The following is a 109488-nucleotide window of genomic DNA, read 5'->3' as shown; positions in this document are numbered from 1 at the left end:
CGCACCCGGCCGGGTGATCCCCAGGACTGTCGCAACGGGGACGTGGTTCCGCTGCCACCGGGGAGGTTAACCGCCCGGGGGCAGCGGAAGTTGCGCCCCGGCCGGCTCAGCCGGTCGGCGGCGGCGAGCCGAGCCGGGCCAGCGCCACCGCCAGGTCGCTGACCTGGTCACCGAGCTGCGCCACCCGCCGCTGGGCCAGGTCGCGGTCACCGACGGCGGCGTCGAGTCGTACCGTCAGGGCGGTGACCTGGCCCTCGGCGGTGGCCGCCGCCTGCCGGGCCGCGGTCAGCTCGGCGGTGAGCGTGTCGCGCTGGGCGGCGGTGGCGGTCAGCTCCGCGCGCAGGCGCGCCGCCACCTCCGCGACCTCCTGCCGGGCGTCGTCGACCTGGCGGGCGGCGACCTGGGCGCGGTCGCGGGCCCGGTCGGCCTGCTCCCGGGCGCGGGTGGCGTCGGCGGCCTCGGCGCGGGCGCGCGCGGCGTCGGCGCGGGCCTGCTCGATCTGGCGGCGCACGTCCTGCACCTCGGCCTGCCACCGCCCGGCCCGCTCGGTCGCGTCGGCGGCGACCCGGGTGGCCCGCTCGACGTCGGCACGGGCCGCGTCGCGTTCACCGGTCAGGTCGGCCACCCGCTGCCGCTCGGCGTCGCGTTGCGTGCGCAGGTCCCGCACCTCGGCGCGGGCCTGGTCCCGGTCGCGTTCGGCCTGGGCGCGCAACGCCTCGGCGGCGCTGACGTCGTGGCGCGCCTGGTCGCGGGCGGCCTCGGCGTGCCGCGCCCGCTCGTCGGCCGCGGTGGCCTGCTGGCGCTCCTGCTCGGCGCGCCGCCGGGCCTCGTCGGCGTCGGCGAGAGCCGTGCGGGCCTGCTCCCGGGCACGCGCCGCGTCGGCGGCGGCGGTCTCGGCGTCGTCGCGGGCCTCGTCGCGTTCGGTCTGCGCCGCCGCGACCTCGGTGGCGGCCTCCGCGCGGGCCTGCGCGATCTGACGCTGCACACCCACCGGGGACAACTCGGCGTGCAGGGACTCGGTCAACGTCTCGACGATCTGGTCGAGGCGGTCCACCGCCTCCCAGGTGCGGGCCACCTGCCCCGGCAGGCCGGGGGCGTTGCGGTGGCGCATCCGGCTGTTGCGGGAGGCGCGCTGGCAGGCGCCGTCGTTGTCCCGGCAGTACCGAAACGGTCGGCCCGCGCCGACCCGCTGCGGCACCGGCTGTCCACAGTGGGCGCACGGGCGGGTCTCGGTGGTGGTGGGCTGGGCGTCCATCGAGGTGGCAGTCTAGTGCCGGGCGGCGACGCCCGGCGCACCGCGGCGGGGTCAGCGCGCGGCGCGGGCGCTCGCGTCCAGGGTGTAGCGGCGTTGCAGCAGCAGCGCCGCGAGCATCGCCACCGCCGGCAGCACCCCGAAGCCGTAGCGGACCGCCGCCAGCGCCGCGTCCGGCTGCGTCGGCGACGCACCGGCCGTCGAGGCCACGAAACCGCCAACGGCCAGGCACAGCGCGTACGCGTACGGACCCAGGGCCGCGCCGGTGGCCTCGGTGGCCGTCCACACCCCGGTGTAGGTGCCGGCGCCGGTCGCCCCGCCGGTGCCGTCGGCGGCCGCGGTGCCGTCGCCCGTCGCGGTGCCGGCGGCGGCCGCGGTGCGGTCGGTGGCGGCGCGGATCACGTCGGGCAGCATCGAGAAGGGCAGCAGTTGCATGCCGGCGAACGCCACCCCGAGCACCGCCACCGCGGCGATGAGCACCGGCAGGCCGGCCGGGCGGCCCACCGCGAGCACCAGCGAGCCGAGGGCGAACGCGCCCTGCGCGCCGAGCAACGCCCGCTGCTTGCCGACCCGGCGGGCCACCACCAGCCACAGCGGGGTCACCAGCAGCGCCGGCGCCACGAACGCGGCCACCAGCACCGTGGTCAGACCGGGCGCGCGCAGCTCGTACTCGGCGTAGTAGGGCACCCCGGCGAGCACCAGGTGGGTGGCGGTGGACATGGCCAGGTACGCGGTCACCAGCCAGCGGAACTGTCGGTCGCGCAGCGCGGTGCGCAGTGCCCGCCACCCGCCGTGCCCCGCTCGTGTGGGGTCCGCCGCGCCGCCTCGCAGCCGGGCGATGCCGGCGACACCGACGAGCATGGCGGCCAGCATGCCGACGGCGAGGACCACCCCCATCCGCTGGTAGCCGCCCCGGGTCGCGGCGTCGCCGCCGGTGAGCAGCGGGGCCAGCAACCCGGACAGCAGGATGCCCAGGGTCAGCACGACCATTCGGAACGCCATCAGCCGGGTGCGTTCGTCATAACCGATCCGCAGGTCGGCCGGGGTGGCCAGGTAGGGGACCTGGTAGGCGGCGAAGAGCAGGTTGCCGGCGACGAAGAACACCGCCACCCACGCGGCCGCCGGCGCGCCGGTCAGCCCGCCGGGCACCGCGAAGAGCGCGGCGAACGCGATCGGCAGGGCACAGCCGAGCAGCAGCAGGCGACGCCTGTCGCCGCGGCGGGTCTGCTCGACGTCGGCGCGGTGGCCCACCCAGGGGTGCAGCAGCACGTCGGCGATCTTCGGCAGCAGCAGCGCGAGGCCGGCCAACCACGGCCCGACCGCCAGCACGTCGGTGAGGAAGTACAGCAGCAGCAGGCCGGGCACCGTCACCCAGACACCCATGCCGAGCGAGCCGGCCGCGAAGCCCGCCAGGGGTCCACGGGCAAGTGTCGCGTCGGTGGCGGCCACGGGCCGCCGGTCGAGCCCGGTCATCGCCGCATCCCCTCGGTAATCCAACGGTTGCTGGATTCTAGGGGCAGAATGGCGGCCATGACCATGCCCCGACGCCGTCCCGGTCGGCCCCGCCGCGACGAGACCCGGCCGACCCGCGAGGTGGTGCTCACCGCGGCGACCGCGCTGTTCGCCGAGCGTGGTTTCGACGCCGTCGGGCTGCGGGAGGTCGCCGCCGCCGCCGGGGTCGACGTCGCCACGGTCGCGCACCACACGGGTACGAAGGCGGCGCTCTACGACGCCTGCTTCGCCCGGGTCTTCACCGCCGAGCGGGAGGTGCTCACCAAGGCCGCCGAGCAGGCCCGCGCCGCTCTCGACGCGGGGCCGGACGCGGCCCGGCGCGCCCTGCACGACCTTTTCGACGTTTTCGTCGACTTCCTGGAGGACCGCCCGGAGACCACCGCGCTGTGGCTGCGGCGCTGGCTCGAACCGCAGCGGCACGCCGAGCTGGACAAGCGCTACGCCGAGCCGTTGTACCGGCTGGTCGCGGATTTGCTCACCACCGCCGCGGCGGCCGGGGCGCTGGCCGAGCCGACCCCGCACATCACCGTCCGCAGCCTGGTCTGGGCGACGCACGGACACGTGGTGGCGCTGGCGGCGGGCGTGCCGGGCGCGCGGGAGCGGCGCGAGTTCCGGGCGTTCGTGCACCGCCTGCTCGACGGCCTGTACGGGTCGGCGCGCACTTGACGGGGCGCCGCCGTCCGACGATTATCCATCAGACGTTGGATTAGTGGGGGCGGCGATGGGTGTACCACCCAGGGTGGCGGTGATCGGCGCCGGCGCGGCCGGGCTCGCCGCCGTCAAGGCACTGCGCGACGCCGCGGTGCCGGTGCTCGGCTTCGAGGCCGCCGAGCAGGTCGGTGGCCTCTGGGTGTACGGGGCACCCGACTCGCCCGCGTACCGCACGCTGCACCTGAACACCAGCCGGGGCCGCACCGAGTTCGCCGACCATCCGATGCCCACCGACTGGCCCGACTATCCCGACCACCGCCGGGTCGCCGGCTACCTCGCCGGCTACGCCGACCGTTTCGGGCTGGGCGCGGACATCCGGCTGCGGCACACCGTCGAGCGGGTCACCCAGGACGCGGCCGGCACCTGGACGGTCGTCGCGAACGGACCGGACGGGCCGGTCACCGTCACCGTCGACGCCGTGGTCGTCGCCAACGGGCACAACCGGGTGCCCCGGCTTCCCGATCCGTCGTACCCGGGCACCTGCACGGCCGAGCAGCTGCACAGCCACGACTACCGCGGCCCGGAGCAACTGGCCGGCCGGCGGGTCCTGGTCGTCGGCGGCGGCAACTCCGCGATGGACATCGCGGTGGACGCCTCGTACACCGCCAGTCGTACCCTGCTCTCGCTGCGCCGGGGCGTCTGGGTGGTGCCGAAATACCTGCTGGGCCGCCCCTCGGACACCCTGAACGGGGCGTTGGCCCGCCGGCTGCCGTGGCGACTGCGCCAACGCATCAGCCAGGCGACGCTGAGCGCCACCGTCGGCAGTCCCGCCCGCTACGGGCTGCCCGCGCCCACGCACGGCTTCCTGCAGGACCATCCGACGCTCTCCGACGGGCTGCTGTCGCGGCTGACCCACGGCGACGTCGAGGCCCGACCCGGCGTCGCCGCCCTCGACGGGGACCGGGTCGAGTTCACCGACGGCCGCAGCGACAGCGTCGAGGTGATCATCTGGTGCACCGGCTACCGGGTGGCGATCCCGTTCCTCGACCCGGCGCTGCTCGGCGCTGGCGCCGACAGCCTGCCGCTGTACCGGCACGTGTTCCACACCGACGCCCCGGGCCTGACCTTCGTGGGGTTGATGCAGTCCACCGGGTCGGCGTTCCCCCTGGTGGAGGCGCAGGCCAAGGTGATCGCCGCGCACCTCGCCGGCCGGTACGCGCTGCCGGACGCGGACCGACAGCGGGCCGTGTGCCGGGCCGAGTTGCGGGCCGCGACCGCCCGGTGGGGCCAGCGCCGCCCGGCGATGCGCGTGGACTTCGACGTCTACCTGGCCGAACTTGCCCGCGAGCTGGCCGCCGGAACCCGCCGTGCCCGTGCCGGCGCGGATGGCGCGGCCTCCTCGGTCGGGGTGCGGCCGTGACGGGTCGGCTGGCCGGCCGTCGGGTGTTACTGACCGGCGCGAGCGGCACCTTCGGCCGGCATCTCGGCACGGCGTTCACCGCCGCCGGCGCTCAGGTGGTGGGGCTCGACCTGCACGCGCGCCCCGACGGCGACCTGCCGGTGCTCGGCTGCGACCTGACCGACCCGGACGCCGTGGCACCGGCGGTGCGCGCCGCGGTCGACCGACTCGGCGGCCTCGACCTGCTGATCAACAACGCCGGTGTCGGTGGCCCCGCCCCCGCCGAGCTGCCACCCGACGAGGTGGTCCGCCGGCAACTGGAGGTCAACCTGCTCGCCGCCTGGCGGACCACCGCCGCGGCGCTGCCACCGCTGCTCACCGCGCGCGGACGAGTCATCTTCGTGGCCAGTCGGATGGCGGTGCTGCCCCTGCCGCTCGCCGCCGCGTACGGGGTCAGCAAACGCGCTCTGGTCGCGTACGCCGACGCGCTGCGCCACGAGGTGGGCACGCACGTCGGGGTGAGCGTGGTCTACCCGAGCATGGTCGTCTCACCCATCCACCAGAGCACCGCCGAGGCCGGCCTGTCCCTGCGCGGGGTGTCCCGCCCCGAGCCCGTCGAGGGGGTCGTCGCGGCGATCCTGCGTACCGCCACCGCGCGGCGGGCGCCTCGCGACGTGGCGACCACGACGCGCGGTCGGCTGGAGATGGCCGTCGGCCGGCACGCGCCCGCGCTCGCCGATCGGCTGGTCCGTCGTACCCTCGCCGCCCGGCTCGCCGCCGGCGACCTGGACGCCGCGCCGCTGGCCGCCGGGATGCTCCGCCGCCACCGGGGGCGGTGAGGTTCGCCGGTCGGGCGCTACCCCGGGGGCGGCGGTGCGATTCCGCCGCCACCGGGGCGGTGACCGTCCGGTCAGGGCGTGGCGACCGCCGCGCGGGAGCGGTCGGCGGCGATCCGGACGGCCAGCGCCGCGAGGGCGGTCCCGGTCACCCACCGCTGCACCCGCAGCCACCCCGGTCGGCGGGCGAAGAACCCGGCCAACGTGCCGGCGCTGAGCACGATCGCCATGTTCACGATCAGCGCGACGGCGATCTGGGTCAGCCCGAGCAGCAGACTCTGCGTCGCCACGTGCCCGCGCGCCGGGTCGATGAACTGGGGCAGCACCGACACGTAGAGGATCGCGATCTTCGGGTTCAGCAGGTTGGTGACCAGACCCATGGTGAACAGCCGCCGGGGCGGATCCGGTGGCAGCGGCGTCGGCGTGAACGGTGAGTGCCCGCCCGGACGCAGCGTCCGCCAGGCCAGCCAGAGCAGGTAACCGGCACCGGCCAGCTTCACCACCGCGTAGAGGGTCGGCACCAGCACGAAGACGGTGGCCAGGCCGGCGACCGCCGCCGCCAGGTACACCCCGAAACCGGCCGCCACCCCGAGCAGTGAGATCAGCCCGGCCTTGCGGCCCTGCGCCACCGAGCGGGACACCAGGTAGACCATGTTCGGGCCGGGCGTGAGGACCAGCCCCAACCCGACGAGCGCGATGCCCAGCAGTGCCCCCGTGCTCACCATGACGATTCCCCCCGTTCGGCAGCCCCGCACCGACCGTAGGCCGAGATGACCACGCTGGCCGAGAGCCACCTGGATGATGGTGGCCCCGAATCCGGTCACCCGGGCCGAAACCCCCCGGTCGATCGCCGCCGGGAATGGTCACCGGCGCGGGCGCGCTGACCCCCTACGAGCGCGTGTCGCCGTCCCGAGGCGGCGCGTTACGGTGGCCAGGGGAGGTGCCGCAGGGTGACCGAGGCGTGGGAAGCGGCAGTGGAGGCGCAGATCCGGGGAGCCGTGCAACGCGGCGAGTTCGACGACCTGCCCGGCATGGGCAAGCCGATCCCCGGCCGGGGAACACCGTACGACGAGTCGTGGTGGATCAAGAGCTTCCTGGAGCGGGAGGCGCTGCCCAGCGACCTGCTCCTACCCACCCCGTTGCAACTGCGCCGACGCGTCGAGCAGGTCCCCGACGAGGTGCGGGACCTGCCCACCGAGCAGGCCGTACGCGACTTCGTGGGGCAGTTGAACGCGCAGATCGTGGCGTGGCTTCGCAACCCCGACGGCCCCCGCGTGGCGGTGCGTCCGGTGAACGCCGACGAGGTGGTCCGCCGCTGGCGCGCCGAGCACGCCCCGCCCGGCCTCCCGACGCCGAAGACCGACCGGGCGACCGTCGTCGCGCCACGCCGGCCCCGCCGCGCCTGGTGGTTGCCCTGGCGTCGCCGCTTGCGCTGACCCGTCTGCTCGGCCGTGCCCGGCACCGGCAGACTGTGCCGATGGTGATCGACCGACGGACGTCCGGTGTCTCCTCGATGTCGGGCCTGGCCCTGCGTCCCTGGGCGGACGACGACCTGGACGCCCTGCTGGACGCGTACCGGGACCCGGTGTTGCGCCGGTGGACCCGGCTGCCGGTGACCAACCCGGCCGAGGGCCGGCAGTGGCTGCAGCGGGTGCAGGAGGACTGGGACGCCGGACGGCGGTACAGCTTCGCGGTCGTCGAGGACGACGCGGACGGTCCGCGGCTGGTGGCGAACGTGGTGCTCAAATGGGTCAGCGAGGATTGGCCCGCGCCCGAGGTGGGTTACTGGACCGCATCGTGGGCGCGTGGGCGCGGCGTCGCCCCGCGGGCGGTCACCGCGCTCAGCCGGTGGGCGTTCGACACGTTCCCCGCGCTAAAACGTCTCGACCTGCTGCACCAGGTGGACAACCTGGCGTCCTGCCGGGTGGCGCAGAAGAGCGGCTACGTGTTGCAGGAGGTGCTGCCGGCCCGGCCGCCCTTTCCGCTGGACGGTCACCGGCACTCGTTGCGCGCCGGCTAGGCTCAGCCCACCGCCGCCTGCCACGTCCACGAGGTGCGTCGTGCCCGGCCGGGCAGGTCACCGCGGCCGGTCATCCACAACAGGACCTCGGACGCGACACCCTCCGGGGCGTCCGGGAAGAGTCGCCGCAGCACCGCCGCGCTCAACCGCTGCGGCGGCTGCCAGGGCACACCGAGACCGACGGTGATGTCATGGGTGTGCAGCAGGGTCTCGGCCACCCCCATCGCGGCGAAGCCAGCCGGGTCGCAGGGACCCCAGTGCCAGGCCCGCGTGTCGGGCGGGGCGGCGTCGACGGCGGCGGCGAGCAGCCCGGCGCAGGCGCGCGCGACGATGAGGGTCTGCGCCGGGCTCGCGTCGGGGGAGACCTGCAGGTCGTACGGCAGGTAGCCGTCCTCTGGGCGGCCGGTGACCTGGCCGGCGTACGCCAGCAGGTCGTGCGCGATGTGCGCGGCGGTGGTCCAGCAGCTCCAGGTCAGCGGGCCGGCGGGCACGGACCAGTCGCGCTCGTGGTGGGGGTGCAACACCTGGGTCATCTCGTCGGCCGCCTGGAGCAGGTCGGCACCGGTCACCGCTGGCATCCGACGACTCTCGCAGCGCCGGTCGAGGGAGACAAGCGAGATCATCGCCGCACCTAAAATTTCATTGGCGTGCTCAAATCTTGCAGTGTGCTGTTTGTTTTCCGTAGGCTGCCATGGTGATCGAGCAGCCCATGGTCCAGGCCAGACAGTTGACCAAGGTCTATCCGCCGCGTGGGTCCACAGCGGAGTTCCACGCGGTCGACGGCATCGACTTCGAGGTCCAGCGGGGAGAGTCCTTCGGGCTGCTCGGCCCCAACGGCGCCGGCAAGTCCACCACCATGCGGATGATCGCCGCGACGTCGCCGATCAGCGGCGGCAGCCTGCGCGTGCTCGGCATGGACCCAATGCGACAGGGGCCCGAGATCCGCGCCCGGTTGGGCGTCGTGACGCAGGACGACTACCTGGACAACGAGCTGACCGTCCGGGAGAACCTGCACATCTACGGGCGGTACTTCAGCCTGCCGCGGGCCGTCATCCGGGACCGCGCGACCCGACTGCTGGATTTCGCCCAGCTTCGGGAGAAGGCCGGCGACCAGGTCGAGACGCTCTCCGGCGGTATGCGCCGACGGCTGACCATCGCCCGTTCCCTGATCAACGAACCCGACATCCTGCTCCTCGACGAGCCCACCACAGGTCTCGACCCGCAAGCCCGGCACATCCTGTGGGACCGGCTCTTCCAGCTCAAGCAGGACGGCGTCACGCTCATCCTCACCACGCACTACATGGACGAGGCCGAGCAGCTCTGCGACCGGCTCATCGTGGTCGACCACGGCCGGATCGTCGCGCAGGGCTCCCCTCGGGACCTGATCACCAGGTACGCCACCCGGGAGGTCCTGGAACTGCGGTTCCGTCTCGACGAACGGGACACCGTCACGGAGAAGCTGCGGACATCGGCCCTGGCCACCGGCGGCAACGACACCGACGGCCGCGTCGAGTCGCTTCCCGACCGGGTGCTCGTCTACACCGCCGACGGCGAGGGCGCCCTCGCCGCGGTGCACGCCATGTCGCTCACGCCGCTCACCGCACTGGTCCGTCGCGCCACGTTGGAGGACGTGTTCCTCACGCTCACCGGCCGATCGCTCATCGAGTAGCGGGGGAGACCACGTGCTGCACGCATTCGGCTACTGGATGGTCCGCTACCGACGCACCTGGCGCGGCTCGATCGTGCTCAACGTCCTGAACCCGTTGCTGTTCCTCATCGGCATCGGCGCCGGCCTGGGCGCCCTCGTCGACGACAACGCGCCGGCCCAGATCGCCGGCGTCTCCTACGCGGCGTTCTTCGCCCCGGGCATGCTGGCCGCCGCGGCGATGCAGAACGCGTTCCTGGAGGGGTCCGGGGGAGTCGCCCGCGCCGCGGGGTTCGGGGCGTACCGCAGCGCCACCCCGACGCCACTGGCCCCGGAGCAACTCGCCGCCGGGCACCTGCTCTTCATCACCGTCCGGGTGCTCATCGCCAGCGGCGCCTTCATCGTGGTGATGGCCGCGTTCGGACTGATCGAGGGTTGGTGGGCGCTCGGCGCCCTGCTCGGCGCGACACTTACCGGAGTCGCGTTCGCGGCGCCGGCCGCCGCGTGGGCGGTCGGGGTACGCAAACTGCGCCACATCGACACGGTGTTCCGCTTCGTCATCATGCCGCTCTACATGTTCTCCGGCACGTTCTTCGCCGTCTCCCAGCTACCGGAGTGGATCCGCCCGGTGTCCTACCTGCTGCCGCTGTGGCACGGGGTGGAACTGTGCCGCACCCTCAGCCTCGGCACGGCGACGATCACCGGCAGTTCCGTCCACATCGCCTACCTGCTGACCCTCGCGGTCGGCGGCTTCCTGGTCGCCCGGGTCACCTACCGCCGACGGCTGCACCCGTGACGGCCCACCCACCGAGCCCTGTGGAGACAGCATGAGCACCGTCGTCGTACCCGCCTGGACGAGACGCCGCGCTCTCGCGCTCATCGAACGCAACTTCATGATCTATCGTCGGTCGATCACGCCGCTGCTCAACGCGCTCGTCGAACCGATCCTGTACCTGCTGTCGATCGGCGTCGGCGTCGGGCTGCTCGTCGGCACCGTCCCCGGCGTCGAGGTCCCGTACGCCGTCTACGTGGCCCCGGCGATCCTGGCCACGACCGCGATGAACACCGCGTTCAACCAGACCAGCTTCGGCGTCTTCATCAGGATGAGGATCGACAAGACCTACCAGGCGATCCTGCCGACACCGCTGTCCGTGACCGACATCGCCGTCGGCGAGGTCACCAGCGCGATGATCAACGCCCTGCTGACGACGATCGGCTTCCTCACCCTGATGGCGGCCGGTGGGTTGGTCACCTCGGCCTGGGTGCTGCTGGCCCTCCCCGCGTCGGTGCTCATCGCGTACGCGTTCGCCGCAGGCGGGTTGGCCGTCACGACGTACCTGCGCGACTTCTCCGACTTCCAGTACATCCAGCTCTTCATGCTGCCGATGTATCTGTTCGCGACGACGTTCTATCCCCTGTCGGTCTATCCGGCGGCGGTGCGGCCGCTGATCCAGGCGCTGCCGCTCTACCACAGCATCGAGCTGGTTCGCGAACCGGCGTTGGGCCGGCTCGGCTGGGACCTGCTGATCCCGGTGGTCTACCTGCTCGCCTTCGGCTCGATCGCGATGATCGTCGCCACCCGTCGGATGACCCGGATGATGCTGCGCTGAGCGGACCGTTACCGCCTTGCGTCGGTCGGGTCGTCCGCGGCGAAGTCGCGGATGGCAGCGCGGATGGCCTCGCCGTACGCGTCAGCCGGCAGGTGCACCAGGTGTTCGCTGGCTCGGGCGAGGTGCTCGCGGGCCTGGGCGGGGTTGCCCAGACGTCGGTGACAGTCGGCCAGGTTGAGATACAGCGACGGCAGGAACGCCTGGACCTGGAGCGAGGACAGGTGGCGCTGGGCGCGCTCGTCGGTCAGGTCGGACACCGCGGCCAGGGCGCGTTCGTCCCAGGTCAGCTCCGCCTCGGTGGTGTCCTGGAGATCGGCGAGGTAGTGGGCGAGGGTGCAGCGGTGGAAGGCGTCGCCGGTGGGGCCGATCTCGTCCCACAGCGCGGTGAGCGCGTCGCGGGCGGGGCCCCTCTGCCCTGATCGGCCGAGCTGCACCGCCTCGCCGATGCGGGTCATCGTCGGGTCGGGTGTCGGTTTGTCGTCCATGCCGCCGATGCTCGGGCCTCGACCCGGTCGAGGGTCAAATCAGCTGCGCCCTGGTCGATCTCGGTTGCGTCCCGCGCCCGCACCCGGGCACGCTTCCCGGATGCCCGCAGCCCACGCATATCACGACCACGCCGGTGACGTCTTCGCGGAACACTCCGCTGACGGTCCGCACAACGCCTACACGGACCGGCCGGCCATGCTGGCGCTCGCCGGCGACGTCGCAGGTCTCCGGATCCTCGACGCCGGCTGCGGCGGCGGCCACTACGCGGCCGAGTTGGTCGGCCGGGGAGCCGAGGTGGTGGCGGTGGACGGCAGCGCGACGCTGGTCCGGCACGCCCGGGCCCTGCTCGGCGATCGCGCCGAGGTCCAGCAGCACGACCTGGACGCCCCGCTGGACTTCGCGGCCGACGCGTCGTTCGACGGAGTCGTCTGCGCGCTGGTACTGCATCACCTGACCGACCGTGCCCGGTTCCTCGGCGAGGTGCGGCGAGTGCTGCGGCCCGGCGGCTGGTTCCTGCTGTCGGCGACGCATCCGACGTCGGACTGGCGGTACTTCGGCGGATCGTACTTCGACGAGAGCTGGGTCGAGTTCCCAGTGGCCGACGGGATCACCATGCGCTTTCAGCGGATGACCATCGAGTCTCTGGTGACCGAGGTGCTCGACGCCGGGTTCGTGCTCGAGCGGCTGGTCGAGCCGAGAGCGGTCGAGACGCTGCGCGCTGTCGACCCGGAGCGCTACGAGCGGCTGACCGAGCGCCCGAGCTTCGTCGCCCTGCGCCTCCGCCGCCCCTGACGACGCCCACCGCAACGCGTACGCCTCTCCCGGTCGCCGTGCCTCTCACCTTCGACGCGATCGCCCCGCTCATCCGGGAACTCGGCGTGCGCCAACACCGGATCACCGAGTGGCTGCGGCCGTGCGGGCCCACCCCTCCCGCACGGCCGCAGCCGCCTGGTTCAACTCCTGACGGTCCCGAACCCGCCAATCCGCATCGATCCGGAAGCTGTCGCCGACGAAGCGCGGGAACACGTGCAGATGGAGATGGAAAACCTCCTGGAAAGCGGCTTCCCCGTCGGCCAGGAAGAAATTGACGCCCTCGCACCGCAACTCGGACCGGCGAAGCGCCAGCGCTAGCTGGTGGGCCACCGTCCACACCTGCACGCCGTCACCCTCGGCCAGATCCTCCAACCCCACGGCGTGGGCCCGCGGCACGACCAACAGATGCCCCGGCGTCACGGGCTGCACGTCCATGAAGGCAACCACATAGTTGTCCTCGTAGACGATGCTGGCCTCCGCCTCGCCACGAACGATCGCACAAAAGATGCAATCCCCCATGCCCTCACCCGCCGGACTTCCGTTGCTCGCCATGATCAGAACGTATCGATGTTTCCTTGCAACGCAAACGATTACGCGATGGCTTCGCTCACCCGACCCTGCCGGTCGGCCGGGCCGTGACGCTGGCCAGCGCCTCGATCAGGGGCAGAGGGTTGACGTAGTCGCGATAGGACAGGATCTGGCCGTCGCGGACTCGAATGACCGCGATCACCGTCTGCTCGAACGGCTCGCCCGTGGCGACGACGCTGCCGTACGCCTCGTACTCCACAATGATGACCTCGGGGTCGGTGGTCTCGTGCAGCACTACGTTGCGGTATTCGTCGAACGTGACGAAGGCGCCGGCTGTCTCCGTGAGATGACGGCGCACCTCGGCACGCCCCCGCACGCGGCCGGGCACGCCCGGCGGACGGTACGGCCACTCGAGGTATCCGTCCGGCGCCATCAATTCCACGAATGTCTCGATGTCGACCTCGCGGCCGGCCCGCAGGACCTTCTCGACGACCGTGCGGGACGAGAAGTTCATCGCGACCTCCCAGGTGGCCAACCGCCAGCCAGCTGCTGCGGGAGAAGGGCGCGAACGCGGTGACGACGCGAGCCGTCGCCCAGGCGGCGGGTGTGCAGGCGCCCACCATCTACCGCCTCTTCGGTGACAAGAACGGCCTGATCGATGCCGTCGCGGAACACGTCATGGCCACCTACGTCGCCGCCAAATCCGCAGTGGTGCGGGCCGCCGAGGGCGATCCGGTAGCGGACCTGCGGCTCGGATGGCGGGTGCACATCGAGTTCGGCCTGGCGAACCCCGAGCTGTACGCGCTCATCGGCGCTCGGGGGACTGGCGGGCCGTCGCCGGCGACGGCTGCCGGCATCGAGGTGCTGCGCACCCGCGTCCGGCGACTGGCCGCGGCCGGCCTGTTGGCTGTCGACGAGCGGCGCGCACTCATGATGATCCACGCCGCCGGCAACGGAACCATCCTCGCCCTCCTGGCGACACCCCCGCAGGAGCGCGACAGTGGTCTGGGCGACGCCATGTTCGACGCCGTGCTCAGCAGCATCCTCGTGAGCACGCCGGCGACACCCGACACGACAGTGAGCGCGGTGGCGGTCACCTTCGCCACTGTGGTGCCCGACCTTGCGGGGCTCAGCGACGCCGAACGCGCGCTCATGACCGAGTGGCTACACCGATCGCTGACCGCGCCATAGACCGCCTGACCGCGCCCCGCGGGCCGGTTCCGCACGTGGCGGGAAAAGCACTGGACGGGCTGATGCTTGGCTTGTAGTTTGCGGCTGACCGTGACACCACCCGAGGAGGTGAGACCCATGACCGCTGTATCGATGTGGGTGCTCCCCCTCCCGTCATGGCCGGGCGACTGACGTAGGTGTCGCCGGGAGCGCCTCGCCAACCACGGCACTCCCGAAGGGCAACACCTATGCGTTCTCCGCACAGCACCGCCGAGCAGCCGTCCAACGACCGGGCCGATCACACGCCCCGCACCTTCGATGTGATCATCGCCGGTTGTGGACCGACAGGCGCCATGCTGGCCGCCGAACTACGGCTGCACGAGGTGCGGGTACTCGTTCTGGACAAGGAAACCGAACCCGCGTCGTTCGTACGCATCGTCGGTCTGCACATGCGCAGTCTCGAGCTGATGGCGATGCGGGGACTGCTGGATCGCGTCCTCCCGCATGGCCGCCGCCGTCCGGCCGCCGGCTTCTTCGCCGCCATCGCCAAACCCGCGCCCGAGGGCCTGGATTCCGCGTACGCGTATCTGCTGGGCATTCCGCAGCCGGTCATCGTGAACGCGCTCGAAGAACGCGCGCTCGAACTGGGCGCGCAGGTCCGGCGCGGTTGCGCCGTCACCGGCGTGCAGCAGGACGACGAGGGTGTGACAGTCCTGCTGGCCGACGGGCAGCGGTTGCGGTCGCGCTATCTCGTCGGCTGTGACGGCGGGCGCAGCACCGTACGCAAACTGCTCGGTGTCGGCTTCCCCGGTGAGCCCGCACGCACCGAGACGCTGATGGGCGAGATGAAGGTGGGCATGCCCCCCGAGGAGGTCGCCGCCACGGTGGCCGCACTCCGCGAGCCCCCACAACGATTCTGGCTCCGACCCTTCGGGGGAGAGGTCTACAGCGTGCTGGTCCCCGCCGCGGGAGTCAGCGACCGCACGCAACCACCCACCCTTGAGGATTTCAAACACCAGTTGCGCAGCGTCGCCGGCACCGATTTCGGCGTCCACTCCCCGCGTTGGTTGTCGCGCTTCGGCGATGCCACCCGGCTCGCCGAACGCTATCGGGTCGGGCGGGTGCTCCTGGCCGGCGACGCGGCGCACATCCACCCACCCATTGGCGGACAGGGCCTCAACCTGGGCGTCCAGGACGCGGTCAACCTGGGCTGGAAACTGGCCGGGCGGATCCGCGGCTGGGCGCCGGATGACCTGCTGGACACCTACCAGGCCGAACGCCGTCCGGTCGCCGAGGACGTGCTGGACAACACGCGCGCCCAGACCGAGCTGCTGTCCACCGAACCCGGTCCGCGGGCCGTGCGCAGGCTGCTCACCGAACTGATGGACTTCAACGAGGTCAACCGCTACCTGCTGGAGAAGATCACCGCTGTCGGTATCCGGTACGACTTCGGTGCGGGCCCCGATCTGCTCGGCCGCCGGATGCGCGACATCACCGTGCGACAGGGCAATCTCTACGGCCTGCTGCATCGCGGTCGCGGCCTGCTGTTGGACCGCACCGAACGCCTTACCGTCGACGGCTGGTCAGACCGGGTCGACCACCTCGCGGATGCGAGCGCCGGCCTCGATGCTCCGGGCGTCCTGATCCGACCCGACGGTCACGTCGCCTGGATCGGCGACGACCAGCAGGACCTCGACCGCCACCTTGCGCACTGGTTCGGCACGCCCACCCACTGACGTCGACGCGTCCTGATCGACTCGGGTTTCACGACGTCGGGGTGTCGGACCGTTGCGGACACCCCGACGTCAGTGACCTCGCGGCGAGGATCCCGCACCGGATCGATCCCGTGACGCTGGCAGACTGGTCGCGTGACAGGTCTGACCGCCGAGCTCGTGGTCGATGGTCGTGCCCCGCAGAGCCCGGCGCTCGCCCCGAACGGGCGCCGGCTCTGCTACGTCCTCGCACCCCTCAGCCGGACCGGCGACCACCTCGACACCGCACTCTGGCTCGTCGACACCGATGGCGCCCTCGCGCCGCGCCGGGCGACCGCCGACACCGCAACGGAGTCCCGGCCACGGTGGTCGGCCGACTCGGCGACGCTGTTCTTCCTGTCCGACCGCACCGACCGTGGCACCTCGCAGCTGCACGCGCTCACCCTCGCCGACGGCACGGTCACCACGTTGACCGGTTGGCAGGCCGGCGTCATCGACCATCTGCCGCTCACCGACCCCAACCTGGTCGCGCTGCTCGCCGAGGACGAACCCACCGAGCAGGACGCGCGCCGCGCCCGGGACCGCGACGACACCATCGTCGTCGGCGAGCGCGAACCGCGGGCCCGGTTTCGCCTGCTCGACCTGCGCACCGGCCGGATCACCACCCCGCACGTGTTCGGTGACCGGCACGTCGTGGAACTGCGGCAACGTCCCGACGGCGGGCCGCTCGCCGTGCTGACCAGAGCCAGCGCCGACAACGACCACGGCCCACGCAGCGGCCACCTGCACCTGCTCGACCCCGCGACCGGGACCGCGCAGGACCTCGGACCTGTCGAAGCCGACGCACAGTCGCTGGCCTGGTGGCCGGACGAGGACGGCTGGCACCTCGGTTACCTCGGGCTCACCCCGCCGGGTCTGCAGGCCGGCGCCGCCGTGTTCGACCTGGCCGTGGAGAAGGGCGTCCTGCGCAATCGCACCGCTGGTCTCTCGATGTGCCCCACCGAACTCGGCCAGACCGACGGCGCCCCGCTGGTGGTGTTCGCCGACGGCCTGAACGCGACCCTGGCCCGGCTCGACGCCACCGACCTCACGGTTCTGTCGCAGCACCCCGGACGCCTCGACACCCTCACCGCCACCCCTGCCGGTGACGACATCGCCGTGCTCACCGGCGGCCGCTACCAACCGCCGAACGTTCACGTCGGACCGCCGACCGGGCCACTGCGGAGAATCACCACCACCCGCCCGGAACTGGACGGCATCGCGCTCGGCACGCAACAACCGCTGGCCTACCGTGCCGCCGACGGCCTCGACCTGGACGGCTTACTCGTCCTGCCGGTCGGACGAACCGCGTCGGACGGCCCGTTCCCGCTTGTCACGATCGCGCACGGCGGCCCGTACGACCGCTACGCCGATCGTTGCCAGTTGTTCTGGTTCCCCAGCGCGCAGTGGCTGGCCGCCGCCGGCCACGCGGTGTTCTTACCTAACCCGCGCGGTGGGCAGGGCCATGGTCACCAGTTCGCCGCAAGCGTCGCCGGCCGGGTCGGACAACAGGAGTGGACCGACATCCTGACCGGCATCGACCTGCTCGTCGCCGAGGGCATCGCCGACCCGGACCGGCTGGGCATCGCCGGTTGGAGCCACGGCGGCTTCATGTCCGCCTGGGCCGTCGGCCAGACCGACCGCTTCCGCGCCGCGCTGGTCGGCGCCGGCGTCGTCGACTGGGGCATGCTGGCCGCGACCGGGGAGAACGGCCAGTTCGAAGCCGCGCTCGGTGGCAGCACCGGCTGGTCCGGCATCGGACCACACCCCCACGACGCGGTCAGCCCGATCTCCTTCGCCAGCCGTATCCGCACGCCGGTGCTCATCCTGCACGGCGCCGAGGACACGAACGTTCCCCTCGGACAGGCCGTGTACCTCCACCGGGCGCTGCGCCACTTCGACGTCGAGCACGAGCTCGTGATCTACCCGAGAGAGGGTCACTCGATCCGGGAACGCCACCACCAGATCGACGTCCTGCGGCGGACCCGCGCCTGGTTCGATCGCTGGCTCCGACCCTGACCCGTCCTCACTCTCCAGCCACGCGTTGTCGCGTCGTGGAGCTGTCCCACGCTCAGGTGAAAATCACCGCAGGTCATGCCCGGCCGTGGCGTCGACGTGGTCCGGAACGGGGTCATGGTGGTCACCGACGGTGAGGGTGCCGGTCGGTTCGAACATCAGGATCGCGGCGCCGTCCGGGGAGAAGGGTTTGTGGTCGGTGCCGCGCGGTACGACGAACACCGAACCCTGCGGCAGCACCACGGTGCGATCCCGCTCGCCCGATGGGCGCAGGGCGATGCTCAACACCCCCGACAGTACGAGGAAGAACTCGTCGGTGTCGTCATGGCGGTGCCACACGTGCTCGCCAGCGACCTTGGCGATGCGCACGTCATAGTCGTTGACCCGCGTCACGATGCGCGGGCTCCACAGTGCCTCGAAGGTGGCCAGGGCGGTGGACAACTCGACCGGTTCACTGATCATGGCTGTCATCGTGGCCGATGCCGTCGGCGCAGAGTGAGTGCTAGAAATCGCGTATGCCGCAACGATCCTCGCAGCCCGGTGGCGGCGCGCACCGGGTGGTGATGCTCGTCGACGACGGGTCGAACCCGTTCGAGCTGGGCGTGGCCACCGAACTGTTCGGCCTGCGCCGCCCGGAGATCAACCGCCGCTGGTACGACTTCACGCTGTGTGCCGCCGCCCCGGACACCGTGCTGCACGCCGGGCTGTTCACCCTCACCGGCGTACCCGGCCTGCACGCCGCCGAGGGCGCTGACACCCTCATCGTGCCCAACCGACCCGACCCGCACGTCCCGCCCGCGCCCGCCGTCATCGACGCCGTGCAGCGGGCTGCCGCTCGCGGCACCCGACTGGTCAGCTTCTGCACCGGCACGTTCACCCTCGCCGCCGCCGGGGTGCTCGACGGCCGCCGAGCCACCACCCACTGGCGCTGGAGCGAGCTGTTCGCCGCCCGCCACCCCCGGGTGTTGCTGCACCCCGACGTGCTGTTCGTCGACGACGGCGACGTGCTCACCGCCGCCGGCAGCGCCGCCGCCCTCGACCTCGGCCTCCACCTGATCCGCCGCGACCACGGCGCCGAGATCGCCAACACGGTCAGCCGCCGGCTCGTGTTCGCCGCGCACCGCGACGGCGGGCAACGCCAGTTCATCCCCCAGCCACTGGCGGCCGTACTCGACACGTCTCTGGCACCGCTGCTCGACTGGGCCCGAGGCCGGCTGCACCAACCCCTGAGCGTGACGGACCTGGCCACCCACGCCGCCGTCAGCCCGGCTACCTTGCATCGCCGCTTCCACACCGAACTGGGCACCACCCCGCTGGCCTGGCTGACCAGCCAACGCATCAACCTGGCCTGCCGTCTGCTGGAAGCAGGTGAACCACGGCTGGACACCGTCGCCCGCGCCAGCGGCCTGGGCACCAGCGCCAACCTGCGCACCCAGATCCGCCGCCACACCGGACTGACCCCCAGCGCCTACCGCGGTCGCTTCACCACCACCTCACCCCCACACCAACAAAGCCGTGATGACAGCTGACCACGAGGGATCTCCCGCCCGGCGAAGACGGCCCGGGCACCGCACTCCGCACTTCACATTGTCGATGTCCCGTTGATCAGCGCCGCCACCGGCAGCTCTGGCGCACTCGTAACGGCGGACCCGAACGCCACAGCTTCCCCCACCATCGGAGGTCCGGACCTTGACCAAGCTGTACCCACCGATCGAGCCGTACGAGACCGGCATGCTCGACGTCGGCGACGGCAACCTCGTGTACTGGGAGGTGTGCGGTAACCCGGCCGGTAAGCCAGCGCTCGTCGTCCACGGCGGGCCCGGCTCCGGTTGTGGGCCCGGCTGGCGTCGGTACTTCGATCCGGACCGGTACCGGGTCGTCCTGTTCGACCAGCGTGGTTGCGGTCGCAGCACACCACACGCGAGCGATCCGGCGACCGAGATGCGGCACAACACCACCTGGCACCTGATCGCCGACATGGAGCGGCTGCGCGAACGCCTCGGCATCGACCGCTGGCTGCTGCATGGCGGATCCTGGGGTTCCACGCTCATCCTGGCGTACGCGCAGCAGCACCCCCGACGGGTGTCCGAGATCGTTATCGCCGCCGTCACCATGACCAGGCGCGCCGACATCGACTGGCTCTACCGGGGCGTCGGCAGGTTCTTCCCCGAGCAGTGGGAACGATTCCTCGAAGGAGCCCCGGGCACATCCCGTGACGGGGACGTCGTCGCCGCGTACGCCCGCCTGATGGAAGACCCGGACCCCGCCGTGCGGGATAGGGCCACGATCGATTGGTGCGCCTGGGAAGACGCCGTCCTGTCCGGAGAGACGCGCGGCGCGTCACATCCGTACGGCGATCGCCCTCCCGCGGCGCGGCTGGCCTTCGTGCGCATCTGCGCGCACTACTTCGCCCATGGCGCGTGGTTGGAGGAGGGCGCACTGCTGCGCGACGCTGGCCGGTTGGCCGGCATCGCCGGTGTCCTCGTCCATGGCCGACTCGACCTGGGCGGGCCGCTGCAGACAGCGTGGGACCTGCACCGTGCCTGGCCCGACTCGACGTTGACCGTGATCGAGAGCGCGGGGCATCTCGGCACGGCCGAGACCCGCGAGCACGTTCTTCATGCCCTCGACCGATTCGCCGTCAACGACTCCCTTGGCGTACGACGCCACCCGTGATCGGCCTGAGGTCGGCGCTGCCATCGCGTGGACCGGGCCGGCGTGCGAGCAGTCGCCCGACGCGAAGTCCTGAGCGGCACTCAGGATGGCACCTCGTAGCGGGCGGCGATCGTGGCCGCGCGGTTGCGCAGGGAGGTGCGCAACCACTGCGGGGCCAGGGCTTCCGCGTTCGTCGCGAGCTGCCAGAGCGCCCATTCGGCGTGTCTCGGATCTTGGAAGGTCACCTCCAGCCGCAGCCAGCCGTCGGCGTCGGTGTCCTCGGCGCGGACGGCCAGTGCGGTGCCCACCAGGTCCTCCCGCCGCGCGGGGTTCACCCTTACCAGCACGGTGACTTGGTGGCCGCCGTTCCGGAACTGCGTGCTGCGTTCCTGCCAGGCCCCGTCCAGATCGACCTGGTCTGCTCGCTGTGCGGGTTCGTCGAGTTCCGCCGCGGCCACGATTCGGGACAGACGGTAGGTGCGGTCCCTGCCAGATCTCGTGGCCAGCAGGTAGCCCTGGTCGCGTACCGTGACCAGGCCGATCGGGTCCACCGTGCGCCACGTCGGGGTTTGGTCCACGACCGCGTAATGGATGCGCAGTTTGTGTCCGGCGAACACCGCACGTCGGACCTCGGCCACTACGGCGTCGGGCACCTCGTCGGGGACCTGCCGGCGCGACAGCAGGTCGGTCTGCGGGTCGATGAGCAATCGCTGGACCGCGCCGGCCGCGGTGGCCCGATAGCTCTCGGGCAGCGCGTCAACCACCTTGCGCATGGCCGAAGCCAGCGCCGAGCCGAGGCCGAATGCCTGGGCGCCGCGCCGCGATCCGGCGACCAGCAGTGCGAGCGCTTCGTCGTGATTCAGTCCGGTGAGCTCGGTCCGGAACCCGGGCAACAGTGCGAATCCGCCGTGCCGACCGCGGTCGGCACGGACGGGGACGCCTGCGGCGGACAGCGCCTCGATGTCGCGCAGCACCGTGCGGGTGGACACCTCCAACTCGCGGGCCAGCGTGGCTGCGGACAGCCGACCGCGTTGGCGCAGTAGCAGCACCAGCGAGACCAATCGGTCAGCACGCATACGAAAACTCTACCGATACACGACACAGGGTGTCGTGATTGCTTGGAAGGCTCCTCAACGCGACGCCAACGACGGTGCTACCGAGGCCCGTGGGCGTCAGTCCCTCTGCGTCGAATGGAGCTGATGTGGCAGTGCAGCGAACGGCAGTCAACCCCGTGACCTGGTCGTTGGACATGGGGTTCAACCAGGGTGAGATGGTCTCCGGGCACACCCGGACCCTGTACTGCTCCGGACAGACCGCGATGAGCGGCGACGGCAAGCCTCTGCATGACGGGGACATGGCCGCGCAGTTGGCGCTGAGTCTCGACAACCTGGAGGCCGTGCTCGGCGAGGCCGGCATGTCCCTCGCGAACCTCGTCCGGCTCAACGTTTACACCACCGACGTCGACCTGCTGTTTCCGCACTACGGCGTCCTGGCGTCGCGGCTGGGCGCCGCCGGGGTGGCGCCGACCACCACGATGCTCGGGGTGACACGGCTGGCGATCCCCGGCCAGTTGGTCGAACTTGAGGGAACCGCCGTCGCGTAGGTGACCTCGCCGCCCCTGATGCTCGTGCCGGTTCAGCCGGCACGAGCATCAGGCATGGATGGTCTCGGGTGCTCAGTCCGCTGGACGATCCTGCGACGTCGATTATTAGATTTCCAGTAACAGTAATCCAGTAAACCACCACCACAAAAGGGGCGAACCAGGCGTGCACCATAATGACAGTTCTTGTGCGTAAGGCATCAGGTTGGTGTAGTGGCCTTGGTGAGCCGGGGCGAGCGCGCCCGGCCGGAGACGCAGATGACCTCTCGGAACGGCACGAACCAGCGGCCCGAGCGCAGGTAGTCCAATGCGCGGCGTAGCGCCTCCGCGCTGTCTCGGACGTGCCCGAGCGCCGAATTGCGGCCGTGAGTGGCGGTCCCGGCATCGGACCGCGTGGCGGGGCTGACTACGAGCGGCCGTACGCGGAGCGGGCCTGGGCTACCTCGGCGGCCTCGCGCTCACGCCACCGGCGCTGAGCCTCCTGGTTGCACATCCGACAGACTCGACGGTAGCGGGCGGTCGCCGGGTCGAGTTCACGGTCGTGACCGTTGCGGCACTGTGCCGGCTGGTTTCGGCCGCGGCAGGCCTCGGCCCGGCTGAGTTGGCGCAGATGTGTCGGCTCGATACAGTCGGCGGCGCCGCAGGTCTGGTCGACGTCGAGAGCGGGGTCGTACCCGCCGACGAGGACGACGTACGCGGCGATGTGCGCCCACGCACGACCGGCGACCTTCTGGTGCACCCCGCGTCGCCGCCCGTAACCTTCGATGACAAGGCAACCGCCCTCGGTGCGATGTGAGCGCTCCAGCAGGTAGGTCCGCAGCGACTCTTCGGTGTGGTACCGGGACAGACCCTTCACGGCCGAAAGCACGGTGCCACCGTACTCCGGGCGTCAGGCGTGTAGGCCGTCGACGACGATCTCGACGAGAACTGTGGCGCCGCGGTGCCGCGCCGTCACGACGCAGCCGATCACGAGGGCTTGAATGTCGTCGAGCGTGACGTCCGGACGGATGGTGCCGCGTTGCTGCGCCTCGTGCAGGAGTTGAGCGAAGGCGGCGTTGAGGGCGGCATCAGCGTCGGCGGGTATCTGGTATCCGCCGCCGGCCAGAGCGTCCGCGATGGCGCGGTTGGTGAGGCCGGCCTCCACCATGACGGTGAAGAACTCGGCGAAGTCGATGCCGGAACGGGCCTTGTCGGTCAGGGCTTGGAGGCGGTCGAGCACCACGGCCTCGATGAGCGATTCCTTGGTCGGAAAGTGTCGATACACGGTGCCGGCGCCGACGCCCGCGCGGCGGGCGATCTCGTCGATGGGCACGCCCAGGCCCTCGGCGGCCAGGGTCTCGGCCACTTCGCGCTGACCGGTCTCCTCCTCGACCTGCTCGAGCGGTCACCGGCCGGACGGATCGTCACGGTCAGCAGCAAGGCGGCCGCCGCGGGCTCCGTCACGCACCTCGACCTCAGGAACCTCGACGGGTACCGGCCAACCACGGCCTACAACGCCTCGAAACTGGCGAATCTGCTGTTCGCGTTCGAACTGCAGCATCGACTCGCCGCGTTCGACTCGTCGACGATCAGCCTCGCGGCCCATCCGGGCGGCGCGCGCACCAGCCTGTTTCGGGACGCGTCGCCAGGCTTCCGGGTAGCCAACGCGACGATCGGGTGGCTGTTTACCCAGCCTGCCCAGGCCGGCGCACTGCCCATACTCCGGGCGGCCACCGACAGGCGAGCCGCCGGCGGCGAGTACTACGGACCGGGCGGTCCCGGCCAGTTCAAGGGCGCCCCGAAACCCCACCGGGCCCCGGACCGTGCCTCCGACCCGGTCACCCGACGCCGGCTGTGGGCGCTGTCCGAAGTGGCGACGGGCGTCACCTACCCCTTGCGTACCGAAGGAACTGCGCACTGAGCTGTTCCCGCGACCCGTCGACCTGCTGGTCGGGCTCGATCAGCATCTGCACAATTCCTCCACCAACCGGACGGATCCCTCGTGTTGGGTGGACGCATGACTCAGCACGTCGAGGCGACCGCCGCACCGGACCAGATCGCCTACCTGGACGCCGCCGCTGGCACCGCTGTGGGCCTGGATTACAAGCAGCGCTTCCGTGCAGCTCTCGATCTGTCGCCGGGGCACGCGGTGGTCGACATCGGCTGTGGACCCGGCACGGACCTCGGTCGGCTGGCCGACGCGGTGGGCGAAACCGGTACGGTGATCGGCGTTGATCGTGAGCCCCGGATGGTGGCCGAAGCGCGTCGCCGCTTCGCGGACCGTCCCACTGTCGAGGTGCGCGCGGGCGACGTGCACCACCTTCCGCTCGCTGCTACCAGTGTCGACCGGGCCCGAACGGACCGGGTCCTTCAGCACGTCGACGATCCCGCGGCGGCGATCACACAGGTCCGGCGGGTACTTCGGCCCGGCGGCGTGTTCGGCATGGCCGAGCCGGACTGGGACTCTCTCGTGGTCGCCGAGGAAGACGTGGAGGCGAGTCGGCGCTTCTCGCGTTTCGTGGCGGGGCGGGTACGCAACCCGACGGTCGGCCGCGAGGTGGCCCGGCTCTCCACAGTGGCGGGCTTCGAGATCAGGTCGGTGGAGGCCTTTCCGGTGGTCTTTCGAGATTTTCAGACGGCCGACCAGGTCCTGGGGTTACGTCGGAACTCGGCGCGGGCCGTCGAGGCAGGTGTGGTCGCCGAAGCGGATGCCGCGGGGTGGATTCAGCGCCTCCGGACCGGACCGTTCCTTGCCGGGTTCACCCTCTACCTGGTCACCGCTCAGGCCTGAGCCTGAGCCAAGGGGGACTGTGGGAGAGCATCGGATCTGTGGAGATCGTCGAACAGTTCGTGCGGGGTAAGTACGGGGATCCTGACGTGTGTGAGGACGCGATCGTGGTGACCGCCGAGCACGTGGCGGTCATCGATGGCGCGACGGACGTGAGCGGCAGGCGTTACGGAAACGGGGCGGGCGGGTGGTGGGCCATGGCGGCTTGCCGGGACGCCGTGCGGCGGCTTCCGCGCGGCGTCGACTCGCACAGCGCGGTCGCGGCCATGACCGCAGAGCTGGCGGCCCGCATCGACTCGACGTTGAGCGCAGCGGAACGGCCGAGCGCGGCGGTGACCGTCTACTCGCGAGCGCGTCGAGAGATCTGGCAGGTCGGTGACGTCGGATTCGCGTACCGAGGGCTCCCCACGTCGGTCGGTCAGCCGCGCAAGCTGGTCGACCAGGTCGCGGCGTCCTTCCGCGCCGCGGTTCTCGCCGCGGAGGTCGCCGCCGGGGCGATCAGCATGGATCGGCTGGTGGAGGTGGATCCGGGACAACTCGCGGCGCGAGCGCTGACCGGGCGGCAGGGCGGCCTGCGGAACAGCACCGGACCGTACGCGTATGCCGCCATCGACGGCCGTCCGGTTCCGCCGTCGTTGGTGGTCGTGCACCCGGTGCCTGGCGACGTTGACGAGCTGGTGATCGCCAGCGACGGATATCCGGTCATCGGTGAGACCTTGGCCGAGTCCGAGTCGACGCTTGCCCTGCTCCTGGAAAAGGACCCGTGGTGCGTGGCCGAGCTCGCCGGCACCAAGGGGGTGCTGCCCGGTCAGGTGAGCTTCGATGACCGGGCATACCTGCGGGTTCGCGGGTTGGGCAGGAGGTGAGCGTCACGCCGGCGGTCGGGTGATTTTGGCGGTCACGGCGTCGAGGACCCAGTCCAGGCCGGTCGCGAAGGACTCCTCGGGGTCCACCTCTGTGCCGTCGTGCACGGCCTTGGACAGCGCCGGGAAGCGGCCCGTGGCCAACATCTTCGTCACGTGCGGGCCGAAGGCGCGTTGCCAGTCGCGCTTGGACAGGCCGGTGGCGCGCTCGGCCCGCACGTTCGCGATCTCGCGCCTGATCGCACCGGTGACGTAGGCGCTGACGGTTTGCACGGCGCGCAGGACGGTGTCGACGTCGGCGAGACCGTCGAGGGCGGCCAGGTTGGCCTCGGTCACGGCCATGGCGTTGGGGCCCAGAGTGGGGCGGCCGCCGAGCAGATCGGCCAGCCAAACGTGTCGCAGGGCGGCCTGCCTGGTGCGGTGGGCGAGGATGCGCAGCGTCTCCCGCCAGTCACCGGGCCGCTCCTCGGGGAGAATCTCGGCGTGGACCTCGTCCACGATGAGGTCGAGCAGCTCGTCCTTGGTGGAGATGTATCCGTACAGCCGCATCGGGCCGGCGTTCAGCCGGGCGGCGACCTTGCGCAACGACACCGCCTCCAGCCCGCCCTCGTCGGCCAGCGCGATGGCGGCGGCGATGATCCGCTCCCGATCGAGCGGCACGGGGGGAGGCGGCGGCTCCGGCCGGTCCCACACGGTCACCTGGTCACTCCCTGCTGTTGCCACGAATTCTACGGGCGCGATACGGTGTATCGCTATGAGACACCGTATCGCGGTGGCCGGAGGTGGCCCCGCGGGCCTTATCTTTGCCCGCGTCCTGAACCGCCACGGCTACCCCGTCACCGTCCTCGAACGCGATCCCACGCCCGACTCCCGTCCCCCGGGCGGCACGCTGGACCTGCACGAAGGGCTGGGCCAGCTGGCACTGGACAAGGCGGGGCTGCGGGCACAGTTCGAGGCGCTGTCTCGTCCCGAGGGGCAGGCCATGCGCATCCTGAACGCCGCCGGGACCGTTCTGCGCGACTGGCGACCCTCTCCGGACGAGCGGGCCAATCCGGAGATCGACCGCGGGCAACTCCGTGACCTGCTGCTCGACTCTCTCGACGTGCGGTGGGGTCACGAGGTGGCGCAGGTGGTGCCGGGGACCGATGACGGCGTACTGGTTCGTTTCGCGGACGGGCGACAGGAGACGTTCGATCTCGTGGTGGGCGCGGACGGCGCCTGGTCCCGGGTCCGCCCGGCAGTCTCGCCGGTGACGCCGCACTACACGGGTGTCACCTCGGTCGAGACCTCCCTCGACGACATCGACACCCGCCACCCTGACCTCGCCCGGTTGGTCGGCGACGGTTCGGTGGCCGTCTACGGCGTGAACCGGTCTCTCGTCGCCCAGCGCAACAGCGGCGGTCACGTCAAGGTGTACGCCAAGTTCCGCGCACCGCTGGACTGGCACGCCGACCTGGACCTGGCCGACGTCGAGGCCACACGATCGGGCCTGCTGGCGCTGTTCGACGGCTGGGCGGCTCCCGTCCTCGACCTGCTCGGCCACGGCGCCGCCTTCACCCACCGTCCCTTCTACGTCCTGCCCGAATCCCACACCTGGGCCCACGTGCACGGAGTGACGCTCCTGGGCGACGCCGCCCACCTGATGCCACCGTTGGGGGCAGGCGCGAACCTCGCGATGCTCGACGGTGCCGAGCTCGCCGAGTCCATCGCCGCCGACCCCGACAATCTGGACGAGGCTGTCCGCGCCTTCGAGGAACAGATGTGGGTACGGGCCGGGCGGTGGGCGAAGATCACGACGGCCGGTCTGGAGCGCCTCGTGAGCCCGGACCCCGCCGAGGCCCTCGCCCTCTTCGACCACGTCCAGCCCTCCTGAGCGCCAGGACACCGACGAGGGCACCGAGCTACCGGTCCGACTGGCCCGCCCGGCGTCCGGTGATCGTCCTGGGAGAGGAGAAAAAGGCCCGCCGAGCGGGTGTGCAGGGGGGCGCGTTCCCGGCAACTGCGCGGTCCTGGTCACTGTGATCACACAACGGCTTCGGGTGGCCGCGTACGCGGTGTGTCTGCGCGACGAGAGTCTGCTGCTCGCCCGCTGGGTGTCGCCGGACGGGGCTCGGCGGCACTGGACGTTGCCCGGCGGCGGGGTCGAGCACACCGAGGATCCGTTCGACGCCGTCGTGCGGGAGGTGGCGGAGGAGACGGGGTACGCGGCGCGGGTCGAGCGGTTGCTCGGGGTGAACTCGCGCACCAGGCACGTGGAGCGGCTCGACGACGACGTTGTCGAGCTGCACATGCTCGCGGTCTTCTACCGGGCCCGGATCGTGGGCGGTGCGCTTCGATCCGAGACGGCTGGCACGACCGACCTGGCGCAGTGGGTGCCGATGGCGCGGGTCGTGACCCTGGAGCGTTCCGTCGTCGTCGACATCGGTCTGGAGCTGCACCGCAGCGCGCCACCTACCGGGCACGTGGAGCCGATCCGCACGACCGGCCTGCTGCGACACTGACCGCCCCGTGCGGGTCTCGTCGACGGGCATCAGGTGTAGGGGCTGCGCGCCTGGACGTCCCGAAGCCACGCCGGACGCGTCCCCCACGAGGCCGAGGGGGTGCTGCCCCACTCGCATTCCGGCCCCACGAACGGGTCGATCTTGAGAGGCGAGGTGGCCGGGTCCGCCGAGACCAGCGCCAGATCCTCGGCGTAGCGGACCAGTAGCCGCGTCCACGATGGAGCCAACACGTCCCATGAGGCGCATTCGACATCCACCCGGACCACCTGTCCGGGCGTTCCCCCCGGTGCCGGATCACCGTCGAGCAGCCACAGCACGTCGCCGTTCATGTGCCCCACGACCACCGCGCCCGGCGTGCCGACGATCGGCCGCACCGGGCCGTTCAGGCAGAGCATTCCCCTGTCGACCAGGTAGGCCCAGACCTGAGGGTCGTCCCAGTCCGGCTCCGGACCGTAGTTGTCGCGCCACATCCGGGTCATCTCGATGATCTGGTCGGTGTCGCAGAGGTTGTCCAGCGGTACCGGGGTGGGCTCAACAGACGGCAGCGTCGTACCGGGGTCGGTCCCGTTGTGGATGCGGAGACTTGCCCGGAAATCGGGCGGCAGTGTCAAGGCCAGGGCGGTTTCCACCGCATCGATCGCATGTGCCGGGGCCGGTTCGTTGAGCTGGCGTAGGGAGGACGGCAGGACGCGACCGAGGCCAGCCTCGATCCGCGCCCACGCCTCGGCGACGCGCCTGTCGACCTCGGCCCCGGTGTCGATCACGACGCGAACTCTATCCATCACCGGTTCGTCTTCGCGGCCCCAGCCACGGGCGGCGGGGGTTGACGACCGCGCCGGCCCGTACGCCGCCGTGGTCCTCGATGGCCACGGCGGCGTGCGGGCCGGTGGACACGTCAGCCCTGGCGGTTGAGCCACTCCCGGTAGGTGGTGGGCGCGAGGACGGCGTCGTCGGTGGCGATGAGGGCCGCGCCGGGTACGGCGGCGAACATGCCGGCGTTGTCGTCGGTGGTGACGGTGCGCTGGTCACCGTGTGCGGCGAGGGTGATCCGCCCCAGCTCGTCGAGGGCGAAGACGTCGGGGCCGGCGACGTTGCGGACACCGCGCAGGGGTGCGCCCATGCTGACCTCGGCGACGGCCTGCGCCACGTCGGCCGCGGCCATGGGCTGCACGGGGGTGCTGGGCAGGCGGACGGTGGTGTCGTCGGCCGTCCACGACAGGATCGCCTCGACGAACTCGAAGAACTGGGTGGCGCGCACGATCGAGTACGGGACGGGACCGGCCTTGAGGAGGTCCTCCTGGAGGACCTTGGCGCGGTAGTAGGCCAGGTCGGGCACCTGGTCGACGCCGACGATGGAGAGCACCACGGCGTGGCCGACGCCCGCGCGACCGGCGGCGGCGAGGAGGTTGTCCATCGTCGTCTGGAAGAAGGCGGGGGAGGCGTCGTCGAAGGTCGGCGAGTTCGTCAGGTTGACGACGACGTCGGCGCCGGTGAGCCCGTCGGACAGGCCCTGCCCGGTGAGCAGGTCCACCCCGGTGGAGGGCGAGAGCGGCACCGCGTCGTGCCCGGCGGTCCGCAGGATCCGCACGACCTGCGAGCCGATGAGCCCGGTCCCACCCAGTACGGCGATCTTCATGACAGTGCACCTTCCCGTGACGATGTGGGGTCTTTGTCCGGCCCGCCGGACGGCGACCGATACTCGGACCTTTCTTATCCGAGAACCATACTCGGACATTTGAAGTCCGGGTAACTGGGGTTGGCTAGGGTGAGGGCATGAAGATGTCCGGCGGGGTCGAGTGGGCGCTGCACTGCTGCGTGGTGCTCACCGTCAGCAGCACGCCCGTCCCGGCGGCCAAGCTGGCGGAGCTGCACGACGTCTCCGGCAGCTACCTCGCCAAGCAGCTCCAGGCCCTGGCCCGCGCCGGCCTGGTCCACTCCGTGCAGGGCAAGTCGGGCGGCTACGTCCTGACCCGGGCACCGCAGAGCGTCACCCTGCTCGACGTGGTCCAGGCCGTCGACGGTCCCGGCCCGACCTTCGTCTGCACCGAGATCCGCCAGCGCGGCCCGTTCGCGACCCCGGCCGACGCCTGCACCACGCCGTGTCCGGTCGCCCGCGCGATGTGGGCAGCCGAGGACGCATGGCATCAGGCGCTCGCCGCGGTCACGATCGCCGACCTCGCCCGCGACGTCGACGCCACCTCCGGCCCCGAAGCACTTGTCGGCATCCAGGCCTGGCTGACCAGCGGCGCCGGCTGAGGGCCTGTCACCCGGTGTGGCGTACCTCGGAGTCCCAGATCTGTGCCCACGGACGCCGCAGCCCCCGGCACACGTGGATCGGGCCGTCGTTCTCGTCGTTGTCCACCTCGACCCGCTGATCCACCCGCCCCGCGAGCGTGCACTCGTCGAACCAGGCGGTCAGCGGCTCCGGGCGCTCCCAGCCGACCGCGATGACCACGTCCGCGCCCGCCGGCGGCTGGCCGAAGTCGACCATGCTGTTGTGCCCGGAGTACGCCTGCGGCAGCTCACGGACCGGACCGTAGCGGGCCAGCGCGCCGGCCTCGCCGTAGTTGCTGGTTAGGATGACCGCGCGGGGGCGCTCCTCGGGTGGCAGCCCACGATGGACGGCGGCGACCGAGTCGGCGAACGCCGGCCAGCCGATCGTCTCGCCCGCGTCGTAGTTGACGTCGACCACGAACCCGGGCAACCGCTCGGCCGGCAGCACCGGCAGCAGCAGCACGATGTTGGGTAGCAGGAGCGGCACCACGCCCAGCGCGAGCAGCCCTCGGCGCAGCCGGACCGACCCGCGCGACGCCCATCCGACGGTCACCACCGCGCCGGCGGCGGTGAGCACCAGCAGCAGCGGCGCGTCGTAGTAGCCCTTGCCGCCGGCGATCAGCACGATGCCGAACACCACCAACCAGGCCCAGCCCACCGCCCGGTAGGCCCGCCAGGCCGGGCGGCGCAGCAGCGCGACGAGGCCGGCGATCCAGATGGGTACGGCGTACGGGCTGATGATGACGAACTGGAGGGTCAACGCGTCGCGGCGGCCACTGTAGGAGCTGTCGCCGTCGGCGATGGAGCCCGCCACCCCGAGCTGGGGGAAGCCGTGCGCCGCCTGCCAGATCAGGTTCGGTGCGGCCAGCAGCAGGGCGATCCCGGCGGCGGCGAGCACCCAGCGGTCGCGCAACAGCCGACGTGGCCCGGCGATGAGCACGCCGACGATCAGGCCCACGGCCAGCAGCGCGGGAAGCACCTTGCTGAGCATGCCCACGCCGAGCGCCAGCCCGATGCCCAGGGCCCAGCGGCTGTCGCCGGTGCGCAGCAACCGCACCGCACACCACGCCGCGACGAGCCAGACCAGCAGGTCGACGGTGGTGGTGCTGAGCAGGTGCCCGCTGGCGAGCACGATGCCGGACAGCGCGGCCAGCACCGCCGCGCAGGTCTGCGCACCGCGGCCGGCGCCCAGCTCGCGGGCGATGGCGGCGACCAGCAGCACCGCGCCACCGGCCAGCAGCGCCGACGGGGTCCGCAGAATCACCAGGTTGTCCGGCGCGATCGTGTCCAGCAGCCGGGCCAGCGCCGGGACCAGCGGGCCCTGGTCGACGTAGCCCCAGTCGAGGTGTCGGCCGGCGAGCAGGAAATACAACTCGTCACGGTGATAGCCGTAGCGGCCGGCGAGCAGCAGCAGGATCACGCTCGTCGCCAGGGCCACCAGCCACGGGCCGCGGGTGGGCGCACCGGGCTCCGGCGCTCCCGGCGGTGACGTCGAAACCGTCCGTTGGGGTCGGTCAATGTCGATCACGGGCTCGCTCACCCGCTCATGATGACCGGCGGCGTGACGGCGCGGGTGCCCGTGCGGGGGCCTGGCGGTCTCCCTGTGCGGGTGGCCCAGCCGAGTGCGAAGATCGGCTTTGTCACTCGGACCGAAAGGACGATATGCGCTATCGCACTCTGGGGGGCACCGGCACCGTGGTGTCGACCCTGTGTCTGGGCACGATGACGTTCGGGGCGGAGACCGACGAGGCCGGCAGCTTCGCCCAACTGGACCGGTTCGTCGAGGCCGGTGGCACCTTCATCGACACCGCCGACGTCTACTCCGCGGGTGTCTCCGAGGACATCGTGGGGCGCTGGCTGCGGACGCGGCCCGACCTGCGTGACCGACTGGTGATCGCCACCAAGGGGCGGTTCCCGATGGGTCCGGGGGCGAACGACGCCGGCCTGTCCCGGCTGCACCTCACCCGTGCCCTGGACGCCAGCCTGCGGCGGCTCGGTGTCGAGGCCGTGGACCTGTACCAGGCGCACGCCTGGGATCCGCTCACCCCGCTGCCGGAGACGCTGCGGTTCTTCGACGACGCGGTGCGCGCCGGCAAGATCCGCTACGCGGGGGTCAGCAACTTCACCGGTTGGCAGTTGCAGAAGGCGGCCCTGCTCACCCAGCACCTCAACCTCACCCCGATCGTGACCCTGCAACCGCAGTACAACCTGCTGGCCCGGGAGATCGAGTTCGAGCTGGTGCCGGTCTGCGAGAACGAGGGCATCGGCATCCTGCCGTGGTCGCCGCTGGGTGGCGGCTGGCTGACCGGCAAGTACCAGCGCGACAGCACGCCCACCGGCGCGACCCGGCTCGGTGAGAACCCGCAGCGCGGCGTCGAGGCGTACGCCGGTCGTAACGCCGAGGAGCGCACCTGGCGGGTGCTCGACGCGGTGCGCCGGGTTGCCGACGAACGGGGCGTGTCCATGTCGGCGGTGTCGTTGGCCTGGCTGGCCGCCCGGCCGGCGGTCACCTCGGTGATCCTCGGCGCGCGGACCACCGAGCAGCTCGACGACAACCTGAGCGCCGCGGACCTGGTCCTCGACGCCGAGCAGATGCGGTCGCTGGACGAGGCGAGCGCCCCGTTGGTGGGTGACTACCCGTACGGCGGGGCGGGTGTGCGACAGCGCGCCCGCGACCTGCCCACCGGTTCGTGATCCCCTTCCCCGAGCCGACCGACCCGGCCGGCAGCCGCACCGAGGTCTTCCTGCGCTACCTGGACTACTTCCGCGAGTCCATGGTGGCCAGGGTGTCCGCGTTGGCCGAGCCCGAGCTGCGGCGCAGCCGGCTGCCGTCCGGGTGGACCCCGCTGGAGTTGCTCACGCATCTGCGCCACGTCGAGCGGCGCTGGATCGAGTGGGGTTTCCAGGGCCGGGACGTCGCGCAGCCGTGGGGCGACCGCCGCGACGACCGCTGGTACGTGGCCCCCGACGAGACGCGGGAGGACCTGGTGGCGGCGCTGCTGGCGCAGGGCGCGCACACCACGGCGGTGGTGACGGCGCACGACCTGGCGGAGGTCGGCGCGCCGGGGGAGCGCTGGAGCGGCGCGGCCCCGGCGACGCTGGAGCGGGTGCTGTTCCACCTGGTCCAGGAGTACGCCCGCCACCTCGGTCACCTCGACGTGGTCGCCGAACTCGCCGGGGGGCCGACCGGAGAGTGACGCCGCCGGCCCGATAATGGGCCGATGCCGTCGCTCGTCACGTCCGCCCTGCCCGCCGGGAGCCTCGGCGCCCAGGCACAACCAGACCTTCCGGTACGCCCCGGGCTGGCGCTGCGGCCGTGGCGGGTCGACGACGCGCCGGCGGTACGGGCAGCCTTCGACTGTCCGCGGATTCAGCGGTGGCACGTCCGCCGCCTGGACGGTGAAGACGAGGCGCGGGCGTGGACGGCGCGGTGGGCGCAGCTCTGGCGCGACGAGACGTCGGCCAGTTGGGCGGTCGTCGACGCCGACGACCGGCCTGTGGGCCAGGTGGGACTGCGGGGCGTGCTGCTGGAGGAGGCGTCGGCGCAGGTGTCGTACTGGGTGGTGCCCGCGGCGCGTGGGCAGGGCATCGCCGCCTCTGCGCTGGGGGCACTCACCCGGTGGAGCTTCACCCGGGCTGGGTTGCACCGGCTGGCCCTGGAGCACTCGACCGCCAACGTGGCGTCGTGCCGGGTGGCCACGCGTGCCGGTTTTCCGCCGGAGGGCCTGCTCCGGGGGTCGGTTCGGCACACCGACGGCTGGCACGACATGCACCTGCACGCACGGCTGCGCACCGACGGCCCGATCTGAGCAGTCGATCTACTCGCTGGACGCCGTCGGCGTCGCACCGTCCTTACGTCGCATCGCGATGTGACACAAACCGGGCGGCGGGTCGCACCGTGCCGTGGACGGGTGTCGTGCTGGTCGGCCGGGGTGCGAAATTGCCGTTGTGACAGAGAACAGGAAATTCTCTGGCCCGTCGCTGATGTCGTTCACGGCTGGGAAAACGTGCCGCTGACGCTGCCGTCCAGGCCCGGGTGCCCCGGTCACCTGGAGCGGTGGGCCGGTTTTTCCCCACCGGTGTGCCAGCGGGACTGCGGTGTTATCGCCTCTGTCATTGTTCCGTCACCGTCAGTGACGGTCTTTTCGGGTTGGTGAATGGAAGGCTGCCGATGGCTGCCCGGTCCGCTGTGCGAGCCGCCCAGGGCCGAGCCGCCCGCCAATGGGGCAGATCTCCCGCCGTTCGTCCGCAGAAGAAGGGTGTCACATCATGCGAGCTGGATTCGCTGATCGAACCAACGACGAGTTCCTGCAAGAGGTGCTGACAAAGGTCAACCAACTGCGGGCACGGCACGGGTCGCCGCCGCTTACCCTCGACCCGGAACTCGTGGAGTATTCGAAGTCGCGGGCGTCCTTCATGGCCGAGGCCACCAAGCTCACCCATGAGGGCCTGCGACCGGACACCGGTGAGAACGCTTCGTGGGCGGGCGCCTCGACCGGCCCCACGGCGGGCTCGGGAACTGCCGCGGTAGAAAACTGGTACGCCGAGCACAGCAACTACAACTTCGCCACGGGCGAACCCATCGACTCCACGAAGCCCATCGGGCACTTCACCGCACTGGTGTGGAAGAACACCACGAAGCTGGGCGTAGGGCGGGTCGCCGGCCAGGGCACGAAGTGGTGGGAGACCTTCATCGTGGCCAACTTCTCGCCGCCCGGGAACATGGAGGGCCAGTACGTGATGAGCGTGGGGCCCGCGAGCTGACACACGGACCCCTCGCAGCGGGGCGTGCCGGCGATGGCCGGCGCGCCCCGGTCCGCGTCAGTCGAGTGGCCGACGTCCATCATTCCCGAGCGACGCGGACCTCCTGATCAGCCGATCTCCTCGATGGTCGGCGCGGGTGTCGTCGCACCGTCCTTGCGTCGCATCGCCCGTGGCAGTCGCAGCGCGACGATGCCGGTGGCCACCAGGCCGCCGACGCCCGCGGCCACCAGGGTCACCGGGGCGGACGTGACGTCGAGCAGCACACCACCGGCGAGGTAGGACAGCGCGGCGGCGACCCCGATCGCGCCGTACAGGTTTCCGAAGACCCGGCCGAGCATGCCCGGCGGGACCGTCCGTTGCAGCAGCGTGCTGGAGGCGACGTCCATGGCCGCCAGTCCGAGCCCACGGACCCCCTGCAGGGCGATCGCGGCGGCGACGGCCCAGGCGAGCCCGGTCAGCAGGTTCCCGAGACTGCTGACCCCGAAGCCCACGATCAGCAGCAGCGGCATCGACGCCCGGGTCCCCCAGCGGGACAACATGGCGTACCCGGCGACGAGCCCGACGCCGACCGCGCCCAGCAGCAACCCGACCGCCCAACTGCCCACCTCGAAGGTGTCCCGGGCCAACACCAGCAGTGCCACGTCGTCGACCCCGTTGAAGGCGACCACCGCGGTGAAGCCCAGGAAGATCACCCGCACCGTCGGAACGCTCAGCAGATAGCCGATTCCCGATCGGGCCTGCCGCAGCAGGGACGGCTGGCGCCCCTCCTGGGTCACCGCCGGGATCGAGGGGAGCGTCGCGAGCAGCACGGCCGAGACGAGGAACGACACCGCGTCGACGAGGAGCACACCACGGAGGCCGACAAGCGGGAACAGGGCCGCGGCGAGGAGCGGGCCGGCCGCCTCCGCCGCGTTCGAGCCGAACCCGACTGTGGAGTTGGCGGTCTCCAGGTCGCGGTCGGCGACAAGTGCGGGCACCGCCGCGCGAGACGCCGGTTGGAAGATCTGCGAGGCGGTGGCGCGGATCGCGACGAGGGCCAGCAGCACCGGCAGCGGTGGCAGCGTCACCACGATCACCAGCATCACCGCGGCCTGGACGAGTTCACAGGCGACCATCAGCCGCCGGAGGTTGAGCCGGTCGGCGAGGGCCCCGCTGAAGGGACCCAACAGTGACGGCGCGAGATCTCCGACGAGCAGCAGGAGGGAGACTGCCAGCGCCTTCCCCGTCGTCTCGCTGACGTGCAACATGAGCGCGACGAGGCTGAGCGAATCGCCCGCGTACGAGACGAGCCGGGCCGTGAAGAGAGCACGAAGGGGTCGACTGCGGCGAAGCAGTTGGGTGGGACGCAGCGAGGCGCTGCCGGTCGCTGCGCCAGACATCGTGAATCCCCCGATTCATGGAGGTGCCGTTGAGCGACCAACCTCTGGGTGAGGCTAGCGATTCCGGCGTCGGAGAGCGCGCGATTAATGCCGGGTGCGGGACGGGCGGCTGGGACACCTGCGCGGCGATGCCCGTTGCGCAGGGGTTCGTCGTCGGGATCGGGACGGCTCAGCGGGCTTCGGCCCAGCCGACGAATCGCGGGGTGAGGTCGGGCGGCGTGCTGCCCGGGTTGAGCGCGATGAGGTCGGCTGCGGCTGTCTGCTGAAGCTCTGCCAGGTGGGCCAACAGGCCGGGCCGATCCTCGCGGTACTCGCCGAGCAGTCGCAGCTTCGCGGCCGAACACGGCCACCGGATGCCACAGACCCGGCACCGCCACGACGGCCGCAACGGTGAGTGCGGCGGGCGGGGCATCAGCCGACCCCCACGGGACCGGTACGCCGGCTCGGTGCGGGCCGGCGGGTCTCGTTGGCCCGGCGCGGGGACAACACGTGGATCCGCACGCCCGCACGCATGACGAACAGTTCGCGTCGTGCGATCGCCTCGCCCTTCGGGTTCAGCTCGTAGGCGTCGAGCCAGAGCCACCCGTCGTAGGTGTGTCGATCCGGCAACTCGCGGATGACCCGGACGACAATCGGTGTGCGGAACTGGACGCTGGCGGCGGTGCTCAGCAGGATCACGTCCCCCGCCCGCAGGATGCCGGTCATCGCGGCTCCGGTGGTGTCGGCGGGCGCTGCTCTGGCTCTCTCGGCTGGCATCGATGCCCCCTGGCTGGCGTTGGGAGGGGGCCGCCCCGTCGGGGCGGCCCCGCCACGAACGCGTCCGCCGGGTTCGGGTCCCTGCCGGCCGCGCCGTCTACACCCCACCTTTCCGAGAGTTGCTGGACAATCACACAGCGTTGTGCAACCTTCTTTGGACGGTTGATTTGTTCCAAGGGAGGGACGGCATGAATCACGCATTTGTTGCGGCGCTCGCCGAGGCGGGTCACACGGCCGAGAGCCTCGCAGGTCGCATCGGTGTGCACCCGAAGACCGTCGCGAGGTGGGCGAACCCGGGCCACATTCCGCAGAGTCGACACCGCTCCACTGTCGCGGAGTTGTTGGCAAAGGACACCGACGCGCTTTGGCCGGACGTCGTCCGTCGTCGGGAGCCGGTGTGGTTCCGGCGGTGGGTCGACATCGAACGCGAGGCGGTGACGCTACGGTCGTTTCAGCTCGCCTGGGTGCCCGGGCTGTTGCAGACCGAGGCGTACGCGCGGGCGACCCTGGCGGGTGGGGTGCTGAGAGCGGACGCGGTAGACGAGTTCGCCGCGGCGCGGATCGCCCGGCAGGCGATCCTCACCCGCGACAGCGGGCCGCTGCTGATCGCCGTGCTGGACGAGGCGGTGCTCCGGCGACGCGTCGGCGACGACCGCGCCCTGATGGCGGCGCAACTCACCCGCCTGCTCGAGCACGCCGAGACCGACAGCGTCCAGCTCCACATCGTCCCGGCGGACGCGCCCAGCTATCCCGGCCTGGACGGCCCGTTCACCATCGCCGACATGCCGGACGGGTCGCGGGTCGCCCACGTCGACGGCCCGGCGCAGGCGCAGATCCTCGACCAGCCATCGGAGCTTGTTAACCTGGAACGACGGTGGGAGCGTATTCGCGGAGAGGCCCTGCCCCGAGGGCGTTCCTTGGACCTTCTGAGAGAAGCGGCAGCATCATGGACATGAGCGGCGCGCGGTGGCGTAAGAGCACGAGGAGCGGCGGCAACGGCGGTGACTGCGTCGAGGTCGCCGACAACCTCCCGGGGGTGGTCCTCGTGCGGGACACGAAGGATCGCGACGGCGGCACCCTGACCTTCAGCCCGCAGGCGTGGCGTGGCTTCGTCGCGATGACCCGCGACGACGGCTGACCGAGCACCCCCGCACACCGGCTCCCGGCGCTGGTCGGGGGCCTTTCGCGTGGGCGCGCACCCTCCGGCTCACCGGACGCCGACGGCCGCCCACGGGGTCGGCCGCCAGCGGTGTCAGCGCGTACCCCAGCGACACCAACCCCAGTCGGCGGCCGGCCGAGCGGGCCGGGAAATTGCCTGGCGGCCCGCGTACCTCTGATGCGAGGGTGACCGGCGTGACTGCGCACACTCTGGCCGGGGCCCTGGCCGACGACGGACGACGACGGATCTTCGCGGCGATCGTGCTCGGCGCGACAAGCGCGGCGCAGGTCGCCGAGCGCACCGGCCTGCCGGCGCGGGTCGTGCTCACCGGGGTCCGCCGGCTCACCGACGCGGGCCTCGTCGCCGGCGCGGACGGCGCGCTCACGGCCGACGAGGCGTCGCTGCGGGCGGCCGCCCGCGACAGTCGCCCGGCCGACAACGCCGACCCCGCCGCCGATCCGGTGCTGCGGACCTTTTTGCGCGGGGACGTCCTGGTGGGCCTGCCGGCGCAGCCGAAACGGCGGCGCGTCCTGCTCACGCACATCGCCGAGCGGTCGTTCGAGCCGGGCGCTCGCTATCCGGAGCGGGCCGTCGACGAGGCGCTCAAGGCGTGGTGCGCGGCGGGCGGGTCGGACCACGCCACCCTGCGTCGGTATCTCGTCGACGAGCAGTTGCTCACCCGTGCGCACGGCATCTACCAGCGGCCCTGATCGTCCACGGCGCAAACCGTCTGGTCACGGAGGATCTTGCTAGCCTCGGCGCATGACCTCCTGCACGCCCGCCGACGGCCCACCGGATCTGTTGTTCCTGCTCTCCTGGGCGAGTCACGCGTTGCAGACCGAACACGCCGCTGGGTTGGCCGAGCTGGGCATCTCGCCGCGGGCGCACTACGTGCTGGCGCAGGCGCACACCGGCGAGCTGACCCAGCGGGAGATCGGCGAGCGGTGCGGCGTGGACAAGACCACGATGGTCGTCACGCTCGACCAGTTGGAGCGGGCCGGGCTGGCCGAGCGCCGTCCGTCGCCGACCGATCGACGGGCCCGGCTGGTCGTGGTGACACCAGCGGGGGAGCAGGTGCTGCAACGGGCACGGCAGGTGGTCCGGCGCATCCAGGACGACCTGCTCGCGACCCTGCCCGAGCAGGACCGCGAGGCGTTCCTGCGAGCCCTGCTGGCGTTGGTGAGCGGCCCACTGGCCACCACCTCCCCGTACGCGCCGGGGGCCCGCTCCGGCTGTTAGTTCTGAGGAAGATAGTTCCGGACAAGACTATCTGCTACGGTCGTACTCGTTCGTTTCCCCTGAACGAGGAGCCGTCATGAGCGCTACCGCCGTCACGTCCCCCACCACCTCGACCCTGCGCCGCCGTGCCCTCGGCGTCGCCGCCGCCGTGGTGGCCGCCGTGGTCATCTGGGCGATCGGCGCGCTGGCCGGAGTCGACTTCACGGTCGAGAGCCCGGGTCAACCCGCCACTGACATCGGAGCCGGCGAGATCGTCACTGTCGCCCTGGGGGCCGCCCTGCTCGGCTGGGCGGCGCTGGCGCTGCTGGAGCGGTTCGCCCCACGGGTCGCCCGGCCGGTCTGGATCTCCCTCGCTGCGGTGGTGACGGCGGTGTCCCTCGTCCCGCTGCTCGGCGTCGAGGCCACCGGCGGCGCGAAGCTGATCCTCGGCGCGACGCACCTGGCCGTGGCGATCCCCCTGATCGCCCTGCTGCCGGCCCACCGTCGCTGACCTCCCCGATAAGCGATTGACCGGGCGGCGATGATCGACTGGTGACCACCACCGCCCGGCCAACCTGGACGATCAGCCCCAGCCGACCCGACCAGCCCGACGCGGTGCTGCTGCTGCGCGAGTACATGACCGAGATGGTGGTGCGCTATCACCGTCGCCCGGCCCGGCCCGGCGAGGTCGACGAGGCGCTCGCCGAGATGCCCAGCGACGACCTGACCCACCCGAGCGGCCTGCTGCTGCTCGCCCACCGCGGCGACGACCTGGCCGGCTGCGCCGGACTGCGCTGGCATTCGGGCTGGGCCGAGTTGACCCGGGTGTTCGTCCGACCCGCCCATCGGGGCGCGGGTGGCGGCGCCGAACTGCTGGCCGCCACCGCGAAGCGGGCCGCGGCGGCCGGCGCGGACCGGATTCGACTCGACACCCGCGCCGACCTGGTCGAGGCCCGCGCCCTGTACGCCCGGCACGGCTACGCGGAGATCCCGGCGTACTCGCAGGGTCCCTACGCCGAGCACTGGTTCGAGAAGCGGCTGCGGTGAGCGGTTGGGCACCCTCACCCGGCAACTGTTCCTGGGCGACACGCTGGGCACCGACAGGCTGGAAGCCGGGTACGAGCACGGGGTGTTGACGCTGCGCATCCCGGTCACCGAGCGCGCCAAGCCCCGCCGCGTGACCATCACCGCCAACGGCGACGGGCGTCGGCAGATCAACGCATGATCACGATGTCGGGTGGGATCGGCGCGCCTGCACGCTGATCCCACCCGAGGCTGAGAGCCTTTTTCACATGGTGTTCTCCGACGCTCCGGTGCGGGCCCGCCCGTCCGCGCCACCCGCGCTGCCGAGTGGGCCCGTCGAGGTCACCGAGGCGTGGCTGCGCAACCGGCGGTTGTCCGAGCACACCCGTGACGCGTACCGACGCGACGTCACCGGCTGGCTCACCTGGTGCGCCGGCCGTGACCTCGACCCGCTGCGGGCCACGTTCCTGCACGTCAACGACTACGCGCGCGCGTTGGAGTCCACCGTCGCCGCCCGCAGCGGCCGACCGCTGACCCCGGCGACCGTGGCGCGGCGGCTCTCCGCGCTGTCCAGTTGGTACGACTTCCTGGTGAAGCTGGGCGCGCTGGCGGCCAACCCGGTCTCCGGGGCAGACCGACCCCGCGTCGACCGGGACCACTCCGCCACCCTCGGGCTCACCCCGGAGGAGGTGGACGCCCTACTCGGCGCCGCCGACGCGGACACCGGCCCGACCGCCCTGCGCAACCGGGCGGCGATCGCGCTCCTCGCCGACCTGGGCCTGCGGGTCGGGGAGCTGATCTCGCTGGACCTGACCGACCTCGGCACCGAACGCGGCCATCGCAGCGTGCGCTTCGTCGGCAAGGGCGGCAAGCAACGCCGCCGGGCCCTCACCCCCGGCAGCGGGTACGCCGTGGACGCCTACCTGGCCCAGCGGGCCGCCGCCACCGGCGTGTCAGTGCCCCAGCTGACCGGGCCGCTGCTGGTCACCGCCAGCGGTGCCCGGCTGGACCGGCACTCGGTGTTCCGGATGGTCCGCCGGCTCGCCCGCGCCGCCGGCATCCCGGCCTGGGCGAAGCTGTCACCGCACTCCCTGCGGCACGCCTTCGCCACCACCGCCCGCTCCGAGGGCGTGCCACTGGAGGACGTGCAGGACGCGATGGGCCACGCCGACCCGCGCACCACCCGCCGCTACGACCGCGACCGGCACAACCTCGACCGCGACCCGGCCTACGTGGTGTGGGCGGCCCGGTCCCGCCGCCGTAGCTGACGCCCGCCCGCTCAGCTCTGGGGGCGGGGGCAGATGCAGAACGGCTGCCCGATCGGGTCGAGAAGCACCACCCACCTGTCACCGCCGGGCTGGAAATCCGGCTTGGACGCGCCCACCGCGACGAACGTGGCCTCCGCCGCCGCGAGGTCGTCGACATAGAGATCCAGGTGGTAGCGCTTGTCGCCGGCCGGATCGGGCCAGGCCGGCGGCTGGTAGCCCTCGACCAGACCGAAGCCGATGGAGACGCCGCCGGAGTTGATCATCGCGTACTCGGGTTGGCTGTGGGTGACCTCCCAGCCGAGCACCTGGTGGTAGAACGCGGCGTGGCCGGCGGGGTCGGAACTGTCGAGATTGACCATGGCGAGGTCTGCGGAGACTGTCACGCCAGCAGTATGTCGCCGACCCCCGACAGGTTCGGCGCGCCTGCGCGTCGGACCCCCGACGAGGTCCGCGAGTTGGTCGGCGCCCTGCCACCGACGCGCGCCGACGGCCAGCCGTTCGACGTGGCGATCGGCGGCCGGCGGCGACGACCCGACGCACGCGCCGAACGCGCCCACGTCGATCAGCTCGCGGCGGCCGGCGCGACCTGGTGGTTGGAGTTCGTCCCGGTCGGCGACCCGGCGACGATGCGCGCCGCCGTCGCCCGGGGCCCCCTGCGCTGACCGCCGAATCAGGGGACCTCGAGGGGCCAGAACGTCACGCGGGCCGTGCCGTCGCGGCAGATCAGACCGGTGCCGGCCCGTCGGCAGTTGGTCAGACCCGCCGGAAGCACCATGGACACCCGAGGACCGTCGCGTCCCAGCGTGGCGACCAGGGAACTCCTGCCGTCCGCCGCCATTCCCAGCACCACCAGGGGCTCCGCCGGCACCAGGGGGCCCGCCACCGTGCGCCAGCGCGCCCCGGCCGGCCACGTCCACACCCGCGCCCCGGTGCCCGCGTCGATCGCCCAGCGTCCCTGCTCGTCCTGCCCGCAGATCAGGCCCTGGCAGGGCCGCATGGTCAGCTCACCCGGCTCCGCCGGCGCCTGCCACCGCGGCGCCAGCCCCGGCAGGTCGTACCCGGTCAGCGTCACCGCGCCGCCACTGGGATGACGCAGCACCAGGTGTGCGCCGACGACCTGGGGGTTGTCCGGGCCGTAGTCGGCCGGCGGAAGCTGTCCCCGCCCGCGCTCGGTGCCGTCGCGGGCATCGAGCAGTCGGGCCACCCCGTCATCGCGCACCAGCAGCACCCGCCCGGGCAGGCCGGGCAGCGCCCGGAGCACCGCCGTGGACGGCAGCGAAACCGACCACCGGGTCGCGCCTGTGCTCCGGTCGACGCCGTGCACGGTGCCCTCGACCCGCCGTCCCGGTTCGGCGGCGCTGCGCACCTCGCTCACCGCGACCGCGGCGTCCCCGGCCGCGTACACCCGCTCGGGTCGTTGCCACACCTGCTGGCCGGTCCGCATCGACCGCGCGGTGGTCATCCGCGCCCCGCGCGCCTGGTCGCGTTCGACAAGCAGCAGCAGGTCACCGGCGACCTCGGCGAACCATCCCGCGGCGGGTGGCACGGTGACCCGCCACCGCGGCGGGCCGTCCGGCGCGGCCGAGTCGTAGGCGCTCACCGTCGGCGGGTTCGAGCCCGGGTCGACGACCAGCAGCAGTGGCCCCGCGCCGAGCACGGTCGCCCGAGCGGGCACCGCCAGCGCGACCGGGGGCGTCAGCCGCGCGGCCGGGGCGGCACCGCCGAGCAGCGCACAGACCGCCACCAGCACCGCCACCCGCCACCGGCGGGGCAGCCGCAGCGGTGGCGGGTGCTCGTCCAGAGGCGCGCCCCGGTCGTCACCCAGCTCGATCAGCACCGACATTCGCGCCACCCGTCCACTCGCGCCGGCCGTCTCAGCAGAGCAACTCCAGGTGGTGGTGGGCGTCCTCGGCGATCTCCTCGTGCCGCAGCCAACGCCGCGCCCACAGCCGGGCCGCCAACTCCGCCTGCTCGTCACCCCACGCGGCGTGCTCGACGAGCAACGCGGTGGTCAGGGCGTACGCCAGGCGCAGCGCCAGACCACGGGCACCGGCCTGCACCGCGGCGGCGCCCGGATCGGCCGTCACCGCGGTGATGGTGTCGCCCAACCGCGCGGCGGCGGCGGCCAGGGTGTCGGCAAGCGTCGGCGACAGCGGTCGGGCCAGGTCGACCGCTGCGGCGAGCCGGCCCAGCACCGGCGTCCCGGCGTCCTCCCGGGTCAACGCGCGCAGCACGTCCAGGGCCAGCACGTTCGTGGTGCCCTCCCAGATCGGCAGCACCTGCGCGTCGCGCAGCAGCCGGGGCACGCCGGTGTCCTCCACGTAACCGGCCCCGCCGAAACTCTCCACGTACTCGCTGGCGGAGCTGACGGCCAGCCGTCCGGTGGCCAGCTTCGCCAGCGGCGCCACGATCCGCAGCTCCGCCGCGGCCGCCGGGTCCGCGCCGACCTCGACGCGCCCCAGCAGGGCGAACGCGTGCCCGGCGAGGGCGAACGCGCCCGCCGCGTCGACCGCGAGGGTGCCCAGCGTGGCCCGGTGCAGCGGCGAGGACACCAGCGGCCCGCCGGCGACGTGCCGCGCCTCGGCGTACGCGCGGGCGTAGTCCAACCCGCGTCGCATCCCACCGGCCGCCGCGGCGGCGTTGTGCACCCGGGTCACCACGACCAGGGTCATCGCCCGGACCAGGCCGGGCACCGCCGGATCACCCAGCGGAAGCGCGTACGCGTCGTGCAGACCGATCTCGGCGGTGGGCAACGCGCGGGTGCCGAGCTTGTCCTTGAGGCGGCGCACGATGACACCCGACGCGGGCGCGCCCGGCGCCCCGCCGATGCTCAACGGCGAGTCGGCCGCGTAGCGGGGGACCAGGAACGGCGCGAGCACGCGGCTGCCGCGCCCGGCGTCCTCCGGCCGGGCCAGCGCCACCGCCATCGCCGCGTCGGCGGCCGAGCAGAACCACTTCTCCCCGGTCAGCCGCCAGGACCCGTCCGCCGCGGGTCGGCCGATTGTGCTCGACCGGCCCAGGTCGGAGCCGCCCTGCGACTCGGTCATCCACTGCCCGCTGGTGATCGCCGTGGCCGGGTCCGTGGCGACCAGTCGGGGCAGCCACGCGTCGCGGACCCCGGTGTCCACGTCGGGCATGCTGAGCAGCGCCGCCGCCCCGTCGGCCATCGCCACCGGGCAGGAGAACGTCGCCGACTCCGGCCCGTACAGGTGCAGCAGGGCGTGTTGCACGACCCGCGCGGCGGCGCCCCAGGCGCCGCGCGCGTCGGTCAGGTAGGGAAGCGCGACCACGGCGTGCCGCGCGGCGGCGGCGCGCTGCGCCTGCCAGCCGGCGGAGGTGTCGATCCGGTCGATCCGCGCGCCCCACGGGTCGTAGCGGACAAGCGTCGGCGGGTGCGCCTCCGCGTCGGCGTGCGCCGCGCGCAGCGGCCCGGTGACGTCGGCGGCCAGGTCGGCGAGGCGTCCCTTCGCGGCGGCGTGCCCATCCGGGCCGAGGTGTCGCTCCAGCCAGGAACGCAGCAGGCCGTCACCGGCGTACGGGTCGACGGGAGGTGGTACCGGCTGCACGAAGCGGCTCATCGATCGGCTCCTGGCACTGCTCGGGGGTGTGCGCCGACGGTAGACGATCCGCGGCCGATCCGAACAGGGCGGGCGCACCCACCCAGGTTCGGTCGATTTCCGACTTGTCGCACGTGAGCGCGATCGCGTTCTCTACGGTCGGTAGTCGTGGGTGCCGGCCAGGGTTGGAGCCGACCGGCCCGGCGCAACCGCCCGATGCGCACCGGGCTCGCGTTCGCCGGGTTCGGTGTGGCGCTGTGCTGCGTCGGGGTGGCCGGGCTGGCCGCCTGGAACCTGCAAACCGTCCGTCAGGCCGCCGGCCCGATCCGGGACACCGCCGACGACTTCCTCAGCGAGGTGGCCCTGGGCGACAGCGACCGGGCGTACGACCGGCTCTGCGCGGACGCGCGCAGCCGGTGGAGCGCGATCGGCTTCACCAGTTGGGTACGGACACCGCCGATGGTCACCGACTACGAGATCACCGACGTGTCGGTCGCGACCCGCAGCGGACGACCACACGGCACGGTCACCGTGAAGGTGACCCGCGACGGCGGGCTCAGCGAGGAACGACGCCTGCCGGTGGTCCGTGAGAGCGGGGACTGGCGGGTGTGCGGTGACCCCTTCTGAGCCACCGGCCATCACCCCGGTGCGTCCCTGGCTGTTACGCCCGCGCACGGGGGTGCAGCCGACCACCTCGACGGAACTCCTCTTCGACCTGGTCTTCATCTTCAGCGTCACCCAGCTGTCGCACTACCTGATCGAGCACCCGGACTGGCGCGGCGCCGGGCGTACGGCGCTGTTGCTGGCGCTTGTCTGGTTCGTCTGGGTCTACACCACCTGGCTGACCAACTGGTTGCAACCGGATCAGGGGCCGGTGCGGGTGCTGCTGATCGGGGTGGCGCTGGGCAGCCTGTCGTTGTCGGCGGCGATCCCGCAGGCGTTCGCCGACACCGGTCTGCTCTTCGCGGTGGTCTACGTGGTCGTGCAGGTGGGCCGCACCCTGTTCGCGTTGTGGGCGGTGCAGGGCAGCCCATGGCTGGTCGCCGGATTCCAGCAGTCGCTGCCGTGGATCACCGGGACGTCGGTGCTCGTGGTGCTCGGCGGCCTGGCCACCGGGGTCGCCCGGGAGGTGTTGTGGGCGGCGGTGATCGTGATCGAGGTGGTTGGCCTGCTGATCGGTTACCCGCTGCCGGGGCGGGGACGCAGCCGCCCCGAACGGTGGATGGTCGAGGGTGGGCACCTCGCCGAACGGTCCGCGGCGTTCGTCCTGATCGCGCTGGGCGAGTCGATCCTGGTCACCGGCAGCACGTTCACCTCGCACGTGGACCTGGCCACGGCAGGGGCGTTCCTGCTGGCGTTCGCCGGTTCGGTGGCGCTGTGGTGGGTGTACTTCGCCCGGTCGGCCCCGGCCGCGACGGAGGTGATCGCGGGGGCGGGCGAGCGTACCGGCGCGTTGAGCCGGGTCGCGTTCAACTACCTGCACCCGGTGATCGTTGCCGGGGTGATCGTCGCGTCGGCGGGCGACGAGCTGCTGCTGCGGGACCCCGGCGCGCCCACCACCGCCGTCGCCGCGCTGTTCGTCCTCGGTGGTCCGGCGTTGTTCCTCGCCGGGCACGCCGCCTACAAGGCGTGGCTGTGGCGACGCCTGCCGACCAGCCGGATCACCGCCGTGCTGGTGCTGCTGGCGCTGGTGCCGGTCTGCGTGGGGCTGGGCGTGCCCGTCGCGGTGTGCGCCGCGCTGGCGTTGGCGGTGACCGTCGCCGTCATCGTGATCGACAGGTCGCGGGCACGGTCCGCCGCCCGAGGGCCGTCCTGACCGGCCGCCGGCACTGCGTCGGTTCTCGGACAACGCCAGCGTGGGCGGGCCGCCGGATGGTTAGCGTGGGTCACCGGCCCTCCGGGTGACCTTCCGCGGTGCTCGGACGAGCGGAGGCGACGCGATGGCAACCGACCGGCGCACCCCAGCACAGCGGTGGCTGCTGCTGGTGGCCGCCGCCGGTTATGGCAAGAGCACCGCCCTGGAAACCATCGGCGGGGACGGTCCGACGACCTGGCACCGGGCGACGGACCTGATCGACGCGTTGTCGCAGCCCACCAGCTCGTCGGACGCGCACCCGCCGGCCCGGGTCGCCGTGGACGAGGTGTCCGCTCTCAACGAGGACGACCAACTGGCCCTGGTGCGGCTGTTGGGCGCGCTGCCGGGTCAGCCGGCGGTGACGCTGGCCGCCCGACAACCGCTTGCCGACGCGGCGCGAAGCGCCTGTGCCGGGCCCGTCGTGCAGCGTGGGCCGGAAACCCTCGCCCTCGGCCGGGACGCGGTCGCCCGGATCCTGCGCGACGAACACGCGGTGCCCGACAGCGACCTGGCCTACCTGGTCTACGAGCTGACCGCCGGCTGGCCCGCCTGGGTACACCTCGCCGGTGACGCCCTCGGCCGGCAGGGCGTCGGCCGGCGGGAACTGCTCGCCGCCCTGACCGAACCCGGCACCGCCGGCGGGCACTTCGCCCGCGACGAGATCCTCGCCGACCTGCCCGCGCAGGTCACGAGTCTGCTCGGCCGCGTCCACCACCTCGACCCGATCACCGCGCCGCTGTGCGTGGCCATCGACGCCGACACGCCAGCCGCCACCGCGCAGGCGCTGCGCTGGTCGACCCGCACCGGGTTGCTGGTCGCCCATCCCCGCCGACGATCGGGCCCCACCTCGTCGACGGTGCAGCTGGTGCCCGTGCTCGCGGCGGTGGTGGCCCAGCAGGCCGGCCGGCCCGACGCCTCCGGACGCCGTCGGTTGTCCGCCGCCGCCGACTGGTACCTCGCCAACGCGTACCCGCTGGCGGCCGCCCGAGCCCTGCGGGACGCGAACGACACCCCCCGCTGCGCGAAGCTGATCGTCAGCCACGGGGAGGACATGCTCGCCGGTGGTGGGGCGCCGGACGTCGTGGACCTGATCAGCGCGTTGCCGCCGGCCGAGCAGAACCCCGACCTCCAACTGATCCTCGGCGACGCGTTGCGGATGTCCGGCTCGGTGACCTGGGCGTCGCGGGTCTTCGCCCCGCTGCTGGCCCAGTCGGACCACGACCGCCGCTGGCCGGCGCGGCTGCTGTGGCGGGCCGCGATGGTGCCGTACCTGCGCACCGACTATGCCGGCGCCCTCGCGGTACTCGACCGGGCGCCGCCGACGGTCACCCCACCCGGCCCCGACGACGTCCTGCTGCTGGCCTGCCGTGCCAGCACCCTTGCCCAGCTCGGCCGGGTCGACGAGGCGGTCACCACCGGAGCGCGGGCGCTCGTCGCGGCGCGACAGGTCAACGAGGACGCGCCGTTGGCGGCGGCGCACATCGCGGCCGCGCTGACCTCGTCCGGCGTTCGCCGCGACGGGCACCTGGCCGAGGCCCTGGCGGCGGCGGAACGTGCGGGTGACCTGGTCCAGCAGGCGCGGGTCCTGGTCAATCAGGCGCACTGCCTGCTGCGGGAGGCCCGGTACCCGCCGGCGCTGGCCACCGCCGCGCGGGCGGTGCGCGCGGCGGAACTCGCCGGACCGCCGGGAGTGCTGGTGACCGCGCTGCACAACGCGGGTGAGGCGCTGGTGCGCTTGGGCCGCTACGACGAGGCGACCCTGCACTTCACCCGCTCCAAACTGGTCTCCCAACGGTTGGGACTCAACCGGGCGGCCGCCGGTGTGTACGGGTTGGCCGAGGTCAGTCGCCGCCTCGGCCGACGGGAGGAGGCGTTGGCGGCCTTCACCGAGGCCGCGGAGCTGGCCCGGGACGTGGGGGACCTGCAGGTACGCATCCCGGCGCTGGTCGGCCTGGCCCGGCTGCGCTGCGAGGGCGCCGCCGCCGACCTCACCGCCGCCCGTGCCGCCGCCGACGAGGCACACCGACTGGCGCCGGCGTTCCTGCTCTCCTGCGCGCTGACCGCGACGGGCTGGGTGGCGTACGCCGGGGGTGACCTGGAGGTCTCCCGGCGGCGGGCGGCCGAAGCGGTGCGGGCGGCCCGCAACGGGCGGCAGGCCGACGCGTTGGCCGAGGCACTGGAACTCACCGCCGCGGTCGCCGCCGACCCGGCCGCGAGCCGGGACGCGCTGCTGGAGGCCGGCGCGATCTGGCGGGCGGCGGGCGCGGGACCAGCCGCCGAACAGACAGTCGTCCTGCTGGGTCGGGTCCCGGGCGCTGACGGCGCCCAGCGCTCGGCGGCGCAGGCGGCTGCCAACCGGTTGCTGGCGCTCGGGGTCGAGACGGTCGACGGACGGCAGTTGTCCGAACCGTCAGTCGACGGTGGCACCGTCGAGGTGCGGGTGCTCGGCCGGTTCGAGGTCATCGTCGGTGGGCGGGAGGTCCCGCTGCCGGCGTGGCGGTCCCGGCAGGCCCGCACGTTGCTGAAGATCCTCGTCGCCCGACGTGGCCGTGCCGTGGGGCGGGCGCAGCTGTGCGAGCTGCTGTGGCCCGACGACGAGCCGCGGCGGACCGCGCACCGCCTGTCGGTGTTGCTGTCCGCTGTGCGTGCCGTGCTCGACCCGCCCCGGCGGTGGCCCGTCGACAGGTACGTGCGCGCCGACCTGACCGGCGTGCGCATCGACAGGACCCGGGTGGTCGTCGACGCGGAGAAGCTCCTCACCGACGTCCCGGCCGCCGAGCGGCTCGCCCGCGACGGTGACCCGGCGCGGGCCCGTGCGCTGCTCGCCGAGGTGGACGCCGCCTACCGGGGGGACGCCTTCGCCGACGAGCCCTACGAGGACTGGGCCGACGGGCTGCGGGAAGAGGCCCGCTCGGTGTGGTTGCGGGCGTTGCGTGAGCTGGCCCGCCGGTACCGCCGCGACGGTGACGCCGACCGGGCCGCCACCACACTGGTCCGGCTGCTCGACGCCGACTCCTACGACGAGTGGGCGCACCGCGCGCTGGTCGGGACGCTTGTCGGCGCCGGCCGGCACGGGGAGGCCCGCCGGGCGTTCGACAGGTGGGTCGGGGCGATGCGCGCGATCGACGCACCGCCCCCGGATCCGGGCGTGCTGCGGACGACGGCTGGTCAGCAAATGTAGAGATTCTCGTTGCCGTCGCTGCTGTCCACGTACGAGTAGAAGATCATGTCGCTGTTGGGCTCGTCGTCCTCCGCGCAGGTGTCCTCCCCGGCCCCACCGTCGAGGCTGTCGCCGCCGCTGACCACGCCCCAGATGGTGACGCCGGCCACCCCGATCAGCAGGTCCGCGCCGTTGGACCCGGAGAGGTAGTCGTCGCCGTCGAGACCGGCCAGCACGTCGTCGCCCGCGCCGCCGACGAGGGTGTCCCCGCAGCCGTTCCCGAACAGGACGTCGTCGCCGGCGCCACCGTGGATCGTGTCGACGCCACCGCCGCCGTAGATGATGTCGTCGCCGCCGAGCCCGTAGATCTCGTCGGGTCCGCCGCTGCCGTGCAGGATGTCGTCGCCGGCGGTGCCCATGATCGGGTCGCCGTCGGTGGCGGCGCACGGATTCACGTCCGGGTCGGCGTACGCCGCGCCACCGCCGACGCCGATCACAGCGCCGCTGACCAGGAGGGCGGCCAGGGCCGCCGCTCGGATACGCATGATGAGACCTCCCGTTCGTGGGCTCCGCCGGAGCCCGGTGACGCCGCGATGACGTCGCCGGCACTGTCGCAGCCGCCCGTCATCGTGGCGTCAGTACGCCGCTGCTGACGCCCTCCTGACGACCGTGCCGAGTCTGGGTCCACAGCCGTCGTCGACAGTCGACGAGGCAGTACGGAGGGAACATCCCATGAAGCGGAAAATGGCCGGTCTGGCAGCGCTGACCGGCATGGCGGCGGCCACGACGCTGCTCGCACCGACAACCCCGGCGCAGGCGTCGGTCGGCCTGTACCGGGTCGCCGCCACAAGCGTCCTGGACGCGACGAACGCCAAGACCATGCCCATCTCGTGCAACGGCGCGGACCAGGTCGTCGGTGCCGGCGGGCGGATCAACGACGGTCAGGGCGACGTCCTGATGACCCGCATGTACGCCGACGCCGCCCTGCACACCGTGACCGTGGTCGGGGTGGAGGCCAACGCCACAAATGTGCCCTGGTCGGTGGGCGCGTTCGCGGTGTGCGCACCGGCCGGCACGGTGGCCGGCCTGCAACTGGTCACGACCACGTCGGCGAACAACGCCCTCGACAAGGTGGGCGTCACCGCCGTCTGCCCGGCGGGCAAGAAGACCTTCGGCGGCGGGTACCGGATCGACAACGCCAACGCCGCGGTGGCGGTCGACGAGCTGGCGTTCACCTCGGCGCTCGGCGCGGTGTCGAGCACCGCGTACGTGTTCGGCGCGCCGGGTAACTTCACGTTGCAGACTCAGGCGTTCTGCGCCAACCCGTTGCCGGCGATGGCGCTGGTGGATGCGTTGAGCGCGTCCGACGCGACCTCGCCTAAGCCCGTGCCGACGCTGGCCTGCCCGGCGGGGTCGCAGACCGCGGGGGTCGGCGGAGTGCTGACCGGGCTCCTCGGGGCAGGCTCGGTGACGACCCTGGTACCCAAGGCGACGCTGGACACCGCCGAGGCGACCGGACGGGAGATCGTCGCATTCGGCGGGGCGTGGAACCTCAGGGCGCAGCAGGTCTGCGTTGGCTGAACCACCCATCGCACGGCCGGCCGTCCCCAGCACGGGGGCGGCCGGCCACCGCGCCGGGATCGATTTGCGGCTTGTCACCCGTCGGCGCGACCGTATTCTCTACCGTCTGTAGTCGTGGATGCCCGCAATGCGCACGCCGCCGGCCCGATCCGGCCGGCGGGTGCGCGGTGACCCCCTCCGGGTCGGACGGCCATCCGCTGCATCCGCGGCTGCTGCGCCCGCGCCGCGGTGTCGAGCGGACCACGTCCACCGAACTGTTCTTCGACCTGGTGTACGTCTTCACGATCACCCAGTTGTCGCACTACCTGAGTAGGGACCTCGGGTGGCGGGGCGCCGGACGGACCGCCGTCCTGCTGGGCATGGTCTGGTTGGTGTGGATCTACACGGTGTGGCCGACCGGTTTGGGCGCCGGACGGCTCAGCCGCGGTGATCGTGGCCGGCTGGGTGTCGGTGCGGCCGGTGTCTCAGTCGCGGGGGCCGAGGTCGCCGCTGCGGTAGTGCCGGCGGCAGAGCACCTGGTAGCGCACCTCGGCGGTGTCGACGGTGTCGCCGATGACGACCTGCGCGCCCTCGCGGACCACCCGCCCATCGGCGACGCGGGCGTTGAGCAGCCCCTCCCGGCCGCACCAGCAGAGCACCTCGACCTGGATGCGGGCCACCTCGTCGGCCAACTCGAAGAGGCGTTGCGCGGCGGGGAACAGGCAGGACCGGAAGTCGGTGGCCAGGCCGAACGCGAACACGTCGACGTCGTAGCTGTCGACCAACTCGGCCATCTGCTCGACGTGCTCGACGGTGTAGAAGCACGCCTCGTCGCAGATCAGGTAGTCGACGCGTACCCCGTCGGCCCACCGGCCGCGCACCAGGGCCCGCAGGTCCAGGTCGTCGGTGACCTCGATGGCCTCGTGGGCCAGGCCGATGCGGGTGGTGACCTGCGGCCCCAACGACCTGTCGATGCGGGTGGTGACCAGCCCTCGGCGGCCCTGCCGGGCGTGGTTGTAGTTCATCTGCAACGCCATCGTCGACTTGCCGCAGTCCATCGGCCCCCAGAAGAACTTCAACGCCGCGGCGTGCACCGGACGCCCGTCGAGCCCGCGCGCGGCCGCGCACCCGGCCGGGGCGTGCGGCTGGCCGGGGAACGGGTGAGCCAGGCAGGTCGGAGCGGTGGCGGCGTCGTCTGTCACGGTCGGGCAGCCTAGCCGATCGGCCGAGGCTGATCTGCCGCGCGCGGGACGCGTGCTCAGAGCACCCGGGGTGGGGTGTTGCCGGCGGCGACGATGGCGCGGCGGATCGGCACGGCGGCCAGGAGCAGGAAGCCGACCACGAAGAAGATCAGCATTGAGACCAGGCCCAACCGGTAGGAGGCGGTGAGTTGGAACACCAGACCGAAGGCGAGCGGGCCGAGCCAGCTGGTGCCCTTGTCGCTGATCTCGTAGAAGCCGTAGTACTCGCCCTCCTTGCCGGCCGGGATGAGCTGGCTGAACAGTGACCGGCTCAACGCCTGGCTGCCGCCGAGGACCAGGCCGATGCCCGCACCGAGGATCATGAACGGCACCGGCGCCTCGGCGGGCAGCCGAAACGCGGCGATGATCACACCGGTCCAGAGCACCAGGCTGAGCAGCACGGTCTTCCACGCGCCGATGCGCCTGGCCAGCGCGCCCATGCTCAGCGCGCCGCCGAAGGCGAGGAACTGCACCAGCAGGATCGTGATGATCAGGGTGCTCTGCTCCAGGCGCAACTCCTCGGTGCCGTACTGGCTGGCCAGGGTGATGGCGGTCTGGATGCCGTCGTTGTAGACCAGGAAGGCGAGCAGGAAGAACAACGTCAACGGGTACGCCTTGATCTCGCGCATGGTGCGGCCGAGCTGCCGGAACCCGTCGATGAGCACGTTGCCGCCGCCGGTCAGGGCCGCAACGCTGGGGCGCTCACGCAGCCAGCGCAGCGGGACCAGGGTGAACACCGCCCACCACACGCCGGCGGACACGATCGACCAGCGGGCCAGGTCCAGGGTGCGTTGCGGGTTGTCGCCCTCGTCGAGCAGGGTGATCGCGACGAGGTTGAGCGCCAGCAGCAGACCACCGCCGAGGTAGCCCAGCGCCCAGCCGCGACTGGAGATGCCGTCGCGTTCGTCGGGGCCGCCGAGCTGCGGCAGGAACGAGTTGTAGACCACGATCGCCGCGCCGAAGGAGATGTTCGCGACCAGGAACAGCGCCCCGCCGAGCAGGTAGCGGTCACCGGTGACGAAGGCCATCGCGATGGTGGCGCCGGCGCCGGTGAACGCGGCCCCGCCGAGCAGCCGCTTCTTGTGCGCCGACCGATCGGCGATCGCCCCGATGACCGGCAGCACGAACACGGTGAGGAGCACCGACAGCGAGATCAGGTACGGGTAGAAGGACCCGGGCGCGACCCGAATTCCCAGCGGGTGCACGTACCCGTCGCAGGTGTCCGCGCCCAACTCGCAGCCGGCGGCCAACTCGGCGACGGTGGTCAGGAACGGACCGAGGAACACGGTGATCACCGTGGTCTGGAACGCGGAGTTGGCCCAGTCGTAGATGTACCAGCCCCTGCGCTCGCGGCGGGTGCTCGCCGGGGGCGGGGTGTCATCCACCGTGGGGGTCACGGTCTCGGCCATCCGGGGGTCCTTCGACGGGTTCAGGCGGCCCAGTGGCCGCGGCTGCGGTAGACGTCGCGCAGCACGCCGACGTGATCGGTCATGATGCCATCCACACCGAGATCCAGTAAGTCGTGCATCTGGTCGGGTTGGTCGATCGTCCAGACGTGCACCTGCAGGCCGATCCGGTGGCAGTAGTTGAGGAACCGGCGGTCCACCACCGGCACCCGCCCGTAGCGCGGCGGCACCTGCGCGGCGACCACCGACGGAGGCAACCGCAGCGGGCGTCCGTGCAGGGAGGCGAGCCGCAGCCGGGCGACCCCCCGCATGCCGAGGCTGGTGGCGACCCGTCCCTGCGTGAGCGCGCGCAGCCGGGTCAGGCGGGCGTCGCTGAACGACGCGAGCAGCACCCGGTCGGCGGCGCCGGCCCGGGTCACCGTCGCGACCGTCGGCGCGACGCCGCCGTCGGCCTTCACATCGATGTTGAAGCGGACCTGCGGCCAGGCGCCCAGTACCTCGTCGAGCCGGGGTACGACGGCCGCGCCGCCGACGCGTACCGAAGCGAGGTCGGCCCAGCTCAGCTCGGCGATGCGCCCCGCCTCACCGGTGACCCGTCGCAACGTCGGGTCGTGGAAGATCACCGCCACGCCGTCGGCGGTGGCGTGCACGTCGGTCTCCACGTACCGGTAGCCGAGCCCGACGGCGCGGGCGAACGCCTCGGCGGTGTTCTCGTCGCCCTCGGCGGCACCGCCACGGTGGGCGAACGCCAGCGGCGCGGGCGCGTCCAGGTAGCCGAATCGGGTCAACACGCGAGGCAGTATGCCCCCGGTTGATGGCCGGCGGGTGGCCGGCCGGCGTCTGTCGCCCGCTCGCGCCGCCGCGCTGGCCGTCAGCCGCAGATCAGGTCGTCCAGCAGGGTCATCTGCCGCTGGATGACCGCCACCGCCGGACCCGGGTCGGCCAGCTCGGTGGCCAGGTACAGGACCGTCGCGCGGCGCCCGTCCGGGCTGACCGCGGCGAGGGTGCTCATCCCGGGCATGGAACCGACGTGCGCCCAGGCGCCACCGCACCGGTTGGGTATCCACATGATCCCCAGCCCGTACCGGATGCCCGCCCGGATGCCCTGGAACCCGTCGGCCAGCACGGTGCGGTGCAGTTCGGCCAGTTGCGCGGGTCGCAGGAGCTGGCCGCGGCCGACCGCCTGCCAGAAGCGGGCCAGGTCGGTGGGGGTGCTGACCAGGCCGCCCGCCGAGGCCGTCACCGTCGGATTGAACACGGTCGTGTCGACCAGCGGCCCGCCGGGCGCGAACTGCCGGTACCCGTTGGCGTGCGGCTGGGGCAGGGTCGGTTGGTCACCCGGGTAGAACGTGTGGGTCAGGCGCAGCGGCAGCAGGATCCGGGAGCGCACCTCGGTGTGCCACCGATGCCCGGTGACGCGCTCGACGAGCATCCCGGCCAGCAGGTAGTTGGTGTTCGAGTAGCTCCAACCGGTGCCGGCGGCGAACAGCGGCGAGTGCCGCATCGCGGTCGCCACCTGCTGCGCCTCGGTGTGGTGGTCGAAGCGGTGCGTCCGGAACTCGTCGGCCGACCGCAGGGCGGCGAGGTCGCCGGTGGGGTCGTAGAGGCCGCTGGTGTGCTGCAGGAGCTGGCGAACGCTGACGTACCGGCCGTCGTTGCCGTTGCCGGTGACGACGCCGGGCAGCCAGCGTTCGATCGGGTCGTCCAGCCGGATCCGGCCCTCGCCGACGAGTTGGAGCACCACCACCGACACGAACGTCTTCGTGGTGCTGCCGATCCGGAAGTACCCGTCGACAGGCGTCGGCGCGCCGGTGTTCAGGTCGGCCACGCCGCTGCGCGCCGCGGTCACCCGGCCCTCGTCGCGGACCAGGCCCTGCGTCCCGGACACGCCCAGGCCGTGCAGGTCGTCGAGGCCGCGCGTGAGCACCGTGGCCGTCAACCGGTGATCCGGGGTGGGCGGCGCGGCTGACCCGGCCGCCGGGCCGACCGTGGCGGCCAGCACTGCGGCCACGGTCGCGGCCGCCACGACGCCGTGCCGGCGCACGGCCTTCCGTCCTGCGACAACCACGCTCATCCGAAGGCTCCCTTCAGGGACAACATTTGTGCCCAAACGCTACGAAGAGCCTCGATGTCCGCACCAACCGGAGAACCCCCGATTCGACGTGGGGGATTACCCCCGGCACCCGGCGGACAGCGGGGCCGGCGCGGACCTACGGACTCAGGTGGCGCAGGACCGCGAGGACACGGCGGTTGTCGGCCTCGTCCGGAGGTAGCCCCAGCTTGTCGAAGATGCTCGCGACGTGCTTCTCCACCGTTCCGCCGGTCACCGTGAGCGCGTCGGCGACGCCGGCGTTGGAACGCCCCTCCGCCATCAGCGCGAGCACGTGGCGCTCGCGTGGGGTCAGCGCGGCCACCCCGTCGGCGCGGCGGCTGACGCGCAGCAGGTGACCGACGACCTCCGGGTCGAGCGCCGTGCCGCCGGTGGCGACCCGCCGCAGCGCGTCGGCGAACTCCGCGACGTCGGCCACCCGTTCCTTCAGCAGGTATCCGACGCCCGCCGCGTTGCCCTGCAGGAGCCGGGCCGTGTACGTGGTCTCGATGTACTGCGACAGCACCAGGACGCCCGTGCGGGGGTGCTGGCGGCGGATCTCGAGTGCGGCGCGCAGCCCTTCGTCGGTGTGCGTCGGCGGCATCCGGATGTCGGCCACCACGACGTCGGGCTGATGCGCGGTCACCGCGGCGAGCAGCGTGTCGCCGTCGCCCACGGCGGCGCACACCTGGTGGCCGTGGTCCTCGATCAGGCGGGTCAGCCCCGCCCGGAACAGGGCGGCGTCCTCGGCGATCACCACGCGCACCCTCATGCGCGCAGCGGAAGCTCGACGGTGATCGTCGTCGGGCCACCGGGCGGGCTCGCGATGCTCAGCGTGCCGTCGACCACGGCGACCCGTTGCGCCAGCCCGAACAGGCCAGTGCCGCGGGTCGGGTCGGCGCCGCCGGTGCCGTCGTCGGCGACGCTGAGCCGCAGCGCTTCCCGCCCGCCGGCCACCCGGAGGGCGGTCGTGGTCGCGTAGCTGTGCTTGGCGGCGTTGGCCAGCAGTTCGGCGGCGCAGAAGTACGCGATGCTCTCGATCGCGGGGGTGGGCCGGACCGGGATGCCGATCTCCAGCTCGACCGGGATCGCGCTGTCGGCGGCCAGCGAGGCGAGGGCGTCGGCCAGCCCGTTGTCGAGCACCGGCGGGTGGATCCCGCGGGTCAGGCTGCGCAGGTCGCCGAGCGCGTCCTTGGCGCCGCGCAGCGCGGCGTCGACCAGCTCGCGGACGGCGGCGGCGTCCGCGACCTCGTCGCCGTCGCCGAGCTTGCGGCGGGCCATGCCGAGGTTCATGGCCAGCGTGGCCAGCCGGATCTGCGCGCCGTCGTGCAGGTCGCGTTCCAGCCGGCGCAGCAGGGCGGCGGAGTCGTCCACGGCCGACGCCCGGCTCCGCTCCAGCTCGTGGACCCGCTGCGCCAGCCGCCCCGGCCCGAGCAGGCCTCGGATCAGCCAGGCGTCGGCGGACGTGACGGCTCTTGTCACCCACGGCGCGGCCAGCAGCATCGCCGCGCCCGCCGCGGCGGCGGCGAACGTGCCGCCGAGGGTCGCGACGCGGAACGTGCCGTCGCCGAACAACCCGAACGGCGTGAACACCGGCACCGGGTCCAGCCGGACTCCCGGCGGGTGGTTTCGGAACGCCCCCCACAGCAGCGGGTAGCTCAGGTTGACCAGGCCGCCGATCCAGAAGAACACGGCGTACAGCTCGATCAGGCTGGCCGGCAGCTTGGCCAGCACGTACCCGACGGCCCGCCAACCGGCCCTGTCGCGCAGCCCGGACCAGGCCCGACCGGCGCGCACCGGCGGCGGCGCGACCCGGACCCCGAGCAGCCGGGTCGCGAGCGTGCGGTGCAGTGCGCCGAGCCTCCGGGCCGCCGTCGTCGACACCAGCAGCACGAGCAGCAGTCCTACGCTGACAACGGCGATGACCACATCGGTCCAGGCGGGGTTGCTCCGCCCGCCGGTGCTGACCCACCAGCTCAGGTCCACCGCGACAACGAAGAGTGCCACCGGGTTGACCACGACGAAGGGCAGCCCGGCGAGGCAGAACGCCAGCTCACGGGCCGTACGCTTGGTGAACGGAGCCACGACCGCCGCGCGGGCGCCTCGCCACCGCACGCCGACCGTCGGTCCGGATCCCCTGGTGAGGTTCCGGGCCTCGGTCACCTGATCTCCTTGCGTCGTCGGTGGCTACGGAGGATCACGGTAGGCGCGCAGTTGTCCGGGCGGGAGCCGGCTGACAGCCGTCTTCCGCTGGGGGATTTCCCCCAGGCCCTAGCTCCAGTCGGTCTGGTAGCCGTCGTGGCGTAACAGGTCCAGCAGTTCGGCCTCGGTGGGCGGGTGCACCCGGGTGAGCGCGGCGCTCAGGTCGTCGACCCCGACCGGGTCCGGTCCCTGCACCTCGATGGCTCGCACCGTGGCTCCGTCGGCGCGGTACAGCGCGATCGACGGGTCGCTGTTGTCGGTGTCGTGGGTCACGACAAGCGTGCGCCCGTCGCCCAGGTCGGTGCAGGTGCGCAGCCGCGGCACGGCGCAGTCGACGCCCTCGGGCAGCCCGGTCGCGGGTTGCGGCACGCGCAGCCGCCAGAGCACGGGCACCGACCGGCCGTCGGCGGTCCGCAGTGCGTAGGCGATGTTGAGGCCGCCGCGATCGACCCAGCCGACGGTGCCGGGGCGGGTGACGTCGTCGGGGATCAGCAGGTGTTCCCGGGGCCACGGCGATGATCTGGTCAGGTCGGCGAGGTCCCGCTGGTCCTTGTCGTCGTGGTACGCGCTGCGTAGCCCGGCGTAGCCGACCCCGCAGACGACGAGGAGCACCAGTGCGACAAGGATGATCCGACGGCGCGACACGTGATCACTGTTCCAGTCGCCCGACCCGGCGTCGTGCCGACCCCGGGGGCTCAGGCCAGCCAGCCGCCGGTCATCCGCGCCACCGCGGCGCCGTCGAGGTCGGCGAGCTTGACTCCGACGAACTGCCGGGCGCCGTCGGAGGTCTGCACCCGTACCGGCGGTGTCGGGTCGGTCAGCGTGGCGACCACCACCGCCGCGGCGTCGGCGGGGGACTGCGCGGCGGCGAACGCCTGCCCGGTGCGGGCCAGGTACGCGCGCAGCGCCGGGCCGTACACCCCGGCGTCGGCGCTGGCGGTGTCGACGTCGATGCCGATGTTGGCGACGAACTCGCTGGCCACCGCACCCGGCTCGACGAGGGTCACCCGTACGCCGGTGGTCGCGGCGAGCGGGGCGAGGGACTCCATGTACCCCTCGACGGCGAACTTCGCGGCGCAGTACGCCTCGTTGAACGGCTGCCCGACGATCCCGCCGACGCTGGAGGCGGTGACCAGGCGTCCCCGGCTGGCCCGCAGGTGGGGCAGGGCGGCGCGGCTGACGTGCAGGACGCCGAAGAAGTTGACCTCCATGACGGCCCGGACGTCGTCGACGGTGTCCTGTTCCAGGGTGCCCACATGCCCGGCGCCGGCGTTGTTGACGACCGCGTCGAGCCGGCCGTACGCGCCGATCACGTCCCCGACGCAGCCGTCGACCGCGTCCGCGTCGGTGACGTCGAGCCGTCGTACGTCGATCAGGTCGGCGACCCCGGCGGCGCTGGCGGCCTCGCGTAGCCGGTCGGCGCGGGCCACGTCGCGCATGGTGGCGACGGTCCGCCAGCCGGCCCGCGCGCAGCCCAGCGCGATCTCCAACCCGATGCCGGTGGACGTGCCGGTGATCAGCACCGTCTGCTCGCTCATGCGTCGGCCTTTCGTTGCGGGCGCTACGGGCGGACTCGCTCCTGGACCCGCCGCAACAGGTTACGGGCACGGACGGTGATCGACTCGGTTTCCTGAAAAGCGCCGGGTCCGCGGCTGTGGAGACGCCGGTTCCAGGAAGCCGAGTTGATCTCGGAGTCGCTGTCAGGCCGAGCGGCGGCGGTGGGCGCGGCTGGTGTCGGTGGGGCGGCCGGGGTCGACGTGGCGGGGCAGGTCCGGTTCGTCCGGGCGCAGCGGGGCGAGGCTGTCGGTGAGCGCGTCGATGATCCGGCTGGTGGCCCGGCGGGCGGCGCCGGGGCTGTCGGCGGTGCTCTCGCCCAGGTCGACGGGTGCGCCGAAGTGCACCCGGAGCACCGGGCGACGCCACAGCGCACGGGCGATGCCGCGCAGCATGCCTCGGGGCGCCTGGTAGGGCAGCACCTCGTGGGAGCCCCACTGGGCCACCGGCACGACCGGGGCGCCGCAGGCCAGGGCGAGGCGGGCGGCGCCGGTCTTGCCGCGTTCGGGCCACATGCCGGGGTCCAGGCCGATGCGTCCCTCGGGGTAGATGAGGATCACCGACCCGCGGGCGACGGCGGTGGTGGCGTCGTCGAGTGCGCGGTGCACGGCGCTGGTGCCCCGGTCGACGCGGATGTGCCCGGCGTGGCGCATGGCCGCGCCGAGCACCGGGGCGCGGAACAGTCCGGCGGTCGCCATGATCCGGGGTGCGATGCCGCGGGTCTGGCAGGCGGCGGCCAGCACCAGCGGGTCGAACGGGCTGATGTGGTTGGCGGCCAGCACCAGCGGGCCGCGACGCAGGTGGGCCTCGACGTCGCCGGTGACCTCGAGGCGGGCCAGCAGGCCGACGAGGGCGCGGGCCAGCAGTTGGGCCGTGCGCCAGATCAGCGGGGGTTGCCAGGTCGAGTGCGTGGTGTCCATCAGCGCGACATCGTCGCACGCGCCGGTGGGGTCACGAGGGCGGGTCGGGTGATCAGGGTCATGGACGCCGGGCGGGTCCGGGTCAGCCGAGCCTCTACGACGAGCAGTAGTATTTACTACGTCTCGTAGTACGGATGGATGGGGGTTTCAGGTGGACGCGTTGGACGTTGCCCGCTGGCAGTTCGGTGTCACCACCGTCTACCACTTCCTCTTCGTGCCGCTGACCATCGGCCTGTCCGTGCTGGTAGCCATCCTGCAGACGATGTGGCACCGCACCGGCAACGAGCGCTACCTGAAACTCACCAAGTTCTACGGCAAGCTCTTCCTGATCAACTTCGCCATGGGCGTGGTCACCGGCATCGTGCAGGAGTTCCAGTTCGGCATGAACTGGAGCGACTACTCCCGCTTCGTCGGCGACATCTTCGGCGCGCCCCTGGCCATCGAGGCGCTCGTCGCGTTCTTCCTCGAATCCACGTTCATCGGCCTGTGGATCTTCGGCTGGGACCGGCTGCCCAAGCGAGCCCACCTGGCCAGCATCTGGGCCGCCGCGATCGGCACGAACCTGTCCGCGTACTTCATCCTCGCGGCGAACTCGTTCATGCAGAACCCGGTCGGCTACCGGATCAACCCGGACAGCGGGCGCGCCGAGCTGACCGACTTCCCGGCGGTGCTGACCAACAAGGTCGCCCTGATCACCTTCCCGCACACCCTGGCCGGCTCGTTCCTGGTCGCCGGGTCGCTGATCGTCGCGGTCGGCCTGTGGCACGTGATCCGCAACCGCGACTCGGCCGACACCGACGCGTACCGCTTCGCCACGAAGTTCGGCTCCTGGGTGGTCCTGGTCGCCTCCGCCGCCGTGCTGTTCACCGGCGACATCCAAGGCAAGATCATGACGGACGTGCAGCCGATGAAGATGGCCGCCGCCGAGGGCCTCTACACCACCGAGAGCCCCGCCTCGTTCTCCGTGCTCACCATCGGCAGCCTCGACGGCAGCCGCGAGGTGTTCGCCCTCAAGATCCCGTACCTGCTGTCGTTCCTGGGCACCGGCGACCCGCACGGCACCGTACGTGGCATCGACGACCTGCAGGCCCAGTACGCCACCCAGTACGGCGCGGGCAGCTACACCCCGATCATCCCGGTCACCTACTGGAGCTTCCGCTTCATGATCACCTTCGGGTTGGCCGCCGGCGCGATCGCCCTGCTGGTCCTGTGGAGCCAGCGCAAGGGCCGCACCCCCAGCAGCAGGTGGCTGCTGCGCGCCGGGCTGGCCATGCCGGTGCTGCCACTGCTGGCCAACTCCTTCGGCTGGATCTTCACCGAGATGGGTCGCCAGCCGTGGATCGTCTTCGGCGAGATGCTCACCCGCAACGGGGTGTCGCGCAGCGTGTCCCTGGCCGAGGTGCTCACCTCGTTCACCGCCTTCACGCTGATCTACGCCACCCTCGCCGTGATCGAGGTGAAGCTGCTGCTGCGCTACGCCAAGGCCGGCGTACCCGACGTCACCGAACAACCCCCCACCGACGACACCGACGACGCCGAGCGCCCGCTCGCCTTCGCCTACTGATCCCGGAGCCCATCGTGGAACTGACCACCATCTGGTTTCTCCTCGTCGCCGTGCTGTTCACCGGGTACTTCATCCTGGAAGGCTTCGACTTCGGCGTCGGCATGCTGCTGCCCGTCCTGGGCCGCGACGACCGCGAGCGCCGCGTCCTGATCAACACCATCGGCCCGGTCTGGGACGGCAACGAGGTCTGGCTGATCACCGCCGGCGGGGCCATGTTCGCCGCGTTCCCCGAGTGGTACGCCACCCTGTTCTCCGGCTTCTACCTGCCGCTGCTGCTGATCCTGCTGGCCCTGATCGCCCGGGGAGTCGCCTTCGAATACCGGCACAAGCGCCCCGAGGCGTCCTGGAAACGCCGCTGGGACACCGCGATCGTGGTCGGCTCGCTGCTACCGGCGATCCTGTGGGGCGTCGCCTTCGCCAACATCCTGCGCGGTGTGCCGCTGGACGCCGACCACGAGTACGTCGGTGGCCTCGTGGACCTGCTCAACCCGTACGCCCTGCTCGGTGGCGCGACCACCCTCGCCCTGTTCCTCACCCACGGCGCGGTGTTCCTCGCCCTGAAGACCACCGGCGACATTCGCGAGCGCGCAGGAACGCTCGCGGTACGCGTAGGCGTCGCCGCCGCCGTGCTCGCGGTCGCCTTCCTGACCTGGACGCTGAGCATCCGCTCCAGCGCGGCGGCCGTCGTGCTCGCCGTCGGCGCGGCCCTCGCCCTGCTCGGCGCGCTGGCCGCCGCCCGGGTACGCCGGGAGGGCTGGGCGTTCACCGGCACCGCCGTGGCGATCGGCCTGGCCGTGGCGACCCTGTTCGCGGCGCTGTTCCCGAACGTGCTCCCGTCCACCCTGGACGCGGCCGGCACGCTCACGGCCACCAACGCCGCCTCCACCCCGTACACCCTGAAGATCATGACCTGGGTGGCGGTGATCTTCACGCCGGTCGTGCTGGCGTACCAGGGGTGGACCTACTGGGTGTTCCGCAAGCGCATCGGCGTGGCCAACATCCCCCAGCACTGACCGCCGGGGCGAGCGGGATCGCGTCGATCTTGCACTTTCTGTTGCCGAGATGCGTGAAATGCCCCTTACGTCGCCGCAGAAAGTGCAAGATCGCGTGCCGAATCAGCTTGGCCGGTCTCGCACCCGCGGGGAAAATGGCGGTCAGGATTCTTCCGGCGCCGCTAGGGTGTGCCGATGCCCGACGCCGTGCACGTCCGTGAACTCAGCACCGACGACCTCGACGCCGCCTGGGAGTTGGGACGGATCGCGTTCGGCTCCACCGCGGAGCGACACGCCAGCACCACCGTCGTCGTGCCCGGCATGACCCGCCACGGCGCGTTCGACGACAGCGGCCGGCTCGTCGGCAAGGCCGTCGACCTGCATCACGACCAGTGGTGGTCCGGCCGGGCGGTGTCGGCCGCCGACGTCGCCGGGGTGGCCGTCGCCCCCGAGGCCCGGGGCCGAGGCGTGGGCCGTGCCCTGCTCACCGCTCTGCTGCGCGGCGCCCACGAACGAGGGGCGGCGGTCAGCGCCCTCTATCCGACCGTCGCCGCCCCGTACCGGGCCTGCGGCTGGGAGGCCGCCGGTGTGCTGCGTACCGTCGATCTGGCCACCGCCGCGCTGCCGCGGCACCGGCCCTCCCCGGACCTGATCGTGCGGGCCGGCACACCTGCCGACCTGCCCGCCGTCGCCGACCTCTACGAACGGGTCGCCCGGTGCCGCAACGGCATGCTGACCCGCCGGGGTGAGCTGTTCGACTTCCTCGCCGCCGACCGGGGCCTGCCCGGCGACGGTCTCACCCTCGTCGAGGACGACGGCGACCTGGTCGGCTACGCCACCTGGCAGCGGGGCCGGGGCTACGGCGCGGACTCGGTGCTCACCGTCGACGAGGCCCTGGCCGTCACCGCCGAGGCCGCCCGGGAGCTCGTCGGGGTGCTCGGCAGTTGGGCCAGCGTCGCGCCGACGCTGCGGCTGTGCCCGCTCGACGGCGACGCCGTCAGCACCGTCCTGCCGCTGGAGTCGGCCCGCGACCACGAGCGGGACCTGTGGATGCACCGACCTGTCGACGTCGCCCGCGCGGTGAGCGCGCGCGGGTGGCCCGCCCACGTCCGGGGTGTCGTCGACTTCGGCCTCACCGACCCGCTCGCCGCGTGGAACACCGGCACCTGGCGGTTGACCGTCGCCGACGGCGCCGCCGAGCTGACCCGGGTCAGCGGCGAGACCGACCTGCGGCTGGACGTCCGCGGTTTCGCCCTGCTCTACGCCGGAGCCGCACCGGCGCGCGCGGTCGCGCAGGCCGGGCTGCTGCACCACAGCCCGGCCGTCGATCCGGCCGCGCTCGACCTGCTCGCCGCCGCGGGGTCGGCCCAACTGCTCGACTACTTCTGACCGGTAGCCGATCAGCGGTCGTTCTGACCCCGCGGCCGGGGATTGCTTCTCGTGAACTTACCCCTGCGGCTCCGACAGTCGCGGGTGATACCGGGTGTGCGGTCCTGGTCACCAGCCCGTCGCGGGTGCCGGCCGCCCGGCCAACCGCGCCAACGCCGGTCAGGCCGGGATCGCCGCCAGCTCGGCGTTGGCGCGGCGGGTGACGACTGTGAGCACCCGTGCTGCCGTGGCGGCCTCGTCGGCGGGGAGGTCCGCGTACAGCCGGGCGGTGAGGTCCGCGACGGCGGCGGCGACGCCGCGCCGGGTGGCGTGACCGGTGTCGGTGAGCGACACCAGCGACTCGCCGGCCGCGCCGTCGACCTGCGCGAGGCCAGCGTCGACGAGTTGGTCGACCACCTGGCGCACGGCCGACTCGTCGACCTTGAGGGTGCTGGTGACCCGCTGTGTGAGGTGTGCGGCCTCGACCGGGCCCTGGGCGAGGACGTTGAGGGCGAGCACCTGGTGGAACGTCACGCCGAGGGGTTCGGTGGCCCGTTCGAGCAGTGCGCGGGTGGCGTAGTGGGCCAGACCGATGACCTGCCCGTTGAGGGTGGGGATGGTGGACATGACGCCTCCTTCGAAACGTTGGCCGAGCCAACGTTGGCCGCACCAACGTAACACCCGATCGTGGGTCGCGCCAACGATTACTGGTAGGCTGCACCCCATGGACACCGCAGCCCCGCAGTCACCCGCCGGGCTGCGCACCACCCCGACCTGGCTGCTCAACCAGACCGCCAGCCACGCCACCCGCCTGCTCACCGAGGGCTTCGCCGCGCACGACCTACGCGGCTACCACTACCGGCTGCTCACCGCACTCAGCGAGGACGGCCCGGCCAGCCAGGCCGACCTCGGCCGCCGCTGCGGCATCGACCGCAGCGACGTCGTCGCGGCCATCAACGACCTGGCCGGCCGAGGACTCGTCCTACGCGCCCCCGACCCGGCCGATCGCCGCCGCAACGTCATAAGCGTCACCGACGCCGGCGTCACCGAGGCCCGCCGGCTGGGCGAGACCCTCGACCGCGTCCAACGCGACCTGCTCGCCCCACTGTCCAGCACCGAGCGAGAGCAGCTCACGCGACTGCTCACCCGGCTGCTGGCGCACCACAGCCGGCCCTGACCCGCCTCAGCGGGCCTCGCGCAGCTCCGCCAGCCGAGCCTCGATCTCGGCCAGCTCCGCGCGCAGCTTCTCCGCCTGCTGCTCCGCCTCGGCCCGCTCGGTGCCCAGGATCTGCTCCACCGCCTCCTGCACCCCGGGCACGTCGACAAGCGCCACCATCTTCAACGCCTCCGCCGGCTTCACCACGTACGGCTTCGCCAGTGCCTTACTGCCCTGCTGCGCCGCCACGGTCCACTCACCGTCGGCGTACGCCAGGGTCACCGTCAACCCCGCCGGACCCTTCGGCTTGACGGCCTTGACCGCCCGCCGCGCCGGCGGCTTCTCCGTCTGCTCCACCTTCGGCTCCTCCTGCCGCGGCGCGGGCACCCGCGGCGTGTCCAACACGAACTCCGGCGCCGCCACCGCCGGCGGCTCCTCCGGCTCCGGTTTCGGCTCCACCACCCGACGCGTCACGCCCTTGGGCGCCACCGCCAGGTCGGCGGGGGAGAACGGCAACTCGTCGCGACCGAACCGCACCACCACGAACTCGTCGGACACCTCCGGATCGGTCAACTCGATGACCTGACCGACCTGACCGGCGATCTGCCCCGCCGCCGCCGTGAACACCACCCGCGGTTTACGCCCGGCCGCCAACGCCTCCCGGATGCTCTGCACCTCGCTAGTGGACAAACCCTGGCCGGCATCCATCACAACCCTCTTCCGTACACCTGTTTGATTGCTGTCTTGATACCAGCCGGCTGCGACACCCGACGCACGGGGCTCACACCCCGCTCAGCCGCCCAACGCCCGCAGCGCCCGGTCCGCGTGGTCGTTCATGCTGACCTCACTGTGGATCACCTCGACGACCCGCCGGTCCACGCCGATCACGAACGTCATCCGCTTCATGCTCAACGGACCCAACGGCACCCGCCGCTTGACCCCGAACTGCTGCGCCACCGTCCCATCGGCGTCCGACAGCAGCGGATAGTCGAAGCCGTGCAGCTTCGAGAACTCGGCCTGCTTCGCCACCGGGTCACGGCTGATGCCCACCCGCGACGCGCCCAGCGCCGTGAACTCCGCCGCCAGGTCCCGGAAGTGGCAGCTCTCCGCCGTACACCCCCGGGTCATCGCCGCCGGGTAGAAGAACAGCACCACCGGCCCGCTCGCCAGGAACTCCGACAGCCGCCGCGGCGTGCCCGTCTCATCCGGCAACTCGAAATCCCGCACCTCGTCGCCGACACCCACACCCGCCACCGCGCACCTCCGTTGTCCGATCGAACGCGCGGTGAGCGTAAGCGATCACACCCAGAGCACCGCCACCTCGTCCACCACCGCCACGACCCGCACGGCCCGCACGACCCGCACGACGCGTCCGCGCCGGGCACGGTAGCGTCGGCGCGACAGTTACGCAGCCGTGGAGAAGCTCGGGAGGCACCGTGGCACCCGTCACCGTCATCACCGGCGGCGGCCGGGGCATCGGCGCGGCCACCGCCCGCCGCCTCGCCCACGCCGGTCACCACATCGCGCTGTGCTACCGCCGCGACGACAACGCCGCCACCGCCGTCCTGACCGACCTGCGCGCCGCCGGCGCACAGGCCATCGCGGTACGCGCCGACACCACCGACCCCGACCAGGTCCGCGACCTGTTCGACGCGGCCACCCAGCTCGGCCCCCTCACCGGCCTGGTCAACAACGCCGGCGTCACCAGCCCGATCGGACCCTTCACCGAACTACGCGTCGACGACCTGCGCCGAGTCGTCGACGTCAACCTCGTCGGCTACGTCCTCTGCGCCCAGCAGGCCGCCCGCCGGCTCACCGACGGCGGCGCGATCGTCAACGTCTCGTCGGCCGCCGCGACCCTCGGCAGCCCGAGGGAGTACGTGCACTACGCCGCGGTGAAAGCCGCCACCGACACCCTCACCGTCGGCCTGGCCAAGGAACTCGCCCCCAAGGGCATCCGCGTCAACGCCGTCGCACCCGGCATCGTGCGCACCGACATCCACGCCGACTCCGGCGTACCCGACCGCGCCGACACCGCCGCCGGTCGCATCCCGCTGGGCCGCGCCGGCGAACCCGACGAGATCGCCGCCGCCATCGCCTGGCTGCTCAGCCCGGACGCCTCGTACACCACCGGCACGGTCCTGCGGGTCTCCGGTGGGCTCTGACCGGGTGCTCGCCCGGTCAGAGACCACCGGACTCGCGCTCTACTGGGTGAACAGCTTCGCCGCCGTGATGACGGTCTGCACCACCCCGTAGCCGAGCAGCACCGCCACCACCGACCAGGAGATCCACAACCGGGCCCGCTGCCCGGATCGGCTGTCGTCACTCATCGCGTGGCACTCCTCTCCGCCATCGTGTCCTCATCCACGCCGTGCTCCGACGACGGTTCGTGGTAGCGCCGCGGCACCGGCCGCACCAGCAGGTTCGCCACGAAGCCCACGGCCAGCACGCCCACCATCGTGAACAACGCCGGCCGGTACGCCGCCGCCGTCAACGAACCCGGCTCGCCCTGCGCGTCGAGGAACCCGTTGACGATCAGCGGACCCGCGATCCCCGCCGCCGACCAGGCGGTCAGCAGCCGGCCATGGATCGCACCGACCTGGAACGTGCCGAACAGATCCCGCAGGTACGCCGGCACCGTGGCGAACCCGCCCCCGTAGAACGACAGAATCACGCAGGCCAACAGCACGAACAACGCCGTCGCGGTCTGCCCGACAAGGGCCAGCAGCGCGTACAGCACCATGCCGACCCCCAGGTACACCAGGTAGATCGGCTTGCGGCCGATGACGTCCGAGGTGGACGACCACACGAACCGGCCCGCCATGTTGAACAGCGACAGCAGCCCCACGAACCCGCCGGCCGCCGCCACCGACACCGCCGACGTGCCGTTGTCCCGGAAGAAGTCCTGGATCATCGGACTGGCCTGCTCCAGGATGCCGATGCCCGCGGTCACGTTGCAGAACAACACCACCCACAGCAGCCAGAACGAGCGCGTCTTCACCGCGTTCGCCGCCGACACGTTCGCCGTGGTGACAAGCGGTTTCGCCGCCACGCTGGCGGGGTCGAAGCCGGCCGGGCGCCAACCCTGCGCGGGCACCCGCACGTTCGCCACCCCGAACATCATGATCACGAAGTAGCCCAGGCCAAGCGTCACGAACAACCACACCAGGGCGCTGCCCGACGCCGTCGAACCCGCGTTGGCCGGGTCATAGCCGGGGTCGTAGAACGACAACAGCTGCCGGGACAGGGGAGAGGCGACCATCGCCCCACCACCGAACCCCATGATCGCCAACCCGGTCGCCAGACCCGGCCGATCCGGAAACCACTTGATCAACGTGGAGACGGGGGAGATGTAACCGATGCCCAGACCGATACCACCGAGCAGCCCGTAACCCAGATACAGCAACCACAACTGCTTCGTGGCGATACCCAGCGAACCCACCAGGAAGCCCGTCGCCCAGAAACACGCCGAGACGAACATCGCCTTGCGCGGCCCGTTCGCCTCCACCCAGGTCCCGGCGACCGCCGCGGACAACCCCAACATCACGATCGCGATGCTGAAGATGACCCCGATCGCGGTCTGGCTGGTGTCGAAGTGGGCGATCAGCGAGTTCTTGTAGACGCTTGTCGCGTAGACCTGACCGATGCAGAGATGAATGGCCAACGCCGCCGGGGGAATGAGCCACCGGCTGTAGCCCGGCGGCGCGACGGTGTGCCGACGATCGAGTACGGAAAGCATGCGCTGCTTCCTCTCCGACGAGGACGAAGGACGTCCCGCACTACGTGCCCACAGCACACGCAGGCGGCAAACCTCACCATCGCCGGACGGTCGCCACGCTGAGCTGAGCGGTCAGTCAGCGGGCCCGCGGCGGTCAGCAGCTACCGCAGGTCCGGGGTGTGCCAGCCGCCGGCGAGCGCGTCGGCGTCCGCCGGACCCCAGGTGCCCTTCTCGTACGACTGCACGGCGGCCGGCAGATCCAGGATCGGCTCGACGACGCGCCACTCCTGCTCGATCGTCTCCTCGCGCGCGAAACGCAGGTGCTGACCATCCATCGCGTCGTCGAGCAACCGCTCGTACGCCTCCTGCCGGCGGCCGAGAGCCGCGCCGAAGTCGACGGAGAGGTCCACCGGGCGGCTGGTCACCTCGGCGCCCGGGCTCTTCGCCTGGATCGACATCGTGATGCCGTCACCGCGGCCGAGCCGGAACCGCAGCAGGTTCGCGGGCGCCTCGGCCCCACCCTCGGCGGGGATCAAAGACCGCTGCGGCTGCTTGAACTCGACCACGACCTCGGTCGCCGTGCCCGGCAGGGACTTGCCGGTCCGCAGGTAGAAGGGCACGCCCGACCAGCGGGGGGAATCGATCGTCAACCGGGTGGCGACGAACGTCTCGGTGTTCGAGTCCACAGCGACGCCCGGCTCGTCGCGGTAGCCGGCGTACTGCCCCCGGACGGTGGACCGCGGCGACAGTGGCTCGATCTGGCGCAGCACCGCGACCTCCGCGGCATTGAACGCGTCGGTGTCGTCGGCGGCGGGCGCCTCCATCGCGATGAGCGCCACGACCTGCAGGATGTGGTTCTGCAACACGTCCCGGGTGGCGCCCACCGTGTCATAGAAGCCGGCCCGGCCCTGCGTGCCGAAACCCTCGGCGAGGGTCACCTGAATATTGTCGATGTGCTCGTTGTTCCACAGCGGCTCGAACAGCCGGTTGGCGAACCGGAAGGCGTAGAGGCCCTCGACGGCTTCCTTGCCGAGGTAGTGGTCGATGCGGAACACCCGCTGCTGGTCGAAGGCCGCGCGCAGCGTCCGGTCCAGCTCACGGGAGGACTCCAGGTCGCGCCCGAACGGCTTCTCCACGATGACCCGGCCGCGGTCGGCCAGACCGGCCGACGCGAGGCCCTCGACGACGGCGCCGAACACCGCCGGAGGGATCGCCAGGTAGAAGACCGGCCGCTCGGCGCCGCGCAGGCGCTCGGCCAACCGCCGGTAGGTGGCCGGGTCCGCGTAATCCCCGGAGATCATCGAAAGGTTGTCCGCCAGCCGGTCGAAGGTCTCGTCGTCGACCTCGTCGTTGGCTTCGGTGACCGACTTGCGAGCCGTGGTGACGAGCTGCTGATCATCCCAGGGGGAGCGGGCAACACCGATCACCGGGACGTCGAGGCGACCGCGCCGGGTCAGCTCGTACAGAGCCGGGAAAAGCTTCTTCGAGACGAGGTCCCCCGTGACGCCGAACAGCACTACCGCGTCAGAGCGCATGTCCATGGCACTTCCATTCGATGATCTGATCCTGATCTTCCGAACGGACAACGGCGCGGCCCACCGCGAGAATTCCCCGGCGAGGGGCGCACGTGAGGTCGGCGACAGCGACGGCGCTCTACCCTTAGCAAGGTTTACAGCTCGCGTGTGACGCGACTCCACGTCGCGGTCCCGCACGATCAGGCCAGGTCCCGCGTCGTCAGGAAGGCCAGGGAACTTCGTAGTACGTGGTACCCGAGGAGACGCTGACGAGATACTCGGACCTGCGCAGCAGGCCACTCCGCAGCGTGTCGAAGTCAACGGGGTTGGCCTCAACGAAGACGGTCCGCCAGGTGAGTTGCGGGACCGCCTGATTGCTCAAGGTGCTGATGTCTCGCGTCCACCCGACCCCAACCGTCAAATCGTGCCCGGGTACGAGGTAGCTCAGGCCCGGCTCGGGCAGCAGTAGCCCATCATCGGTCCTGCCGTTCGCCGCGAGGTACCTCTCGATCTCCTCGATGGCCGAGGTGGTGGTCGGCATCAGCCCGGCAGCCTTGGCACGCTTGTCAACCTCGCGCAGCACATCCAAAATGTCGCCGTCGGCCCCGAAGTACCTGGTCTCGCTAAGATCGCACCTGATGCGGTAGTCGTCGTGTGGCCACAGGGTGTTGGTGTCGCCGGCATGGCAGATGTCTTCTCTTGACGTCGCGACCGACCTGAGCGGCGCTGCCTGAGTCACGGCGGAGAGCAGGGTGCTGATTCGCTCATGGCTCGAAGCACTTGCCTGCCGGGCCGCGGCCGAATACGCCTCCCGGCTCGCTTCCTCCCGCGTGGGTGCGTCTGACACACACGCCGTCAGCGCGAGCACCAGAGTTGCAGCCGTTGCCAGCCTGGCCAGGCGACGAGAAGTCATGGTTACGAGGATGCTGGCTGGCCGCACACGCCGGATGAGTCGCCGTACTCATCCACCAAGCACTACGACGAGTACGACGGCTCCTACTCGGGCATCGGGCCGTACCTAGCCCGGCCAGCACCTTCGCCCGACCTCGCGCGCTGCCACACCGCACTGGCACCATGATGAACGGCAGCAGGGCACAGCCCGCACCGACGAGGAGGCCGGGATGGAACACGACCCGTCGCCCGGCCCGGACGAACGCTTCGTGCAACAGACCGAACGCGTCCGCCGGGAACTGCTGGACAGCGCGACACCGGTCGTCGCGCTCACCGGCCCCGACCGCCCGGCCACCGAGTGCTTCGCCGGCACCGAAACCTTCGACGGCACAATCACCGTCGTCCGAATCGTGCACGGCGACCCCACCACCGGACCGTGGGCGACCGTCGACACCGCCCGCCGGGCCGACCTCCCGGTCAACGCCGGCCCGTTACGCACGCACCTCGAACACGGCATGCGACTCACCGGAGACCGGTTCTCCGACGTGGAATGGACCGAGAACGACACGACTGTCCTGGTCGACGACCAGCCGGTTCCCGGCCGTACGGTACGAGCCGGCCATCGGTGGTGGGCGACCCGCTGCGAACGCGATGGTGTCGAGATCACCGTGACGGCCCGCGACTGGCACCCGGCCACCGTGCACCTCGGCTCGGTCACCGACCTCACCCCACTGCTGGACGCACTGGGTAGCCGACCTACGGCGGAGACACCGCCCACGGAACCGGTCGCCCTGCCGCCCGGCCTGGCCCGCGAACCGCACCGGGCGCTCATCGACGCCGCCCTGCGCACCCGTCGGGACCACAACGCCTGGATGGCCGACGGGGGAGCACCGCCGCACCTGCCCCCGTACTGGTCGACGCTCTGGCAAGCCGCCGTGCGTCGACAGAGGCAACTCACCGATCAGGACGAAACCGACGCCGACCGTGCGGTGAGCGACATCGTCGCCCACGTCACCAGCATCGCCGATGGCACCACCTGGTTCGATGAGCACGCGACACTGCGTGCCCGCGCCATCAACGAAATCCTGCTGTACGGCACCGGGCCGGGTGAAGGTGTGTCCAGTCATCCGGCTCAACGCGCCTGGCGCGAACGGCAACACCTCATGCCCCGACAGGGCACGCCCATCAACGAGCGCGAGGCCGTCGACTGGCGCTGGCGTGACGCCTGGGCCAGGTGGGCCGACACCGCACTCGAAGAGTTCTGACCGCTTGACCCGCGACCCGAATCCTGATTCGATAATGCACATTATGTAAAGCAAAGCGAGCGGACCAGGTCCCCTCGCAGTCTTCACTCGCGCGTCAGGCCCGGCGGGCAGGCGTCCTCGTCGGGTCCGACGAGGCGCGCGTTGACAAGCGGATTGCGGTGCAGCCCGGCGAGCACGGGCCCGCTGGCGCCGACGTCGGTCCAGGTGTCGTCCCAGAGCGCGGAGACGAGCCAGGAGCGATCCGCCGGAAAGAACAGGTCGGGCAGCGCTCCGTCACCGCGCAGGTGACCGGTCCGCCAGGTCAGGGCCTGCTCGGGGCCGGCTTCGACGAGCACGTAGGACCAGCCCCCGTAGAGGGACACCCGCGCGGCGTGCGGGAAGACGACGTCGTGGGCGCCGGTGTCGAGATAACCCAACCACCAGGGCTGGCCCGGGGTGGCCGCGGCGAGTTCACGGACCACGGCGTGTTCGTGGGCCTGCAGGCTGACGCCGCCGGGCGGATGGAACGTGGCGTACGCGTCGAAGACCGCCGGGATCGCCGCGGTGACCGAGAGGCTCGGTGTGGTGTGGCCGGCGATCCAGCCGACGTCGCTGGCCGTGCCGATCGGCCAGCTCCGCCCGTCGCCGGTGCGGACGGAGTTGACGCCGGTCGCCGGCTCGCGTTCGTCGGAGACGACGGTTGGCACCGCGTGCGGATCCCCGCCGGGCGGGTCGGCGGGCTGCCACCCGTGCCCCACCGGGCAGGCCCGATCCGTGTCGCCGCCGTGCTCCGTGTACGTGCGCGGCATCCGAGGCTGACCGCAGGTGCAGCAGTGCGCGGCTGGCGACGTCATGCCGGCCACGATACGTGCCCCTCGACGCAGGACGGATCGCCTGCGTTCGGGCACTACTCCCCCTCCTCCACTCTTCCCGGGAACACGAAAATGCTGCATAATATCCCTTATGCATGACAAAAAGGACGAATCGCTCGGGGTGCTGATCGAGGAGTTCCTGACCGCTCGGGCCACCCGCAAGCCCTCCCCCCACACCCTGGCGGCGTACCGGCGGGACCTGCACACGGTGGGCGACCTCATCGCCGAGGACGCCACCGCCACTCCCCTCCCCCTGGCCGAGCTGTCGATCACCGACCTCTCCCCCCGGGTGATGCGGTCGGCGTTCGCCCGCTTCGCCGGGCCCCGTGCGCCCGCGTCGGTGCACCGCGCCTGGTCCACCTGGAACAGTTTCTTCACGTTCCTGGTGGCCGAGGGGGTGCTGGCGGGCAACCCGATGCCGGCGGTCGGTCGGCCCCGGGCGCTACTCCCCCAGCCGAAACCGTTGCGGGGCACGGACACTCCCGAGGTGCTGCTCGCGTCGGTTGCCCGCGACGACGGTCGGCAGCGCGACCCGTGGCCGGAGCGCGACGTGGCGGTGCTGGCGGTGGCGTTGTGCGCCGGGCTGCGCCTGTCGGAGTTGCTGGCGCTGCGGGTCGGCTCGCTGGCGGGTCGGCCGGGCGAGCGGCGTGTCGAGGTGTCGGGCAAGGGTGGGCGGCCCCGGGTGGTGCCGATCGAGGCCGATCTGGACCGGGTGGTGGCCGACTATCTGGACAGTCGGCGGCGGCGTTTCGGGGCGCGGTCGGTGCGCCCCGACTCGGCGTTGCTCGTGGATCGCCACGGTGAGCCGCTGCGCCGTGGTGGGCTGCAGTATCTGGTGGAGTCGTGTTATCGGCGGGCTGGTATCGGGGACCGGGTGCCGCGGGGGGCGCGGTTGCACGCGCTGCGGCACACGTTCGCGACCCGGCTGGCGGAGGACGGGGCGAGCGCCGCGGAGATCATGCGGTTGTTGGGGCACGCGTCGTTGGCGTCGTCGCAGACGTACATCGAGGTGACGGCCGGGCAGCAGCGCGAGGCGGTGCGGGCCAACCGCACCAACCGGGTGTTGGCGTCGCTGGTGGCGGTGGACCGGGAGTGAGCGCGTCGGTCAGCGGGCGTGCCGCAGCGCCCAGTCGAGGGCGTGGTCGGCGATCTGCTGCCAGCCGTGCTGGGCGGGTAGCAGGTGGGCGTACCCCTCGAAGAGTTCGACCTCGGTGATGGTGTCGCCCTGGTAGTGCGCGGCGTTGGCGTGTTGCACGCGGGGCGGCATGATGTGGTCTTCGGAGCCGGAGATGAACAGCAGTGGGGCGCGTCGTTGGTTGTGGTAGTCGACGGCGATGTCCTGCGGGCCGGGCAGCAGGTTGGCCAGGAGTCCGTCGGTGAGGATGCCGCCGGCGGCGGGGATGGCGTAGCGCTCGTAGAGGGCGCGGGCGGTGCGCTCGTCGAAGGTGTTGGTGAACGCGTAGTTCCACTGGTCGAAGGTGAAGCCGACGGCCCGGTGCCGGTTGGCGGGGTTGCGCAGCACCGGGAAGGTGGAGCGCAGCTGCGAGAACGGGGTCACCGTGACGCCTTCGGTGGGTGCGGAGTTGAGCACGACCGCCGAGGCGCCGTAGCCGCGGTCGAGCAGCACCTGGGTGAAGGCTCCGCCGGCGGAGTGGCCGATGATGATCGGTGGCGTGGGCAGCGCGTCGAGCACGGCGCTGAGGTGCGCGATGATCTGCGGGGCGGTGAGTGTCTCCAGGGGGCTGGGGTCGGCGTTTATCGCCTCGACCTCGGCTTCCAGCCCGGGGTAGGTGGGCGTGAGCACCCGCAGGCCCTTGTCCTGGTAGTGGGTGACCCAGTGTTCCCAACTGCGGGGGGTGACCCAGAATCCGTGGATGAGCACGATGGTGTCGGGTGTGTCGCTCATGGTCAGCTCCGTGGCCGGCGGTGGTGTCCAACCTACGCATCCTCGGCCGGGTGGCTGACGGGTTCAGCCGAGGTCGACGAGGAGGGGGCGGTGGTCGGAGATGGTGGACGCCGGCGCGCTGACGGCTCGTACCGGTGGGAGTTGGTCGAGGGCGTGCCGGTCGGCGAGGACGTGGTCGAGTTGGACGCGGGGTTGCCCGGAGGGGTAGGTGGGGCGGCGGCCCAGGGGGTGCCAGCCGGAGATGAGCCGGGCCGGGCCGGCGGGCAGGTTGAGGTCGCCGAGCAGGACGCGGGGGCCGGGTAGGGCGCGGAGGGCGCGCACGGTCTGGCGTAGTTGGCGGGCGTTCCAGCCGGGTACGAAGGACAGGTGGGTCGCGGCGACGGTGAGGGGGCCGTGGGGGGTGTCCAGGACGGCGGCGAGGACGACGCGGGGTTCGTCGTGCAGCAGGATGAGCCCGCCGCGGGGGCCGGGCACGTAGACCGGGGAGCGTACGGGGGCGGGTTTGAGGCGGGTGATGTGCCAGCTGCGGACGGGGTGGCGGCTGATCAGGCCGATGCCGTAGCAGGGTTCGCCGTGTCCGTCGTCTTCGTGGCGTAGTGGGCGGAAGTGTTCGCCGGGGGTGCCGACGACGGCGGCGGCGAAGCGGTGTTGTGGTGCGTCGAGGGCGTGGGCGGCGATGGTGGTGAGGTCGAGTTGGCCGCTGCGGTGTTGGTCGCGGTCGACCTCTTGCAGGGCGAGCACGTCGGCGTCGAGGGCGCGGATGGCGGCGGTGAGGCGGCTGGAGGTGACGAGCCCGTCGGTCAGGGATCGTCCGTGCAGCAGGTTGAAGGTGGCCAGGCGCACTTCTGCACCATACGTGTCCGTGGCATGGTTGCCGGGTGCTGAAGCTGTTGCTGTGTTCCGTGCTGGTGTTCGTGGCGGTTGGCGCGTTGGGGGTGTGGGTGCGGCGTTCTCGGGGTCGCTGACCGGGTGAGTCTGGCCACTGCGGTGCCGGTCGGCCCTGCCCTGGTGGGCAGAATTGCCGCCCGTGGACGCCGTATCGCTGAGTACTCTGCTGGCCGCCGCCGCGATGGCGGGTTGGGTTGACGCCGTGGTCGGTGGTGGTGGGTTGTTGCTGCTGCCGGCGTTGCTGGTGGCGGCGCCGGGGTTGCCGGTGGCCACCGCGTTGGGCACGAACAAGTTGGCCGCGATCTTCGGGACGACCACGGCGGCGGCGACGTACGCGCGGCGGACCGAGGTGGATTGGCGGGTGGTGGCGCCGGCGGCGGGGCTGGCGGTGGTGAGTGCGGGGGTGGGCGCGGCGTTGGCCGGGGCGGTGCCGGCGTCGGCGTACCGGCCGGTGGTGTTGGTCGTGTTGGTGGCGGTGGCGGTGTTCGTGTTGCTGCGTCCCCGGTTGGGGGTGGTGGCGTTGCCGCGGCGGCGGACTCCGGTGCGGGTGGTGGCGGTGATCGCGGTGGCGGGGGTGGGCATTGCCCTGTACGACGGGTTGATCGGTCCGGGTACGGGGACGTTTTTGGTGTTGGCGTTCACGGCTCTGGTCGGTGCGGATTTCGTGCATGGTTCGGCGATGGCGAAGGTGGTCAACGCGGGGACGAATCTGGGTGCGTTGGTGGTGTTCGGGGTGACCGGGCATGTGTGGTGGTTGCTGGGGGCGGCGATGGCGGTGTGCAACATCGCGGGGGCGGTGGTGGGGGCGCGGATGGCGTTGCGTCGTGGGTCGGGGTTCGTGCGGGTGGTGTTGTTGGTGGTGGTGGTGGCGTTGGTCGCGAAGTTGGGTCACGACCAGTGGGTGGCGCGCTGATGTCGGTGCGGGCGGAGCACGACCGGGGGGTGCTGGCGCGGTTGTTGGGGCGTGATCCGGTGTTGCACGCCTATCAGTTGGGTGACCTGGACGATTTCTTCTGGCCGTACACGTCGTGGTTTCGCCGTGATGATCAGGTGGTGTTGCTGTATCACGGTGGTGACCTGCCGACGTTTTTGGCGTTCGGCGCGCCGGCGGACACGGCGGCGTTGTCGGTGTTGCTGGGGCAGGTGGCGCCGGTGCTGCCGGCGCGGTTGTACGCGCACCTGTCCCCCGGCCTGGCCGATGCTCTGGCCGGGTCGTTCCGGTTGACGCCTGGTGGCCGGCATCATCGGATGGCGTTGACCGATCCGGGGCGGCTGGGTGCGGTGGCTCCGGCGGGGGTGGTGCTCGGTGTGGCGGACCTGCCGCAGGTGCGGGAGTTGTACGCGCGGGCGTACCCGGGGAACTGGTTCGACGAGCGGATGGTGCGCACCGGGCAGTATCTGGGGATCCGCGACGGTGGTGCGCTGGTCGCGGTGGCGGGGGTGCATGTGTTTTCCCCGGCGTACGGGGTGGCGGCGTTGGGTAACGTCACGACGCATCCGCGCTGGCGGGGGCGGGGGTTGGGCGCGTCGGTGGTGGCGGCGTTGTGTGTGCGGCTGCTCCAGAGCGTGGAGCACGTGACGCTGAATGTGAAGGCCGACAATGTGGCGGCGGTGCGTCTGTACGAGCGGGTGGGTTTCAGCCGGGTCGCCGACTATGACGAGTGGATGTTGACGGCTTCAGGCGCGGCGGCTGGGTGAGTCGAAGCGGCCGGCGCGGATCTCGCGCAGGGCGCGGCGGCGGGTGTCGCCGCGCAGGGTGTCGACGTAGAGGGTGCCGTGCAGGTGGTCGGTTTCGTGTTGCAGGGCGCGGGCGAGGAATCCGCTGCCGGCGATGGTGAGGGGCTCACCGTGCTGGTCGACGCCGTGGGCGGTGGCGTGCAGGGCCCGGACGGTCGGGAAGTAGAGGCCGGGGATGGACAGGCAGCCCTCGTCGTCGTCCTGGAGGTCGTCGGAGAGTTCCAGGGTGGGGTTGATGAGGTGGCCGCGGTGCCCGTCGGCGTCGTAGACGAACACCTGGGCGCTGACGCCGATCTGTGGTGCGGCGACGCCGGCGCGGCCGGGGGCGCCGAGGAGGGTGTCCATCAGGTCGGTGACGAGGGCCCGTAGCTCGGTGTCGAAGGTGGTGACCGGGTCGCATCCGGTGCGCAGGACGGGGTCGCCGATGATCCGGATGGGCCGCATGGTCATGGGGGCAGTTTATCGCCGGTGGTGGCGGGTTTCGCGGCCGGCCAGGGTGGCGCGGATCGGTGCGGTCTTGGCGGCGGCTTCGGCGACCTCGGCGTGGGCGTCGCTGTCCCAGGTGATGCCGCCGCCGGCCCAGGTGTGCAGCAGGTCGGTGTCGGCGGCGGCGGTGCGGATGGTGAGGCCGAGGTCGATGTGGCCGGGGGTGACCCAGCCGAGTGCGCCCATGCTGGCGCCGCGGCCGACGGGTTCGAGGGTGGTGATCTGGGTGAGGGCGGCGTGTTTGGGTGCGCCGGTGACGGAGCCGCCGGGGCAGGTGGCGCGGAGTAGGTCGGCGAGGCCGAGGCCGTCGGCGGCGGTGGCGCGGACGGTGGACTCGGCCTGCCACAGGTCGCACCAGCGGCGGACGGTGAACAGGTCGTCGACGGTGACGGTGCCGGTGCGGGCGATGCGGGCGAGGTCGTTGCGTTCCAGGTCGACGATCATGATGTGTTCGGCGCGTTCCTTGGCGCTGGCGAGCAGTTCGGCGTGGCCGGTGGGGGTGGCGGGGCGGGTGCCTTTGATGGGTCGGGTGATCAGGTGCCCGTTGGTGACCTCGATGAGGGTTTCCGGGGAGGCGCAGCCGATGGCCCAGCCGTCGCCGGTGAGGACGCCGCCGTAGCGGGCGCCGGGGAGGGCGCTGAGGCGGCGCAGGGCGGGCAGGGGGTCGCCGGTGTAGGGGGCGGCGGCGTGTCCGACGAGGTTGGTCTGGTAGACGTCGCCGCGGCCGATGGCGGCGCGGACGGCGTCGACGGCGTCGGCGTGTTGGCGGGGGGTCCAGCTTTCGGTCCACGGGCCGAGCCACCAGGGGGTGGGTGCGGCCGGTGGGGTGGCGCGGGTGGGGCCGTGTTCGTAGATGACGACGGTGAGGTCGGGCAGGGTGGGCGTGGGCTCGGGGGCGGTGGTGGGTGCGCCGGCCAGGTGCGCGCCGGCAGCGGCGGACAGGTAGAGCGCGGCGCCGCAGACCCCGTTGTGGTGGTGGGTGGGGGCGGGTCGGGTCAGGTCGTGCAGGGGCAGGCCGTGCGCGGCGAGGAACTCCTCGGCGAGGGTGGCGGGGTCGCCGCCGTCGCGGCGGTGCCAGTGCAGGCGAGCGCGTTCGGTGAGCGCGTCGCGGCAGGCGGTGGGTGCTGCGGGTACATCGACCAGACCAGCCGGGCCGCGGGACGCGGCATACACCTGTGGGAGCGTTTCCACGCCGTATGGTCCGACCTTCCTCATCCGTTCAGTGGATTTCCCGTGCGCCAGGCCGACACCTGCTCGTTGCTGGACACTTTCGCTTGGTACTGTGCGTCACTGGTCATGTGAACCATGACACAGTGCCCCCACAGTCCGGAGACCCTGATGTGCCAGCACCAACCGACCTGCCCCTCCGCTGAAGCCACCGACCGGGAAGCCGCGCGAGTCCTCGCCTGCTTCCGTGAGCAGGGCTGGAGCCTGCTCTGCAACGGTGTGATCGTCTTCGAGGACACCGGCGAGTTGCTTCCCGACGGCAGCAGCATCGCACCGCACCGCGGTCCCGCCCGCCACGCCCTCGTGGCCTGATCGACCACCCAGCGTCACCGTTGAGCCGCCGTCGGCCCAGGCTAGTCCCCCGGTAAGGGACGTCCCCGCCCAGGCCGCAGCGGCTGCCGGGGCGGCCCGTATCGCCCGTTGTCAGTCCTCGAACGCCTCCGGCGACGGGCACGAGCAGACCAGGTTCCGGTCGCCGTACGCGCCGTCGACGCGCCGCACCGGCGGCCAGTACTTCCCGGCCCGGTCCACCCCGGCCGGGTACGCGCCCACCGACCGCGGGTACGGGTGCGCCCAGTCGTCACCGCTGACCATCGCCGCGGTGTGCGGCGCGTTGGCCAGGGGGTTGTCCCCTAGCGGCCACGCCCCGGAACCCACCTGCTCGATCTCCGCCCGGATCGCGATCATCGCGTCGCAGAACCGGTCCAGCTCGGCCAGGTCCTCACTCTCGGTCGGCTCCACCATCAGCGTTCCCGCGACCGGGAACGACATCGTCGGCGCGTGGAAGCCGTAGTCGATCAGCCGCTTCGCCACGTCGTCGACGCTCACTCCGGTCGCCTTGGTCAACGGCCGCAGGTCGAGGATGCACTCGTGCGCCACCAGGCCCTTGTTGCCGGCGTAGAGCACCGGGAAGTGCCCGCGCAGGCGTGCCGCGACGTAGTTGGCCGCGAGGACCGCCACGCCGGTGGCCCGGGTCAGGCCCTCGGCGCCCATCATCCGCAGGTACGCCCACGGGATCGGCAGGATCCCCGCCGACCCGTACTTCGCCGCCGAGATCGCCGGTGTCGCGTCGGCGTGCGCGCCCAGCGGGTCACCGGGCAGGAACGGCGCCAGGTGCGCGCGCACCGCGACCGGGCCGACGCCCGGGCCGCCGCCGCCGTGCGGGATGCAGAACGTCTTGTGCAGGTTCAGGTGTGACACGTCCGCGCCGAACCTGCCGGGCTTGGCGAACCCGACCAGGGCGTTGAGGTTCGCCCCGTCGACGTACACCTGCCCGCCGGCGTCGTGGACCTTCGCGCACAGCGACGCGATGCCCGTCTCGTACACCCCGTGCGTCGACGGGTACGTCACCATGATCCCGGCGAGCGCGTCGCGGTGCTTGTCGATCTTCGCGTCCAGGTCGACGAGGTCGACGTTGCCGTTGTCGTCGCAGGCCACCACGACGACCCGCATACCGGCCATCACCGCCGACGCGGCGTTCGTGCCGTGCGCCGACGACGGGATCAGGCACACGTCGCGGTGCGACTCACCGCGCGACGCGTGGTACGAGCGGATCGCCAACAACCCGGCCAGCTCACCCTGCGACCCGGCGTTGGGTTGCACGCTGACCGCGTCGTAGCCGGTCACCTCGGCCAGCCACGACTCCAACTGGCCGATCATCTCCCGGTACCCGACGGTCTGCGCGTCCGGCGCGAACGGGTGGATGTTCGCGAACTCCGCCCAGCTGACCGGCTCCATCTCGGTGGTGGCGTTCAGCTTCATCGTGCACGACCCGAGCGGGATCATGCCCCGGTCCAGGGCGTAGTCGAAGTCCGACAGCCGCCGCAGGTAGCGCAGCATCGCCGTCTCCGAGTGGTGGCTGCGGAACACCGGGTGGGTGAGGAAGTCACTGTCGCGGGTCAGCGCGGCGGGCAGGGCCGCGTCCACGGTCCCGTCGAGGGCGGGCACCTCGAACGCCTCCCACACCGCGCGCAGGTGCGCGTCGGTGGTCGTCTCGTCGCAGGACACGCCCACCCGGTCGGCGTCGACCAGTCGCAGGTTCACGCCCCGCTGCGCGGCCGCCGCGACGACCCGCTCCGCGCCGCCCGGCACGTGCGCGGTGACGGTGTCGAAGAACGCGACGTCCGCGACGTCCACGCCGCCGGCGCGCAACCCGGCCGCGAGCCGCGCCGCCATGGCATGGGTACGCGTCGCGATGTCCCGCAGCCCGTCCGGGCCGTGGTAGACGGCGTACATGCCGGCCATCACCGCCAGCAGCACCTGCGCGGTGCAGATGTTGCTTGTCGCCTTCTCCCGGCGGATGTGCTGCTCGCGGGTCTGCAACGCCAACCGGTACGCCGGGTTGCCGTCCGCGTCGCGCGACACCCCGACCAGGCGCCCGGGCAGCATCCGCTCCAGGCCCGAACGCACCGCCAGGTAACCGGCGTGCGGCCCACCGAAGCCCATCGGTACGCCGAAGCGCTGCGTGGTGCCGGCGGCGATGTCCGCGCCGATCTCCCCCGGCGCCCGCAGCAACGTCAACGCCAACAGGTCCGCCGCGACCGTGACGAGCGCCCCGACGGCGTGCGCGGCCTCCACGAGGCTCGTGTGGTCGCGCACCGCCCCGGACGCGCCCGGGTACTGCAGGTGCAGGCCGAAGAACTCACCCGGCAGCTCGTCGCGGTCGACGTCGACGACCCGCACGTCGATGCCGAGCGGCTCGGCCCGGCTGGTGATCACCGCGATGGTCTGCGGCAACGCGTCGGCGTCGACGACGTACACGCGGCTCTTGCTCTTGGAGGCCCGCCGCGCGAGGGTCATCGCCTCGGCGGCGGCGGTGCCCTCGTCGAGCATCGAGGCGTTCGCGGTGGCCAGGCCGGTCAGGTCGGTGACCATGGTCTGGAAGTTCAGCAGCGCCTCCAGGCGGCCCTGGCTGATCTCCGGCTGGTACGGCGTGTACGCCGTGTACCAGGCCGGGTCCTCCAGCACGTTGCGGCGGATCACCGCCGGGGTGTGCGTGCCGTGGTACCCCAGCCCGATCATGGAGACGGCGACGGTGTTGCGGGCCGCGAGGGCCCGCAGCTCGGCGAGCGCCTCGGCCTCGGTGGCGGCCTGCGGCAGGTCCAGGGTGCCGTGCCAGCGGATCACCTCGGGGATCGCGGCGTCCATCAGCTCGTCGATCGAGTGGTGCCCGACGACCTCCAACATTCGACGCTCGTCGTCGGGGCCGGGGCCGATGTGACGGGTGGCGAACTGCTCTGCGGTCATGGAGGCACTCCCGGGGCGAGGTCGACGTGTCGGCCTCCCCCTCTGTCGCACCCCACACGGGGGCGCTCCACAGTGCCTGCCCACGAGGTCCTTTTGCCTGAGAGGTTCCGGGGAGGATTTGCCCCTTCGGCGCCGCCCTGCGTGCTGTCGGGCGGTCTCTCCCACGTGGGTGTTACCGGCATGGTCAACGCTACCAGCGACGGTGTTACAGGCAGATGTCCTACCCCCGGGCCGGTGCGGTCACACCCCGACCGGTGCGTCCCCATCCACCCGCGCGGCCAACCGCGGCAACACCGCGCCCAGGGGCGCGTCGACGCGGACGGTGGCGTGGTCGTCACCACGGGTCGGCCCCTGGTTCACGATCGCCACCGGAATGCCCCGTTTCGCCGCGCGGATCACGAACCGGCGCCCCGACATCACCGTCAACGACGACCCGAGCACCAGCACCGACCGGGCCCGCTCCACGGCCGCGAAACACCGCGCCACCCGCTGCGGCGGCACCGTCTCCCCGAAGAACACCACGTCCGGTTTCAGCATCCCGGTGCCGCAGATCGCACAATCCACCGTCCGGAACGCCGCCACCTGCTCGTCGGGGAGATCCACATCACCGTCCGGGTTGACCGCGGCGACGCGGGCCACGAAGTTCGGGTTGGCCTCGCGCAACCGCCGGTCCAGCTCCTCCCGGGAGGTCAGGTTGCCGCAGTCCAGGCAGATCACCTCGTCCAGGCGACCATGCAACTCGATCACCGACGTGCTGCCGGCCGCACCGTGCAGACCGTCGACGTTCTGGGTGATCACCGTCTCGACCAGACCGGCGTGTTGCAACCCCGCCACCGCCCGGTGCCCGGCGTTCGGCGCCGCGCCCGCGATCAACCGCCACCCCAGGTGGCTGCGCGCCCAGTACCGCCGCCGGGCCAGGGGATCGGTGGTGAACGCCTGGTAGGTCATCGGGGTGTGCCGCCGCGCCACCCCACTGGGCCCCCGGTAATCGGGGATGCCCGACTCGGTGGACAGGCCCGCCCCGCTGAGCACCACCACCCCACCATCGGCCACCAGCGCGCGCACCGCCTCGAAACTGTCCGTCACCCCTCAATGCTGCCTCAACCAGTCGCCCAGCGCCGAACCCCGACCAGCCCGGGGGTTCGGCCCCCGCCCCACCCCGTTGATCATGGAGTTGTCGTCGGCCGTCGCGGCGTGTCGTGACAACAACCTCATGATCAACCCCTCGGGTGGGGTGGGGGTGGGGGGCTGGACTACACCGCGACGGCGTCGGCGACGACGCAGGCGATGTTGTCCGGCCCACCGCGCGCCTGCGCCAGGTCGATCAGCGCACCCACCGTGTCCTCGGGACCGCCGCCGGCACCCAGCGTCGCGTGCAGATCGGCACGCTCCACGACCGCCCACAGCCCATCGGAGCACAGCAGGTACCGGTCACCGGGCAACGCGGTCCGCAGCGCCAGATCAGCCTCGACCTGCCGGCCCCCACCCAGCGCGCGCACCAGCACCGCCCGCTGCGGATGCGCGGCGGCCTCGCCGGAGTCGAGACGACCCTGATCCACCTGGGTCCGCACCCAGGTGTGATCCTGCGTCAGCAGCGACAACTCCCCGCCGCGCAACAGGTACGCCCGGGTGTCACCGACGTGCACCAGAGCCAACCGGGAGCCGCTGCGCAACAACGCGGTCAACGTGGTGACCGGCTGGTGCTCGTCGGTGGCCAACGCCCACACGGTGCGGTCGACGTCGGTGACCGCACCGGCCAGCATCGTCAGCAGGTCCACCGCCGGGGCGTCGGCGAGCGCCAACGGCAGGAGGGCGGCGATGGCGGCGGCACTGGCGGCAGCCCCACCAGGCCCCCGCATACCGTCGGCGACGGCGAACAGCCGCTCACTGGCGTACGCGGCGTCCTCGTTGCTGTCGCGCCCCGCCCCGGTGGCACACCCGGCGGCACAGCGAACGGCAAGGTCGGGATTCGATCGAGACACGGTGACGTCCCCTTCCAGGAGATTCTCCACGAGGACCGTGGCGAGCCGGGCACGGGCCGCGGTGTCGACGCTGACCTCCCGCCAGTACGCGGCGACCACCTCCGCCGCCGCCGCGGGCTGCAGGGCACACACGACGCGGATCGCCGCCAGCGGCATACCGATACGCCGTAGCTGGGCGACCAACCGCGCCACCGGCAACTGCTCCGGATCGTAGAGCCGATACCCGGACTCGGGATCGACAGCGGCCGGCAGCAGGAGCCCCACCTGCTCGTACAGGCGCAGCGCCTTCGGCGTCAGCCTCGCCGCCCGGGCGAACACCCCGATCGTCACCAGCCCCACGTGCCCATCCTCCTCGCGTCGGCTATGGGCGATCGGCAAACCCCCGGCTGGGCCAACGGTTCATCGGGCCGGGGTCATCTCGGCGGCGGTCGAGTGCGACTGGTGTCGCGGTTGTCGTCGCGCCAGGTGCATGTCCACCACGCCGTTCGGGGTCTGCCCCGCAGAACTGGACAGACCTCGAACGGATCCTCGCCAGCTCACCGAATCGTTCGACTCACGGCAGCTCTTTACACCTCATGGTGATCGTGTGCTCACCCGAAATGTTCCCGCCGTAGATCCAGCCGTACGGCGCCGCCCCTCCGACGCTCACGTAGTACCACCAGTTTCCCGCCGAGTTCTGGAACTTGCACCTGCCGCCGAGTCGCTGGCCCACCAAGAGGTAGCTGCTCACGTTGTCACAGCGCTGGCTCGGAAAGTCCCGCAGAGGGATGGACTTCGTCACGGTGGCGCCCCCGTCACCGTTGGCCCAGGGACTCCAACCGAAGCAGAATTCCGTGGTGCCGATGGAGGCGTTCGACGGTGTGAAGTTCGGTGCCTGGTTCGTCGAGGCGCTGGCCGGTGCTGCCCCCGAGGCAACGCCGAGCGCGATGGCGGTGCCCGCCGCGAGCGCCCGCCGCTTCAGCTTCTGCATGTGCTCCTCCTCTGGTGCGGAACTGATCGAGGGACTATTACCTCGATCTGACCGTAATCCTGGCCAGCGGTCGCTTCGACAAACAAGGGTCTGAACTGTGCGGAACAGTTCCGCACAGGTGGCCTCGACAGCTACCGGCCACCTGCACAGGCTCAGTGACGGCGATCACAACGAGGCGAAAGGTCCGATATCTCGACGGGTGAATGCGCGGCTGACTGAAGAATGTCGGTTCCCCCGAATCAAAGCGCCTTCGCACCGAGGGAGGCTCTGCGTTGCGGACGCCGGAACCTAATCCATTCATGAACGTCGGAGAGTCTGTCGCAGCCCTGCAGGCTCTGGGCCTGTGGTCGAAGCTGTCGTACCGGGAGTTGGCCGCGAGGCGCCGGATAATGGATTCGGCCAACCCACAGTGGGCTTTGCCGCGGCATTCTCGGCGGGCTGGCGGACGTGGACGACGGAGCCGAGGCCAGCTCAAGCACCGTGCACCGTGCACCGAAGCCTTGGACCAAGCCTTCCTCGTGCAGCCAACAACCCCAACGTCACCTCGGCCGAATCCGGGCTAACTCTCCCAACGCCTCAGCTGAGCACCCGGGCAGGGGGTCGCACCCCACCCGGGCCGCTCACCGCTGCTGGTGGCGCGGCAACGCCGACTGACCCACCACACCGCCGACGAACGGCGCCCCCGGCGTCTCCGCCGCGATCCGATCCATCGTCCGGGCCAACTGCTCACTGCCGTCATCGAGATGCCGCGCCGCCGCCTGCAGGTGCGACACCATCATCTCCCCGAAGATCCGCAACGCCTCCCGGGTCGCCACCGTGTCGTCGAAGCTCGACCCCGCCGCGCTGCGGTACTCCGCCACGGCCCGCTCCGCCTCCTGCTTCGCCTCCGCCTCCGCCGCGTGCAGGTAACTCTCATACTGCACCCGGGCGTACTCGGCGACCCGCCGCGCGTAGTCATGCGCCTGCGCGATGATCTGCTCCGCCTCCCGCTGCGCCGCGGACAGCAGATTCACCTCCCGCGCCGCCGGGACCTTCCCCGCCGCCCCCGTGCTCGGAATCACCCCGTGCCGGTGCAACTCCACCCGGTCGGTCAGCCGCTCGTTCTCCGCCCGCAACGTCGCGATCTGCGTCGCCAACACGTCCAACTCGTCGGCGATCTGCATCCGGAACCGGTCCACGTCGGCGTTGTCGTAGCCACGCCGCGCGAACGACGCCGCCCCGAACTGCCACCGCCGAACCCGGTCGGCGGTCATCCGCACCTGCACCGCGCCGGAAACCTGCATCCCGTCGTACCGGCTGATCGGGGTCGCGCTCACCTGTGCCCACCTCCCGAAACGTCACCGACCGGCGACTGCTGCACCGCCGTACGCCACGCCGGGCCGTACCACTGCTCACCCAGGCCCTCGTGGTGCACCTGACCCGCGTGGAAACCCGCCTGCAGCAACGCCCGCACCGCGTACGACACCATCTCGTCCGACCCACACACGAACACGTGCCGGGAACGCCAGTCACCGTCGGCCAACGCCCGATCCACCGCGTGCACGAACTCCCCGGGCCGGTTCACATCGGCGCCCACCACATAGGTCACCGTCAACCACGGATACGACGACGCCAACTTGTCGATCGCATCGCTGTCGTAGAGCTCACTGCGGGAACGGGCCGCCACGTACAGATCCACCCGCCGACGCGAACCCTCCGCCGCCACCTGCTCCACGAGCGCCTTCACCGGCGCCCACCCGGTCCCGGCGACCAGCAGCAACAGGTCACTGGAACCCGCCGACCACAACCCCAGCCGCTCCCCGACCGGCGCCGCCAGGTGGATCCGATCCCCCACCGCCGACCCGTAGACCAACCGCGACGACACCGCGCCACCCGGCGCGGCCCGCACATGCAACTCCAGGGTGCCGTCCGCGCGCGGCGCGTTCGCCGGCGAGTAGTACCGCCACGAACGCACCGACGGATGCGACACCCCGATCGACTGACCCGGGGTGAACGGCAGCAGATACTGCGGACGCACCGTCAACACCGCCACGTCGAACGCCCGCCGCTCGTGCGCCACGATCTCCGCCACCCACCACGGCGGGTTCACCGCCTCGGCAGCCTGCGCGGCCTCCACCATCACCTGAGCCACCAACCCGTACGCGGCCGCCCAGTCCGCGGCCAACTCGTCGGTCCACTGCTCGGCGAGGAAATGCTGCAACGTCGCCAACAGCGCCTCACCGACAGCCGGATAGTGCTCCGCGCGGACCGCGAACTTACGGTGGTCCGCGCCCAGATCCTGCAGGAACCCCACAAGCCGGTCCACCTGGTCCACGTTGGACACAATGTGCCCCAACGCGGTCACCAGACGGTCCCGCTGCCCGGCCATGTTCGTCGGGAACATCTGCCGCGTCTCAGGATGAGCGAGAAACAACGTCGAGTAGAAATAGAGCGGCACCTGATCGCCGTGCTCGGCGACCACCGACCAGCTCCGCTTGAGTTGGGCCGCGTCCACGCTCAGGCGCCCGACCGGTCTCCGGAGGCCACCACCTGGTCCTGCACCTGACCCAGCACCGTCTGCACGTCGGCCAGGATGTCCGCCGGCACACCCAGCTCCGTCAGCGTCGCCAGGAGGTACCCGCCCACCTTCACGTAGTGCTCCACCGGGATGTCCAACGGCTGGTGCGCCTCGGCCAACCCACGACCGGTGTACTCGTCCGGACCACCCAACACCGTGGTCAACATCAACGTCAGGTGCCGCCGCTGACCCACCATGTCCACATCGGCGAAATAGCCCGCAGCGGCCGGGTCGGCCAACACCTTGTCGTAGAACAGATCAACAGCCGCCTTGACCGAGCTGGCACCACCAATACGGTCGTAGTGCGACTTCGGAGCAGCCTCTTCGGTAACCGTCACGGTCGTTCCTCCGGGGGGGGAAGGGTCGATAACCGTGACGGACCATAGCGTGTCAATCGCCCGGGGTCATTGCCCCCCTATCGCGTTCCCGACAACGGCCCGAAACGCAGCGTCACCACTACCGACGAGTATCTCCACAGTCGGCAACGAGAACGACACCCAGTGTGTCCACAGTGGAGAGAAGTCACCCACCGACGCCACCCGCCGTCACCGACGGTCGCGAAAAAACCAACCGAAAAAACCGAACGCTCCGCGCTCAGCCAGCCCGCCGCCGCGCCCGCCGCGCCGCCAACTCGTCACCGACCGGATCCGACCCCGACGCCACCACGGACTCCACCGGAGCGCTCGTCGCCGGCTCCGCCGGCAGATGCGACAACGACCCCTGGATCTCCTTGAACGCCCCACCGATCGCGATCCCGAAGACACCCTGGCCACCCTGCAACAGGTCGACCACCTCCTCCGGGGACCGACACTCATACACGGTCGTCCCATCGGAGATCAACGTGATCCCGGCCAGATCCTCCACACCACGCGACCGCAGCGCCTCGATCGCCTTACGGATGTTCTGCAGGGACACCCCCGCATCCAACAACCGCTTCACGACCTTCAACACCACCAGGTCCCGGAACGAATACAACCGCTGCGTCCCCGAACCGGAAGCATCCCGCACACTCGGCACCACAAGCGCCGTCCGCGCCCAGTAATCCAACTGCCGGTAACTGATGCCCACCGCGTGGCAGGCCGTCACACCCCGGTAGCCGACCGAACCGTCACCCTCAGCCGCCACACCTGGCGACGAGGCACCCGGCTCGTCGAACTCCCTACCTGGATCGGGATCCTGCGGCTCGTGCATCCGGACAACCTCCCCCGTCAGTGTGGCGACGCGTCGTTTCCTTCGACGCGCACCCCTCGACACGGCAACCCTATAGCCACCTTCAGGGGTTACCACGGAGGAACCGACACGACACGCCGCGCAGCCACCGAGAAAGATCACCAACCGCACCGGGGAAGCACCCCAGCGACACCCGGGAGCAGAGCCCCCGGCCCACCTCAGCCCGCGAAATCCTCCGGACGCACCTGCTCCAGGAACTCCCGGAACTTCTCCACCTCGTCCTCCTGCTCATCAGGAATGACGATCCCCGCCTCGCTGAGGACCTGCTCAGCACAACGAATCGGCGCACCGACACGCAACGCCAACGCGATCGAATCGCTCGGCCGCGCCGACACCCGCACCCCATCACCGATCAACAGATCCGCGTAGAACACGTTCTCCTTGAGCTCCGTGATCTCCACCGCCTGCAAGGGCGCCTTCAACGCCGCCAACACGTCCCGCAGAAGATCATGCGTCAACGGCCGAGCCGGCTTGACCCCCTGCTGCTCATAAGCGATAGCCGTGGCCTCGACCGCGCCGATCCAGATCGGCAGATAGCGGTCCCCCTCGACCTCCCTGAGCAGGACGATCGGCTGGTTGCTAGGCAACTCCACCCGAACTCCGACCACGCTCAGCTCGCGCACCGCCGCCTCCGTGTCGTTGTCACCTACGCCGCACCGCGCCCTTCCCTGCACGGTACACGGACCGCGACACGGTCGTCCCGTGCGCTACCGCACCACGCCCGCGCCAGAAAGGGGTTACCCCGGCAAGCCTACGGCACGCTTCCCGGAAGAGATCTTTCCGCTCAGCCACCACCCACCGGGCACCCTCACCGACCCAACGTCGAGCGCAAACCCACCCGCACCAACGCCGCGTGCAGCTGCTCCGACAACGCCACCAACTCACGCGCCGTCTCCGCCGCCCGAGCCCGCGCCGCCGGATCACTCTGCCGCGCCAACGGCGCCACCAACTGCGCGAACAAACCAACCTCACGGTCCGCCGCCGTCCGGTAACCCCGCAGATGCCGCGGCTCCAACCCGTACGACGCCAACCCCGCCACCGCCGAAGCGATGATCAACGCATCCGAGTCATACCAACCCGGCGGATCCGACACCAGCACACCGAGCCGCTCCAACTCCACCAACGTCGACTCGTCGATCCCACTGCGCGCCACCAGATCCGCCCGGCCGAGCCGCACCTGCGACGACTCGGCCGGCTCCACCGACTCACGACCCGGCACCGCACCATCAGGACCAACCGCCACCAACGCAGGCCGCGACCGCCCCGGCTGCTCACCAGACGAATCCCACTGCGCCAACTGCTCACGGATCACCCGCAACGGCAGGTACTTGTCCCGCTGCGCGGTCAACACGAACCGCAACCGCGCCACATCGTCCCAGCTGTACTTCCGGTAACCCGCAGCCGTCCGCTGCGGCTCGACCAGACCCTCAGCCTCAAGAAACCGCAGCTTCGAAATCGTGGTGTCCGGGAAATCCACCCGCAACTGCCCAAGCACCTCACCGATGCTCATCAGCGGCTCAGACCGAGCCGCTCCGGGTGACATGGAGGCAGCAGGCTCGTTCACCCCCGGCCGGCCTCCTCCTCCGGGCGCGGACCGGCGATGAACACCACCCGGAACTTACCGATCTGAACCTCGTCACCATTGCTCAACGTGGCCGCCTCAACCCGCTCACGATTCACGTACGTGCCATTCAGGCTACCCACGTCCCGCACCGTGAACGTCCCACCATCACGGTGGAACTCCGCGTGCCGACGCGACACCGTCACGTCGTCGAGGAAGATGTCACTGTCCGGATGCCGGCCACTCGTCGTCACATCGTGGTCCAACAGGAACCGGGCACCCGCATTCGGGCCTCGACGAACCACCAGCAACGCCATACCCGGTGGCAACGAGCCGGACATCCGGCTCGGCACCACATCGGTGTCCGGCCCTTCCAGCACTTCGTCGAGCGAACCGAGATTGAGCGTCGAAGTGACGTCGAGCGGGGGGAACTCGTCGTCTGGCCGCGTCATGGGACCACCTCACGGATCTGTTCGGTCGGCGTCGGGTAATGGCGGGTCTGGCCGCCGGGCACTTGTACACCCGGCGGCTGGCTCCCCGTGCCCGGGAAGGCAATTCCGCAACGCTCAACTATTTGGGTTCTCGGTCGACTTGGCGAGCCTAGCCAGCGCCGAAATGCAGGGCAACCGGACGCGCGCACACAGCCCACGCACCGGATCACGCACACTCAGCCTTCGGTGATCTTCTGATAAGCGGCCGCCGTCAGCAACCCATCCGTCGCCGTCGGATCGTTCGGCGTGATCTCCACCAACCAACCCGCACCGTACGGATCAGTGTTGATCAGCTCCGGTGTGTCACCCAACGCCTCGTTGGACGCCACCACCGTACCGGCGACCGGCGCGTAGATCTCCGACACACTCTTGGTCGACTCGATCTCACCCAACGAGTCACCGGCCGCGACCACCGCACCCGCCTCGGGCAACTGCACGTACACGATGTCACCCAGCGCGTCCTGCGCGAAGTGCGTGATGCCGACCCGGATCGAAGCCGTGCCGTCACCCGCCACCCACTCATGCTCGGCGGTGTATCGCAGATCCTCAGGAATCACCAGACGCGTCCTTCATCCATCGGTGCCCCGAGCCACCCGGGCCCGGCGCGGCCGCGCCGGTCAGGAGACCGGACGGGCGTGTTCCAACTTGATCGGCGCGTGCAGCGCCGAAACCTCGGCAACCTCACGCTCCCCAAACGTCACGTTACCGCCGACACCTCGGACCGACGCCACCACCCCACCAGGAATGTTCAACGCCGTACGCATCGTCGCCGGATCACCGATCACCGTGATCGTGTACGGCCCCGTCAACCGACGCCCCTCCACCATCAACGACCCGTTGTCCCCATCGAGGAAGTACGTCGACGCGATGATCCGCACCGTCGCCCGGTCACCACCGGCGATCTGCATCGCCTCCGCGCCCGCACCCCGCAACTCCTGCACCGCGTCCAGCACCCGCGTCGCCGTGATCGGCTTGACACCGGAGTCGAACTGCACAGTCAACCCCGGCCCCACCGCCGGCAACGTACCCGCCAGGATGCCCAACTCGTTCGCCCGCCGCGTCGCCTCGTCCAACGCCGCCTGACGACCCTGCTCACCCGAGGCCAACTGCCGCTGACTGTCCTCCAGAGCCCGAATATCCTGCTGCAGACGACTCTCCCGCGCATCCAGATCCGACAGGATCCGCACCAGGTCCTCCTGGCGCGTCGCCCCCAACGTCGGATCCGTCGACGTCGTCTTCAACTGCACGACCAACGTGAAACCCAGCAGCACCAACAACGCCACGATCATCACACCGGCCGTACTCCACCGGAACCGACCCGCCGCCACCGGTCGCGCCGCCACCGGCTCCCCGGCCGGCTCGGCCAACCCGTCCGACACCGGCTCCGGCCCTCCGGACCGCGACACCGCCACCGGCTCCCCCGACCGCGACACCGCGTTCAGGTCCACCGTCGCGCCGTCGTCGACCCCCTCCACCGCGGGCTCATCGTCCGGCCGCTCCTGCGGCGCCGCCGGCTCCTGCGGCGCCAACGGGCTCAACTCGTCCGGATCCGGCGCGTCCGGACGAGGATCCGGCTCACCCGCCGGCCCACCCGGGCGCGTCGGCCCACCCGGCTGCGGCCACCCGGTCCCCGTGTCGCTCTGCTCATCACTCATCGCTGTCAACCTACGCCCGGAACAGGTGCCGACGGATCGCCGCCACGTTGCCGAAGATGCGGACACCCAACACGACGACCACACCCGTGGACAACTGCCCGCCCACCCCGAGCTGGTCACCCAGATACACGATCAGACCAGCGACCAACACGTTCGAGATGAACGACACCACGAACTGCTTGTCGTCGAAGATGCGGTCCAACCGGGCCCGCACCCCACCGAACACCGCGTCCAACGCGGCCACCACCGCGATCGGCAGGTACGGCTGCAACGCCGCCGGCACCGTGGGATCAAGCCACACACCCAGCACCACACCGGCAAGCAACGCCAGCACCGCGATCATCGGCCACCTCCGGAGGGGCTAACGGTCGTCGTCGGACCGGACGACCCAGGACTGCCGGACCGGACACCCGACGCGGAAGGGCTCGGACTGACCGACGGCTTCGCGTAGCGTAGCTGCGGCTCCGGAGCCGCCGGCAGGGTGAGGTCATCGGCCTCCCGCACACCGAACGACAACCCGGTCTTCTGCGCGACCTCCCGCATCACGTCCGCGTTGCGGCTGTTCTCGAACTTGCGCCGCAGCGAACCCGGCCCGACCGCCGACACCTCGTACGGCCCCATCACCGGCCGGAAGTCCACAAGGATCGCGTCACCCGCCGTACGGATCGTCGACGTCGAGGTCAACCGCTGCCCATTGATGGCGACCGCCTCCGCGCCGGCACTCCACAACGCGTTCGCCACACCCTGCAGATCGCTGTACAACACCCGCGACGGCCCCGCACCGGCACCCGTCACCGCGTCCGCGTTCTCCGGCCCGTCCGCCAACCGCACCACCACACCGTCGCCGCGCACCCGACCCAGGCCGGTGCTCGCCTCCAGGTCCCGCAGCCGTGCCGCGGCCGACCCGCTCAACGCCGCGTCCCGCTGCCGACTGACCTCCTCGCGCAGCTGATCCGCGCGGATGGACAACCGGTCGGTCTGACCCTCCCGCTCCTTGATCTGCGCCACCAGACCGGAACGAGCCTGGGCCCGCCCCGGCTCGTCCGCCATCGTCTGCCGGTACGCGACAGCGAACAGGAAACCGAGCAGCACCACCACGACCAGACTGACCGACCGCGCCGGCCAGGCCCGCCACCCCCGGGCCGACCCGGTGGACGCCGAGCGCCGTCGCGCCGCCGCCGCATCCGCGTACCCCGGATCGAGCGGGTTGCGAAACAACTCGGTCAGGAAGTCCGGCGCGTACACCCGATCCGGGCGGGGCTTCCCCGGCTGCGGCGCGCTCATGCTGCCGCCGCCCCCGGCCCACGTGCCGCGCGCACCAGCCGCGCCGCCTGCACCACGTACATCCCGCCGGCCACCCAGTAGAGCACCAGCCCCCACCACGCCAACGCCCAGCCGATCGCGGCCGTCGCCGTCGCCGCCGCACTCCACTCGGTGGCCAACAGCAGCACCGGGAACGCCGCCAACAGCAGGAACGTGGCGGTCTTACCGACGTAGTGCACCGGCGGCGGCCCGTACCCGTAGCGGCGGAGCACCGCCAGCGAGCCGAGCAGCAGCAGCTCACGGGCCAGCAGCGCCGCGGTGAACTGCCACGGCACCACCTCCCGCGCGGTGAAGGCGACCAGGGTGGCGAGGATGTAGAGCCGGTCGGCGAACGGGTCGAGCAACTCCCCCAGCCGACTCACCTGGTGCAGACGGCGCGCCATCCAGCCGTCGACCCAGTCCGTGGTGCCGCCGATGGCCAGGACGACGATCGCCGCCACGTCGGCCCGCTCGACCAGGAACAGGTAGAGGAAGAGGGGCACGCCCAGCAGCCGCACGAAGCTGATCAGGTTGGGCAGGGTGAGCACCTGGTTGCCGGGGGCCTGTTCACCGGTGTCCCGCGGTTGCTCTGCCCGAGCCGGACGCGACACCGATCCTCCTCCACGGCACGGACCCTCGGCCGACGTCGGGCGCGGCGGAGGGTCGTACGCGCTGTCGGGCCGGCCCGCGCCGGCTCCCCCTGCGGCCCCGGGTGGGGCCTCTTTCCCTGATCCGGCCCGCGATCTCGAAGATCACGGGCCGGGTAAGTGCGCTGTCACTATATCGGGCCTGCGTCCGCTTGCCCGGCGCCGTCGCGGGTCGTTCGGTGCGGTGTTGTCGCACTGTGGCGTGGATCACCACGCGTAGAGCGTCCTAGGATACTAGTGGGAGCGGCGACTCAGGCCGTCTGTGCCGCCGGATCGGTCTGCTGCTCGGGCACCGCCTGAGTCGCCGCCCGACCGAACGCGACAAGCGCCAGCAACAGATCGTGCTGCGTGCGCGCCGGCATCCGATCCAGCACCGCCTGCACCGCCCGCCGCCGCCGCTCGGCCAGGTCCCCCAACAGCGTCAGCGCCGCCGGGGTGGGCACCAGCCGCACCTCACGCCGGTCGCGGGGATCGGGCACCCGGCGCAACAACCCGGTCGCCTCCAGCCGGTCACAGAGGCGGCTCGCCGACGACGGCACCACGTCCAGCAGCTCCGCCAACCCGTTGACGTTGGTTTCCGAACGGCTGGTGATCAGCGCCAACACCCGCAACTGGGTGGGCGGCACCTGATGCCCCGACGCGGACGAGTCGAGCACGGCGATCAGTGTCCCGGCGGCCGCGGCGATCGCCGCGGCGAGATCCCCAGGTCGCTCCACCCGATGTCCCCCGCCGTCGTCGCGCTGCTGCCCGCCAGACGCAACGGCGGCGACCCTCACCTGCTGCCCCGCTCGCGCGGACCGTGCCAGTCCAGACACACCACGACGGCGTCGTCGCGTAGGTCGGAGTCCGCGTGGTAGGCGTGCAGTTCGCGCATCACCGTACCAACCGCCTCGGCCGCCGGCTGCAACCGCGTGGCGCGCAGCGAACGCGCCATCACCCGATCCCCGTACGGCTCCTGGCCCGGCGGCTCGGCGGCCCACACCCCGTCGCTGACCACGAACAGGCGGTCACCCGGCTCGAGGTGCAACTCCTGCACCTCGTAGCGGGTCTCCGCGAACATCCCCAACGGCAACTGCTGATCCAGCTTCATCCGCTCCACAGTCGCCCCGCGCATCCGCAGCAGGTGCGGGGACCCCGCGTCGACCGCCCGGACCCGACCGGTGCGGGTGTCGACGTCGAGCAGCAGGGTGGCCACGTAGCGGCGGCCCCGGTGCTGGTAGAAGACCGTGTCCGAGGCCAGTTCGGCCTGCTCCACCAGGCCGCCACCGGAGCGACGGGCGTTGCGCATCGCGTTGACCGTGACGGCGGTCAGCATCGACGCGGCCAGCCCGTTGCCCTCGCCGTTGAGCACGGTCAGGGTCAGTTGGTCGCCGTCCAGCGACCAGTCGAAGTGGTCCCCACCCACGGTGTACGCCGGCTCCAGTTGCCCGGCCAACTCGAACGCGTGGTGCGCCACGCTGCGACCGGGCAGCAGATCCCACTGCATCTCGGCGGCCATCGTGAGTCGCTCCCGGCGACGGGCCCGCCGGTACCTGTCGGTCCCCCGATCCGCCGCACGCATCGCCACCGCGAGAGCGTCGGCGATGTCGGTCGCCTGGCCGGTCACTGTCGGATTCGGTACGGCCGGCAGCTCGATCAACAGCACGCCCAGCCGCTCCCCCCACAGCGTCAACGGCAGGTAGAGCCGGCAGGATCCCTCGCCGGCGTCGTCGCGTACCGGTTGCTGGCTGCTGAAACACCGCTGCGCCATGGTGTGGCAGGCCAGGAACCCGGCCGCCGGCAGGTCCGGGTCCAGGACCGGCCAGAGCCCGCTGATCCGATAGTCGGCGACGAAGACGTCGGTGCGCAGCGCGCCCAGCGTCGACCTGATCGCCTGGTCCGCCGCCTCGGCCAACTGGTCGGGCGGGGCCTCGCGCAGCGCGCGCGACACCACCTCCGGCGGGTCCACCATGCTCGTCCTCTCCAGAAGCTTGCGGTAGGGCAAGCATCATACGGACCACCCCCGGACGGCGAACCGCTGCGGTCAGTCGTCGCCCCGGGTCGCGAGCACGCCGTGGAACGCGTCGGGCACCGGGGCGGGCGGACCCACCGGCCGCCACCGCGCGACCGGCACGATCCCGTCCGCCGTCGGCGCCCAGCGGCCCAGCAGCGGCCCGAACGCCGCCGGTGGGCGCATCCGGAACTGTGGCCCCATCATCGCCAGCGCCTGCGGGTGACCCGCCAGCTCCTCGGTGTCGAAGTCCACCACGAGCAGGCTGCCCGGCGCCGCGCCGGCGTACAGCTCGTCGAGGGTGTGGGTCAGCGTGGCGTCGTCGAGGAACGCCGCCAGCCCGAGGAAGACCACCCCGACCGGCCGGCGGCCCCAGCCCGGCACGAAGCGGTGCAGCTGCGCCGGGTCGATCGTGCCGATGTCGGTCGCGTCACCGAAGCCGTAGCCGGCCCGGTCGCTGCCGGCGAGGATGCTCTGCCCCAACCGGATGGTCACCGGGTCGACGTCGGTGTAGAGCACCGTCGCGTCGACGGCGACCTCGTGCACGTTGCCCATCGTCGGCACCCCGGCGCCGAACACCAGGAAACCGTCCACGCCCCGGTCGGCCATGGCCCGCACCGCCCGCCCCAGGAACGCCCGCAGCTCCCGGAACACCGGAGCGCACGGCCCGTACGCCTGCTCGAACGCGCTCGCAGCAGCCACGTCGACCGGGAAGTGGTGCTCCCCACCGAGCCAATAGTCGATCATGCGGCCGGTGCTCGGCTGGTCCGGTGCACCCATCGACAATCCCCCCTCCGGACCGGTCGCCGTCAGCGTACCGACCTCGGCGCGCTCAGCGGTATCGCGGCGCGGGGACGGTCCCGCCCGCGATACTGGCCCCGAGCGGGAGGTGGGCGGTGAACTCGGCGAACAGCGCGGCGGTGGTGGTCGGCGTGGACGGCTCACAGCCGGCCCTGCGCGCCGTACGCCTCGCCGCCACCGAGGCGGCGCGCCGGCACCGGCCACTGCGGATCGTGCACGGGTTCGTCTGGCCGCTGCTGCACGTGCCGATCGCCCCCGCCCCGGGCGCGCCACCCGGCGGCGGGCTGCGGCACCGGGCCGAGGAGCTGGTCCAGGCCGCGGTGGCCGAGGCCGAGGCGACCGTAGCGGAGCTGTCGATCTCCGGTGAGATCATCGACGGTGAGGCCGCCGCGGTGCTGGTCGGCGAGTCCCCCACCGCCGCGCTCATCGTGCTCGGCGACCGGGGGCTCGGTGGTTTCTCGGCGCTCGTGGTCGGCTCGGTCGCGGTGCAGGTCGCCGCGTACGCCGACTGCCCGGTGCTGGTGGCCCGCGGCGCGCAACGACCCGACGAGCCGGTGCTTGTCGCGGTGGACGGCTCGCCGGCCTCCCGGCTGGCGGCCGACTTCGCGGCCGAGACCGCCGTGTCGCGTGGCGTGCCGCTGCTGGCGGTGCACGCCTACCGGCACCCCGGCAGCAGCGGCCCCGGCGACATGCAACCCCTGGTGTACGACGAGGGCAAGCTGCACGGCGAACAGGAACGGATGCTCGCCGAGTGGCTGACCGGCCTGACCGAGCAGCACCGAAAGCTGCGGTTGACCTGCCGGGCGATCCACGGCCGGACCGGCGCCGTGCTGGCCGAGGCGTCCGGCTCCGCGCAACTGGCGGTGGTGGGCGGGCAGGGGCGCGGCGAGGTGACCGGGTTGCTGCTGGGGTCGGTGAGCCAGTCGATGCTGCACCACGCGCGGTGCCCGGTCGCCGTGGTGCACGGCCCCCGCTAGGACCTGAGGTTCACCGGCCGCCAGACGGGTAGACGGCCGCGGTACGCCGACGGCGACGAGGGCGACAGCAGATGCCCAGACCGACGAAGGAGGCACCAGATGCCAGGACCACGGCCGGGCAGTAACGCCTACGACAAGCAGCGGGCGCGGTTGCGCAACGCGATCGACGACTCCGGACGTCGGGTGCCCGACGGCAAGGCCAACCAGGTCGCCAACCGGATCCTCCAGGAGGATCGCGGCCAGCGGGGCGTGGTACGCGGCGACCGCGCGTACGGCCCCAAGAGCGAGCGCGAACCGGGCGACCCGAAGTGAGAAGGGTCGACCTTGCCGACGGTGCCATCGCTGGTGCCGTCGGCAGCACCGCGCTGAACGTGGTCAGCTACCTGGACATGGCCCTGCGGGGACGGCCGGAGAGCGACGTCCCGCAGGAGACCGTCGACCGGCTGGCCGGGATCGCGCACGTCAGCCTGGGGTCCGACGGCCGGGCGGCGAACCGCCGCTCGGGCCTCGGGCCCCTGATCGGCTACGGGCTGGGCATCGCCGCGGGCGTCGCGTTCGCGCTCTACGCCGGCGGTCGACGGCAACCACTACCGGTGGCCACCGGCCTGCTCGGCGCCGCGGTGATGACCATGACCGACGGGTCGATCACCGTGCTCGGGATCAGTGATCCGCGCACCTGGCGGCGCTCCGACTGGATCTCCGACATCATCCCGCACCTCGCCTACGGGCTGACGGCCGCCGCGACCTGGAACAGGTTGCGGCGGCCGTCCGGGCGCAGTCGTTAGTTACCGGGTGTCGCTGTCGTCCTCGGCCACCGGTTCACCGGCCGGGCCGTACGGCGACACCTGCCCTTTGGGCACCGGCCGGCCCTCGTCCCCGCGCGACGAGCCACGGTTGCGCGGGTGCCCGGTCGGCGTGGGCCCCTTGCTGTCCTGGCTGGTGGCGCCCCTGGCGTTGCGCCGGAACTCTTCCTGCTGCGGGTTGACCACAGGTGTCTCCCTCCGGGTACGGCGGGCGGCATCGACCGCCTTCCACCGTCGGCATACCCGCCCGCTCCGGCGGCATTCCGACAGCGGTCGCCGGCGCAAGGCCTAGCGGGACGCCGATCGGGTACCCGATCGGTGTGGGCAACGATCGAACGGTGGTGCGGGTCCTGCTGGACCGGCGGGGCCGCACCTACGCGGAGGAGGCCGGCATCCAGCTCGCCGACCGTCCCCGCCCGCTCTACCAACTGCTGGTGCTGACCACCCTGCTGAGCACCCGGATCCGGGCGTGCCTGGCGGTGGACGCCGCGCGGGAGCTGTTCGCCGCGGGCTACCGCACACCGCAGGCCATGGAGGCGGCCAGCTGGCAGGAACGCGTCGACGCGCTGGGCCGGGGTCACTACCGCCGCTACGACGAGCGGACCGCCACCATGCTCGGCACCGGCGCCCGCCTGTGCCTGGACCGCTGGCACGGCGACCTGCGCCGACTACACCGCGAGGCCCCGGGTGACCCCGCCGGGCTCCGGCGACGCCTCACCGAGTTTCCCGGCATCGGACCCACCGGCGCGGACATCTACCTGCGCGAAGCGCAGACGGTCTGGTCCGACCTGCGCCCGTACGCCGACCGTCGGGCCCTCGCCGGGGCGAAGCGGCTGGGCCTGCCGGGCTCCCCGGACGGGTTGGCCGGCCTGGTCGACGAACCGGACTTCGGCCGGCTCGCCTCGGCGCTGGTGCGGGTGGCGCTCGGCGAGGAGTCCGCCGGCGAGGTCACCCGGGTCGCCGCCCGCTGACCCGCTCACTTCACCGTCTTGTCCCCCGGCCGGGTCAGGTGCCACACCAGCAGCGCGGCGAGCAACGCCAGGACCACCACCCCACCGGAGATCCCGCGGCCCTCCTCGGGGCTGCGGCCGGCGCTGCCGAAATAGATCACCGCGAGGCCGGCCAGCACCGTGACGAACGTACGCAAACCTCGGTCCTTCACGAATCGCACCGTAGGCAGCCCCGCGTCCGCCGTGAGCGTTTTCGGCGCTCTTGTCCCCCGTCCGGGCGACCCGGTCACCTGTCGGCCGTGAACCCGCGCAACCGCACCCGGCGTACCGCCCGGTCGGCGACCTCCACCACCTCCAGGGTCAGCCCGGGCAGCCGCACCATCTCCCCCGGCTGGCCGGGCAGGTGCCGCAGCCGGGCCAGCACCAACCCGGCCACCGTGGTGTAGTCGCGGGACAACGGAAAGCGCAACCGCACCCCCAGGTCGGGCAGGTCGTGCAGGGGGAAGTCACCGGGCACCAGCAGGGCGCCGTCCTCCTCCCGGATCACCCCGCGCACGTCCCGGTCGGTCTCGTCGTACAACTCGCCGACCACCTCGGCCAGCAGATCCTCCATGGTGACCAGGCCGTCGATGCCGCCGTGCTCGTCGACCGCCAGGGCCAGTTGCTGATGTTCCTGACGGAGCTGACGCAACGCGTCGGCGACCGGCAGGGTCACCGGCAGCAGCACCGGCGAGCGCACCCGATCCCCCACCGACGCCGTGCCGGCCTGCACCAGGTCACGGATGTGCACCACCCCGAGCAGCTCGTCCAGGCCACCGGGGCCGGTGACCGGGGCGCGGGACCGTCCGGCGGCGGCGAGCCGGCGGACCCCCTCGTCGGCGGTCAGGCTGGCCGGCAGCGTCATCACCTCCCGACGGGCCACCAGGATCTCCCGCAACGTCCGACCGGCGATGTCGAACGCACCGGTCAGGATCTCCCGCTGCTGGGCCGACAGGCCGCGCTGGCTGGCCAGCATCTCCCGCAGCTCCTCCTCGGTCATCTCGGCGCGGTTGGCCCGCGGGTCACCGCCGGCCAGCCGTACCACCGTGTCGGTGGCCCGGCTGAGCAGCCACACCGCTGGCCGGGACACCCGGGCCAGCAGGTCCAGCGGGCCGGCGCTGAGCAACGCCCAGCGCTCCGCCCGCTGCATCGCCAGTCGTTTGGGCGCCAACTCGCCGAGCACCAGCGTGACGAACGTCAGCAGCACGGTCACCAGCAGCACCGCAGCGGGGCGGGCCACGCCACCGAGGAAGCCCAACGGACCGACGAGCGGCTCGGACAGCGACACCGCGGCCGCCGCCGAGGCGAGGAACCCGGCGAGGGTGATGCCGAGCTGGATGGTGGCCAGGTAGCGGTTGGGGTCGCGGGACAACTGCACCAACCGGTCCCCGGCGCGCGACCGTCGCCCCAGGCGCCGCAACTGCCCCTCGCGCAGCGTCACCAACGCCATCTCGCTGCCGGAGAGCGCGGCGTTGACAAGCACCAGTACGGCCACCAGCGCCACCTGCACGAGCTGATTACCCATCGCGCACCCCCGTCCGCCGCCTCAGGTCACTCAACCGCAGCGGAGCCGGTCCCGGGTCCGGTTTGCGCCCGCGCCACCGCTCAGTCGACCTCCAGGTCGTCGAGTGAGATGGCGTGGGTCATCAACCAGCGGGCCAGCGCCGACATGCCGAACAGCCAGAGCGGCACCGATTCGGTGGGCCCGCTGGTGGCGTAGATGGCGAACCGCAGATCGGGCGCGCGGTACGCCTCGATCCGCCACCGGTGCTGCCGGTCCCGCCAGACCGCCGAAGGGTCCATTGCGTCACCGTAGGTGACCGCCGCCGACCCGGGGGCCGGTTAGCCCGGCACCACCGTCGTGCCGAGCAGCCGTTGGGCGATGGACACCAGCATGGCGATCCCGATCCCGGCGAGGATCAGCCAACCGAGGCCACGCCAGCCCGAGCCACGGTCGGAGGCCGGCGCTGCCGGCGGTCTCCACACTTCCCGGTACGACCAGGCCAGCACTCCCAGCCCGAACGGCAGCAGCCCGATCCAGAACCAGAACCATCGGGTGCCGGCTCGTGGTGGCGTGCCGTCGACGAGCCTGGTCAGCCACAGCACGGTCAACACGCCGGCGAGCACGGCGGCGGCGTCGGTGATCCGGTGTGCGGCGGCGCCCACCCCGTGCCACGGATCGGCGACGGCGGCGAGCCGCGCGTCCCACCCCGCATTCGGCGACGGGTCCGGCTCGACGCCTGACGACTCCGGGGCGGGCGGGTCGACGTACGCGTACCGGGTCTGGCCGCTGGGCACGGTCCAGGCGAGCATCCAGCCGTTCACCGCGTACTGAGGCCGCGGACGGCTGCCCCAGTAGGCGTCGTCGTCGACCCAGCCGTTTGCCCGTTGGAAGGTCACCACCCGGCCGGCCGCGAGATCCCGGTCGAGCTGGGCCTGCGTCGACTCGCGGGGCTCCACCCACCAGGCCAGGGATGCCCACAGCACCCAGAGCACCGGCAGCCCCCAGCGCAGCGCCACCGGGAGGGCCTCGCGCCATCGGCCGCCGGCGCGCCGCGACCGGGTCGGGATCAGCTCGACCATCGCTCTACCGTCGCACCCCGGGACGGTCCTGTCAGCCCCGGCCGGCGCGGGTGGCCACGGCACTCGACCGCCTCAAGCGAAGCGACGTCCGCTACCCGCTTCGTCCTCGACATGTCCGACCTGGACTCCAGACCAGGGCGGAGTGTCGCGGGCTCAGGTGACGACGATCCGGGCGTCGTCGGGCAGTCGTCGGGTCGCACCGCGACGGTCCAGCAACTCCAGCAGGGGCACCGCCACCCGGCGGGTGGTGTCCAACGCCTGCCGGGCCGCGGAGAGCGTGAACGGCTGCGGCAGCCCGGCCAACACCCGGACCGCGTCGTCGAGCGCGTCGGGCAGCAGCACCACGTTGTCGGCCAACCGCAGCAGGGCGCCGGCCCGCACCGCCGCTCCGATCTCCCGGGGACCCAGGCCGAGGTCGACGAGACGGTCCGCCTCGGGGGCGCGAAACGGCCGGTCGCCGTACTCGTCGCGGACCCGCCGCACGGCTCGGGCCACCGGCTCGGGCAACGCGTCGGCGCCCGCCGCGCCGACCCGCCCGGCGTGCATCCGCAACGGCGGCCGGACCAGCGCCTCGACAAGCACCCGGTCGGGCAGGGCGAGGCGCTGGCGCAGCGCGTCCACCGGCATCCCCGGCTCCAACGGGTGCTCCCGCGCGTGGCGGGCGACCTCCTCGGTCACCTGGTCGCCGAGGCGCCGCCAGTGCTCGGGGTCGGCCAGCCAGTCACCGGCCACCGGCGCGGCGTGCACCGGCACGCCCATCCGGATCAACGCGCCGGCCCGGACCAGCCGCCGGCGGCGCAGCTCACCGGCCAGGTCGGGTCGACCGTCCATCCCGGCGAGAACCTGCGCGCGGGCGGCCGCGGCACCACGGCGGGCCAGCGGCGGCGGCGCCACGTCCAGCACCCGTACCCCGCCGGCGACGTGGTGCCGGCCCGGGTCGCGCAGCAGCGCCCGGTCGCCCACCAGCAGTGGCAGCGGGCGCGACAGGCGCAGCCGCACGGTGTCCACACCGAGCGGTCGGACCCGGACCGGCACCGCCGCCGACCCGACGTGCAGGGTGAGCGTGGCCGGCAGGTCGGCGGCCGCGTCGCCGGCGAGCCGGACGTCGACGAGGTCGGTGTGCTGGAACCGGCCCGGGGTGAGCAGCGCGTCGCCGCGGCCGAGCCGGTCGCGGGGCGTACCGCGCAGGTTGACCGCGACCCGGGCCACCGCGGCGGCCTGCGGTCGGGCCTCGCCGAGAGAGTGCAGGCCACGGACCCGGACCGGCTCGTCGGCACCGGCCAACTCCAGCACGTCACCCACCCGCAGCCGACCGGCGCCGAGGGTGCCGGTGACGACGGTGCCGCTGCCCCGCACGGTGAAGCTGCGGTCGACCCAGAGCCGCACCGGGTCGTCCACCGTGGGCGCCGGCAGCCGGGCGGTCAGCCGGTCCAGGGCGGCCCGCAGCTCCGGCAGACCGGCGCCGGTGCGACCGCTGACCGCCACCGCCTCCACCGCGCCGAGACTTGTCGCGCCGATCTCAGCGCGGGCCTGGGCCGTCGCCGGCCCCGGATCGGCCAGGTCCGCGCGGGTCACCGCGAGCAGGCCGTACCCGACGCCGAGCGCGTCGAGCGCGGCCAGGTGCTCGGCGGACTGCGGCATCCACCCCTCGTCGGCGGCGACCACGATCAGCGCCGCCGGCACCGGGCCGACCCCGGCGAGCATGTTCGGCACGAACCGCTCGTGGCCGGGCACGTCGACGAAGGCGATGGTGGCGCCGGAGGGCAGCGTCGTCCAGGCGAAGCCCAGATCGATGGTCATGCCCCGGCGGCGTTCCTCGGCCCACCTGTCGGGCTCCATCCCGGTCAGCGCCCGGACCAGCGTCGACTTGCCGTGGTCGACGTGTCCGGCGGTCGCGACGACGAACACCCTCAGTCGTCCCCGGGCACGCGCAGCACGGCCACGCGGACCGCCTCGTCGGCGTCGGCGGGCACACAGCGCAGGTCGAGCAGGAGTCGGCCCCGCACCACCCGGCCGAGCACCGGCTGGTCACCGGTGCGCAGCGGAGCGGCGTAGCGCTCGGGCAGGCTCAGCGCCCACGAGTCCAACTCGACACCGGGGGCCCCGCCGCCGCCGACCACCGCGACGGCCGGCACCACCTCCGCCTTACGGCCGTCCGCGCCGAGCCGGTCGCGCAGCCGCTCCACCCGCTCGCGCAGGGCGCCCGGATCGGCGTGCAACGCCGTCCGGGTGGGGGTGTCCGGTCGGTGCAGGGTGGCGGCGAGCGCGGCCAGGGTGAGCTTGTCCACCCGCACCGCCCGGGCCAGCGGGTGCCGGCGCAGCCGGTCGACAACCGCGACGTCGCCGAGCAGCAACCCCGCCTGCGGGCCGCCGAGCAGCTTGTCGCCACTGGCGGTGACAAGCGCCGCCCCGGCGCGCAGAGTGCTCGTCGCGTCCGGTTCGTCGGGCAGCAGCGGATCCGCGGTGAGCAGGCCGGAGCCGATGTCGGCGACCACCGGCACGCCGAGGGTGGCCAGTTGACGCACCGGGGTCGCCGAGGTGAAGCCGGTGATCTGGAAGTTCGACGGGTGCACCTTGAGCACGAAGCCGGTCTGCGGGCCGAGCGCGGCGGCGTAGTCCGCGAGCGTGGTGCGATTGGTGGTGCCCACCTCCCGCAGGCGAGCACCGGTGCTCTCCAGCAGGTCGGACAGGCGGAAGCCGTCGCCGATCTCGACGAACTCACCCCGGCTGACCACGATCTCCCGACCGGCGGCCAGGGCGGTGGCGGCCAGCACCAGCGCGGCGGCGCCGTTGTTGACCACGTGCACGGCCCCGGCGTCGGGCACGGCAGCGGCCAGGGCGTCGAGCGCGTCGCGGCCACGGCGGGCCCGTCGGCCGGTGCTCAGGTCCAACTCGACGTCGGTGTGCCCGGCGGCGGCCACCACCGCGGCGACCGCGGCGGGCGACAGTGGCGCCCGGCCCAGGTTGGTGTGCAGCACGACGCCCGTGGCGTTGAGCACCGCGCGGGGGCCGGGCGCGGGCAACGCGGCGACCGCCGCGTCGCGTACCTCGTCGGGGTTGATCTCGCCGCGGCGGGCCCGCTCCTGGGCGCGGACGACGACCGCCTTGACCTGGTCGCGGCCCAGCGTCGCGCTGGCCGCGGCCAGCAGCGGGTCGGCGAGCAGCGTGTCGGTGCGGGGCACCCGGCGTCGCGGGTCCACCGGCCCGTCGCCCATCGCGTCATCTCCTGCTGCGGTTTGGCGGAGACGGACGGGAATCGAACCCGCCTGGCCCGGGTCCCGGACCACTCCGGTTTTGAAGACCGGGAGGGGCACCAGCCGCCTGAACGCCTCCACCGGACATTCGATCACACCGTGGGCGGGGCCGCCCGATCAGCTGGAAGATCCATGCTGGTTCGTCGGGCGTCGGCCCGCTCGCGCTGCGGCACCACCGTGTACCGAGGGTCGCGGGCGGAGGCGACGCCGCCGTAGAAGATGCCGAACCGGGTCAGCGCCGACGCCGCCAGCAGCGCGGCGCCGGACAGCGCGCTGACCGCCCGGCTGCGCCGGCCGAGCAGCACACCGGCGACCCCACCGGCGGTGAGCAGCCGACTCGCGCGCAGCAGCCGACCGGGCCGGCCCCGCCGGTAGGGCTCGCTGAGCAGACCGAGGCGGGTCTCCACCCGGTGCGCGCCGTACAGCTCCAGGGCCGCGCCGGCCACCGCCATCCGGCGGGCCGGCCCCGCCTGGGCCGGCGGCGCGGCGAGCAGACCCACGCCGGCGCCGCTGGCCAGCGCGCTGCCCGCGAAGATCACCGGCAACTCGGGGTACGCCTCGTGCCACGACGGCACCGCCGTGTCGGCGAGCAGGACCCCGGTGTACGTGGCCAGCGCCGGCGCGGTGCCGGCGGCGAGCAACCCGGCGGCGTGCCCGATGGGCGGCAACGCGCGGCCGGCCAGCCCGAGCAGGCCGTGCCGGGGCAGCACGCCGGCGGCCTCGGCGATCGCGGCGACACCCGCCGCCGGCCCGTACGCGGTGAGGATCCAGGTGCCCATCGACATCGGCGAGGTCGGCTTGGCCACCCGGAGCATGTGGTGGAACCGCGCCGGTCGGCCCAGGTCCCTGATCAGGAAGACGGCGCTGGCGCTGACCGCGGCCAACGCGGTCACCCGACCGGCGCGACGCAGCGCCGGCCGCCCGGTGAGCTGCCCACCCGCGGCGAGCAGCGACGAGCCGGCGGCCACCCCCCCGGTGAACAGGTACGCCGCGATGTCCCACTTCCAGACCGGCGCCTTGAGGATGGGCCGCCCGTAGTACGACGTGAACTCGGCCTCCGGCACCCGCAGCTCCTCGCCGCCGCGTCGCCCGCCCCGCCGGCCGGCGGACCCCCGCCGCGGCGAGGTCAGCTCCGCCCGAGAGTCCGCGCCCACCGCTTCCCGCCGCACCCCCGGACCACCCGACCGGTCGCTGCCGGCGGCGGATGGGTCGGTGCCGGCGGCGGCCGACGGGTCGGGGCCGGCGCTGGTGAGTCGGTCGCGGAAGCGGCGGAAGCGGTCACCCATTTCGGGGCGCTGCGCGCTCACGAGGAACCTCCGACGAACGCGGCGACGGTCGCCGCCGCCATGGCGAGGGCGGCGAGGCCCGCGCGTTTCCACATGGCCGGCAGGTCACGGGTGGTCACGACCGGGTCGGGTGGCAACCCG

122 protein-coding genes, 1 tRNA gene, 2 pseudogenes and 1 riboswitch are annotated in these 109488 nt (G+C 72.0%); of the genes and pseudogenes, 53 read left to right on the top strand and 72 right to left on the bottom strand.

Features of this window, described 5'->3' with window-relative positions; all coding sequences use genetic code 11:
* Positions 1-106: 106 nt before the first annotated feature.
* Positions 107-1255, bottom strand: coding sequence for a hypothetical protein (locus ACLQ29_RS28070; protein WP_425774433.1), 1149 nt, complete (start codon positions 1253-1255; stop codon positions 107-109).
* Positions 1256-1306: 51 nt separating this feature from the next.
* Entirely contained in the window at positions 1307-2725 is a 1419-nt protein-coding gene (locus tag ACLQ29_RS28065) for an MFS transporter (protein WP_425774432.1), read from the bottom strand.
* A gap of 57 nt (positions 2726-2782) precedes the next feature.
* On the opposite strand from ACLQ29_RS28065, the gene ACLQ29_RS28060 reads away from it, so the two are divergent.
* From ACLQ29_RS28060 to ACLQ29_RS28050, 3 genes are read left to right on the top strand one after another with little or no spacing between them, the layout of a single operon-like run.
* A complete protein-coding gene (locus tag ACLQ29_RS28060) occupies positions 2783-3430 on the top strand; it encodes a TetR/AcrR family transcriptional regulator (RefSeq protein ID WP_425774431.1) in 648 nt (215 codons plus the stop codon).
* 55 nt (positions 3431-3485) lie between these two features.
* A complete protein-coding gene (locus ACLQ29_RS28055) occupies positions 3486-4835 on the top strand; it encodes a flavin-containing monooxygenase (protein WP_425774430.1) in 1350 nt (449 codons plus the stop codon).
* Positions 4832-5653: an SDR family NAD(P)-dependent oxidoreductase gene (locus tag ACLQ29_RS28050; RefSeq protein WP_425774429.1), complete on the top strand. Its 822-nt coding sequence runs from the start codon at positions 4832-4834 to the stop codon at positions 5651-5653. The genes ACLQ29_RS28055 and ACLQ29_RS28050 overlap by 4 nt, the downstream gene beginning before the upstream one ends.
* Positions 5654-5724: 71 nt before the next feature.
* On the opposite strand, the gene ACLQ29_RS28045 is transcribed toward ACLQ29_RS28050, so the two are convergent.
* The gene (locus tag ACLQ29_RS28045) at positions 5725-6375 is read right to left on the bottom strand and encodes a LysE family translocator (RefSeq protein ID WP_425774428.1); all 651 of its coding nucleotides are present in this window, start codon (positions 6373-6375) and stop codon (positions 5725-5727) included.
* Positions 6376-6600: 225 nt separating this feature from the next.
* Between ACLQ29_RS28045 and ACLQ29_RS28040 the strand changes: the two genes are divergently transcribed.
* The gene (locus ACLQ29_RS28040; RefSeq protein WP_425774427.1) at positions 6601-7086 is read left to right on the top strand and encodes a DUF1992 domain-containing protein; all 486 of its coding nucleotides are present in this window, start codon (positions 6601-6603) and stop codon (positions 7084-7086) included.
* 41 nt (positions 7087-7127) lie between these two features.
* A complete protein-coding gene (locus ACLQ29_RS28035) occupies positions 7128-7670 on the top strand; it encodes a GNAT family N-acetyltransferase (protein WP_425774426.1) in 543 nt (180 codons plus the stop codon).
* A 2-nt stretch (positions 7671-7672) separates the two neighbouring features.
* Here the strand turns inward: ACLQ29_RS28035 and ACLQ29_RS28030 are convergent, their stop codons facing one another.
* Positions 7673-8248: a maleylpyruvate isomerase N-terminal domain-containing protein gene (locus ACLQ29_RS28030; protein ID WP_425774482.1), complete on the bottom strand. Its 576-nt coding sequence runs from the start codon at positions 8246-8248 to the stop codon at positions 7673-7675.
* A gap of 113 nt (positions 8249-8361) precedes the next feature.
* Between ACLQ29_RS28030 and ACLQ29_RS28025 the strand changes: the two genes are divergently transcribed.
* Genes ACLQ29_RS28025 through ACLQ29_RS28015 form a run of 3 tightly spaced genes read left to right on the top strand, consistent with a single transcriptional unit; the run spans position 8362 to position 10925 of the window.
* Positions 8362-9339: an ABC transporter ATP-binding protein gene (locus tag ACLQ29_RS28025; protein WP_425774425.1), complete on the top strand. Its 978-nt coding sequence runs from the start codon at positions 8362-8364 to the stop codon at positions 9337-9339.
* Positions 9340-9352: 13 nt separating this feature from the next.
* Entirely contained in the window at positions 9353-10111 is a 759-nt protein-coding gene (locus ACLQ29_RS28020) for an ABC transporter permease (protein ID WP_425774424.1), read from the top strand.
* Between the two features lie 31 nt (positions 10112-10142).
* Entirely contained in the window at positions 10143-10925 is a 783-nt protein-coding gene (locus ACLQ29_RS28015) for an ABC transporter permease (RefSeq protein WP_425774423.1), read from the top strand.
* Between the two features lie 8 nt (positions 10926-10933).
* Here the strand turns inward: ACLQ29_RS28015 and ACLQ29_RS28010 are convergent, their stop codons facing one another.
* Positions 10934-11410 (bottom strand): hypothetical protein, encoded by a 477-nt coding sequence (locus ACLQ29_RS28010; RefSeq protein WP_425774422.1) that lies wholly within the window; start codon positions 11408-11410, stop codon positions 10934-10936.
* A 100-nt stretch (positions 11411-11510) separates the two neighbouring features.
* Here ACLQ29_RS28010 and ACLQ29_RS28005 point away from each other — a divergent pair, with 100 nt between their 5' ends.
* Complete coding sequence (locus ACLQ29_RS28005) at positions 11511-12203, top strand: class I SAM-dependent methyltransferase (protein WP_425774421.1); 693 nt, start codon at positions 11511-11513, stop codon at positions 12201-12203.
* Positions 12204-12305: 102 nt separating this feature from the next.
* Here the strand turns inward: ACLQ29_RS28005 and ACLQ29_RS28000 are convergent, their stop codons facing one another.
* Together ACLQ29_RS28000 and ACLQ29_RS27995 are read right to left on the bottom strand one after the other, a co-directional pair.
* Positions 12306-12776: an HIT family protein gene (locus tag ACLQ29_RS28000; protein ID WP_425774420.1), complete on the bottom strand. Its 471-nt coding sequence runs from the start codon at positions 12774-12776 to the stop codon at positions 12306-12308.
* A gap of 55 nt (positions 12777-12831) precedes the next feature.
* Positions 12832-13266: a nuclear transport factor 2 family protein gene (locus tag ACLQ29_RS27995; RefSeq protein WP_425774419.1), complete on the bottom strand. Its 435-nt coding sequence runs from the start codon at positions 13264-13266 to the stop codon at positions 12832-12834.
* Here ACLQ29_RS27995 and ACLQ29_RS27990 point away from each other — a divergent pair.
* From ACLQ29_RS27990 to ACLQ29_RS27980, 3 genes are all read left to right on the top strand, one after another.
* Positions 13197-13943, top strand: coding sequence for a TetR/AcrR family transcriptional regulator (locus ACLQ29_RS27990; RefSeq protein ID WP_425774418.1), 747 nt, complete (start codon positions 13197-13199; stop codon positions 13941-13943). The two genes, ACLQ29_RS27995 and ACLQ29_RS27990, sit on opposite strands and share 70 nt — an antisense overlap.
* A 227-nt stretch (positions 13944-14170) precedes the next feature.
* Positions 14171-15658, top strand: coding sequence for a rifampin monooxygenase (gene rox / locus ACLQ29_RS27985; protein ID WP_425774481.1), 1488 nt, complete (start codon positions 14171-14173; stop codon positions 15656-15658).
* A 132-nt stretch (positions 15659-15790) separates the two neighbouring features.
* On the top strand, positions 15791-17692 hold the full coding sequence (locus ACLQ29_RS27980; protein WP_425774417.1) for a S9 family peptidase: 1902 nt from the start codon (positions 15791-15793) through the stop codon (positions 17690-17692).
* A 63-nt stretch (positions 17693-17755) separates the two neighbouring features.
* On the opposite strand, the gene ACLQ29_RS27975 is transcribed toward ACLQ29_RS27980, so the two are convergent.
* Positions 17756-18151 (bottom strand): cupin domain-containing protein, encoded by a 396-nt coding sequence (locus tag ACLQ29_RS27975; protein WP_425774416.1) that lies wholly within the window; start codon positions 18149-18151, stop codon positions 17756-17758.
* 53 nt (positions 18152-18204) lie between these two features.
* Here ACLQ29_RS27975 and ACLQ29_RS27970 point away from each other — a divergent pair, with 53 nt between their 5' ends.
* Complete coding sequence (locus tag ACLQ29_RS27970) at positions 18205-19218, top strand: helix-turn-helix domain-containing protein (RefSeq protein ID WP_425774415.1); 1014 nt, start codon at positions 18205-18207, stop codon at positions 19216-19218.
* 160 nt (positions 19219-19378) lie between these two features.
* Positions 19379-20365 carry a prolyl aminopeptidase gene (gene pip, locus ACLQ29_RS27965; RefSeq protein WP_425774414.1) on the top strand — a complete coding sequence of 329 codons (987 nt, stop codon included), beginning with the start codon at positions 19379-19381 and terminating at the stop codon, positions 20363-20365.
* Between the two features lie 80 nt (positions 20366-20445).
* Here pip and ACLQ29_RS27960 read toward each other — a convergent pair whose 3' ends face one another.
* Positions 20446-21420: a helix-turn-helix transcriptional regulator gene (locus ACLQ29_RS27960; RefSeq protein ID WP_425774413.1), complete on the bottom strand. Its 975-nt coding sequence runs from the start codon at positions 21418-21420 to the stop codon at positions 20446-20448.
* A 125-nt stretch (positions 21421-21545) separates the two neighbouring features.
* Between ACLQ29_RS27960 and ACLQ29_RS27955 the strand changes: the two genes are divergently transcribed.
* A complete protein-coding gene (locus ACLQ29_RS27955) occupies positions 21546-21947 on the top strand; it encodes a RidA family protein (RefSeq protein WP_425774412.1) in 402 nt (133 codons plus the stop codon).
* Positions 21948-22350: 403 nt separating this feature from the next.
* Here the strand turns inward: ACLQ29_RS27955 and ACLQ29_RS27950 are convergent, their stop codons facing one another.
* On the bottom strand, positions 22351-22812 hold the full coding sequence (locus ACLQ29_RS27950; RefSeq protein ID WP_425774411.1) for an HNH endonuclease: 462 nt from the start codon (positions 22810-22812) through the stop codon (positions 22351-22353).
* A 21-nt stretch (positions 22813-22833) separates the two neighbouring features.
* Complete coding sequence (locus tag ACLQ29_RS27945; RefSeq protein ID WP_425774410.1) at positions 22834-23256, bottom strand: TetR/AcrR family transcriptional regulator; 423 nt, start codon at positions 23254-23256, stop codon at positions 22834-22836.
* On the opposite strand from ACLQ29_RS27945, the gene ACLQ29_RS27940 reads away from it, so the two are divergent.
* The 3 genes from ACLQ29_RS27940 to ACLQ29_RS27930 all read left to right on the top strand — a co-directional run bounded on the left by ACLQ29_RS27940 (position 23146) and on the right by ACLQ29_RS27930 (position 25577).
* The gene (locus tag ACLQ29_RS27940; RefSeq protein WP_425774488.1) at positions 23146-23844 is read left to right on the top strand and encodes a short-chain dehydrogenase; all 699 of its coding nucleotides are present in this window, start codon (positions 23146-23148) and stop codon (positions 23842-23844) included. The genes ACLQ29_RS27945 and ACLQ29_RS27940 overlap by 111 nt on opposite strands.
* A gap of 96 nt (positions 23845-23940) precedes the next feature.
* On the top strand, positions 23941-24714 hold the full coding sequence (locus ACLQ29_RS27935) for a methyltransferase domain-containing protein (protein WP_425774409.1): 774 nt from the start codon (positions 23941-23943) through the stop codon (positions 24712-24714).
* A gap of 38 nt (positions 24715-24752) precedes the next feature.
* Positions 24753-25577, top strand: coding sequence for a hypothetical protein (locus ACLQ29_RS27930; RefSeq protein ID WP_425774408.1), 825 nt, complete (start codon positions 24753-24755; stop codon positions 25575-25577).
* A gap of 3 nt (positions 25578-25580) precedes the next feature.
* On the opposite strand, the gene ACLQ29_RS27925 is transcribed toward ACLQ29_RS27930, so the two are convergent.
* The gene (locus ACLQ29_RS27925; protein WP_425774407.1) at positions 25581-26273 is read right to left on the bottom strand and encodes a TetR/AcrR family transcriptional regulator; all 693 of its coding nucleotides are present in this window, start codon (positions 26271-26273) and stop codon (positions 25581-25583) included.
* Between the two features lie 55 nt (positions 26274-26328).
* Between ACLQ29_RS27925 and ACLQ29_RS27920 the strand changes: the two genes are divergently transcribed.
* On the top strand, positions 26329-27447 hold the full coding sequence (locus tag ACLQ29_RS27920; RefSeq protein WP_425774406.1) for an FAD-dependent oxidoreductase: 1119 nt from the start codon (positions 26329-26331) through the stop codon (positions 27445-27447).
* Positions 27448-27592: 145 nt separating this feature from the next.
* The gene (locus ACLQ29_RS27915; RefSeq protein WP_425774405.1) at positions 27593-28075 is read left to right on the top strand and encodes an NUDIX hydrolase; all 483 of its coding nucleotides are present in this window, start codon (positions 27593-27595) and stop codon (positions 28073-28075) included.
* A gap of 29 nt (positions 28076-28104) precedes the next feature.
* Here the strand turns inward: ACLQ29_RS27915 and ACLQ29_RS27910 are convergent, their stop codons facing one another.
* Both ACLQ29_RS27910 and ACLQ29_RS27905 read right to left on the bottom strand, forming a co-directional pair.
* Complete coding sequence (locus ACLQ29_RS27910) at positions 28105-28839, bottom strand: SMI1/KNR4 family protein (protein WP_425774404.1); 735 nt, start codon at positions 28837-28839, stop codon at positions 28105-28107.
* Between the two features lie 131 nt (positions 28840-28970).
* On the bottom strand, positions 28971-29711 hold the full coding sequence (locus ACLQ29_RS27905) for an SDR family oxidoreductase (protein ID WP_425774403.1): 741 nt from the start codon (positions 29709-29711) through the stop codon (positions 28971-28973).
* Between the two features lie 137 nt (positions 29712-29848).
* On the opposite strand from ACLQ29_RS27905, the gene ACLQ29_RS27900 reads away from it, so the two are divergent.
* Positions 29849-30331 carry an RrF2 family transcriptional regulator gene (locus tag ACLQ29_RS27900; RefSeq protein WP_425774402.1) on the top strand — a complete coding sequence of 161 codons (483 nt, stop codon included), beginning with the start codon at positions 29849-29851 and terminating at the stop codon, positions 30329-30331.
* 7 nt (positions 30332-30338) lie between these two features.
* Here ACLQ29_RS27900 and ACLQ29_RS27895 read toward each other — a convergent pair whose 3' ends face one another.
* Positions 30339-31889, bottom strand: coding sequence for an ArnT family glycosyltransferase (locus tag ACLQ29_RS27895; protein ID WP_425774401.1), 1551 nt, complete (start codon positions 31887-31889; stop codon positions 30339-30341).
* 122 nt (positions 31890-32011) lie between these two features.
* Here ACLQ29_RS27895 and ACLQ29_RS27890 point away from each other — a divergent pair, with 122 nt between their 5' ends.
* From ACLQ29_RS27890 to ACLQ29_RS27875, 4 genes are all read left to right on the top strand, one after another.
* Positions 32012-33043 carry an aldo/keto reductase gene (locus ACLQ29_RS27890; RefSeq protein WP_425774400.1) on the top strand — a complete coding sequence of 344 codons (1032 nt, stop codon included), beginning with the start codon at positions 32012-32014 and terminating at the stop codon, positions 33041-33043.
* Positions 33040-33546, top strand: coding sequence for a DUF664 domain-containing protein (locus tag ACLQ29_RS27885; protein WP_425774399.1), 507 nt, complete (start codon positions 33040-33042; stop codon positions 33544-33546). Before ACLQ29_RS27890 ends, ACLQ29_RS27885 begins: the two co-directional genes overlap by 4 nt.
* Before the next feature lie 24 nt (positions 33547-33570).
* Positions 33571-34158 carry a GNAT family N-acetyltransferase gene (locus ACLQ29_RS27880; RefSeq protein WP_425774398.1) on the top strand — a complete coding sequence of 196 codons (588 nt, stop codon included), beginning with the start codon at positions 33571-33573 and terminating at the stop codon, positions 34156-34158.
* 460 nt (positions 34159-34618) lie between these two features.
* Positions 34619-35113 carry a CAP family protein gene (locus ACLQ29_RS27875; protein WP_425774397.1) on the top strand — a complete coding sequence of 165 codons (495 nt, stop codon included), beginning with the start codon at positions 34619-34621 and terminating at the stop codon, positions 35111-35113.
* Positions 35114-35220: 107 nt separating this feature from the next.
* On the opposite strand, the gene ACLQ29_RS27870 is transcribed toward ACLQ29_RS27875, so the two are convergent.
* The 3 genes from ACLQ29_RS27870 to ACLQ29_RS27860 all read right to left on the bottom strand — a co-directional run bounded on the left by ACLQ29_RS27870 (position 35221) and on the right by ACLQ29_RS27860 (position 37197).
* Positions 35221-36492 (bottom strand): MFS transporter, encoded by a 1272-nt coding sequence (locus tag ACLQ29_RS27870; protein ID WP_425774396.1) that lies wholly within the window; start codon positions 36490-36492, stop codon positions 35221-35223.
* Positions 36493-36661: 169 nt separating this feature from the next.
* The gene (locus tag ACLQ29_RS27865) at positions 36662-36904 is read right to left on the bottom strand and encodes a flavin reductase (protein ID WP_425774395.1); all 243 of its coding nucleotides are present in this window, start codon (positions 36902-36904) and stop codon (positions 36662-36664) included.
* Complete coding sequence (locus ACLQ29_RS27860; protein ID WP_425774480.1) at positions 36904-37197, bottom strand: hypothetical protein; 294 nt, start codon at positions 37195-37197, stop codon at positions 36904-36906. Before ACLQ29_RS27860 ends, ACLQ29_RS27865 begins: the two co-directional genes overlap by 1 nt.
* A gap of 239 nt (positions 37198-37436) precedes the next feature.
* Between ACLQ29_RS27860 and ACLQ29_RS27855 the strand changes: the two genes are divergently transcribed.
* From ACLQ29_RS27855 to ACLQ29_RS27820, 8 genes are all read left to right on the top strand, one after another.
* The gene (locus ACLQ29_RS27855) at positions 37437-38204 is read left to right on the top strand and encodes a DUF5753 domain-containing protein (protein WP_425774394.1); all 768 of its coding nucleotides are present in this window, start codon (positions 37437-37439) and stop codon (positions 38202-38204) included.
* Positions 38195-38386 (top strand): DUF397 domain-containing protein, encoded by a 192-nt coding sequence (locus tag ACLQ29_RS27850; RefSeq protein ID WP_425774393.1) that lies wholly within the window; start codon positions 38195-38197, stop codon positions 38384-38386. The genes ACLQ29_RS27855 and ACLQ29_RS27850 overlap by 10 nt, the downstream gene beginning before the upstream one ends.
* A 215-nt stretch (positions 38387-38601) precedes the next feature.
* Positions 38602-39117, top strand: coding sequence for a DUF2087 domain-containing protein (locus tag ACLQ29_RS27845; protein ID WP_425774392.1), 516 nt, complete (start codon positions 38602-38604; stop codon positions 39115-39117).
* Between the two features lie 52 nt (positions 39118-39169).
* Positions 39170-39646, top strand: a complete 477-nt coding sequence (locus ACLQ29_RS27840; protein ID WP_425774391.1) for a MarR family winged helix-turn-helix transcriptional regulator — start codon at positions 39170-39172, stop codon at positions 39644-39646.
* Between the two features lie 76 nt (positions 39647-39722).
* Positions 39723-40136: a DUF6069 family protein gene (locus ACLQ29_RS27835; protein ID WP_425774390.1), complete on the top strand. Its 414-nt coding sequence runs from the start codon at positions 39723-39725 to the stop codon at positions 40134-40136.
* Between the two features lie 41 nt (positions 40137-40177).
* Entirely contained in the window at positions 40178-40672 is a 495-nt protein-coding gene (locus ACLQ29_RS27830; RefSeq protein ID WP_425774389.1) for a GNAT family N-acetyltransferase, read from the top strand.
* Between the two features lie 4 nt (positions 40673-40676).
* Positions 40677-40850, top strand: coding sequence for an Hsp20/alpha crystallin family protein (locus ACLQ29_RS27825; RefSeq protein ID WP_425774388.1), 174 nt, complete (start codon positions 40677-40679; stop codon positions 40848-40850).
* Positions 40851-40917: 67 nt separating this feature from the next.
* Positions 40918-41916, top strand: a complete 999-nt coding sequence (locus ACLQ29_RS27820) for a tyrosine-type recombinase/integrase (protein WP_425774387.1) — start codon at positions 40918-40920, stop codon at positions 41914-41916.
* 11 nt (positions 41917-41927) lie between these two features.
* On the opposite strand, the gene ACLQ29_RS27815 is transcribed toward ACLQ29_RS27820, so the two are convergent.
* A complete protein-coding gene (locus ACLQ29_RS27815) occupies positions 41928-42299 on the bottom strand; it encodes a VOC family protein (RefSeq protein WP_425774386.1) in 372 nt (123 codons plus the stop codon).
* 9 nt (positions 42300-42308) lie between these two features.
* Between ACLQ29_RS27815 and ACLQ29_RS27810 the strand changes: the two genes are divergently transcribed.
* Positions 42309-42578 (top strand): hypothetical protein, encoded by a 270-nt coding sequence (locus tag ACLQ29_RS27810; RefSeq protein ID WP_425774385.1) that lies wholly within the window; start codon positions 42309-42311, stop codon positions 42576-42578.
* Between the two features lie 8 nt (positions 42579-42586).
* On the opposite strand, the gene ACLQ29_RS27805 is transcribed toward ACLQ29_RS27810, so the two are convergent.
* Positions 42587-43759 (bottom strand): PQQ-binding-like beta-propeller repeat protein, encoded by a 1173-nt coding sequence (locus tag ACLQ29_RS27805; RefSeq protein WP_425774384.1) that lies wholly within the window; start codon positions 43757-43759, stop codon positions 42587-42589.
* A 31-nt stretch (positions 43760-43790) separates the two neighbouring features.
* A complete protein-coding gene (locus ACLQ29_RS27800; protein ID WP_425774383.1) occupies positions 43791-45494 on the bottom strand; it encodes an acyl-CoA dehydrogenase family protein in 1704 nt (567 codons plus the stop codon).
* A gap of 147 nt (positions 45495-45641) precedes the next feature.
* Here ACLQ29_RS27800 and ACLQ29_RS27795 point away from each other — a divergent pair, with 147 nt between their 5' ends.
* The 3 genes from ACLQ29_RS27795 to ACLQ29_RS27785 all read left to right on the top strand — a co-directional run bounded on the left by ACLQ29_RS27795 (position 45642) and on the right by ACLQ29_RS27785 (position 50509).
* On the top strand, positions 45642-46100 hold the full coding sequence (locus ACLQ29_RS27795) for a hypothetical protein (RefSeq protein ID WP_393374705.1): 459 nt from the start codon (positions 45642-45644) through the stop codon (positions 46098-46100).
* Positions 46087-47289 (top strand): low temperature requirement protein A, encoded by a 1203-nt coding sequence (locus ACLQ29_RS27790; protein WP_425774382.1) that lies wholly within the window; start codon positions 46087-46089, stop codon positions 47287-47289. Before ACLQ29_RS27795 ends, ACLQ29_RS27790 begins: the two co-directional genes overlap by 14 nt.
* 124 nt (positions 47290-47413) lie before the next feature.
* A complete protein-coding gene (locus ACLQ29_RS27785) occupies positions 47414-50509 on the top strand; it encodes a BTAD domain-containing putative transcriptional regulator (RefSeq protein WP_425774381.1) in 3096 nt (1031 codons plus the stop codon).
* Here the strand turns inward: ACLQ29_RS27785 and ACLQ29_RS27780 are convergent.
* The gene (locus ACLQ29_RS27780; protein ID WP_425774380.1) at positions 50497-51033 is read right to left on the bottom strand and encodes a calcium-binding protein; all 537 of its coding nucleotides are present in this window, start codon (positions 51031-51033) and stop codon (positions 50497-50499) included. The two genes, ACLQ29_RS27785 and ACLQ29_RS27780, sit on opposite strands and share 13 nt — an antisense overlap.
* A 187-nt stretch (positions 51034-51220) precedes the next feature.
* Here ACLQ29_RS27780 and ACLQ29_RS27775 point away from each other — a divergent pair, with 187 nt between their 5' ends.
* Together ACLQ29_RS27775 and ACLQ29_RS27770 are read left to right on the top strand one after the other, a co-directional pair.
* A complete protein-coding gene (locus ACLQ29_RS27775; protein ID WP_425774379.1) occupies positions 51221-52069 on the top strand; it encodes a hypothetical protein in 849 nt (282 codons plus the stop codon).
* A pseudogene (locus ACLQ29_RS27770) lies at positions 52033-52488 on the top strand (low temperature requirement protein A); the annotation flags it as partial. The gene ACLQ29_RS27775 and the pseudogene ACLQ29_RS27770, both read left to right, overlap by 37 nt.
* Positions 52489-52533: 45 nt before the next feature.
* Here ACLQ29_RS27770 and ACLQ29_RS27765 read toward each other — a convergent pair.
* The 9 genes from ACLQ29_RS27765 to ACLQ29_RS27725 all read right to left on the bottom strand — a co-directional run bounded on the left by ACLQ29_RS27765 (position 52534) and on the right by ACLQ29_RS27725 (position 61460).
* A complete protein-coding gene (locus ACLQ29_RS27765; RefSeq protein ID WP_425774378.1) occupies positions 52534-53250 on the bottom strand; it encodes a thymidine kinase in 717 nt (238 codons plus the stop codon).
* A 56-nt stretch (positions 53251-53306) separates the two neighbouring features.
* Entirely contained in the window at positions 53307-54698 is a 1392-nt protein-coding gene (locus ACLQ29_RS27760) for an MFS transporter (protein ID WP_425774377.1), read from the bottom strand.
* A gap of 20 nt (positions 54699-54718) precedes the next feature.
* On the bottom strand, positions 54719-55486 hold the full coding sequence (locus tag ACLQ29_RS27755) for a glycerophosphodiester phosphodiesterase (RefSeq protein WP_425774376.1): 768 nt from the start codon (positions 55484-55486) through the stop codon (positions 54719-54721).
* Positions 55487-55566: 80 nt separating this feature from the next.
* On the bottom strand, positions 55567-56769 hold the full coding sequence (locus ACLQ29_RS27750; protein WP_425774375.1) for a serine hydrolase domain-containing protein: 1203 nt from the start codon (positions 56767-56769) through the stop codon (positions 55567-55569).
* A 136-nt stretch (positions 56770-56905) separates the two neighbouring features.
* Positions 56906-57550, bottom strand: a complete 645-nt coding sequence (locus tag ACLQ29_RS27745; protein WP_425774479.1) for a response regulator transcription factor — start codon at positions 57548-57550, stop codon at positions 56906-56908.
* Between the two features lie 2 nt (positions 57551-57552).
* Complete coding sequence (locus tag ACLQ29_RS27740) at positions 57553-58947, bottom strand: sensor domain-containing protein (protein WP_425774374.1); 1395 nt, start codon at positions 58945-58947, stop codon at positions 57553-57555.
* Between the two features lie 108 nt (positions 58948-59055).
* Complete coding sequence (locus ACLQ29_RS27735) at positions 59056-59631, bottom strand: hypothetical protein (protein WP_425774373.1); 576 nt, start codon at positions 59629-59631, stop codon at positions 59056-59058.
* 50 nt (positions 59632-59681) lie between these two features.
* A complete protein-coding gene (locus ACLQ29_RS27730) occupies positions 59682-60524 on the bottom strand; it encodes an SDR family NAD(P)-dependent oxidoreductase (RefSeq protein ID WP_425774372.1) in 843 nt (280 codons plus the stop codon).
* 162 nt (positions 60525-60686) lie between these two features.
* On the bottom strand, positions 60687-61460 hold the full coding sequence (locus ACLQ29_RS27725; RefSeq protein WP_425774371.1) for a lysophospholipid acyltransferase family protein: 774 nt from the start codon (positions 61458-61460) through the stop codon (positions 60687-60689).
* Positions 61461-61611: 151 nt separating this feature from the next.
* Here ACLQ29_RS27725 and ACLQ29_RS27720 point away from each other — a divergent pair, with 151 nt between their 5' ends.
* The 3 genes from ACLQ29_RS27720 (at position 61612) to ACLQ29_RS27710 (ending at position 65405) form a co-directional block, all read left to right on the top strand.
* On the top strand, positions 61612-63024 hold the full coding sequence (locus tag ACLQ29_RS27720) for a cytochrome ubiquinol oxidase subunit I (protein WP_425774370.1): 1413 nt from the start codon (positions 61612-61614) through the stop codon (positions 63022-63024).
* Between the two features lie 14 nt (positions 63025-63038).
* Entirely contained in the window at positions 63039-64037 is a 999-nt protein-coding gene (cydB, locus tag ACLQ29_RS27715) for a cytochrome d ubiquinol oxidase subunit II (protein ID WP_425774369.1), read from the top strand.
* Positions 64038-64211: 174 nt separating this feature from the next.
* Positions 64212-65405, top strand: coding sequence for a GNAT family N-acetyltransferase (locus ACLQ29_RS27710; RefSeq protein ID WP_425774368.1), 1194 nt, complete (start codon positions 64212-64214; stop codon positions 65403-65405).
* Positions 65406-65564: 159 nt separating this feature from the next.
* On the opposite strand, the gene ACLQ29_RS27705 is transcribed toward ACLQ29_RS27710, so the two are convergent.
* On the bottom strand, positions 65565-66011 hold the full coding sequence (locus tag ACLQ29_RS27705; RefSeq protein ID WP_425774367.1) for a MarR family winged helix-turn-helix transcriptional regulator: 447 nt from the start codon (positions 66009-66011) through the stop codon (positions 65565-65567).
* Between the two features lie 97 nt (positions 66012-66108).
* On the opposite strand from ACLQ29_RS27705, the gene ACLQ29_RS27700 reads away from it, so the two are divergent.
* The gene (locus tag ACLQ29_RS27700) at positions 66109-66561 is read left to right on the top strand and encodes a MarR family winged helix-turn-helix transcriptional regulator (protein WP_425774366.1); all 453 of its coding nucleotides are present in this window, start codon (positions 66109-66111) and stop codon (positions 66559-66561) included.
* A gap of 6 nt (positions 66562-66567) precedes the next feature.
* Here ACLQ29_RS27700 and ACLQ29_RS27695 read toward each other — a convergent pair whose 3' ends face one another.
* Both ACLQ29_RS27695 and ACLQ29_RS27690 read right to left on the bottom strand, forming a co-directional pair.
* Positions 66568-67248 carry a hypothetical protein gene (locus tag ACLQ29_RS27695; RefSeq protein WP_425774365.1) on the bottom strand — a complete coding sequence of 227 codons (681 nt, stop codon included), beginning with the start codon at positions 67246-67248 and terminating at the stop codon, positions 66568-66570.
* An 84-nt stretch (positions 67249-67332) separates the two neighbouring features.
* Positions 67333-67794 (bottom strand): peroxiredoxin, encoded by a 462-nt coding sequence (locus ACLQ29_RS27690; RefSeq protein WP_425774364.1) that lies wholly within the window; start codon positions 67792-67794, stop codon positions 67333-67335.
* A 182-nt stretch (positions 67795-67976) separates the two neighbouring features.
* Here ACLQ29_RS27690 and ACLQ29_RS27685 point away from each other — a divergent pair, with 182 nt between their 5' ends.
* Positions 67977-68705, top strand: coding sequence for an SDR family NAD(P)-dependent oxidoreductase (locus ACLQ29_RS27685; protein ID WP_425774363.1), 729 nt, complete (start codon positions 67977-67979; stop codon positions 68703-68705).
* 39 nt (positions 68706-68744) lie between these two features.
* On the opposite strand, the gene ACLQ29_RS27680 is transcribed toward ACLQ29_RS27685, so the two are convergent.
* The 4 genes from ACLQ29_RS27680 to ACLQ29_RS27665 all read right to left on the bottom strand — a co-directional run bounded on the left by ACLQ29_RS27680 (position 68745) and on the right by ACLQ29_RS27665 (position 72685).
* Positions 68745-68870, bottom strand: coding sequence for an MFS transporter small subunit (locus ACLQ29_RS27680; RefSeq protein WP_393374761.1), 126 nt, complete (start codon positions 68868-68870; stop codon positions 68745-68747).
* Positions 68867-70279 carry an OFA family MFS transporter gene (locus tag ACLQ29_RS27675; RefSeq protein WP_425774362.1) on the bottom strand — a complete coding sequence of 471 codons (1413 nt, stop codon included), beginning with the start codon at positions 70277-70279 and terminating at the stop codon, positions 68867-68869. Before ACLQ29_RS27675 ends, ACLQ29_RS27680 begins: the two co-directional genes overlap by 4 nt.
* Before the next feature lie 140 nt (positions 70280-70419).
* Positions 70420-71799 (bottom strand): glucose-6-phosphate dehydrogenase, encoded by a 1380-nt coding sequence (zwf, locus tag ACLQ29_RS27670; RefSeq protein ID WP_425774361.1) that lies wholly within the window; start codon positions 71797-71799, stop codon positions 70420-70422.
* 193 nt (positions 71800-71992) lie between these two features.
* Positions 71993-72685, bottom strand: a complete 693-nt coding sequence (locus ACLQ29_RS27665; protein ID WP_425774360.1) for a hypothetical protein — start codon at positions 72683-72685, stop codon at positions 71993-71995.
* Between the two features lie 208 nt (positions 72686-72893).
* Here ACLQ29_RS27665 and ACLQ29_RS27660 point away from each other — a divergent pair, with 208 nt between their 5' ends.
* Positions 72894-73928: a hypothetical protein gene (locus ACLQ29_RS27660; RefSeq protein ID WP_425774359.1), complete on the top strand. Its 1035-nt coding sequence runs from the start codon at positions 72894-72896 to the stop codon at positions 73926-73928.
* Positions 73929-74011: 83 nt separating this feature from the next.
* Here ACLQ29_RS27660 and ACLQ29_RS27655 read toward each other — a convergent pair whose 3' ends face one another.
* Complete coding sequence (locus tag ACLQ29_RS27655) at positions 74012-74761, bottom strand: hypothetical protein (protein ID WP_425774358.1); 750 nt, start codon at positions 74759-74761, stop codon at positions 74012-74014.
* Between the two features lie 109 nt (positions 74762-74870).
* On the opposite strand from ACLQ29_RS27655, the gene ACLQ29_RS27650 reads away from it, so the two are divergent.
* Positions 74871-75875, top strand: coding sequence for a tyrosine-type recombinase/integrase (locus ACLQ29_RS27650; protein ID WP_425774357.1), 1005 nt, complete (start codon positions 74871-74873; stop codon positions 75873-75875).
* Between the two features lie 9 nt (positions 75876-75884).
* Here ACLQ29_RS27650 and ACLQ29_RS27645 read toward each other — a convergent pair whose 3' ends face one another.
* Both ACLQ29_RS27645 and ACLQ29_RS27640 read right to left on the bottom strand, forming a co-directional pair.
* Complete coding sequence (locus ACLQ29_RS27645; protein ID WP_425774356.1) at positions 75885-76685, bottom strand: alpha/beta hydrolase; 801 nt, start codon at positions 76683-76685, stop codon at positions 75885-75887.
* 63 nt (positions 76686-76748) lie between these two features.
* Positions 76749-77528, bottom strand: a complete 780-nt coding sequence (locus ACLQ29_RS27640) for an endonuclease/exonuclease/phosphatase family protein (protein WP_425774355.1) — start codon at positions 77526-77528, stop codon at positions 76749-76751.
* 184 nt (positions 77529-77712) lie between these two features.
* On the opposite strand from ACLQ29_RS27640, the gene ACLQ29_RS27635 reads away from it, so the two are divergent.
* Complete coding sequence (locus ACLQ29_RS27635) at positions 77713-78486, top strand: sulfite exporter TauE/SafE family protein (RefSeq protein WP_425774354.1); 774 nt, start codon at positions 77713-77715, stop codon at positions 78484-78486.
* Entirely contained in the window at positions 78486-79271 is a 786-nt protein-coding gene (locus tag ACLQ29_RS27630; protein ID WP_425774353.1) for a GNAT family N-acetyltransferase, read from the top strand. The genes ACLQ29_RS27635 and ACLQ29_RS27630 overlap by 1 nt, the downstream gene beginning before the upstream one ends.
* Here the strand turns inward: ACLQ29_RS27630 and ACLQ29_RS27625 are convergent.
* Together ACLQ29_RS27625 and ACLQ29_RS27620 are read right to left on the bottom strand one after the other, a co-directional pair.
* Positions 79251-79760, bottom strand: a complete 510-nt coding sequence (locus ACLQ29_RS27625) for a peptide deformylase (protein ID WP_425774352.1) — start codon at positions 79758-79760, stop codon at positions 79251-79253. The genes ACLQ29_RS27630 and ACLQ29_RS27625 overlap by 21 nt on opposite strands.
* Before the next feature lie 9 nt (positions 79761-79769).
* A complete protein-coding gene (locus tag ACLQ29_RS27620) occupies positions 79770-81038 on the bottom strand; it encodes a chorismate-binding protein (protein ID WP_425774478.1) in 1269 nt (422 codons plus the stop codon).
* A gap of 96 nt (positions 81039-81134) precedes the next feature.
* Here ACLQ29_RS27620 and ACLQ29_RS27615 point away from each other — a divergent pair, with 96 nt between their 5' ends.
* Positions 81135-81335 carry a DUF5999 family protein gene (locus ACLQ29_RS27615; protein WP_007460326.1) on the top strand — a complete coding sequence of 67 codons (201 nt, stop codon included), beginning with the start codon at positions 81135-81137 and terminating at the stop codon, positions 81333-81335.
* Positions 81336-81446: 111 nt separating this feature from the next.
* Here ACLQ29_RS27615 and gcvP read toward each other — a convergent pair whose 3' ends face one another.
* The 19 genes from gcvP to ACLQ29_RS27520 all read right to left on the bottom strand — a co-directional run bounded on the left by gcvP (position 81447) and on the right by ACLQ29_RS27520 (position 99434).
* Complete coding sequence (gene gcvP / locus ACLQ29_RS27610) at positions 81447-84269, bottom strand: aminomethyl-transferring glycine dehydrogenase (protein ID WP_425774351.1); 2823 nt, start codon at positions 84267-84269, stop codon at positions 81447-81449.
* A gap of 75 nt (positions 84270-84344) precedes the next feature.
* Positions 84345-84443: riboswitch (glycine riboswitch) on the bottom strand.
* A gap of 66 nt (positions 84444-84509) precedes the next feature.
* Positions 84510-85355 carry an NAD-dependent protein deacetylase gene (locus ACLQ29_RS27605; protein WP_425774350.1) on the bottom strand — a complete coding sequence of 282 codons (846 nt, stop codon included), beginning with the start codon at positions 85353-85355 and terminating at the stop codon, positions 84510-84512.
* 167 nt (positions 85356-85522) lie between these two features.
* On the bottom strand, positions 85523-86590 hold the full coding sequence (locus ACLQ29_RS27600) for a MerR family transcriptional regulator (protein ID WP_425774349.1): 1068 nt from the start codon (positions 86588-86590) through the stop codon (positions 85523-85525).
* A 214-nt stretch (positions 86591-86804) separates the two neighbouring features.
* Complete coding sequence (locus tag ACLQ29_RS27595) at positions 86805-87221, bottom strand: hypothetical protein (protein WP_425774348.1); 417 nt, start codon at positions 87219-87221, stop codon at positions 86805-86807.
* 620 nt (positions 87222-87841) lie between these two features.
* Entirely contained in the window at positions 87842-88537 is a 696-nt protein-coding gene (locus tag ACLQ29_RS27590) for a DivIVA domain-containing protein (protein ID WP_425774347.1), read from the bottom strand.
* Positions 88534-89715: a globin domain-containing protein gene (locus tag ACLQ29_RS27585; RefSeq protein WP_425774346.1), complete on the bottom strand. Its 1182-nt coding sequence runs from the start codon at positions 89713-89715 to the stop codon at positions 88534-88536. Before ACLQ29_RS27585 ends, ACLQ29_RS27590 begins: the two co-directional genes overlap by 4 nt.
* Positions 89716-89717: 2 nt before the next feature.
* Complete coding sequence (locus tag ACLQ29_RS27580) at positions 89718-90116, bottom strand: group I truncated hemoglobin (RefSeq protein WP_425774345.1); 399 nt, start codon at positions 90114-90116, stop codon at positions 89718-89720.
* A 256-nt stretch (positions 90117-90372) separates the two neighbouring features.
* Complete coding sequence (locus ACLQ29_RS27575; RefSeq protein WP_393374811.1) at positions 90373-90969, bottom strand: MerR family transcriptional regulator; 597 nt, start codon at positions 90967-90969, stop codon at positions 90373-90375.
* Positions 90970-91166: 197 nt separating this feature from the next.
* Positions 91167-91631, bottom strand: a complete 465-nt coding sequence (locus ACLQ29_RS27570) for a bifunctional nuclease family protein (RefSeq protein ID WP_030327706.1) — start codon at positions 91629-91631, stop codon at positions 91167-91169.
* A 185-nt stretch (positions 91632-91816) separates the two neighbouring features.
* On the bottom strand, positions 91817-92518 hold the full coding sequence (locus ACLQ29_RS27565) for a MerR family transcriptional regulator (RefSeq protein WP_425774344.1): 702 nt from the start codon (positions 92516-92518) through the stop codon (positions 91817-91819).
* Positions 92519-92568: 50 nt separating this feature from the next.
* Positions 92569-93021, bottom strand: coding sequence for an oxoglutarate dehydrogenase inhibitor Odhl (odhI, locus tag ACLQ29_RS27560; protein ID WP_007071101.1), 453 nt, complete (start codon positions 93019-93021; stop codon positions 92569-92571).
* A gap of 215 nt (positions 93022-93236) precedes the next feature.
* Entirely contained in the window at positions 93237-93617 is a 381-nt protein-coding gene (gcvH, locus tag ACLQ29_RS27555) for a glycine cleavage system protein GcvH (RefSeq protein ID WP_393374815.1), read from the bottom strand.
* Positions 93618-93677: 60 nt separating this feature from the next.
* Entirely contained in the window at positions 93678-94715 is a 1038-nt protein-coding gene (locus ACLQ29_RS27550; protein WP_425774343.1) for a DUF881 domain-containing protein, read from the bottom strand.
* Positions 94716-94725: 10 nt separating this feature from the next.
* Positions 94726-95058 carry a small basic family protein gene (locus ACLQ29_RS27545; protein ID WP_030327710.1) on the bottom strand — a complete coding sequence of 111 codons (333 nt, stop codon included), beginning with the start codon at positions 95056-95058 and terminating at the stop codon, positions 94726-94728.
* Positions 95055-95999, bottom strand: coding sequence for a DUF881 domain-containing protein (locus ACLQ29_RS27540; protein ID WP_425774342.1), 945 nt, complete (start codon positions 95997-95999; stop codon positions 95055-95057). Before ACLQ29_RS27540 ends, ACLQ29_RS27545 begins: the two co-directional genes overlap by 4 nt.
* Positions 95996-96628: a CDP-alcohol phosphatidyltransferase family protein gene (locus tag ACLQ29_RS27535; protein ID WP_425774341.1), complete on the bottom strand. Its 633-nt coding sequence runs from the start codon at positions 96626-96628 to the stop codon at positions 95996-95998. The genes ACLQ29_RS27540 and ACLQ29_RS27535 overlap by 4 nt, the downstream gene beginning before the upstream one ends.
* A gap of 287 nt (positions 96629-96915) precedes the next feature.
* A complete protein-coding gene (locus tag ACLQ29_RS27530) occupies positions 96916-97380 on the bottom strand; it encodes a MarR family winged helix-turn-helix transcriptional regulator (RefSeq protein ID WP_425774340.1) in 465 nt (154 codons plus the stop codon).
* Between the two features lie 56 nt (positions 97381-97436).
* Positions 97437-98615 carry a PP2C family protein-serine/threonine phosphatase gene (locus tag ACLQ29_RS27525; protein WP_425774339.1) on the bottom strand — a complete coding sequence of 393 codons (1179 nt, stop codon included), beginning with the start codon at positions 98613-98615 and terminating at the stop codon, positions 97437-97439.
* A 72-nt stretch (positions 98616-98687) separates the two neighbouring features.
* The gene (locus tag ACLQ29_RS27520) at positions 98688-99434 is read right to left on the bottom strand and encodes an SAM-dependent methyltransferase (protein WP_425774338.1); all 747 of its coding nucleotides are present in this window, start codon (positions 99432-99434) and stop codon (positions 98688-98690) included.
* Positions 99435-99550: 116 nt separating this feature from the next.
* On the opposite strand from ACLQ29_RS27520, the gene ACLQ29_RS27515 reads away from it, so the two are divergent.
* The 3 genes from ACLQ29_RS27515 to ACLQ29_RS27505 all read left to right on the top strand — a co-directional run bounded on the left by ACLQ29_RS27515 (position 99551) and on the right by ACLQ29_RS27505 (position 101217).
* Positions 99551-100432: a universal stress protein gene (locus tag ACLQ29_RS27515; RefSeq protein ID WP_425774337.1), complete on the top strand. Its 882-nt coding sequence runs from the start codon at positions 99551-99553 to the stop codon at positions 100430-100432.
* A 99-nt stretch (positions 100433-100531) separates the two neighbouring features.
* Positions 100532-100744 carry a hypothetical protein gene (locus ACLQ29_RS27510; RefSeq protein WP_030327717.1) on the top strand — a complete coding sequence of 71 codons (213 nt, stop codon included), beginning with the start codon at positions 100532-100534 and terminating at the stop codon, positions 100742-100744.
* Positions 100741-101217: a hypothetical protein gene (locus ACLQ29_RS27505; RefSeq protein WP_425774336.1), complete on the top strand. Its 477-nt coding sequence runs from the start codon at positions 100741-100743 to the stop codon at positions 101215-101217. The genes ACLQ29_RS27510 and ACLQ29_RS27505 overlap by 4 nt, the downstream gene beginning before the upstream one ends.
* On the opposite strand, the gene ACLQ29_RS27500 is transcribed toward ACLQ29_RS27505, so the two are convergent.
* The gene (locus ACLQ29_RS27500; protein ID WP_425774335.1) at positions 101218-101421 is read right to left on the bottom strand and encodes a hypothetical protein; all 204 of its coding nucleotides are present in this window, start codon (positions 101419-101421) and stop codon (positions 101218-101220) included. It abuts the gene before it with no gap.
* A gap of 134 nt (positions 101422-101555) precedes the next feature.
* Here ACLQ29_RS27500 and ACLQ29_RS27495 point away from each other — a divergent pair, with 134 nt between their 5' ends.
* Positions 101556-102206, top strand: a complete 651-nt coding sequence (locus tag ACLQ29_RS27495) for a hypothetical protein (RefSeq protein WP_425774334.1) — start codon at positions 101556-101558, stop codon at positions 102204-102206.
* 5 nt (positions 102207-102211) lie between these two features.
* Here the strand turns inward: ACLQ29_RS27495 and ACLQ29_RS27490 are convergent, their stop codons facing one another.
* The 9 genes and pseudogenes from ACLQ29_RS27490 to ACLQ29_RS27450 all read right to left on the bottom strand — a co-directional run.
* A complete protein-coding gene (locus tag ACLQ29_RS27490) occupies positions 102212-102397 on the bottom strand; it encodes a hypothetical protein (RefSeq protein WP_036410487.1) in 186 nt (61 codons plus the stop codon).
* Between the two features lie 74 nt (positions 102398-102471).
* Complete coding sequence (locus tag ACLQ29_RS27485) at positions 102472-103749, bottom strand: hemolysin family protein (protein ID WP_425774333.1); 1278 nt, start codon at positions 103747-103749, stop codon at positions 102472-102474.
* An 80-nt stretch (positions 103750-103829) separates the two neighbouring features.
* Complete coding sequence (locus ACLQ29_RS27480; RefSeq protein ID WP_110566850.1) at positions 103830-104027, bottom strand: hypothetical protein; 198 nt, start codon at positions 104025-104027, stop codon at positions 103830-103832.
* A 39-nt stretch (positions 104028-104066) separates the two neighbouring features.
* Positions 104067-104807, bottom strand: coding sequence for a hypothetical protein (locus tag ACLQ29_RS27475; protein WP_425774332.1), 741 nt, complete (start codon positions 104805-104807; stop codon positions 104067-104069).
* Positions 104808-104960: 153 nt separating this feature from the next.
* Positions 104961-106715, bottom strand: a complete 1755-nt coding sequence (gene selB / locus ACLQ29_RS27470) for a selenocysteine-specific translation elongation factor (protein ID WP_425774331.1) — start codon at positions 106713-106715, stop codon at positions 104961-104963.
* Between the two features lie 2 nt (positions 106716-106717).
* Positions 106718-108022 carry an L-seryl-tRNA(Sec) selenium transferase gene (gene selA, locus ACLQ29_RS27465; RefSeq protein WP_425774330.1) on the bottom strand — a complete coding sequence of 435 codons (1305 nt, stop codon included), beginning with the start codon at positions 108020-108022 and terminating at the stop codon, positions 106718-106720.
* A 22-nt stretch (positions 108023-108044) separates the two neighbouring features.
* Positions 108045-108140: transfer RNA gene (locus ACLQ29_RS27460), tRNA-Sec, on the bottom strand.
* Positions 108141-108153: 13 nt separating this feature from the next.
* Positions 108154-109368, bottom strand: coding sequence for an NrfD/PsrC family molybdoenzyme membrane anchor subunit (nrfD, locus tag ACLQ29_RS27455; protein ID WP_425774329.1), 1215 nt, complete (start codon positions 109366-109368; stop codon positions 108154-108156).
* A pseudogene (locus tag ACLQ29_RS27450) lies at positions 109365-109488 on the bottom strand (4Fe-4S dicluster domain-containing protein); the annotation flags it as partial. The gene nrfD and the pseudogene ACLQ29_RS27450, both read right to left, overlap by 4 nt.

Origin of the sequence: Micromonospora sp. DT228 (genome assembly GCF_049841595.1) — a bacterium.
Lineage (GTDB): Bacteria > Actinomycetota > Actinomycetes > Mycobacteriales > Micromonosporaceae > Micromonospora.
This window is presented reverse-complemented; position numbering and strand designations above follow the sequence as displayed.

Excerpts from the sequence above, each read along its gene's own strand:
- ACLQ29_RS28000 (WP_425774420.1), bottom strand. The coding sequence starts at position 12,776 with ATGGCGAGCAACGGAAGTCCGGCGGGTGAGGGCATGGGGGATTGCATC.
- ACLQ29_RS27960 (WP_425774413.1), bottom strand. The coding sequence starts at position 21,420 with ATGCGTGCTGACCGATTGGTCTCGCTGGTGCTGCTACTGCGCCAACGC.
- selA (WP_425774330.1), bottom strand. The coding sequence starts at position 108,022 with ATGGGCGACGGGCCGGTGGACCCGCGACGCCGGGTGCCCCGCACCGAC.
- ACLQ29_RS27665 (WP_425774360.1), bottom strand. The coding sequence starts at position 72,685 with ATGACTTCTCGTCGCCTGGCCAGGCTGGCAACGGCTGCAACTCTGGTG.
- ACLQ29_RS28010 (WP_425774422.1), bottom strand. The coding sequence starts at position 11,410 with ATGGACGACAAACCGACACCCGACCCGACGATGACCCGCATCGGCGAG.
- ACLQ29_RS27710 (WP_425774368.1), top strand. The coding sequence starts at position 64,212 with ATGCCCGACGCCGTGCACGTCCGTGAACTCAGCACCGACGACCTCGAC.
- ACLQ29_RS27660 (WP_425774359.1), top strand. The coding sequence starts at position 72,894 with ATGGAACACGACCCGTCGCCCGGCCCGGACGAACGCTTCGTGCAACAG.
- ACLQ29_RS27485 (WP_425774333.1), bottom strand. The coding sequence starts at position 103,749 with ATGGGTAATCAGCTCGTGCAGGTGGCGCTGGTGGCCGTACTGGTGCTT.
- ACLQ29_RS27875 (WP_425774397.1), top strand. The coding sequence starts at position 34,619 with ATGCGAGCTGGATTCGCTGATCGAACCAACGACGAGTTCCTGCAAGAG.
- ACLQ29_RS28060 (WP_425774431.1), top strand. The coding sequence starts at position 2,783 with ATGACCATGCCCCGACGCCGTCCCGGTCGGCCCCGCCGCGACGAGACC.
- ACLQ29_RS27760 (WP_425774377.1), bottom strand. The coding sequence starts at position 54,698 with ATGGCCGAGACCGTGACCCCCACGGTGGATGACACCCCGCCCCCGGCG.
- ACLQ29_RS27705 (WP_425774367.1), bottom strand. The coding sequence starts at position 66,011 with ATGTCCACCATCCCCACCCTCAACGGGCAGGTCATCGGTCTGGCCCAC.
- ACLQ29_RS27990 (WP_425774418.1), top strand. The coding sequence starts at position 13,197 with ATGTCTCGATGTCGACCTCGCGGCCGGCCCGCAGGACCTTCTCGACGA.
- ACLQ29_RS27810 (WP_425774385.1), top strand. The coding sequence starts at position 42,309 with ATGTCGCCGACCCCCGACAGGTTCGGCGCGCCTGCGCGTCGGACCCCC.
- ACLQ29_RS27520 (WP_425774338.1), bottom strand. The coding sequence starts at position 99,434 with ATGGGTGCACCGGACCAGCCGAGCACCGGCCGCATGATCGACTATTGG.
- ACLQ29_RS27855 (WP_425774394.1), top strand. The coding sequence starts at position 37,437 with ATGAATCACGCATTTGTTGCGGCGCTCGCCGAGGCGGGTCACACGGCC.
- rox (WP_425774481.1), top strand. The coding sequence starts at position 14,171 with ATGCGTTCTCCGCACAGCACCGCCGAGCAGCCGTCCAACGACCGGGCC.
- gcvP (WP_425774351.1), bottom strand. The coding sequence starts at position 84,269 with ATGACCGCAGAGCAGTTCGCCACCCGTCACATCGGCCCCGGCCCCGAC.
- ACLQ29_RS27645 (WP_425774356.1), bottom strand. The coding sequence starts at position 76,685 with ATGAGCGACACACCCGACACCATCGTGCTCATCCACGGATTCTGGGTC.
- odhI (WP_007071101.1), bottom strand. The coding sequence starts at position 93,021 with ATGACGCGGCCAGACGACGAGTTCCCCCCGCTCGACGTCACTTCGACG.
- ACLQ29_RS28045 (WP_425774428.1), bottom strand. The coding sequence starts at position 6,375 with ATGGTGAGCACGGGGGCACTGCTGGGCATCGCGCTCGTCGGGTTGGGG.
- ACLQ29_RS27510 (WP_030327717.1), top strand. The coding sequence starts at position 100,532 with ATGCCAGGACCACGGCCGGGCAGTAACGCCTACGACAAGCAGCGGGCG.
- ACLQ29_RS27725 (WP_425774371.1), bottom strand. The coding sequence starts at position 61,460 with ATGGACACCACGCACTCGACCTGGCAACCCCCGCTGATCTGGCGCACG.
- ACLQ29_RS27650 (WP_425774357.1), top strand. The coding sequence starts at position 74,871 with ATGCATGACAAAAAGGACGAATCGCTCGGGGTGCTGATCGAGGAGTTC.
- ACLQ29_RS27675 (WP_425774362.1), bottom strand. The coding sequence starts at position 70,279 with ATGCTTTCCGTACTCGATCGTCGGCACACCGTCGCGCCGCCGGGCTAC.
- ACLQ29_RS27700 (WP_425774366.1), top strand. The coding sequence starts at position 66,109 with ATGGACACCGCAGCCCCGCAGTCACCCGCCGGGCTGCGCACCACCCCG.
- ACLQ29_RS27565 (WP_425774344.1), bottom strand. The coding sequence starts at position 92,518 with ATGAGCATCGGTGAGGTGCTTGGGCAGTTGCGGGTGGATTTCCCGGAC.
- ACLQ29_RS27540 (WP_425774342.1), bottom strand. The coding sequence starts at position 95,999 with ATGAGCGCGCCGCAGCCGGGGAAGCCCCGCCCGGATCGGGTGTACGCG.
- ACLQ29_RS27880 (WP_425774398.1), top strand. The coding sequence starts at position 33,571 with ATGCCGTCGCTCGTCACGTCCGCCCTGCCCGCCGGGAGCCTCGGCGCC.
- ACLQ29_RS27840 (WP_425774391.1), top strand. The coding sequence starts at position 39,170 with ATGACCTCCTGCACGCCCGCCGACGGCCCACCGGATCTGTTGTTCCTG.
- ACLQ29_RS27550 (WP_425774343.1), bottom strand. The coding sequence starts at position 94,715 with ATGAGTGATGAGCAGAGCGACACGGGGACCGGGTGGCCGCAGCCGGGT.
- ACLQ29_RS27775 (WP_425774379.1), top strand. The coding sequence starts at position 51,221 with ATGAAGCGGAAAATGGCCGGTCTGGCAGCGCTGACCGGCATGGCGGCG.
- ACLQ29_RS27905 (WP_425774403.1), bottom strand. The coding sequence starts at position 29,711 with ATGAAGATCGCCGTACTGGGTGGGACCGGGCTCATCGGCTCGCAGGTC.
- ACLQ29_RS27480 (WP_110566850.1), bottom strand. The coding sequence starts at position 104,027 with ATGGACCCTTCGGCGGTCTGGCGGGACCGGCAGCACCGGTGGCGGATC.
- ACLQ29_RS28015 (WP_425774423.1), top strand. The coding sequence starts at position 10,143 with ATGAGCACCGTCGTCGTACCCGCCTGGACGAGACGCCGCGCTCTCGCG.
- ACLQ29_RS28070 (WP_425774433.1), bottom strand. The coding sequence starts at position 1,255 with ATGGACGCCCAGCCCACCACCACCGAGACCCGCCCGTGCGCCCACTGT.
- ACLQ29_RS27860 (WP_425774480.1), bottom strand. The coding sequence starts at position 37,197 with ATGACCGGCATCCTGCGGGCGGGGGACGTGATCCTGCTGAGCACCGCC.
- ACLQ29_RS27475 (WP_425774332.1), bottom strand. The coding sequence starts at position 104,807 with ATGGTCGAGCTGATCCCGACCCGGTCGCGGCGCGCCGGCGGCCGATGG.
- ACLQ29_RS27870 (WP_425774396.1), bottom strand. The coding sequence starts at position 36,492 with ATGTCTGGCGCAGCGACCGGCAGCGCCTCGCTGCGTCCCACCCAACTG.
- ACLQ29_RS27615 (WP_007460326.1), top strand. The coding sequence starts at position 81,135 with ATGTGCCAGCACCAACCGACCTGCCCCTCCGCTGAAGCCACCGACCGG.
- ACLQ29_RS28030 (WP_425774482.1), bottom strand. The coding sequence starts at position 8,248 with ATGCCAGCGGTGACCGGTGCCGACCTGCTCCAGGCGGCCGACGAGATG.
- ACLQ29_RS28005 (WP_425774421.1), top strand. The coding sequence starts at position 11,511 with ATGCCCGCAGCCCACGCATATCACGACCACGCCGGTGACGTCTTCGCG.
- ACLQ29_RS28055 (WP_425774430.1), top strand. The coding sequence starts at position 3,486 with ATGGGTGTACCACCCAGGGTGGCGGTGATCGGCGCCGGCGCGGCCGGG.
- ACLQ29_RS27890 (WP_425774400.1), top strand. The coding sequence starts at position 32,012 with ATGCGCTATCGCACTCTGGGGGGCACCGGCACCGTGGTGTCGACCCTG.
- ACLQ29_RS27835 (WP_425774390.1), top strand. The coding sequence starts at position 39,723 with ATGAGCGCTACCGCCGTCACGTCCCCCACCACCTCGACCCTGCGCCGC.
- ACLQ29_RS27695 (WP_425774365.1), bottom strand. The coding sequence starts at position 67,248 with ATGGATGCCGGCCAGGGTTTGTCCACTAGCGAGGTGCAGAGCATCCGG.
- ACLQ29_RS27575 (WP_393374811.1), bottom strand. The coding sequence starts at position 90,969 with ATGCACGAGCCGCAGGATCCCGATCCAGGTAGGGAGTTCGACGAGCCG.
- ACLQ29_RS27545 (WP_030327710.1), bottom strand. The coding sequence starts at position 95,058 with ATGATCGCGGTGCTGGCGTTGCTTGCCGGTGTGGTGCTGGGTGTGTGG.
- ACLQ29_RS27935 (WP_425774409.1), top strand. The coding sequence starts at position 23,941 with ATGACTCAGCACGTCGAGGCGACCGCCGCACCGGACCAGATCGCCTAC.
- ACLQ29_RS27920 (WP_425774406.1), top strand. The coding sequence starts at position 26,329 with ATGAGACACCGTATCGCGGTGGCCGGAGGTGGCCCCGCGGGCCTTATC.
- ACLQ29_RS27900 (WP_425774402.1), top strand. The coding sequence starts at position 29,849 with ATGAAGATGTCCGGCGGGGTCGAGTGGGCGCTGCACTGCTGCGTGGTG.
- ACLQ29_RS27680 (WP_393374761.1), bottom strand. The coding sequence starts at position 68,870 with ATGAGTGACGACAGCCGATCCGGGCAGCGGGCCCGGTTGTGGATCTCC.
- ACLQ29_RS28065 (WP_425774432.1), bottom strand. The coding sequence starts at position 2,725 with ATGACCGGGCTCGACCGGCGGCCCGTGGCCGCCACCGACGCGACACTT.
- ACLQ29_RS27750 (WP_425774375.1), bottom strand. The coding sequence starts at position 56,769 with ATGAGCGTGGTTGTCGCAGGACGGAAGGCCGTGCGCCGGCACGGCGTC.
- ACLQ29_RS27730 (WP_425774372.1), bottom strand. The coding sequence starts at position 60,524 with ATGAGCGAGCAGACGGTGCTGATCACCGGCACGTCCACCGGCATCGGG.
- ACLQ29_RS27800 (WP_425774383.1), bottom strand. The coding sequence starts at position 45,494 with ATGAGCCGCTTCGTGCAGCCGGTACCACCTCCCGTCGACCCGTACGCC.
- ACLQ29_RS27995 (WP_425774419.1), bottom strand. The coding sequence starts at position 13,266 with ATGAACTTCTCGTCCCGCACGGTCGTCGAGAAGGTCCTGCGGGCCGGC.
- zwf (WP_425774361.1), bottom strand. The coding sequence starts at position 71,799 with ATGGACATGCGCTCTGACGCGGTAGTGCTGTTCGGCGTCACGGGGGAC.
- ACLQ29_RS27850 (WP_425774393.1), top strand. The coding sequence starts at position 38,195 with ATGGACATGAGCGGCGCGCGGTGGCGTAAGAGCACGAGGAGCGGCGGC.
- ACLQ29_RS27780 (WP_425774380.1), bottom strand. The coding sequence starts at position 51,033 with ATGCGTATCCGAGCGGCGGCCCTGGCCGCCCTCCTGGTCAGCGGCGCT.
- ACLQ29_RS28025 (WP_425774425.1), top strand. The coding sequence starts at position 8,362 with ATGGTGATCGAGCAGCCCATGGTCCAGGCCAGACAGTTGACCAAGGTC.
- ACLQ29_RS27805 (WP_425774384.1), bottom strand. The coding sequence starts at position 43,759 with ATGTCGGTGCTGATCGAGCTGGGTGACGACCGGGGCGCGCCTCTGGAC.
- ACLQ29_RS27655 (WP_425774358.1), bottom strand. The coding sequence starts at position 74,761 with ATGACGTCGCCAGCCGCGCACTGCTGCACCTGCGGTCAGCCTCGGATG.
- ACLQ29_RS27970 (WP_425774415.1), top strand. The coding sequence starts at position 18,205 with ATGCCGCAACGATCCTCGCAGCCCGGTGGCGGCGCGCACCGGGTGGTG.
- ACLQ29_RS27625 (WP_425774352.1), bottom strand. The coding sequence starts at position 79,760 with ATGACCATGCGGCCCATCCGGATCATCGGCGACCCCGTCCTGCGCACC.
- ACLQ29_RS27975 (WP_425774416.1), bottom strand. The coding sequence starts at position 18,151 with ATGATCAGTGAACCGGTCGAGTTGTCCACCGCCCTGGCCACCTTCGAG.
- ACLQ29_RS27785 (WP_425774381.1), top strand. The coding sequence starts at position 47,414 with ATGGCAACCGACCGGCGCACCCCAGCACAGCGGTGGCTGCTGCTGGTG.
- ACLQ29_RS27595 (WP_425774348.1), bottom strand. The coding sequence starts at position 87,221 with ATGCAGAAGCTGAAGCGGCGGGCGCTCGCGGCGGGCACCGCCATCGCG.
- ACLQ29_RS27525 (WP_425774339.1), bottom strand. The coding sequence starts at position 98,615 with ATGGTGGACCCGCCGGAGGTGGTGTCGCGCGCGCTGCGCGAGGCCCCG.
- ACLQ29_RS27820 (WP_425774387.1), top strand. The coding sequence starts at position 40,918 with ATGGTGTTCTCCGACGCTCCGGTGCGGGCCCGCCCGTCCGCGCCACCC.
- ACLQ29_RS27630 (WP_425774353.1), top strand. The coding sequence starts at position 78,486 with ATGTCGGTGCGGGCGGAGCACGACCGGGGGGTGCTGGCGCGGTTGTTG.
- ACLQ29_RS28035 (WP_425774426.1), top strand. The coding sequence starts at position 7,128 with ATGGTGATCGACCGACGGACGTCCGGTGTCTCCTCGATGTCGGGCCTG.
- ACLQ29_RS27865 (WP_425774395.1), bottom strand. The coding sequence starts at position 36,904 with ATGCCCCGCCCGCCGCACTCACCGTTGCGGCCGTCGTGGCGGTGCCGG.